This window comes from Amycolatopsis sp. FU40, assembly GCF_021903635.1.
Lineage (GTDB): Bacteria > Actinomycetota > Actinomycetes > Mycobacteriales > Pseudonocardiaceae > Amycolatopsis > Amycolatopsis dendrobii.
Map to the genome: position 1 here is coordinate 169,989 of NZ_CP091381.1, position 112,895 is coordinate 282,883.

The 112,895-nt window shown below is 70.0% G+C and carries 105 protein-coding genes (1 of these 105 only partly in view); 69 read left to right on the plus strand and 36 right to left on the minus strand.

What is annotated here, in order from left to right:
- Positions 1–823, plus strand: the 3' portion of a protein-coding gene (miaB, locus tag L3Q65_RS02025; protein WP_182890824.1) for a tRNA (N6-isopentenyl adenosine(37)-C2)-methylthiotransferase MiaB. It extends 659 nt beyond the left edge of the window; the window shows 823 of its 1,482 coding nt (coding positions 660–1,482); the start codon falls outside the window, past its left edge; its stop codon occupies positions 821–823.
- Positions 820–1,296, plus strand: coding sequence for a hypothetical protein (locus L3Q65_RS02030; protein ID WP_182890823.1), 477 nt, complete (start codon positions 820–822; stop codon positions 1,294–1,296). The genes miaB and L3Q65_RS02030 overlap by 4 nt, the downstream gene beginning before the upstream one ends.
- 107 nt (positions 1,297–1,403) lie before the next feature.
- On the opposite strand, the gene L3Q65_RS02035 is transcribed toward L3Q65_RS02030, so the two are convergent.
- Entirely contained in the window at positions 1,404–2,717 is a 1,314-nt protein-coding gene (locus tag L3Q65_RS02035) for a DUF349 domain-containing protein (protein ID WP_182890822.1), read from the minus strand.
- A 225-nt stretch (positions 2,718–2,942) separates the two neighbouring features.
- Here L3Q65_RS02035 and miaA point away from each other — a divergent pair, with 225 nt between their 5' ends.
- The gene (miaA, locus tag L3Q65_RS02040) at positions 2,943–3,863 is read left to right on the plus strand and encodes a tRNA (adenosine(37)-N6)-dimethylallyltransferase MiaA (protein ID WP_182890821.1); all 921 of its coding nucleotides are present in this window, start codon (positions 2,943–2,945) and stop codon (positions 3,861–3,863) included.
- A gap of 9 nt (positions 3,864–3,872) precedes the next feature.
- Entirely contained in the window at positions 3,873–4,700 is an 828-nt protein-coding gene (gene dapF, locus L3Q65_RS02045; protein ID WP_182890820.1) for a diaminopimelate epimerase, read from the plus strand.
- Here the strand turns inward: dapF and valS are convergent, their stop codons facing one another.
- The gene (valS, locus tag L3Q65_RS02050; protein WP_237598661.1) at positions 4,701–7,202 is read right to left on the minus strand and encodes a valine--tRNA ligase; all 2,502 of its coding nucleotides are present in this window, start codon (positions 7,200–7,202) and stop codon (positions 4,701–4,703) included. It lies immediately after the preceding gene.
- 9 nt (positions 7,203–7,211) lie between these two features.
- A complete protein-coding gene (locus L3Q65_RS02055; protein WP_182890818.1) occupies positions 7,212–8,465 on the minus strand; it encodes an MFS transporter in 1,254 nt (417 codons plus the stop codon).
- A 58-nt stretch (positions 8,466–8,523) separates the two neighbouring features.
- On the opposite strand from L3Q65_RS02055, the gene L3Q65_RS02060 reads away from it, so the two are divergent.
- From L3Q65_RS02060 to L3Q65_RS02070, 3 genes are read left to right on the plus strand one after another with little or no spacing between them, the layout of a single operon-like run.
- Entirely contained in the window at positions 8,524–9,030 is a 507-nt protein-coding gene (locus L3Q65_RS02060) for a transcriptional regulator (RefSeq protein WP_182890817.1), read from the plus strand.
- 43 nt (positions 9,031–9,073) lie between these two features.
- Positions 9,074–10,519, plus strand: a complete 1,446-nt coding sequence (hflX, locus tag L3Q65_RS02065) for a GTPase HflX (RefSeq protein WP_182890816.1) — start codon at positions 9,074–9,076, stop codon at positions 10,517–10,519.
- Positions 10,520–10,572: 53 nt separating this feature from the next.
- Complete coding sequence (locus tag L3Q65_RS02070) at positions 10,573–11,574, plus strand: hypothetical protein (RefSeq protein ID WP_182890815.1); 1,002 nt, start codon at positions 10,573–10,575, stop codon at positions 11,572–11,574.
- A gap of 580 nt (positions 11,575–12,154) precedes the next feature.
- Here the strand turns inward: L3Q65_RS02070 and lexA are convergent.
- Positions 12,155–12,814, minus strand: a complete 660-nt coding sequence (gene lexA / locus L3Q65_RS02075) for a transcriptional repressor LexA (protein WP_067593639.1) — start codon at positions 12,812–12,814, stop codon at positions 12,155–12,157.
- Positions 12,815–13,427: 613 nt separating this feature from the next.
- Here lexA and L3Q65_RS02080 point away from each other — a divergent pair.
- The 3 genes from L3Q65_RS02080 to L3Q65_RS02090 all read left to right on the plus strand — a co-directional run bounded on the left by L3Q65_RS02080 (position 13,428) and on the right by L3Q65_RS02090 (position 18,032).
- Positions 13,428–14,378 carry a LysM peptidoglycan-binding domain-containing protein gene (locus L3Q65_RS02080; protein ID WP_237598662.1) on the plus strand — a complete coding sequence of 317 codons (951 nt, stop codon included), beginning with the start codon at positions 13,428–13,430 and terminating at the stop codon, positions 14,376–14,378.
- 307 nt (positions 14,379–14,685) lie between these two features.
- Complete coding sequence (nrdR, locus tag L3Q65_RS02085; RefSeq protein WP_037809784.1) at positions 14,686–15,177, plus strand: transcriptional regulator NrdR; 492 nt, start codon at positions 14,686–14,688, stop codon at positions 15,175–15,177.
- A 38-nt stretch (positions 15,178–15,215) separates the two neighbouring features.
- Positions 15,216–18,032, plus strand: a complete 2,817-nt coding sequence (locus tag L3Q65_RS02090) for a vitamin B12-dependent ribonucleotide reductase (RefSeq protein WP_182890813.1) — start codon at positions 15,216–15,218, stop codon at positions 18,030–18,032.
- 246 nt (positions 18,033–18,278) lie between these two features.
- Here the strand turns inward: L3Q65_RS02090 and L3Q65_RS02095 are convergent, their stop codons facing one another.
- A complete protein-coding gene (locus tag L3Q65_RS02095) occupies positions 18,279–18,902 on the minus strand; it encodes a TetR/AcrR family transcriptional regulator (protein ID WP_237598663.1) in 624 nt (207 codons plus the stop codon).
- A 133-nt stretch (positions 18,903–19,035) separates the two neighbouring features.
- Here L3Q65_RS02095 and L3Q65_RS02100 point away from each other — a divergent pair, with 133 nt between their 5' ends.
- Positions 19,036–19,995, plus strand: a complete 960-nt coding sequence (locus L3Q65_RS02100; RefSeq protein ID WP_237598664.1) for a zinc-binding alcohol dehydrogenase family protein — start codon at positions 19,036–19,038, stop codon at positions 19,993–19,995.
- Between the two features lie 36 nt (positions 19,996–20,031).
- Here L3Q65_RS02100 and L3Q65_RS02105 read toward each other — a convergent pair whose 3' ends face one another.
- Genes L3Q65_RS02105 through L3Q65_RS02115 form a run of 3 tightly spaced genes read right to left on the minus strand, consistent with a single transcriptional unit; the run spans position 20,032 to position 21,510 of the window.
- On the minus strand, positions 20,032–20,415 hold the full coding sequence (locus L3Q65_RS02105; protein WP_182890810.1) for a tautomerase family protein: 384 nt from the start codon (positions 20,413–20,415) through the stop codon (positions 20,032–20,034).
- A gap of 10 nt (positions 20,416–20,425) precedes the next feature.
- Entirely contained in the window at positions 20,426–20,947 is a 522-nt protein-coding gene (locus L3Q65_RS02110) for a DUF4865 family protein (RefSeq protein WP_237598665.1), read from the minus strand.
- A gap of 5 nt (positions 20,948–20,952) precedes the next feature.
- Positions 20,953–21,510, minus strand: coding sequence for a TetR/AcrR family transcriptional regulator (locus L3Q65_RS02115; protein WP_182890808.1), 558 nt, complete (start codon positions 21,508–21,510; stop codon positions 20,953–20,955).
- Between the two features lie 419 nt (positions 21,511–21,929).
- Here L3Q65_RS02115 and L3Q65_RS02120 point away from each other — a divergent pair, with 419 nt between their 5' ends.
- Positions 21,930–22,418: a hypothetical protein gene (locus tag L3Q65_RS02120; RefSeq protein ID WP_237598666.1), complete on the plus strand. Its 489-nt coding sequence runs from the start codon at positions 21,930–21,932 to the stop codon at positions 22,416–22,418.
- Between the two features lie 53 nt (positions 22,419–22,471).
- A complete protein-coding gene (locus tag L3Q65_RS02125) occupies positions 22,472–23,047 on the plus strand; it encodes a hypothetical protein (protein ID WP_237598667.1) in 576 nt (191 codons plus the stop codon).
- Here the strand turns inward: L3Q65_RS02125 and L3Q65_RS02130 are convergent.
- Positions 23,044–25,053 carry a prolyl oligopeptidase family protein gene (locus tag L3Q65_RS02130; protein ID WP_237598668.1) on the minus strand — a complete coding sequence of 670 codons (2,010 nt, stop codon included), beginning with the start codon at positions 25,051–25,053 and terminating at the stop codon, positions 23,044–23,046. The genes L3Q65_RS02125 and L3Q65_RS02130 overlap by 4 nt on opposite strands.
- A 107-nt stretch (positions 25,054–25,160) precedes the next feature.
- On the opposite strand from L3Q65_RS02130, the gene L3Q65_RS02135 reads away from it, so the two are divergent.
- Complete coding sequence (locus L3Q65_RS02135) at positions 25,161–26,066, plus strand: neutral zinc metallopeptidase (RefSeq protein ID WP_237598669.1); 906 nt, start codon at positions 25,161–25,163, stop codon at positions 26,064–26,066.
- Here L3Q65_RS02135 and L3Q65_RS02140 read toward each other — a convergent pair.
- On the minus strand, positions 26,059–26,637 hold the full coding sequence (locus L3Q65_RS02140; protein ID WP_237598670.1) for a TIGR03086 family metal-binding protein: 579 nt from the start codon (positions 26,635–26,637) through the stop codon (positions 26,059–26,061). The genes L3Q65_RS02135 and L3Q65_RS02140 overlap by 8 nt on opposite strands.
- An 81-nt stretch (positions 26,638–26,718) precedes the next feature.
- On the opposite strand from L3Q65_RS02140, the gene L3Q65_RS02145 reads away from it, so the two are divergent.
- Both L3Q65_RS02145 and L3Q65_RS02150 read left to right on the plus strand, forming a co-directional pair.
- Positions 26,719–28,128: a PLP-dependent aminotransferase family protein gene (locus tag L3Q65_RS02145; protein ID WP_237598671.1), complete on the plus strand. Its 1,410-nt coding sequence runs from the start codon at positions 26,719–26,721 to the stop codon at positions 28,126–28,128.
- Positions 28,129–28,226: 98 nt separating this feature from the next.
- Positions 28,227–28,658: a CBS domain-containing protein gene (locus tag L3Q65_RS02150; RefSeq protein WP_182890802.1), complete on the plus strand. Its 432-nt coding sequence runs from the start codon at positions 28,227–28,229 to the stop codon at positions 28,656–28,658.
- 4 nt (positions 28,659–28,662) lie between these two features.
- On the opposite strand, the gene L3Q65_RS02155 is transcribed toward L3Q65_RS02150, so the two are convergent.
- Positions 28,663–30,183 carry a DUF4139 domain-containing protein gene (locus tag L3Q65_RS02155; RefSeq protein WP_237598672.1) on the minus strand — a complete coding sequence of 507 codons (1,521 nt, stop codon included), beginning with the start codon at positions 30,181–30,183 and terminating at the stop codon, positions 28,663–28,665.
- A 139-nt stretch (positions 30,184–30,322) separates the two neighbouring features.
- Between L3Q65_RS02155 and L3Q65_RS02160 the strand changes: the two genes are divergently transcribed.
- The gene (locus L3Q65_RS02160; RefSeq protein ID WP_237598673.1) at positions 30,323–32,038 is read left to right on the plus strand and encodes a Xaa-Pro dipeptidyl-peptidase; all 1,716 of its coding nucleotides are present in this window, start codon (positions 30,323–30,325) and stop codon (positions 32,036–32,038) included.
- Here the strand turns inward: L3Q65_RS02160 and L3Q65_RS02165 are convergent.
- Both L3Q65_RS02165 and L3Q65_RS02170 read right to left on the minus strand, forming a co-directional pair.
- Complete coding sequence (locus tag L3Q65_RS02165) at positions 32,014–32,655, minus strand: response regulator transcription factor (protein ID WP_237601029.1); 642 nt, start codon at positions 32,653–32,655, stop codon at positions 32,014–32,016. The genes L3Q65_RS02160 and L3Q65_RS02165 overlap by 25 nt on opposite strands.
- Entirely contained in the window at positions 32,652–33,788 is a 1,137-nt protein-coding gene (locus tag L3Q65_RS02170; RefSeq protein ID WP_237598674.1) for a sensor histidine kinase, read from the minus strand. Before L3Q65_RS02170 ends, L3Q65_RS02165 begins: the two co-directional genes overlap by 4 nt.
- A 91-nt stretch (positions 33,789–33,879) precedes the next feature.
- On the opposite strand from L3Q65_RS02170, the gene L3Q65_RS02175 reads away from it, so the two are divergent.
- Together L3Q65_RS02175 and L3Q65_RS02180 are read left to right on the plus strand one after the other, a co-directional pair.
- A complete protein-coding gene (locus L3Q65_RS02175; RefSeq protein WP_182890798.1) occupies positions 33,880–34,731 on the plus strand; it encodes a M23 family metallopeptidase in 852 nt (283 codons plus the stop codon).
- Between the two features lie 202 nt (positions 34,732–34,933).
- A complete protein-coding gene (locus tag L3Q65_RS02180) occupies positions 34,934–36,037 on the plus strand; it encodes a DUF4192 domain-containing protein (protein WP_182890797.1) in 1,104 nt (367 codons plus the stop codon).
- Between the two features lie 312 nt (positions 36,038–36,349).
- On the opposite strand, the gene galE is transcribed toward L3Q65_RS02180, so the two are convergent.
- From galE to L3Q65_RS02195, 3 genes are all read right to left on the minus strand, one after another.
- The gene (gene galE / locus L3Q65_RS02185) at positions 36,350–37,330 is read right to left on the minus strand and encodes a UDP-glucose 4-epimerase GalE (protein ID WP_182890796.1); all 981 of its coding nucleotides are present in this window, start codon (positions 37,328–37,330) and stop codon (positions 36,350–36,352) included.
- A 90-nt stretch (positions 37,331–37,420) separates the two neighbouring features.
- Positions 37,421–38,605 carry a galactokinase gene (gene galK, locus L3Q65_RS02190; protein ID WP_182890795.1) on the minus strand — a complete coding sequence of 395 codons (1,185 nt, stop codon included), beginning with the start codon at positions 38,603–38,605 and terminating at the stop codon, positions 37,421–37,423.
- Entirely contained in the window at positions 38,602–39,324 is a 723-nt protein-coding gene (locus tag L3Q65_RS02195; RefSeq protein ID WP_009075181.1) for a metal-dependent transcriptional regulator, read from the minus strand. The genes galK and L3Q65_RS02195 overlap by 4 nt, the downstream gene beginning before the upstream one ends.
- Positions 39,325–39,434: 110 nt before the next feature.
- Between L3Q65_RS02195 and L3Q65_RS02200 the strand changes: the two genes are divergently transcribed.
- The 4 genes from L3Q65_RS02200 (at position 39,435) to L3Q65_RS02215 (ending at position 45,367) form a co-directional block, all read left to right on the plus strand.
- Positions 39,435–40,274 (plus strand): sulfurtransferase, encoded by an 840-nt coding sequence (locus L3Q65_RS02200; protein WP_237598675.1) that lies wholly within the window; start codon positions 39,435–39,437, stop codon positions 40,272–40,274.
- Between the two features lie 72 nt (positions 40,275–40,346).
- Complete coding sequence (locus tag L3Q65_RS02205; RefSeq protein ID WP_182890793.1) at positions 40,347–41,048, plus strand: DJ-1/PfpI family protein; 702 nt, start codon at positions 40,347–40,349, stop codon at positions 41,046–41,048.
- Between the two features lie 57 nt (positions 41,049–41,105).
- Entirely contained in the window at positions 41,106–42,278 is a 1,173-nt protein-coding gene (locus tag L3Q65_RS02210; protein ID WP_237598676.1) for an acetoin utilization protein AcuC, read from the plus strand.
- Between the two features lie 464 nt (positions 42,279–42,742).
- The gene (locus L3Q65_RS02215) at positions 42,743–45,367 is read left to right on the plus strand and encodes a bifunctional GNAT family N-acetyltransferase/acetate--CoA ligase family protein (RefSeq protein ID WP_182890924.1); all 2,625 of its coding nucleotides are present in this window, start codon (positions 42,743–42,745) and stop codon (positions 45,365–45,367) included.
- Here the strand turns inward: L3Q65_RS02215 and L3Q65_RS02220 are convergent.
- Both L3Q65_RS02220 and L3Q65_RS02225 read right to left on the minus strand, forming a co-directional pair.
- Complete coding sequence (locus L3Q65_RS02220) at positions 45,351–46,379, minus strand: acyl-CoA dehydrogenase family protein (RefSeq protein ID WP_237598677.1); 1,029 nt, start codon at positions 46,377–46,379, stop codon at positions 45,351–45,353. The genes L3Q65_RS02215 and L3Q65_RS02220 overlap by 17 nt on opposite strands.
- Positions 46,380–46,391: 12 nt before the next feature.
- Positions 46,392–47,555, minus strand: a complete 1,164-nt coding sequence (locus L3Q65_RS02225) for an acyl-CoA dehydrogenase family protein (protein WP_182890790.1) — start codon at positions 47,553–47,555, stop codon at positions 46,392–46,394.
- 103 nt (positions 47,556–47,658) lie between these two features.
- Here L3Q65_RS02225 and L3Q65_RS02230 point away from each other — a divergent pair, with 103 nt between their 5' ends.
- The 13 genes from L3Q65_RS02230 (at position 47,659) to L3Q65_RS02290 (ending at position 59,490) form a co-directional block, all read left to right on the plus strand.
- Positions 47,659–47,844 (plus strand): ferredoxin, encoded by a 186-nt coding sequence (locus tag L3Q65_RS02230; protein WP_237598678.1) that lies wholly within the window; start codon positions 47,659–47,661, stop codon positions 47,842–47,844.
- 121 nt (positions 47,845–47,965) lie between these two features.
- Positions 47,966–48,847, plus strand: a complete 882-nt coding sequence (locus L3Q65_RS02235; protein ID WP_182890788.1) for a 3-oxoacyl-ACP reductase — start codon at positions 47,966–47,968, stop codon at positions 48,845–48,847.
- Positions 48,848–48,860: 13 nt separating this feature from the next.
- A complete protein-coding gene (locus L3Q65_RS02240) occupies positions 48,861–49,625 on the plus strand; it encodes a glucose 1-dehydrogenase (RefSeq protein ID WP_237598679.1) in 765 nt (254 codons plus the stop codon).
- A 123-nt stretch (positions 49,626–49,748) separates the two neighbouring features.
- Positions 49,749–50,540, plus strand: coding sequence for an ABC transporter permease (locus L3Q65_RS02245; protein ID WP_037353718.1), 792 nt, complete (start codon positions 49,749–49,751; stop codon positions 50,538–50,540).
- A 1-nt stretch (position 50,541) separates the two neighbouring features.
- Entirely contained in the window at positions 50,542–51,402 is an 861-nt protein-coding gene (locus L3Q65_RS02250) for an ABC transporter permease (protein WP_009075203.1), read from the plus strand.
- Positions 51,399–52,754: an MCE family protein gene (locus tag L3Q65_RS02255; protein ID WP_237598680.1), complete on the plus strand. Its 1,356-nt coding sequence runs from the start codon at positions 51,399–51,401 to the stop codon at positions 52,752–52,754. Before L3Q65_RS02250 ends, L3Q65_RS02255 begins: the two co-directional genes overlap by 4 nt.
- Positions 52,751–53,788: an MCE family protein gene (locus tag L3Q65_RS02260; RefSeq protein ID WP_182890785.1), complete on the plus strand. Its 1,038-nt coding sequence runs from the start codon at positions 52,751–52,753 to the stop codon at positions 53,786–53,788. The genes L3Q65_RS02255 and L3Q65_RS02260 overlap by 4 nt, the downstream gene beginning before the upstream one ends.
- Positions 53,785–54,816: an MlaD family protein gene (locus L3Q65_RS02265; RefSeq protein WP_237598681.1), complete on the plus strand. Its 1,032-nt coding sequence runs from the start codon at positions 53,785–53,787 to the stop codon at positions 54,814–54,816. The genes L3Q65_RS02260 and L3Q65_RS02265 overlap by 4 nt, the downstream gene beginning before the upstream one ends.
- Before the next feature lie 34 nt (positions 54,817–54,850).
- Entirely contained in the window at positions 54,851–56,047 is a 1,197-nt protein-coding gene (locus L3Q65_RS02270) for an MCE family protein (RefSeq protein WP_182890783.1), read from the plus strand.
- A complete protein-coding gene (locus tag L3Q65_RS02275) occupies positions 56,044–57,234 on the plus strand; it encodes an MCE family protein (RefSeq protein WP_237598682.1) in 1,191 nt (396 codons plus the stop codon). Before L3Q65_RS02270 ends, L3Q65_RS02275 begins: the two co-directional genes overlap by 4 nt.
- Positions 57,234–58,475, plus strand: coding sequence for an MCE family protein (locus L3Q65_RS02280; RefSeq protein ID WP_182890781.1), 1,242 nt, complete (start codon positions 57,234–57,236; stop codon positions 58,473–58,475). Before L3Q65_RS02275 ends, L3Q65_RS02280 begins: the two co-directional genes overlap by 1 nt.
- On the plus strand, positions 58,475–59,005 hold the full coding sequence (locus L3Q65_RS02285) for a hypothetical protein (protein WP_370648168.1): 531 nt from the start codon (positions 58,475–58,477) through the stop codon (positions 59,003–59,005). The genes L3Q65_RS02280 and L3Q65_RS02285 overlap by 1 nt, the downstream gene beginning before the upstream one ends.
- Positions 59,002–59,490 (plus strand): hypothetical protein, encoded by a 489-nt coding sequence (locus L3Q65_RS02290; protein WP_237598683.1) that lies wholly within the window; start codon positions 59,002–59,004, stop codon positions 59,488–59,490. Before L3Q65_RS02285 ends, L3Q65_RS02290 begins: the two co-directional genes overlap by 4 nt.
- Here L3Q65_RS02290 and L3Q65_RS02295 read toward each other — a convergent pair.
- Genes L3Q65_RS02295 through L3Q65_RS02305 form a run of 3 tightly spaced genes read right to left on the minus strand, consistent with a single transcriptional unit; the run spans position 59,468 to position 62,105 of the window.
- Positions 59,468–60,409 (minus strand): methylenetetrahydrofolate reductase, encoded by a 942-nt coding sequence (locus L3Q65_RS02295; protein ID WP_237598684.1) that lies wholly within the window; start codon positions 60,407–60,409, stop codon positions 59,468–59,470. The two genes, L3Q65_RS02290 and L3Q65_RS02295, sit on opposite strands and share 23 nt — an antisense overlap.
- Positions 60,410–60,432: 23 nt before the next feature.
- A complete protein-coding gene (locus tag L3Q65_RS02300) occupies positions 60,433–61,578 on the minus strand; it encodes a GDSL-type esterase/lipase family protein (protein WP_237598685.1) in 1,146 nt (381 codons plus the stop codon).
- Between the two features lie 44 nt (positions 61,579–61,622).
- Positions 61,623–62,105 (minus strand): hypothetical protein, encoded by a 483-nt coding sequence (locus tag L3Q65_RS02305; protein ID WP_237598686.1) that lies wholly within the window; start codon positions 62,103–62,105, stop codon positions 61,623–61,625.
- 71 nt (positions 62,106–62,176) lie between these two features.
- Between L3Q65_RS02305 and L3Q65_RS02310 the strand changes: the two genes are divergently transcribed.
- The 3 genes from L3Q65_RS02310 (at position 62,177) to L3Q65_RS02320 (ending at position 65,063) form a co-directional block, all read left to right on the plus strand.
- Positions 62,177–63,415 (plus strand): aminotransferase class I/II-fold pyridoxal phosphate-dependent enzyme, encoded by a 1,239-nt coding sequence (locus L3Q65_RS02310; protein WP_237598687.1) that lies wholly within the window; start codon positions 62,177–62,179, stop codon positions 63,413–63,415.
- 67 nt (positions 63,416–63,482) lie between these two features.
- Entirely contained in the window at positions 63,483–64,577 is a 1,095-nt protein-coding gene (locus L3Q65_RS02315; RefSeq protein WP_182890776.1) for an FAD-dependent monooxygenase, read from the plus strand.
- A gap of 27 nt (positions 64,578–64,604) precedes the next feature.
- Positions 64,605–65,063 carry a YbjQ family protein gene (locus L3Q65_RS02320; protein ID WP_182890775.1) on the plus strand — a complete coding sequence of 153 codons (459 nt, stop codon included), beginning with the start codon at positions 64,605–64,607 and terminating at the stop codon, positions 65,061–65,063.
- Between the two features lie 102 nt (positions 65,064–65,165).
- On the opposite strand, the gene L3Q65_RS02325 is transcribed toward L3Q65_RS02320, so the two are convergent.
- Positions 65,166–66,962, minus strand: a complete 1,797-nt coding sequence (locus tag L3Q65_RS02325; protein WP_182890774.1) for a long-chain fatty acid--CoA ligase — start codon at positions 66,960–66,962, stop codon at positions 65,166–65,168.
- 112 nt (positions 66,963–67,074) lie between these two features.
- Here L3Q65_RS02325 and L3Q65_RS02330 point away from each other — a divergent pair, with 112 nt between their 5' ends.
- The 7 genes from L3Q65_RS02330 to L3Q65_RS02360 all read left to right on the plus strand — a co-directional run bounded on the left by L3Q65_RS02330 (position 67,075) and on the right by L3Q65_RS02360 (position 72,246).
- Positions 67,075–67,485: a hypothetical protein gene (locus L3Q65_RS02330; protein WP_037809839.1), complete on the plus strand. Its 411-nt coding sequence runs from the start codon at positions 67,075–67,077 to the stop codon at positions 67,483–67,485.
- Positions 67,486–67,494: 9 nt separating this feature from the next.
- Entirely contained in the window at positions 67,495–68,289 is a 795-nt protein-coding gene (locus L3Q65_RS02335) for a metallophosphoesterase (protein ID WP_182890773.1), read from the plus strand.
- 27 nt (positions 68,290–68,316) lie between these two features.
- Entirely contained in the window at positions 68,317–68,754 is a 438-nt protein-coding gene (locus L3Q65_RS02340) for an SRPBCC family protein (RefSeq protein ID WP_182890772.1), read from the plus strand.
- Positions 68,755–69,912, plus strand: coding sequence for an ArsA family ATPase (locus L3Q65_RS02345; RefSeq protein WP_237598688.1), 1,158 nt, complete (start codon positions 68,755–68,757; stop codon positions 69,910–69,912). It begins immediately after the preceding gene.
- Positions 69,909–70,373 (plus strand): hypothetical protein, encoded by a 465-nt coding sequence (locus tag L3Q65_RS02350; RefSeq protein WP_182890770.1) that lies wholly within the window; start codon positions 69,909–69,911, stop codon positions 70,371–70,373. The genes L3Q65_RS02345 and L3Q65_RS02350 overlap by 4 nt, the downstream gene beginning before the upstream one ends.
- Positions 70,374–70,388: 15 nt before the next feature.
- Positions 70,389–71,315 carry an ROK family protein gene (locus L3Q65_RS02355; RefSeq protein ID WP_237601030.1) on the plus strand — a complete coding sequence of 309 codons (927 nt, stop codon included), beginning with the start codon at positions 70,389–70,391 and terminating at the stop codon, positions 71,313–71,315.
- A 61-nt stretch (positions 71,316–71,376) separates the two neighbouring features.
- Positions 71,377–72,246, plus strand: a complete 870-nt coding sequence (locus L3Q65_RS02360; RefSeq protein WP_182890769.1) for an NUDIX domain-containing protein — start codon at positions 71,377–71,379, stop codon at positions 72,244–72,246.
- Between the two features lie 566 nt (positions 72,247–72,812).
- Here L3Q65_RS02360 and L3Q65_RS02365 read toward each other — a convergent pair.
- Positions 72,813–73,601 (minus strand): SDR family oxidoreductase, encoded by a 789-nt coding sequence (locus tag L3Q65_RS02365; protein ID WP_182890768.1) that lies wholly within the window; start codon positions 73,599–73,601, stop codon positions 72,813–72,815.
- Between the two features lie 106 nt (positions 73,602–73,707).
- Between L3Q65_RS02365 and L3Q65_RS02370 the strand changes: the two genes are divergently transcribed.
- Positions 73,708–74,274: a TetR/AcrR family transcriptional regulator gene (locus L3Q65_RS02370; RefSeq protein ID WP_182890767.1), complete on the plus strand. Its 567-nt coding sequence runs from the start codon at positions 73,708–73,710 to the stop codon at positions 74,272–74,274.
- On the opposite strand, the gene L3Q65_RS02375 is transcribed toward L3Q65_RS02370, so the two are convergent.
- From L3Q65_RS02375 to L3Q65_RS02390, 4 genes are read right to left on the minus strand one after another with little or no spacing between them, the layout of a single operon-like run.
- Positions 74,271–74,726: a YdeI/OmpD-associated family protein gene (locus L3Q65_RS02375; RefSeq protein WP_237598689.1), complete on the minus strand. Its 456-nt coding sequence runs from the start codon at positions 74,724–74,726 to the stop codon at positions 74,271–74,273. The two genes, L3Q65_RS02370 and L3Q65_RS02375, sit on opposite strands and share 4 nt — an antisense overlap.
- Before the next feature lie 18 nt (positions 74,727–74,744).
- A complete protein-coding gene (locus tag L3Q65_RS02380) occupies positions 74,745–75,884 on the minus strand; it encodes a glutamate--cysteine ligase (RefSeq protein WP_237598690.1) in 1,140 nt (379 codons plus the stop codon).
- 10 nt (positions 75,885–75,894) lie between these two features.
- Positions 75,895–76,455: a hypothetical protein gene (locus L3Q65_RS02385; RefSeq protein WP_182890764.1), complete on the minus strand. Its 561-nt coding sequence runs from the start codon at positions 76,453–76,455 to the stop codon at positions 75,895–75,897.
- The gene (locus tag L3Q65_RS02390; protein ID WP_237598691.1) at positions 76,452–77,219 is read right to left on the minus strand and encodes a carboxylesterase; all 768 of its coding nucleotides are present in this window, start codon (positions 77,217–77,219) and stop codon (positions 76,452–76,454) included. Before L3Q65_RS02390 ends, L3Q65_RS02385 begins: the two co-directional genes overlap by 4 nt.
- 218 nt (positions 77,220–77,437) lie before the next feature.
- Here L3Q65_RS02390 and L3Q65_RS02395 point away from each other — a divergent pair, with 218 nt between their 5' ends.
- Both L3Q65_RS02395 and L3Q65_RS02400 read left to right on the plus strand, forming a co-directional pair.
- The gene (locus tag L3Q65_RS02395; protein WP_182890920.1) at positions 77,438–78,199 is read left to right on the plus strand and encodes a 1-acyl-sn-glycerol-3-phosphate acyltransferase; all 762 of its coding nucleotides are present in this window, start codon (positions 77,438–77,440) and stop codon (positions 78,197–78,199) included.
- 20 nt (positions 78,200–78,219) lie between these two features.
- On the plus strand, positions 78,220–78,711 hold the full coding sequence (locus tag L3Q65_RS02400; RefSeq protein WP_182890762.1) for a polyadenylate-specific 3'-exoribonuclease AS: 492 nt from the start codon (positions 78,220–78,222) through the stop codon (positions 78,709–78,711).
- 256 nt (positions 78,712–78,967) lie between these two features.
- On the opposite strand, the gene L3Q65_RS02405 is transcribed toward L3Q65_RS02400, so the two are convergent.
- The gene (locus tag L3Q65_RS02405; RefSeq protein WP_182890761.1) at positions 78,968–80,062 is read right to left on the minus strand and encodes a 3-deoxy-7-phosphoheptulonate synthase; all 1,095 of its coding nucleotides are present in this window, start codon (positions 80,060–80,062) and stop codon (positions 78,968–78,970) included.
- A gap of 291 nt (positions 80,063–80,353) precedes the next feature.
- Here L3Q65_RS02405 and L3Q65_RS02410 point away from each other — a divergent pair, with 291 nt between their 5' ends.
- The 3 genes from L3Q65_RS02410 to L3Q65_RS02420 all read left to right on the plus strand — a co-directional run bounded on the left by L3Q65_RS02410 (position 80,354) and on the right by L3Q65_RS02420 (position 83,185).
- Positions 80,354–81,379: a 6-phosphofructokinase gene (locus L3Q65_RS02410; RefSeq protein ID WP_182890760.1), complete on the plus strand. Its 1,026-nt coding sequence runs from the start codon at positions 80,354–80,356 to the stop codon at positions 81,377–81,379.
- A gap of 87 nt (positions 81,380–81,466) precedes the next feature.
- Positions 81,467–82,741, plus strand: coding sequence for a S41 family peptidase (locus L3Q65_RS02415; RefSeq protein ID WP_237598692.1), 1,275 nt, complete (start codon positions 81,467–81,469; stop codon positions 82,739–82,741).
- 9 nt (positions 82,742–82,750) lie between these two features.
- Entirely contained in the window at positions 82,751–83,185 is a 435-nt protein-coding gene (locus tag L3Q65_RS02420) for a VOC family protein (protein WP_182890759.1), read from the plus strand.
- Between the two features lie 48 nt (positions 83,186–83,233).
- On the opposite strand, the gene L3Q65_RS02425 is transcribed toward L3Q65_RS02420, so the two are convergent.
- A complete protein-coding gene (locus tag L3Q65_RS02425) occupies positions 83,234–84,979 on the minus strand; it encodes a putative Ig domain-containing protein (protein WP_237598693.1) in 1,746 nt (581 codons plus the stop codon).
- A 166-nt stretch (positions 84,980–85,145) separates the two neighbouring features.
- Here L3Q65_RS02425 and L3Q65_RS02430 point away from each other — a divergent pair, with 166 nt between their 5' ends.
- A complete protein-coding gene (locus tag L3Q65_RS02430; protein ID WP_237598694.1) occupies positions 85,146–87,962 on the plus strand; it encodes an AAA family ATPase in 2,817 nt (938 codons plus the stop codon).
- 78 nt (positions 87,963–88,040) lie between these two features.
- Entirely contained in the window at positions 88,041–88,604 is a 564-nt protein-coding gene (locus tag L3Q65_RS02435) for a 3'-5' exonuclease (RefSeq protein WP_182890756.1), read from the plus strand.
- Here L3Q65_RS02435 and L3Q65_RS02440 read toward each other — a convergent pair.
- Positions 88,601–90,037, minus strand: a complete 1,437-nt coding sequence (locus L3Q65_RS02440) for an aromatic amino acid ammonia-lyase (RefSeq protein ID WP_182890755.1) — start codon at positions 90,035–90,037, stop codon at positions 88,601–88,603. The two genes, L3Q65_RS02435 and L3Q65_RS02440, sit on opposite strands and share 4 nt — an antisense overlap.
- A gap of 10 nt (positions 90,038–90,047) precedes the next feature.
- A complete protein-coding gene (locus L3Q65_RS02445; RefSeq protein WP_182890918.1) occupies positions 90,048–90,350 on the minus strand; it encodes a helix-turn-helix transcriptional regulator in 303 nt (100 codons plus the stop codon).
- A gap of 169 nt (positions 90,351–90,519) precedes the next feature.
- On the opposite strand from L3Q65_RS02445, the gene L3Q65_RS02450 reads away from it, so the two are divergent.
- From L3Q65_RS02450 to L3Q65_RS02485, 8 genes are all read left to right on the plus strand, one after another.
- Complete coding sequence (locus L3Q65_RS02450; protein WP_237598695.1) at positions 90,520–91,746, plus strand: glycoside hydrolase family 18 protein; 1,227 nt, start codon at positions 90,520–90,522, stop codon at positions 91,744–91,746.
- Between the two features lie 160 nt (positions 91,747–91,906).
- The gene (locus L3Q65_RS02455; RefSeq protein ID WP_237598696.1) at positions 91,907–92,572 is read left to right on the plus strand and encodes a DUF2461 domain-containing protein; all 666 of its coding nucleotides are present in this window, start codon (positions 91,907–91,909) and stop codon (positions 92,570–92,572) included.
- Positions 92,573–92,729: 157 nt separating this feature from the next.
- On the plus strand, positions 92,730–94,154 hold the full coding sequence (gene pyk / locus L3Q65_RS02460; protein ID WP_182890752.1) for a pyruvate kinase: 1,425 nt from the start codon (positions 92,730–92,732) through the stop codon (positions 94,152–94,154).
- Positions 94,155–94,190: 36 nt separating this feature from the next.
- A complete protein-coding gene (locus L3Q65_RS02465) occupies positions 94,191–95,093 on the plus strand; it encodes an acyl-CoA thioesterase II (RefSeq protein ID WP_134731237.1) in 903 nt (300 codons plus the stop codon).
- Positions 95,094–95,533: 440 nt separating this feature from the next.
- Positions 95,534–96,433 carry a helix-turn-helix transcriptional regulator gene (locus L3Q65_RS02470; RefSeq protein WP_182890751.1) on the plus strand — a complete coding sequence of 300 codons (900 nt, stop codon included), beginning with the start codon at positions 95,534–95,536 and terminating at the stop codon, positions 96,431–96,433.
- 13 nt (positions 96,434–96,446) lie between these two features.
- Positions 96,447–96,644: a DUF397 domain-containing protein gene (locus tag L3Q65_RS02475; protein ID WP_037809881.1), complete on the plus strand. Its 198-nt coding sequence runs from the start codon at positions 96,447–96,449 to the stop codon at positions 96,642–96,644.
- A 185-nt stretch (positions 96,645–96,829) separates the two neighbouring features.
- Positions 96,830–97,036 (plus strand): hypothetical protein, encoded by a 207-nt coding sequence (locus tag L3Q65_RS02480; protein ID WP_182890750.1) that lies wholly within the window; start codon positions 96,830–96,832, stop codon positions 97,034–97,036.
- Between the two features lie 273 nt (positions 97,037–97,309).
- Positions 97,310–100,324 carry a helix-turn-helix transcriptional regulator gene (locus L3Q65_RS02485; RefSeq protein ID WP_237598697.1) on the plus strand — a complete coding sequence of 1,005 codons (3,015 nt, stop codon included), beginning with the start codon at positions 97,310–97,312 and terminating at the stop codon, positions 100,322–100,324.
- 379 nt (positions 100,325–100,703) lie between these two features.
- On the opposite strand, the gene L3Q65_RS02490 is transcribed toward L3Q65_RS02485, so the two are convergent.
- Both L3Q65_RS02490 and L3Q65_RS02495 read right to left on the minus strand, forming a co-directional pair.
- A complete protein-coding gene (locus L3Q65_RS02490; protein ID WP_237598698.1) occupies positions 100,704–102,314 on the minus strand; it encodes a succinic semialdehyde dehydrogenase in 1,611 nt (536 codons plus the stop codon).
- 67 nt (positions 102,315–102,381) lie between these two features.
- Positions 102,382–102,990, minus strand: a complete 609-nt coding sequence (locus L3Q65_RS02495) for a TetR/AcrR family transcriptional regulator (protein ID WP_037809889.1) — start codon at positions 102,988–102,990, stop codon at positions 102,382–102,384.
- A gap of 98 nt (positions 102,991–103,088) precedes the next feature.
- On the opposite strand from L3Q65_RS02495, the gene L3Q65_RS02500 reads away from it, so the two are divergent.
- On the plus strand, positions 103,089–104,240 hold the full coding sequence (locus L3Q65_RS02500) for an acyl-CoA dehydrogenase family protein (protein ID WP_182890747.1): 1,152 nt from the start codon (positions 103,089–103,091) through the stop codon (positions 104,238–104,240).
- A 27-nt stretch (positions 104,241–104,267) separates the two neighbouring features.
- Positions 104,268–105,410 (plus strand): CaiB/BaiF CoA-transferase family protein, encoded by a 1,143-nt coding sequence (locus L3Q65_RS02505; protein ID WP_237598699.1) that lies wholly within the window; start codon positions 104,268–104,270, stop codon positions 105,408–105,410.
- Positions 105,411–105,419: 9 nt separating this feature from the next.
- Here the strand turns inward: L3Q65_RS02505 and L3Q65_RS02510 are convergent, their stop codons facing one another.
- A complete protein-coding gene (locus L3Q65_RS02510) occupies positions 105,420–105,941 on the minus strand; it encodes a GNAT family N-acetyltransferase (RefSeq protein WP_182890745.1) in 522 nt (173 codons plus the stop codon).
- A 196-nt stretch (positions 105,942–106,137) separates the two neighbouring features.
- Between L3Q65_RS02510 and L3Q65_RS02515 the strand changes: the two genes are divergently transcribed.
- The 5 genes from L3Q65_RS02515 to L3Q65_RS02535 all read left to right on the plus strand — a co-directional run bounded on the left by L3Q65_RS02515 (position 106,138) and on the right by L3Q65_RS02535 (position 109,918).
- Positions 106,138–106,305: a hypothetical protein gene (locus L3Q65_RS02515; RefSeq protein WP_162836029.1), complete on the plus strand. Its 168-nt coding sequence runs from the start codon at positions 106,138–106,140 to the stop codon at positions 106,303–106,305.
- A 337-nt stretch (positions 106,306–106,642) separates the two neighbouring features.
- On the plus strand, positions 106,643–107,125 hold the full coding sequence (locus L3Q65_RS02520) for a hypothetical protein (protein ID WP_037356257.1): 483 nt from the start codon (positions 106,643–106,645) through the stop codon (positions 107,123–107,125).
- 627 nt (positions 107,126–107,752) lie between these two features.
- Positions 107,753–108,685, plus strand: a complete 933-nt coding sequence (locus L3Q65_RS02525) for a lytic transglycosylase domain-containing protein (protein ID WP_370648247.1) — start codon at positions 107,753–107,755, stop codon at positions 108,683–108,685.
- A 511-nt stretch (positions 108,686–109,196) separates the two neighbouring features.
- Positions 109,197–109,541, plus strand: a complete 345-nt coding sequence (locus L3Q65_RS02530) for a hypothetical protein (protein ID WP_182890916.1) — start codon at positions 109,197–109,199, stop codon at positions 109,539–109,541.
- A gap of 26 nt (positions 109,542–109,567) precedes the next feature.
- Positions 109,568–109,918, plus strand: coding sequence for a DUF3817 domain-containing protein (locus L3Q65_RS02535; protein ID WP_182890744.1), 351 nt, complete (start codon positions 109,568–109,570; stop codon positions 109,916–109,918).
- A 55-nt stretch (positions 109,919–109,973) separates the two neighbouring features.
- Here L3Q65_RS02535 and L3Q65_RS02540 read toward each other — a convergent pair whose 3' ends face one another.
- The gene (locus tag L3Q65_RS02540) at positions 109,974–111,575 is read right to left on the minus strand and encodes a cation acetate symporter (protein WP_182890743.1); all 1,602 of its coding nucleotides are present in this window, start codon (positions 111,573–111,575) and stop codon (positions 109,974–109,976) included.
- Entirely contained in the window at positions 111,572–112,012 is a 441-nt protein-coding gene (locus tag L3Q65_RS02545) for a DUF485 domain-containing protein (protein ID WP_182890742.1), read from the minus strand. Before L3Q65_RS02545 ends, L3Q65_RS02540 begins: the two co-directional genes overlap by 4 nt.
- Positions 112,013–112,895: the final 883 nt, after the last annotated feature.

Genomic DNA, 112,895 nt, shown 5'->3' on the forward strand with positions numbered 1-112,895 from the left:
GCGCGCGACCGGCGGGATCGACGGGCTGGAGCGCGTGCGGTTCACCTCGCCGCACCCGGCCGCGTTCACCTCGGACGTGATCGACGCGATGGCCGAGACCCCGAACGTCTGCCACCAGCTGCACATGCCGCTGCAGTCCGGTTCGGACCGGGTGCTGCGCGAGATGCGCCGGTCGTACCGGTCGACGCGGTTCCTGAACATCCTCGACGAGGTGCGCGCCAAGATGCCGGACGCCGCCATCACCACCGACATCATCGTCGGGTTCCCCGGCGAGACCGAGGAAGACTTCCAGGCGACGCTCGACGTCGTCCGCGCCGCGCGGTTCTCCAGCGCGTTCACCTTCCAGTACTCGAAGCGCCCCGGCACGCCCGCCGCCGAAATGGCGGAGCAGCTGCCGAAGGAGGTCGTGCAGGAGCGCTACGACCGGCTGGTCGAGCTGCAGAACGAGATCTCCTGGGAAGAGAACCGCAAGCTGGTCGGCCGCCGGGTCGAGCTGCTGGTCGCCGCGGGCGAGGGGCGCAAGGACGCGGAGACGCACCGGATGAGCGGGCGGGCCCGAGACGGACGGCTGGTGCACTTCACGCCGACCGGTTCGGCCGTCGACCGCTCGGTCCGGCCGGGCGACGTCGTGGAGACGGTGATCAGCTACGGCGCGCCGCATCACCTCGTCGCCGACGGAGACCTTCTGACGCATCGCCGCACGCGAGCGGGCGACAACGCCGAAGCCGGTCTTCGGCCCAAGACGAGCGGGGTCACCCTGGGACTGCCGGGCTTCGGAGCCCCGGCGGCGCAGCCGGCCCCGGTGAGTGGGTGTGCAGGATGAGCGAACCGGGAACGCCGGCCGAGGTCGACCGCAGGCTGAGCGAGGAGATCGACGACGCGGGCCGCCGCGTCGCGCGCACGGTGGAGCTGGGCAGGCGCGGGTTCACCATCTCGGTGCTGATGTTCGTGCTGCTGGTGGCCCAGATCCTGCCGTGGGCCCAGGGCCGCGCGGGCTGGGAGACGCTGGCCGGCCAGGCGGGCGGGGTCCCGCAGCTGTTCGCCGTGACGTCCACCGGGGTCGGCGTGTTCATCGGCGCGGTCGCGCTCGTGTCGCGCCGCTGGTGGGTCGCGTGGTGCTGCGCCGCGGGCGGCTGGTTCGCCTCGGTCGACGGCCTGCTGGCGATCTGGTCGCAGCAGTCCGCGCACGCCAGCGGAGCGTCCGGCGACGGTCCGGGCATCGGCATGATCGTGGCGTGGATCGCGACGATCATCCTGGCGACGCTCTGGATGCGGACGGCTTTTTCGCGCAACTGACCGCTTCCGGCAAAGGGCGGTGAGGGGACCCTCACGGACTCTGATTCCCCCGGGGACTTGAAAAAGGGCCGGTACCGAGCGGTACCGGCCCTTTCGCTTGAGCTAGCTCAGCGGTCGGCGACCGCGGCTTCCGCGGCCTCCATCCATTCCCGCCACTGCGCGGCCTGCTCGTCCGCCTTCTTGGCCCGCCGCTCGTCCCCGGCGGCGCGGGCCTTCGCGGCCTGCGATTCGAACTGCTCGACGCGCTCCCGGAACTGCGCGGCACGCGCCTGCGCCTCCGGGTCGGTGCGGCGCCAGCGGCTGTCCTCGGCCGACTTCACCGCGTCCTGCACCGCCTTGAGCCGTCCGTCCAGTTCGCGGATGCGCTCGCGCGGGACCTTGCCGATCTCGTCCCACTGCTCCTGGATCCGGCGCAGCGCCGACTTGGCCGCGTCGAGGTTGGCCGCCACGTCGATCTTCTCGGCCTCGACCAGCAGTTCTTCCTTGCGCTGGGCGTTGCCGGCGAACTCCGCGTCGCGCTCGGAGAACACCGCCGAGCGGCGGGCGAAGAACGCGTCCTGCGCCGCGCGGAACCGCTGCCACAGGGCCTCGTCACTGTCCTTCGGCGCGCGCCCGGCAGCCTTCCACTCGGCCATCAGGTCCTTGTACCGGCCCGCGGTGGCGCCCCAGTCATCCGAGTCGGACAGCGCTTCGGCCTCGGCGATCAGCTCTTCCTTGCGCTGCTTCGCGCTCGCCCGCTGCTTGTCCAGTTCGGCGAAGTGCGAGCCGCGGCGGCGGTTGAACGCCTCGCGCGCCTTCGAGAAGCGCTTCCACAGTTCGTCGTCGGTTTTGCGGTCGACGCCCTTGACCGTCTTCCACTCGTCGAGGATCGCGCGCAGCCGGTCGCCCGCTGCCTTCCACTGGGTGGACTCGGCGGCGATCTTCTCCGCCTCGTCGGCCAGCGCCTGCTTGCGCGCCACGGCCGCGGCCCGGGCTTCCTCCCGCTCGTGCTTGACGTTGACCAGCGCCTTCTCCGCCAGCCCGATCACGAACTCGAGCCGCGCGGCGAGCGCTTTCAGATCGCCGACCACGGCCGCCTCGCCGAGCCCGTCGCGAATCTGGGTGGCGCTCGAGAGGGCGTGCTTCGGGTCGCCCGCTCCGGAGTTCAGCCGCGTTTCGAGCAGTTCGACCTCAGTGCGCACGTCGTCGAAGCGGCGTGCGTAGTGCAGCAGGCCTTCCTCGGGCGTGCCGGCCTGCCAGACCCCGACCTCGCGTTCGCCGTCGGCGGTGAAGACGTAAACGGTGCCTTCCGCGTCGACCCGGCCCCAGGTGGCGGGGGCGGGTTCGGCGGGCGGCACCGGAGGCGCGGCATGGCCGGCGCCCTGCGCGTGCGGCACCGGGTGCGGTGCCGGGGTGCCGGGGGACGTGTTCTCCTGGGCCATCGCAGGCTCCTTATCGCCTGTACGCCCGCGGCTGCGGGCGCCCCGCCGCGTGAGCGGGGCCGGGTTACGCTGTTGTCGTGCTCTGCCGGGGGCATGGGGCCCCAGCGGCATTCAAGCAGCTCAGCGCGCGCCGTGGTACTGGATGAGCCGCCTGAAAGCGTTGATCCTACTTCTCCTTGACGCTCCGTGCCCGCGTCCCGACCCGGCCGGGTAGCGTTTCTCAGCGTGATCAGCCCAGCTCAACGGCCCCGTCCGGTGGCCGTCGTCGGCCCTACCGCCACCGGGAAGACGGCACTGGCCGTCGAGCTCGCGCTGGCGCTGGACGGCGAGGTGGTGAACGCCGACGCGCTCCAGCTCTACCGGGGCATGGACATCGGCACCGCCAAAGCGACCGAGGAGGAACGCCGAGGGGTCCCGCACCACCTGCTGGACGTACTCGACGTGACCGAGACCGCGTCGGTCGCCGCCTATCAGCGTGATGCCCGCGGCACGATCGAGCGGATTCTCGCCGAGGGCCGGGTTCCGGTGCTGACCGGCGGTTCCGGGCTGTACGTGCAGGCGGTGCTGGACGACCTCCATTTCCCCGGCACCGACCCCGCGGTGCGCGCGCGGCTCGACGAAGAGGCCGCCGAACTCGGCACCGCCGCGCTCTACACCCGCCTGGGGGAGCGCGACCCGGTCGCGGCGGCGGCGATCCTGCCCACGAACACCCGCCGCATCGTGCGTGCGCTGGAGGTCATCGAGATCACCGGCGAGCCGTTCTCCGCGAACCTGCCGAAACCGGGTCCGGCGCGCTGGGACGCCGTGCTGATCGGGGTCGACCGCGAGATCGCCGAACTGGACGAGCGCGTCGACCTGCGGGTGGAGCGGATGTTCGAGGCCGGTCTCGTGGACGAGGTGCGCGAGCTGCTCGGCCGCGGTTTGCGGGACGGGAAGACCGCTTCGCGAGCGCTCGGCTACCAGCAGGTGCTGGCCGAACTGGACGGCGAAGGCGACTTCGCGGCGGCTGCCGCGGCGACCGCGCAGGCCACTCGGCGGTTCGTGCGGCGGCAGCGTTCGTGGTTCCGCCGGGACAAGCGGATCCAGTGGTTCGACGGCGGATCGGCGGACCTGGCCGCGCGGGTCCTCGCCGTGCTCGACCAGTAGCCTGGACGCATGGGCGGCATCGAATTCCTCAAGGGCCACGGCACGCAGAACGACTTTGTGCTGCTGCCTGACGCGGCCGGCCGCCTGGACCTCACGGCGGAGCGCGTGGCGGCGCTGTGCGACCGGCAGCGGGGCATCGGCGCGGACGGCGTGCTGCGCGTCGTCCGGGCGAAGGCGATCGGCCAAGAATCCGCGGGCGAGTGGTTCATGGACTACCGCAACGCCGACGGCTCGATCGCCGAAATGTGCGGCAACGGCACCCGCGTTTTCGCGCGCTACCTGGTCGACGCCGGGCTGGCCGAGGAGGGCGAGTTCGTCATCGGCACCCGCGCGGGCGACCGGCCGGTCGTCGTGCACCCGGACCGTTCGGTCACCGTGCAGATGGGTCCGGCGGCGATCACCGGCACGTCGGTCACCGTGGTGGCCGGGCAGCCGTTCTCCGGGGTCGCGGTGAACGTCGGCAACCCGCACCTGGTGTCGGTCACCGACACCGACATCGCCGGGCTCGACCTGCGCGACCAGCCCGATTTCGACCACGATTTCTTCCCCGCCGGGGTCAACCTGGAGTTCGTGAACGTGCTCGGCGAGGGCGCGCTGCGGATGCGCGTCCACGAGCGCGGCGTGGGGGAGACGCGCGCCTGCGGCACCGGCACGGTCGCCGCGGTGGCCGCTTCGCTGCACCTCGCGGGCAAGGACACCGGCGAGTCCACAGTGGACATTCCGGGCGGGCAGGTGTCGGTCACGATCGGGCGCGGCGAATCGACGCTGTCCGGACCGGCCGAGATCGTGGCCCGCGGCGAGCTGGACGAAGCCTGGTGGCTCGCCGCGGGCGCTTGATCAGCTGATCGTCACCGCCACCGAGAGTTCGCCCTCCTGGGTGGCCACGGTGTTCACCACTCCGGCGACGCGCACGTCCTCGGCGATTCCGGCGAAACCTTCGAGCAAGTCCGCCGGAGCGGTGACCGACAGCGTCTCTACAGAGGTCCGCATCGACACCTTCGCGTCGGACTTGGCCCGGCGCACCGCGGCGATCACGGAACCGGCCAGCGGCAGCAATGCGACGTCACCGTCGACGTCGGGCGCGGTCGGCCAGGACGCCTGGTGCACCGAACCTTCCTGCCACCACGACCAGATCTCTTCGGTGGCGAACGGCAGCACCGGCGCGAACATCCGCACCAACGCCGACAGCACCGTCCGCAGTGCCACCTGCGCCGATTCGGCTGCCTCCGCGCCGAGATCGCCGTACGCGCGGCCCTTCACCAGCTCCACGTAGTCGTCGCAGAACGTCCAGAAGAACGTCTCGGTCACCTGCATCGCGCGCGCCTGGTCGAGAGCCTCGAACGCGGCTGTCGCTTCCTCGATCACCTGCGCCAGCGCGGCGAGCACAGACCGGTCCAGCGGCTGCGTGGCGACCGATGCCGGCTTGGGGATCCCGAGGCCGAGGACGAACCGGCTCACGTTCAACAGCTTCGTCGCCAGCCGTCGCCCGACCTTCATCTGGCCTTCGTCGACCGCCGTGTCCACGCCCGGGCGCGCGCTCGCCGCCCAGTAGCGCACCGCGTCGGAACCGTGCCGCTCCAGCAGATCAGCCGGCGTGACGACGTTGCCGACCGACTTCGACATCTTCTTGCGGTCGGGGTCGAGCACCCAGCCGGAGATCACCGCGTCCCGCCACGGCAGCACGCCTTCCTCCAGTTCGGCGCGGACCGCGGTGGAGAACAGCCAGGTGCGGATGATCTCGTGCGCCTGCGGCCGCAGCGAGTACGGGAACACACGGCGGAACAGGTCGTCGTCGATGCTCCAGCGACCGGCGATCTGCGGCGTCAGCGAGGACGTCGCCCAGGTGTCCATCACGTCCGCCTCGGCGACGAACCCGCCCGGCACGCCGCGCTGCTCCTCGGCGTAGCCCGGCGGCACGTCGGTGCTCGGGTCCACCGGCAGGCTGGCGTCCCCGGGCGTCAGCACCGCGTCGTGGTCCGGCTCGCCATGGGCGTCCAGCGGATACCAGACCGGGATCGGCACGCCGAAGAACCGCTGGCGGCTCACCAGCCAGTCGCTGGTCAGGCCCTCGACCCAGCTGCGGTAGCGGACCCGCATGTGCGGCGGGACCCAGTTCAGCTCCTCGCCGCGCTCCAGCAGTTTCGCGCGCAGGGCGTCGTCGCGGCCGCCGTTGCGCAGGTACCACTGGCGGCTGGTGACGATTTCCAGTGGCTTGTCGCCCTTTTCGTAGAACTTCACCGGATGCGTGATCGGCCTCGGCTCGCCGCGCAGCGCGCCCGCCTCCCGCAGGAGCTCCACGAGGATCTGACGTCCAGTGTGGACAGTCTTGCCCGCGAGAGGCTCGTAGGTGTCCGCCGGGACGCCCTGCGGCGGTTCGGCGCGGAACCGGCCGTCGCGCCCCAGCACCGGCCGCGTCTCGAGCTGCAACGCGCGCCACCAGGTGACGTCGGTCGTGTCGCCGAAGGTGCACACCATCGCGATGCCGGTGCCCTTCTCCGGATCCGCGAGATGGTGGGCGTGCACCGGCACCTCGACGCCGAACACCGGCGTGCGCACGGTCTTGCCGAAAATGCCTTGGTAGCGCTCGTCATCCGGATGCGCGACGAGCGCGACGCACGCGGGCAGCAATTCGGGCCGGGTCGTGGAGATCAGCACTTCCGCGCCGTCTTCGGCGGTGAACACGAGGTCGTGATACGCGCCTGGTCGTTCGCGGTCTTCCAGTTCGGCCTGGGCGACAGCGGTGCGGAAGGTGACGTCCCACAGCGTCGGGGCTTCGGATTGGTACGCCTCGCCGCGCGCGAGGTTGCGCAGGAACGCGCGCTGCGAGATCTCCGTGGTCGCCGGGTCGATCGTCTGGTACGCCAGCGTCCAGTCGACCGAAAGCCCGATGCTCCGCCAGACCTCCTCGAAGACCTGCTCGTCGGTTTCGGTCAGCTGACGGCACAGTTCCACGAAATTGCGCCGGGACACCGGAATCGCGTTCTTGCCGGGCTTGTCCGGCGGGGTGAAAGACGGGTCGTAGGGCAGCGACGGCTCGCAGCGCACGCCGAAATGGTTCTGCACCCGGCGTTCGGTGGGCAGTCCGTTGTCGTCCCAGCCGACCGGGTAGAAGACCGAACGCCCGCGCATCCGTTGGTAGCGCGCGAGAACGTCGGTGTGCGTGTAGGAGAAGACGTGCCCGATGTGCAGCGAACCGCTCGCGGTCAGCGGCGGCGTGTCGATCGAGTAGACGTCCTGGCGGGTCCGGTCGAACCGGTATACGCCTTCGCGTTCCCACACCGGTACCCATTTGGCGGTCAGGCCGTCGACGCCGACTTTGTGCGGGATCTTCTCGTCCATGCCCGCACCTTACGGGGCGGATACAGCGATTTCCCCGCCCGTCGGCAGATCCCGCATGCGCCGCAGCGGCGAGCAGATCACCCACAGCGCGCCCGCGATCGGCCCGGCGGTCCCGATCCACAGCGCGCCGGCGAGCCCTAGCCACTCGCCGAGCCCGCCGCCCAGCAGCCCGCCCAGCGGCAGCGCTCCCCAGACGACGAACCGGACGCTCGCGTTCATCCGGCCCAGCAGCCGGTCCGGGGTGATCGCCTGGCGGTAGGAGACCTGCGCGATGTTGTAGAGGATCACGCCGAACCCGAACGCGGCCATCCCGAACCCGGCCGGCACGATCCGCCAGTCCGGCGCGGCGAACAGGACCAGGATCTCGCCCGGCCAGAACAGCACCGGGACCAGCCAGATCGACCGGGCCTGCCCGATCTTCCGGATGATCGGACCGGCGCACAGCGCGGCCGCGATGCCGCCGATGCCGCTCACCGCGAGCAGGCCGCCGATCTCGGCCGGTTTCAGCCCGGCCGTGCGGGTGAGGAACAGCACCTGGACGGCCTGGACCACTCCGCCGAAGAAGTTCGACGTGGCGGTGCAGGCGACGATCGCGCGCAGCGGCCGGTCGGCGGCGACGAACCGCAGGCCTTCGAGCATCTGCGGCACCAGCCGGTCGTGCCCGGCGCGTTCGGGGAGGGTTTCGACGGTGCGGATGCGCCACAGGCACAGCGCGGACGTGAGGTAGCCGAGCCCGGTGACCAGGACCGTGCTGGCCGCGCCGATGAACTGCACGAGCACGCCGGCGAGGCTCGGCCCGGCGATCTGCGCCGACGACTGCACGCCCTGCAGCTTCGCGTTGCCCTCCAGCAGCTTCTCGCGGCCGACCAGCGCGGGCAGATACGCCTGGTAGGAGACGTCGAAGAAGACCGTCGCGAAACCGACGAACAGCACGACCACCAGGACCTGGGCCATGGTGAGCACGCCCGCCCACCAGGCGAACGGGACGCTGAGCAGCAGCACTCCGCGGACCAGGTCGGCGGCGAGCATGAGCGGCCGTTTGCGCATCCGGTCCACCCACACGCCCGCGGGCAGGCCGAGGACCAGGAAGCCGAGCGTCTCGGCCATGGTCAGCAGGCCCATCTCGAACGGGGTGGCGGCCAGCGTGACGGCGGCGAGCAGCGGAATGGCCGTGACCCCGACGAACATCCCCAGCTGGCTCGCCGTGTCCCCGGCCCACAGCCTGCGGAAATCGGCGTGGAAGAAGAGTGAGTCGCGACGCACCCGATCGAGTGTTGCCGAGTGATTGGAAAGTGTCAATCACTTTGTCTAGGCTGCTCGCGTGCCGCGGAAACGACGACCCTCCACCGAAGCCGAGGCGGCCGCGCTCGCGTCCGGAATACGGCTGCGCATCATCCGGTTGACCTCTTTCGAGGCGATGACGAACAAGGAGCTGGCAGCCCGGCTCGGCCGCGACCCGGCGACGACGCTGCACCACGTGCGGCGGCTGGTGGACACCGGTTTTCTCGTTCCGCAGGAACCGCGCCGGGGCGCGCGCGGGGCGAAGGAGATCCCGTACCTGTCCACCGGGCTTTCCTGGCAGCTGGACAACGCGGACGCCGACGCGATCGCGGTCAACGAGGCCATGCTCGAGGCGTACCTGGCCGAAATGGCCGAGGCCGACCTGGCGGAGACGGAGACGACCCGGCTCGTGGTCCAGGTGGGCGCCGAGGACGTCGCGGAGTTCAAGGAGCGGCTCTACGGACTGCTCGAAGAATTCAAGGCCAGGCCGCGCGATCCGGCCTCGGAACGCACCGCCGTGTACGTCTCGATCTATCCCAGCAGGTAATCCACTCGGCTCCCGCGCGGAAACGTGGGACCATGGAGGCACGATGACAGAACAGACACACGAAGACTTTTACGACGACAACGACCCCTACGACCCCTCGGTCGGGGAGATGGAGCTCGAGGACCGCGCGTCGCTGCGCCGGGTCGCGGGCCTCTCCACCGAGCTCGAGGACATCACCGAGGTCGAGTACCGGCAGCTTCGGCTGGAGCGCGTCGTGCTGGTCGGCGTGTGGACTGAAGGCACCGCCCAGCAGTCCGAGGCGTCGCTGGCCGAACTGGCGCGACTGGCCGAGACGGCGGGCTCGGAGGTGCTCGAAGGCCTCGTCCAGCGGCGGCAGAAGCCCGATCCGGCGACGTATGTCGGGTCCGGCAAGGTCCGCGAGCTCCGCGACGTGGTCGTGGCCACCGGCGCCGACACGGTGATCTGCGACGGCGAGCTCTCGCCAGGCCAGCTGCGCCAGCTGGAGGAGAAGGTCAAGGTCAAGGTGATCGACCGGACCGCCCTGATCCTCGACATCTTCGCCCAGCACGCCCGTTCCAAGGAGGGCAAGGCGCAGGTAGAGCTGGCCCAGCTGCAGTACCTCGTCCCGCGGCTGCGCGGGTGGGGCTCGGCGCTGTCCCGGCAGGCCGGCGGCCGCGCGGGCGGTGCGAACGGCGGCGTGGGCCTGCGCGGGCCTGGTGAAACGAAGCTGGAGACGGACCGGCGGCGGATCAGCAAGCGCGTGGCGAAGCTGCGCCGGGAGATCGCCGCGATGGACACCATCCGCGAAACCAAACGCGGCAAGCGCGTGGCCAACGAGGTGCCGAGCGTGGCGATCGTCGGCTACACCAACGCCGGCAAGTCGAGCCTGCTCAACGCCTTGACCGGGGCCGGGGTGCTGGTGGAGGACGCGCTGTTCGCCACCCTCGACCCGACCACGCGCCGGGCGCAGACGGCCGACGGGCGCACGTTCACGCTCACCGACACCGTCGGGTTCGTGCGGCACCTGCCGCACCAGCTGGTGGACGCGTTCCGCTCGACGCTGGAAGAGGCGGCCGACGCCGATCTGCTCGTGCACGTCGTGGACGGTTCGGACGCGGCTCCGGAGGACCAGGTCAACGCGGTGCGCGAGGTGCTCGCCGAGATCACCCGCAGCCGCAAGGAGCCGCTCCCGCCGGAGCTGCTGGTGATCAACAAGGCCGACGCGGCCGACGACGTCACCCTGGCCCGGCTGCGCCACGCGCTGCCCGGTTCGGTGCAGATCTCCGCGCGCACCGGCTCGGGCGTGGCCGACCTGGCCGAGGTGCTGGCCGAACGGCTGCCGCGCGCGGAAACGGTGATCGACGTGCTGGTCCCGTATTCGCGGGGCGAGCTCGTGTCCCGGGCGCACGCGGAGGGCGAGGTGCTGGAAGAAGAGCACGTCGCCGACGGCACGCGCTTGCAGGTGCGGGTCCGGCCGGACCTCGCCGCGGCTCTGCGGGCGTTCGAGACCAACGCCTCGGCGCTCTGAACGTCTTCCGTAGTGCACGGCCCGAGCGGGCCGTGCACTACGGAGGTGAACTGGTGCGGGTCGTCCTGGCACTGACGGCTGTCCTGATGCTCGCGGGAGCTGTCCCGGCAGCGGCGGCTCCGGCCCCTGAGCCTCTTTGCCAGGTCAAGGACAAGCGCCTCAACGAGCTGTCCGGCCTGGCCTCCGACGGCGAGCATTGGTACGCGATCAACGACGGCGGCACCAAGGTGCAGGTCTTCGTCCTGGATCGGAAATGCCAGGTGACGGACGTCCTGACGGATTCCACGGACCCGTATGACGTGGAAGATCTGGCCCGCGGCAAAGACGGCACCCTGTGGCTTTCCGACACCGGCGACAACCGCGCCAAGCGGGAAACGGTCGCCCTGCTGGAACTGAAACCAGCCGGCGGCGCGGCCGTCGTGCATCGCCTGACCTACCCGGACGGTCCGCACGACACCGAAGCCCTGGTTCTTGACCAGTCCGGCACGCCGTTCCTGGTGACCAAAGACCTGCTGGGCACTTCCAAGGTCTACCAGCCCTCGGGCCCGCTGGCAGCTCCCGGCCCGACGAAGCTGAAGCAGGTCGGCACTCTGCGCGTCCACAGCACCGACACACCGGGCGGCCCGGTGGGCTCGTTCGGTTCGGCACTGATCACCGGAGGCGCGACCAGCGCGGACGGGAAAGTCATCGCGCTGCGGACCTACACGGACGCGTATTTATACGCGGCCCCAGACGGCGATGTCGCGGCGGCTCTGCAACGCGAACCTGTCCGGATCCCGTTGCCGAATGAAAAGCAGGGCGAAGCGATTGCTTTCGAGCCGGACGGCACGTTGTTGTCCGCGAGCGAAGGCGTCGGCGAACCGGTGCGGGCGATCAAGAACGCGACCTCTCTGGTCACTCCGCAAGCACCTGCACCAAAGCCAGGTGGTGCCGCTACTCCTCAGCCAGCGGAGCAGGAGTCAGGCGGTTTCCCGCTCGTTCCCGCTGCCGCCGTTGCCGCGGTGGTTGTTCTCGGTGCGTGGTTCTTGCTCGCCAGGAAACGCCGCCGTTCCTGACTCGCTGCCGCACTTTCGCGCCGCTACAGCCGAGGTGCCGTTCCCGCCACAGCGCGGTTCCTCGTACGCCGTTCTTGCCGCGGCGCCGTTCCAGACGCGCCGCCCGCGCTCGGTGCCGCTCTCGCGCGCGGCAGCTTCTGCTTCGGCAGCGTTCCTGCCGCACTACTCCTGTTGTGGCGTCGTTCTTGCCGCGCCGCTCGGGCGTTGCCGCTCCTGCCGTGGCAGCGTTCCTGCCGCGCCGCTATTCCTGCCGCGCCGCTATTCCTGCCGCGCCGCTATTCCTGCCGCGCCGCTATTCCTGCCGCGACGCCGCTCTTGCCGTGGCACCGCTCTTGCCGCGCCGCCTTTGTGCGCCGCTGTTCTTGCCGCGCGATTCCGCTCCCACAGCGGCACCATTCCTGACGCACCGATCCCGCCGTGGCACCGCCCCTGCCGTGCCACCGCTCGTACGAGCCGCGCCTGCCTCCGTTCCCGCCGCGCCGCTGCTTCCGGCCTGACGCAGCCTCGCAACCGTCGGCGAAACCGAACCCCGGCGCGCACTCCCCTCGCCCCGGCCCAGGGGAGGGGAGCGCGCCACGGTTCAGAGCCGCCGCAGCACCGCCACGACCTTGCCCAGGATCGACGCGTCGTCGCCGGGAATGGGCTCGTACGCGTCGTTGTGCGGCATCAGCCACACGTGCCCGTCCTTGCGCTTGAACGTCTTCACCGTGGCCTCGCCGTCGATCATCGCGGCGACGATGTCCCCGTTCTCCGCGGCGGGCTGCTGCCGGACGACGACCCAGTCGCCGTCGGTGATGGCGGCGTCGACCATCGAATCGCCGGTGACGCTCAGCAGGAACAGTTCGCCCTCGCCGACGATTTCGCGCGGCAGCGGGAAGACGTCCTCGACAGCCTGTTCGGCGAGTACCGGACCGCCTGCCGCGATCCGGCCGACCAGCGGCACGTACGCCGCCTTCGGCACGGACGGCTGCTGGTCCATCTCGATGCCCATCGGGTTGTCGTCGGTGGACGCGAGCACGCCCACCGCGCGCGGCCGGTTGGCGTCGCGGCGCAGGTAGCCCTTGCGCTGCAGCGCGCGCAGCTGGTGCGACACCGACGACGTGGACGTGAGCCCCACCGCCTCGCCGATCTCGCGCACGCTCGGCGGGTAGCCGAAGCGGCTCACCCACGTGCGGATGACGTCGAGCACCTGCTGCTGGCGGACGGTCAGCGTCTCGTCCACGTCGTACACCTCCGGCATGGCGCTCACCTTCCCCGTGCTCTCGTGGCCGGATTCGCGCGCGGATTGTGCGGACGCCTTGCCCCGCGAGGCCGTCTTGGCCCCTTTCGCCGAGGTGCCCTTCACCGTGTCCTTCTCCAACGCTGCGTCGCCTCCAGCCGTCCCGCGGTCGCCGTGTCGGCGTCCCGCGCGTGTCCGCGTGCGCCGGTCCGGGATCCGCGTTTTCCGCGAACGCCCGTCCGGCGGCACCCGCCGGAGCCGGTCCGGCAGATGTCCTGGTCACCGACGTTAGTCACCGCGAGCGACGATTTCAAACATCTGTTCGATCGACACGCCGTGTCCTCTCGATTTTGTCGGTGCGGGGTGGTAGACCTTCGCACGGACGTTCGATAGAACGCCTGTTCGATCTGGACCGCTGCGGCGCAGGTGTACGGCCCGGACCGGACGGATCCGCAGGTCACGAGGAGGTTCCGGAATGTCGATCCTGGCAGATCGCGGGCTGGTCCGCCCGCTTCGGCCCGTCCCTGCCGTCCGCCCTGCCGAGGGCGGCGCCGCTTCGGACGGGCCGGTCCCGGTCCGGAGGGAACCCGGGTCCGGCGGTCCGGCACGCCGTTCGCGGCGGCGCGCGGGGCGCGTGGACGCCACCCGAAAGGATGGTGTTCCGGAGGGCTCCGAAGCCGAATCCGGCGCTGATCCGGGCTCGGCGTCCGGTTCCGCCGAGGTGGTCGAGCTTCGCGGCCGGGCCGGCGCCCGGCGCGGCCCTGGCGCGGATCGGCCCGGCGAGGGTTCGCGCGGTGAGCCCGGCCGGCGGCGCGCCTGGCAGGCGGCGACCGAGGCCGGACTCGCTGGTGGCGAGCTGCCTGATGCCGGGTGGCCGGCACCGGGCGAGGCGTTCGGCCGAAACAGTGCGCGGCCGGTGCGGGAATCTGCCCGTTTCTCGCCCTCGGCGGAGCGAGGCGCGCGGGCGGCGGCGACCGAGGTTGCCGAGCCGAGGTCCGCCGGCGCGGTCCGGTCCGTCGAGCGAGCCGGATTCCGGACGTCGGCCCCCTCTGCCGTCGAAACCGAAGAAGCCCCCGCCCGCAAGCCCCGCGAAGCGCGCGGCCGCACTGCGGTCCGGCACCTCCCGGCTGTTGTCCCGGCGAACCCCGGGCGCACCGCGCGCGAGCGGCGTGGCGAGCCGTTGCGGCCGCCGTCGCGGGAGCGGGTCGTCGCGGGACGGCGCGGCGGCGTGGCCTGCAAGACCGCGGCCCGGCCGTCGGTGCGGTGGCCGTGGCTGTTCGCGATCGCCTTCGCGGCCTGCCTCATCGTCACCGGGCTCGGCGTGTTCGGAGCCGGAGTGTCCAGCGGCCCGGTGCCGTCGCGGACGGCGTCCGTTTCCGTGCAGCCCGGCGATTCGCTCGGGGCGCTCGCCGCCCGGTTCGCGCCGAACGCCGACCAGAGCGCGGTCGTCGAGCGGATCAAGGAGCTCAACAACCTCGACGACACCGCACTGATGCCCGGCATGCCGCTCACCGTGCCGGTCGCCTGGTCCGGCGCCGGTTCGAGCGGGGAATCCGGCGGGCGATCGGACACGACTGGGTCATGACTTTCGGAAACCACCCGGTCGCATCTTGCGCAACCGCTCTTTCACCCTCTCGGGTTTCTTGCGCCCGCCCCGGCGGCGATCTATGGTCTACCCCTATATCTAGTAGTTACACCGCTGTAGTTGGTCCACAGGTAGGGGTAGACTGGCGGCAGTTGTCCACAGCCGGCCGGCAGTTGCCCACCGGATGTCCACAAGTCGATCACCAGGCGCGGGGTCGCGCGCGGTGACCGCGGTCCAGGCCGTAGCGTGGCGGCAGGGGCCGGTTGGGACAGGAATCGACCGGCGCGGAGGGGAAGGTGATCGGCGGATGAGGTGCCCGTTCTGCCGGCATGCGGACTCTCGGGTCGTCGACTCCCGAGAGGTGGACGAGGGACAGGCGATCCGGCGGCGGCGTTCGTGCGCCGAGTGCGGACGGCGTTTCACCACGTCGGAGACGATGGTGCTGGCCGTGGTCAAACGGTCCGGCGCCACCGAGCAGTTCAGCCGGGACAAGGTGGTCAACGGAGTGCGGCGGGCCTGCCAGGGCCGTCCGGTCGACGACGACGCGCTGCAGAAGCTCGCGCAGCGCGTGGAGGAGTCGATCCGGTCCGCCGGGCTGGCCGAGATCCCCAGCCACGAGGTCGGCCTCGCCATCCTCGGCCCGCTGCGGGAACTGGACGGCGTCGCGTATCTCCGGTTCGCCAGCGTCTACCGCTCCTTCTCCTCGGTCGAGGACTTCGAGAAGGAGATCTCCGACCTGCGGAAAGCCATGGCGGGAACTGCGGAGGACCAGGAAGGCGAGCGCGCCGGCGACGACTGAGCCGTCACCGGGTCGCGGGGAGCGAGGGACAGGACCGCATGACCGAAACCGTGGGAACCGGCGCTGCGGCCGGACAGAACAAGAAGCCGAACAAGGGCCTCACCGTCCGGCGGGTCTTCACCACCGAGGGGACCCACCCCTACGACGAGGTCGCGTGGGAGACCCGCGACGTCGTGATGACGAACTGGCGCGACGGCAGCGTCAACTTCGAGCAGCGCGGGGTCGAATTCCCCGAGTTCTGGTCGGTCAACGCGACCAACATCGTCACCAGCAAGTACTTCCGCGGCGCGGTCGGCAGCCCGCAGCGCGAGAGCAGCCTCAAGCAGCTCATCGACCGCGTGGTGCGCACCTACGTCAAGGCCGCCGCCGAGCACGACTACTTCGCCGGTCCGTCCGACCTCGAGATCTTCGAGCACGAGCTCACCTGGATGCTGCTGCACCAGGTCTTCAGCTTCAACTCCCCGGTGTGGTTCAACGTCGGCACGTCCTCGAAGCAGCAGGTGTCCGCCTGCTTCATCCTCGCCGTCGACGACACGATGGAGTCGATCCTCAACTGGTACCGCGAGGAAGGCCTGATCTTCAAGGGCGGTTCCGGCGCGGGCCTCAACCTGTCGCGCATCCGCTCCTCGAAAGAACTGCTCACCTCCGGCGGCACCGCGTCCGGCCCGGTTTCGTTCATGCGCGGCGCCGACGCCTCCGCGGGCACCATCAAGTCCGGCGGCGCCACCCGGCGCGCGGCGAAGATGGTCGTGCTCGACGTCGACCACCCGGACATCGAAGAGTTCATCCAGACCAAGGCGCGCGAAGAGGAAAAGATCAAGGTCCTCCGCGACGCCGGGTTCGACATGGACCTCTCCGGCTCCGACATTTCCTCGGTGCAGTACCAGAACGCGAACAACTCGGTCCGCGTGTCCGACGAGTTCATGCACGCCGTCGAGAACGGCACCGACTTCGGCCTGCGCGCCCGGCTCACCGGCGAGGTCATCGACCGCACCGACGCGAAGAAGCTGTTCCGCAGCATGGCACAGGCGGCGTGGGAATGCGCCGACCCGGGCGTGCAGTACGACAGCACGATCAACGACTGGCACACCTGCCCGGAATCGGGCCGGATCACCGCGTCGAACCCGTGCAGCGAGTACATGCACCTCGACAACTCGAGCTGCAACCTCGCGTCGCTCAACCTGCTGAAGTTCGTGTCCGAGGAGGGCACGTTCGACGCGCCGCTGTTCGCGAAGGCCGTCGAGTTCGTCATCACCGCGATGGACATCTCGATCTGCTTCGCCGACTTCCCGACCGAGCCGATCGCCGACACCACGCGCAAGTTCCGCCAGCTCGGCATCGGCTACGCCAACCTCGGCGCGCTGCTGATGGCGCTGGGCCACGCGTACGACTCCGAGGGCGGCCGCGCGCTCGCCGCCGCGATCACGTCCCTGATGACCGGCGTGTCCTACCGTCGTTCGGCCGAACTGGCCGGCGTCGTCGGGCCGTACGAGGGCTACGCGCGCAACGCCGAAGCGCACCAGCGCGTCATGCGCAAGCACGCCGCGGCGAACGAACTCGTCCGCACCTACCACAGCAACGACGCGGCGGTCCGTGCGCTCGCGTCGGAGGAGTGGCAGAAGGGCATCGAGCTGGGCACCCGCAACGGCTGGCGCAACGCGCAGGCCTCGGTGCTCGCGCCCACCGGAACCATCGGCTTCATGATGGACTGCGACACCACGGGCATCGAGCCGGACTTCTCGCTGGTGAAGTTCAAGAAGCTCGTCGGCGGCGGGTCGATGCAGATCGTGAACCAGACCGTGCCGCGCGCGCTGCAGGTGCTGGGCTACCAGGCCGAGCAGGTCGAGGCGATCGTCGAGTACGTCGCGCAGCACGGCCACGTGGTCGACGCGCCGGGCCTGCGTCCTGAGCACTACGAGGTGTTCGACTGCGCGGTCGGCGACCGGTCCATCGCGCCGATGGGCCACGTGCGGATGATGGCCGCGGTCCAGCCGTTCATCTCGGGCGCGATCTCGAAGACGGTCAACATGCCGGAGTCGGCGACCGTCGAGGACGTCGAGGAGATTTACTTCCAGGGCTGGAAACTCGGCCTCAAGGCGCTCGCGATCTACCGCGACAACTGCAAGGTCGGCCAGCCGCTGTCCACCGGCAAGAAGAAGGAAGCCGCGGCGGAGACCGAGCCGGAGAAGGTCGTCGAATACCGTCCGGTGCGCCGCCGCCTGCCGAAGAAGCGCCCGAGCCAGACGGTGTCGTTCACCGTCGGCGGCGCCGAGGGCTACCTGCACGCGGGCTCGTACCCGGACGACGGCCTCGGCGAAATCTTCGTGAAGCTCGGCAAACAGGGTTCCACGCTGTCCGGCGTGATGGACGCCTTCTCGATGTCCATCTCGGTCGGCCTGCAGCACGGCATTCCGCTCGAGTTCTACGTTTCGAAGTTCTCGAACCTGCGCTTCGAACCGGCAGGCATGACCGACGACCCGGACATCCGGATCGCCACGAGCGTCATGGACTACCTGTTCCGTCGCTTGGCACTCGACTACCTGCCGTACGAAAAGCGTGCGCAGCTGGGCATTTTCACCGCGGACGAACGCTCGGCCGAGGTCGAGGCGAACTACGGCGGCCAGAGCCTCGACATCGACGCGCTGCGCAGCAGTGTCGATGCGTCGCCTGCCCGTGCTGAAGAGTCCACAACGGACGCTTCGGGTCGTGATGCGCACAGCACGGCCGAGCTGATGGAACTGCACCTTGGCAAGGCCGCGGACGCACCGCTCTGCATGACCTGCGGCACGAAGATGCGGCCCGCCGGTTCGTGCTACGCCTGCGAGGGCTGCGGGGCGACGTCCGGCTGCAGCTGATCGGTCGTTGAAGGAGGGGGCGCGGTGATTCCGCGCCCCCTTCTTCGCTGAAGACATGCCTCGGCACCCGCGGGACGTCGGTCGGCCGCGAGTCCGGGTGCGTCGGACGTTCCCGCGAGCGACGCCGCCGTGGTGGCGGATGCCGTCCAGGGCAAGGATTGTTTTGTCCGCTGGGTGTGCGCTCGAAAATGCCCCGCCCTGCTGGAGGGCGCGGCGCATTTCAGGTCAAACCGCGGTTCGCCGGGCTCAGAGGTCCTCTTGCGTGCTGTGGTGGTGCAGGCCGAGCAGGGGCAGCCACACCTTGTCCACGATCTCGACGATCGCCGAGTCCGGCACCGCGCCCATCGCCATCAGCATGTCGTGGCGCATGAGGTCGAAGGGCAGGTTCACCACGCGTTCGGGCCGGGGTGTCTCCGTGAGCTCGCCGCGCTTGACGGCGCGGTCGACGAGCGCGGCGAAGGGAGACTGCTGGTCCGCGATGCGAAGACGGTCGCGCAGGTCGCTGAAGCTGGTGCCGGTCTCGCGGAAGTAGTCCGCCAGCTGGATGTGCAGGAGTACCACCATGCGGGCCCGCTCGGTGTTGACCTTGCGCAGGAGAACGAGGGCGTCCCGGCGCAGGCTGCCAGTGTCGGGGAGGTCGAGCGGACGCCAGTGCCGGGCAAGCGTGGCGACGAGGAGATCCTCGCGCCGTGACCAGCGCCGGTAGAGCACGGGTTTGCTGGTTCCGGCGCGCGCTGCGACGGCTTCGTAGGTGAAGCCGTGGTAGCCCTGCTCGACGAGCACCTCCCAGGCGGCATCGGTGAGCGCGTTTTCCAAGGCAGTGCCCCTGCGCCGGGTCGGAGTGCCCTCCGTGCGCCGTTGCTCGCTCACCGCTGCCCTCCGGATGGTCGCGTTCAGCCAGTCGGTTAGACCCGCTTGCGTATCTTAACTGCTCGTCGTACGCTCGGAGATATAAGATACGGAGCCGTTTCTAAACGGTGTGCGACCGGGTAAAGGAACCGCCATGTCCATGATCAACGCCGCGCTCGTGGAGTCTTTTGACGAGCCGCCGCACTACCGCTCGGTCCCCGCCCCCGCGGCTGCCCCCGGCCAGGAAACGGTGGACGTCCTCGCCGTCGGCGTGCACCCCGCCACCCGCGGCATCGCCGCCGGCAAGCACTACACGAGTCCCAAGACGCTGCCCGCGCTGGCGGGTGCGGACGCGGTCGTCCGGCGGGCGGGCGGCTGTCTCGGCTATGTCATGACCATGGGCGCCGGCAGCCTGGCCGAGCGCATCGTCATCGATCCGGCCGCGATCGTCCCTGTTCCGGAGGGAACCGATCCCGCGCTCCTCGCCGCCACTATGAACCCTGCCCTGTCCTCGTGGACCGCGCTGCGCACCCGCGTCCCGTTCCAGGCCGGGCAGTCGGTCCTGGTGCACGGCGCGACCGGCAACGCGGGCTCGACGGCTGTCAAGGTCGCCAAGCACCTCGGCGCGGGCCGAGTGATCGCCGCCGGACGCAACCGTGCTCGTCTCGACGACCTCGCCAGCGAGGGCGCGGACGCCGTCGTTCAGCTGGTCCCCGACGAGGATGTCACCGCGGCCGCGCTCGCCGAGGCCGCGGCGGAGGTCGACGTGGTCTTGGACTACGTGTGGGGGCCGCCCACCGAGCTCGCCATGCGCGCCGTTCTCGGAGCGCGCACCCAGCACACCCGATTGCTCGACTGGGTGCAGATCGGCGGTATGGGCGGGGACGCGATCACCCTCTCCGGGCACGCTCTGCGTTCCTCCGCGTTCCGGATTCTGGGCAGCGGTTTCGGCGCGGTGGACACGGAGGTGATGCTGCGGGAGTTCGCCGAGCTCGTCGCCGCGATCGCCGCGGGCGGCATGGCCGTGCGCCCGCATCCGTTCCGGCTCGATCAGGTCGAGGCGGCGTGGGCGCACCAGGACGCGCCCGGCGAGCGCACGGTCGTCCTCTTGTGACAAGCGACCGGTTCTCGCCGCGGAGAGGTTTCGTCGTCAGGGCAGCATTTGCGCGACCCCCTCGCCGAACGACCAGTCCACCTCGTGGTTTTCCGTCAGGCTGAAGAACACGTTCCGCGGTTCGATCCCCGTCGCTTCGGCGATAAGCTCGGTCGCGCGCCGGTACAAGGCGGTTTTCTGCTCATTGGTGCGACCGGCGCGCATCGTGATCGCGACGTACACGATGTCGTCGTCGCGCTGGACGCCGAAATAGCTTGGGTCGTAACGCAATCGGTCGGCGGCGTGGCTGTTCATGATCTGGAACCGGTCGTCGACCGGGACGTCGATGGTTTCGGTCATCGCCTGGTGCACGGCTTCGCCGATGGCGGGGAGGCGGTCGGCGTTGGGTTCGGACAGCACGTCGATGCGGACGAGCGGCATGGGGGACCTCTCAGCTCAGTAGGTCGATATTCGGGCGGGACAGGTGAAGCACCCGGTACTGGACGTCGCTGTCCTCGTCCGGCGTGGTGGTCCAGAGGGTGAAGCGCACGGTTTCCCAGCGCTGCGGGTCAATCGCCAGCGCGGTGGTGTGCACAGCGGGGCTCTGCGACAGCTGCGCGAGTTCGGCCAACTCGCGGTCGATGCCGTCCGAGAACTGCCCGACGCGTTTAGTCGCGAACACCGGGACGGTCGCTCGCGCTGGACCGGGCAGACAGCGAGCGCCGGCCCAGTGGTGCACCGGCGGACGCCCGAAATCCTGGATGATGCCGTCGAATCCGCCGCCTCCCCAAAGGAATCGGCTCATTCCGGCGGTGTCGGCCCAGAGATAGAACGGAGCGTAGTGGTTGTCGCGCACCAGATATGCCTTGAGTCCCAGTCCGGGGAACGCGTCGGTGCGGTGGCCTCGGGTCGCGACTCGGTGCTCGATGTCGTACCCGGCGGGCAGGTCGATCTCGTACTGCATCGCGTACATCGACGTCACCGCCGGCCGAGGAGTGCGAGCGCGCCGCGGATCGCTTGGTCGAACGGCTCGGCCGTCCCGGACGACCGGGCGAGGACGTATCCGCCTTGCAGCACCGCGACCAGCGTGGTTGCCGTGGCCGCTGGGTCGAGGTCGTTCGGCAGTTCTCCGTTCGCGATGCCCTCGGCGAGCACTTCGGCGAGACGGCCGCGCAGCCAGTCGAACGTTTCCTCCAGCGGCGCGCGCAATTCCGGGTTCGTGACGATCTCGGGGTCCAGCGCCAGCCGTCCGACCGGGCAGCCGCGCAGGACGTCGCGCTCGCGCGACAGGTAGGCCGAAACGCGTTCGACCGCCGTCGTGCCCTGGGCGAACGCGGTCTCGGCCGAGGCCCGCAAATCGTCGGCGTTCTGCCGGATCGCGGCGAGCGCCAGGTCGGCCTTGCCGGCGAAGTGGTGGTACATGCTGCCCTGTCCGGCCCCGGCGCGCTGCTGGATCGCCTTCGGGCTGGTGCCGACGTACCCCCGCTCCCACAGCAGGTCCTGAGTGCTCGCGATGAGCTGGTCTCTCGTGGACATGAACCTACCGTACATACTAGTAGGTACAGAGACAAGCGGGGGGTGCGGGACCTGCGGAGGGGAGACCGGCTGACCGCCTGGTCCGGACGATCTCGGCCCGGCAGGCTTTCCGGCAGCCGAAGAAAGGATTTCTCCGTGATCAAGTCTGCTGGCCGCCGCCGTCCAGGAAGCGATCGGCAGCATTCCGGCGGCACCGTCCGGCGGATCGCACAGGTGGTCAAGAAGGCACGGTTCCCGGAACGGTTGCCGGAGCCCGACGTTCGACGCGGTGCGGAATCCGCGTGCAGCCCGGGTTATGCGGGGCGGACGCGGCTGTGCACGGTCAGCCCGAGGACGGAAGCAATGGCGTGCATCGGCGACTCCGGCGGTCCGCGGATCCGGCGGACGGCCCGGGCGAGCCGGGGAGGAAACTGGCGGTCGTGACTTTCGTGTCGGCGGGCTATAGCGCTGTGCGGCGGACAAGCGAACTCGTGTCGATCAGCGAGTGCGTCGCTGAGGTGCACGACGACTGGTTCCGCGATCTCGGCCTCGCTCGGCAAACCGGGCTTCACGTGCTCGAAGTGGGCTTCGCGCCGGAAGAAGCCGCGCCGATCGTCCGTGAGATCGTCGCGGACGGCTGGGACCGCGAGACCAGTGTCGTGGTGAACCGGATCGAGGAAGGCACGCGCCCGTCCGGTGAGTTGCTCGGGTTCGAACTGGTCGGTTACGACGGCGGACTCTGGCATACCTGGCACTGCCTCGGCGGCCTGGTCGGCGACGTCCGCGCGGCGACCGGCGTCGTGCCCGGACGCTGCGGCCTGATCGAGGGCGCTGCCGCGGCCCGCCGGGCTGCCCGCTGGCTCACCGAGTCCGGTCTGGGCGACCCGAAAGTGTTCGACTGGGCCGCCGCGGCGCTGTTCGTCCCGTAGCTCCACGGAATCTCCACATCCTCCCCGCGACAGCGGCACATCCGGGCGGCAGCATGACCGCCGTGGAGCGGAGTGCGGTTTTCGAGGCGGAGGCGCGGCGGCGGAAGATCCGGCCGCAGCCGGCGTGGGGGAGCGGGGCGCGGCTGGACCCGGTGGTGGCGCGCAGCGTCCGGCGGTTCCGGCCCGCGCCGGACGAAGAGCAGCACCTGGTCGCCCGGCTGCTCGAAAGCGCGAGCCCGCCGGGGAAAAGCGACGTGATGACCCAGTTGATCACCGATGTGCTCGCGCTCGGCTACTACCGCGCGCTGCGGGACGGCACCCGTGATCCGCTCACCGCGGAGGTGGCTGCGCGCGTGTTCGCCGGGTTGGAGCGCCGGCTCGGCTGTCACGTGGATCGGTTGCGGCGCTGGAAAACCGCGGCTTCCGTGCGATGGCGAGCCAGAGCGATTCTGGAAACCGGCGGAATCCTGGTCGGTCACGGACGCGCGTTGCGGCGGCTCGGCGTGCCCTGGCTGGCGTTCGTCACTGATGCCTGGGCTCTGTTCGAAAGAGCGGTCGCCGAGGTCCGCAGAGGACCGTCGATCCGCCCGGGGCCGCGCGTGCGGGCGCGGCCCCGGGGGCTGGTCTAGGAAAGCTTCGACCAGAGGAATTCGTACGCGACCGCCGAACGGAACGCGAGTTGTTCGTTGTCCGCCGCCGCTCCGTGACCGCCTTCGATGTTCTCGAAGTACTCCACGTCGTGGCCCTGCTCGCGCATGCGCGCGGCCATCTTGCGCGCGTGCCCGGGGTGCACGCGGTCGTCGCGGGTGGAGGTGACGAAGAGGATCGGCGGATACTCGCCGTCCGCGGAAACGTTGTGGTACGGCGAGTATTTCGAGATGTACTCCCATTCCTCCGGGACGTCCGGGTCGCCCCATTCGGCCATCCACGACGCACCGGCGAGCAGCAGGTGGTAGCGCTTCAGGTCGAGCAGCGGCACCTGGCACACGATCGCGCCGAACAGCTCCGGATAGCGGGTGAGCATGACGCCCATCAGCAGACCGCCGTTGCTGCCGCCTTGGATGCCGAGCCGTTCCTTCGTCGTGATGCCCCGCGCGACGAGATCGCGCGCGACCGCGGCGAAGTCCTGGAACGCCTTGTACCGGTTCTCCTTCACCGCCTGCATGTGCCATTCCGGTCCGTATTCGCCGCCGCCGCGGATGTTCGCGACCACGTACGTGCCGCCGCGCGAAAGCCAGGAGCGGCCGACGACCCCGCCGTACGACGGGGTCAGCGAAACCTCGAAACCGCCGTATCCGTACAGCAGCGTGGGGCCGTTTTCCGCGCCGGGCGGGCGGACCACGAAGTACGGGATCTTCGTGCCGTCGTCCGACGTCGCGAAGTACTGGCTGACCGCGATCCCGGCCGCGTCGAAGAAGGCCGGCGCCTGCTTCAGCACCTCGACGTCCCCGCCGACGACGCCGCGAGTGAGCGTGGAGGGCTGGACGTAGCTGGAGGAATCCACCAGGTACTCGTCGTCGACGTCCGGTTCGGTGTCGACGATCTGCGCGCTGCCGAATTCCGGCGCGCCGCCCAGTTCCGCCTCGGCCCAGCCGTCCGGGCCGGGCGTCAGCACGCGCAGCTCCGACTTGACGTCGTGCAGCGTCGCGAGCAGGAGGTGGTTGCGGGTCCACGCGTAGTAGTCCAGCGAGGTGTGCGCGTCCGGGGTGAACAGCGCGGTGAAGTCGCGGTCGCCCGATTTGAACGCCTCGTAGCGGATCGCGAGCAGGGTGCCCGCGGGGTGTTCGGCGCCGCCGACGGTCCAGGCGCTGCGCGGGTGCACGAGCAGCCATTCGCGGTGCGTGGACACCTCGACGTCCTCGGGCAGGTCCAGTTTGGCCAGCCCGGACGGGGTCCGCTCGAAGTACTCGGTGCGGTAGAAATCGATCGCCCGGCGCACGAAATCGCGTTCGAAGCCCTCGGTCGGGTCGTGGACCGCCATCACCGCGACGTCGTCCGGCTTGCCCTCGGCGACGAGAACCGCGTCCTCGATCGGGGTGCCGCGCCGCCATTCCTTCACCAGCCGCGGATATCCGGACGTGGTGAGCGAGCCCGGGCCGAAATCCGTCCCGATGTACACCCGGTCGGCGTCGATCCATCCGATCCGGTGCTTCGCCTCGGGCAGGGTGTAACCGTCCGCCACGAACTCGTGCGCGTCGAGGTCGAACTCGCGGACGACGGTCGCGTCCGCGCCGCCGCGCGACAGCTGGACCAGGCCCAGCCGGTGCCCCGGACGCAGCACCGCGGCGCCCTTCCAGACCCAGTTCTCGTCCTCGGCCGCGGCGAGCGCGTCGACGTCGAGCAGGATCTCCCAGTCCGGTTCGGCGGTGCGGTACTGCTCCAGCGTGGTGCGCCGCCACAGCCCGCGCGGGTGGTCGGCGTCCTGCCAGAAGTTGTAGTAGTGCGTCCCCCTGCGCGCGACGTACGGGATCCGTCCGCCCGCGTCGAGCACCTCGCGGATCGAGTCCCGCAGCTGCCCGAACCTCTCGCCCGCGGTGAGCACGTCCAGTGTCTCCGCGTTGCGCGAACGGACCCATTCGAGCGCCTCGTCGCCCGTCACGTCTTCAAGCCACAGGTACGGATCTTCGACAGTCATAGCGTCCAGTCTCGCTGCCGGTCGCGGATCCGGCCAGGATCCCGGCGTTCCCGTTTCGTGATCCAGGTCCGCGCGCGGTCTCCGTATGCTGGTCGGGAGGGGGAGGAATGACGTATTACGCCGGAGGCCCGTGGCCTCCGCAGCCGCCGCCGCAGGCTCCGCCGCGCCGGAAGCCGGGCAAGGCGCTGGGCGCGGTCGCCGCGGTGGCGATCGTCGCGGTCACGCTCGCGCTCATGGCCGTGGTGCCGCACGAGGTGTCCGGGCACGCGATCGCGGCCCCGGACGCCGACGCGATGCCGGACCGCCAGGACGCGAAACCGGTGCGCAAGCTCAGCGGCAATCCGCTGATGGCCGACGGGGTCGCGCTCGGTCCCGTGTCGTGCGACCTGCCGGACCTGAGCCGGGACGCTGAGCAGCTGAAGACGTTCTACACCGCGCTCGTGGGCTGCCTGAAGCAGGCGTGGCAGCCCGCGCTGGACAAAGCGGACGAGCCGAACCTGCCGGTCAAGGTGTCGGTCACGCTGCCGAAGACCAGCGCGTGCGGCAACGCGCCGTCGCGGGACGAAGCGGTCGCGTACTACTGCGGCGGCGACGCGACGATCTACGCGCCCACCGAGTGGATGCTGTCGGACGCCGGGTTGAGCCGAGCTCGGCATTTGGCGACGCTCGCGCACGAGTACGGCCACCACGTCCAGCGCGAGAGCGGCATCCTCGACGCGGCGAGCACGGAAATGGGTTCACCGGAGCCGAGCAGCGACGCGGACAAGGCGGTCGTGCGCCGGATCGAGCTCCAGGCGAACTGTTTCGGCGCGCTGTTCCTCAACGCGGCGGCGGATCGCGGGTCGATCAGCCGGGCCACCGCGAACGCCGCTGTCGCCGACTACGGCCGCGCCGACGACAGCGGCGACCACGGCACCCGCGCGAACCAGCTGGCCTGGGCGAAGGCCGGTTACACCGGGGCCGGTCCGGCTGCCTGCGACACCTGGTCGGCCCCGGCGGACAAAGTCAGCTGACGCGCCACCGCGGGTCGCGGCCCAGCCTGCCGAGGAACTGGTCCAGTTCGTTTTCCTCAGTGCCGACGGGGACTACCGGCGCGAACGTCCCTCGCTCGACGCGTTCCTTCGGGTCGGTCGGGATCATGAGCGCGAACTGCAGCGCGGCGTGCACTGCGTCCGGCACCGGGTCGTACGCGACGTCGAGGGTCTTGGCCAGGTCCCAGCCGTGCGCGACGGTGTCGACGAGGTGCATCGCGATCGCGACGGTGCCCGGGAAGGTGCCGAAGGTGTTGATGGCGATCTGGCGTTCCGCGACGTCGGCTTCGCCGTATGCGGCGAGGTAGTCGGTCACCGAAGCTGCGTACGCGGCGTACGGGTCTTCGCCGAGCTGACCGCTGTCCCAGTCCTTCGCGGAGCCGTTGCGCGCTGCTTCGGCGAAGGCGTGGTTTTCGCTGACTTGGTGGCGGAGCAGGTCGGCGAGCGTCCAGCCGGCGCACGGCGTGGGCCGGTCGAGGTCCGCCGCGGTGATCTTCGAGACGATCGGGTCGAGCACGAGCAGGGACTGTCGGTCGAGGTCGAACGTGGTCATGGGCTCACGCTAACCGCCAGATCGGTCCAGGAAGAGAGCCAAAGCGGAGCCAACTGCGGTGGACCAATCTAGGCTGGACGCGTGGACCTGCACCTGGCCCTGTCCGGCACCCGCGGCCACCGCGACGAGATCTACCGCCAGATCCGCGAAGCGGTGCTCGACGGGCGGCTCCGCGACGGCGACGTGCTGCCGCCGACCCGGGAACTGGCGCACCAGCTGGCCGTTTCGCGCACCACCGTCACCGCGGCGTACGAACGCCTCACCGCGGAAGGATTCCTTGCCGGCCGAGTCGGCGCCGGTACCTACGTGCGCGCCGGCGCCGCGCCACGGCCCGCCGAACCGACCGGGTTCGCGGAGGGCGTCCAGCCACGTCCAGAGTGGACAGACGTGCCCGCGCCGCCGAGAGCGTTCACCACCCCGCCGGAGTTCGATTTCCGTGCCGGAGTACCGGATGTGCGGCTGTTTCCGTTCGACACCTGGCGTCGGCTGACGGCGCAGGCGCTGCGCGGTTCCCGCGCGGAACTGATGACTTACGGCGAACCCCAGGGCGATCCCCGGCTGCGCACCGAACTCGCGCGGCACCTCGCGGTGTCGCGGAATGTGCGGGTGCTCCCGGAGCACCTCGTGATCACTTCGGGCGCGCAGCAGACGATCGACCTCGTCGCGCGGGTCTTGTTGCGGCCTGGCGATCTGGCTGCCGTCGAGGATCCCGGGTATCCGCCGCCGCGCTTGCTGCTGGGCACGCTCGGGGTGCGTGTCGCGCCGGTTCCGGTGGACGACGAGGGCATCGTGGTCGACGCGATCCCGCCGGGCACTCGCCTGGTGCACGTGACGCCGTCGCACCAGTACCCGATCGGCGTCGCGATGTCGCCGTCCCGCCGACGAGAGCTGCTCGATTGGGCCGAGGACAACAGCGCGGTCGTGGTCGAGGACGACTACGACACCGAATTCCGCTACTCCGGGCGACCGCTGGAACCGTTGCACAGCTTGGATTCCCACGGCCGGGTGGTCTACGTCGGCTCGTTCTCGAAGGTCCTGTCTCCCGCGTTGCGGCTGGGTTTCCTCGCCGCGCCGCCCGCTCTGGCCGAGGCGATCGTCAAGGCGAAGTACCTCGCCGACTGGCATTCCCCGGGCATCGAACAGGCGGTGGTCGCGGCGTTCATCGCGGAAGGCGGGTTCGCCAGGCACGTCCGCCGGATGCGCGGCGTCTACCGTGCCCGCCACGACCTCCTCGTCGACAGTCTTCGTGCGGAATTCGGCGACGTGCTGGAGCCGGTTCCCGCGTCGGCCGGGCTGCACCTGAGCGCGTCGGCGGATCGCGATCTGCGCGGCTTCGCGCGGAAGGCGTCCGGGGCGGGCGTCCGGCTGTTCTCGCTCGGCGATTTCTCCGTGGCGGCACGGCGGCACGGGCTGCTGTTCGGCTACGGCGCGATCGCGGCGGACGAGATCGGACCCGGTCTGGCCCGGTTGCGCAAGGTGTTCGACGGTTGAGCGCGTTACCACGAACGGACGCGTCCCGCTGGACTTTCGCACTCGGCACCGGGGCCCTAACCTGATGTGACCCGACTCACCGAGGAGAGGGCATCGCCATGCGGATTGCGGATGTGCTTCAGCGCAAGGGCGCGACGGTCGCCACTGTGTCGCCGGGGACGACGGTCGCCGAACTGCTGGCGGGACTCGCCCGGCACAACGTCGGCGCGATGGTCGTCGTGGACGCCGAAGGCGGGATCGCCGGGATCGTGTCCGAACGCGACGTCGTGCGCAGGCTCAACGACCACGGGCCGGCCGTGCTGCAAGGGCCGGTCGCGGACATCATGACCACCATGGTCGCCAGCTGCACCCCGGACGATCCGGTGGACCAGCTCAGCGTCGTGATGACCGAACGGCGGATCCGGCACGTGCCGGTGCTCGACGGCGGGCGCCTCGCCGGCATCGTGAGCATCGGCGACGTGGTGAAGATCCGGATGGAACAGCTGGAACAGAGCCAGGAACAGCTGGAGGCCTACATCTCGCAGGGCTGACGCGTCATTCGCGCCAGCCGCTGAGTTCGACGCCCTTCGCGACGTCCACCCGGTAGCCGAGCGAGACCGTCGCGGACGCTCCGGGCGCGATCGTGAGCCGCCAGGTGAACTGGCCCAGTTCCGTGCGCTCGACCGGCTCCGGGCTGAGCCGCAGGTCCCGCACGGTGATCGCGTCGTCCCGCGATACGGGGGCCTGGTCGAGCACGGCCACCACGGCTTCGCGCGGGCTGTGGTTGGTGACTGTCGTCAGGTAGTCGGCTTCGCGGCGGCGTTGCGCGGAGAACGTCGCCTTGCCGGCGCTGCGCTTGACCAGTTCGCGTTCGACGCGGATCCGGTCGTCGACGCCCAGCGCGAGTTCGCGTTCCTCGCCGGGAGCCCACAGTTCCAGCTGCGTGCTGCCGACGAATTCGGCTTCGTGGAACACTGCGGCGCGACCGGCGCGAAGCGTGTGCTCGCCGGTGTTGACTACCTTCGCGCGCAGGTATGCCTCTTCGGCCTGCGTCGGCGCGGTCACGTAGTCCAGTTCCGCGGTGAAGTCCAGCTGCGCGAGCGTCGTCCGGTGGCCTTGCGCGCCGGACGGGATCGCGACCGGACGAGCGGGGCGGAAGGTAACCGCGGTGGTGCCTTGCTCGACCTCGGCGACGTGCGCGGCGAAGCCGTCTCGACCGGCGGGCGCTGCGCCGCCGTACGCCATCGCGGCGGGTGCGGGCGGCACCATCGAGCGCCGCTCCGGCTGCTGCCGATCCAGGTACCAGGGCTGGAGTTCCGGGATTACGACGGTGTTCGCCGGGCGCGCGGTGGACAGCGTCAGCTCGCACTCCGGCCAGTCCTCGCCGGTGTGCTGGCTGACCAGTCCGTACGAGGTGACTGTGACGTCGGTGCCGCGTACGCGGACGTCGTACCCGGGTTCCCAGCGCGCGCCGGGGACCACATAGGACAGTTCGATTTCGGCGGTGGCAGGAGATTCCAGCTCCACCACGATAGTCGAACTGTCCTGTTGGGACTGTGCGCTGCGCGTCTCGATCTGACGGTCGAGCGCGGCGAGGTCTTCGCGCAGCCGTTCCAGCTTCGTGGCGAGCGCGCGACGTTCCTTGAGCGCTGCGGCTAACTGCGTGCTGAGTGCTTCGCTCACTTCCTGCACACGCCCCGGTTCCGCGTCGCCACCAGCCAACGCCTTCGCGAAGCTTGCTCCGCTGCGTCGCGAGACCCCGGTCAACAGGTCAACGCGCGCGGCTGCGGCGCTCTCGTCGTCCGCGACCTCGTCGACAGTCGCCTGGTCCGCGCGACGCTGCTCCACGAGCGCGCGCAGCGTTGGGTCCGCAGGCGCGGCGTGTTGCGCGTACGCGACGTCGACGCCCGTGACCAACGCGTCGCCCGCGCCGCTGACGCGCACCGAAGCAGCGTCGAGCGACAGGGGGAGACCCGTGATCTCTACGCGGGACCCGTCGGCCGGAGTGACTTGACAGCGGCGGGTGACGCGCGCGTGCTGCGGATAGACCGTGACCGTGACTATCGGTGCGTCCATGGCTCCGACGTTAGTCGGTTGACGCGACTTGCGGTTGACGGAACTCTCAACTTGCTCGCCTGCTTCGTCCAGCTTGGGGGTTCTGGTGGGAGTTGCCGCTCGAGTCGCTGCCGTTTTCGTCGCAGTGGCCACATTGTCCGTGCCCGCGGTCGCTGAAGCTGCTTCGCCGCCAGCGCCGGTGTTCACCGACGGTCAGGCGCAGCCGGTCTTCGATCCGGCTGACGTCATCCGCGAAGACGTCTGGGTCACCGCGCCCGTCGACAGCGACCACGACGGCAAGCCTGACCTCGTACACGCGCAAGTGGTGCGTCCGCGCGCCACGGAGCAAGGCATGAAGGTGCCTGTCGTGTACGAAGCGAGCCCGTACTTCGCAGGCGGCAACGACGTACCGAACCACGACGTCGACACCGAGCTGTACGTGCCAGGCCCGCACGTCGCGGCGCCGATCGGCTGGAGCTACCAGAACTACTTCACCGCACGCGGATTCGCTGTCGTGTACGGCGAATCTCTCGGCACCGGGCTGTCGACCGGCTGTCCGACGACCGGCGACGTGAACGAGACGATCGGCGCGCGCTCGGTCGTCGACTGGCTGAACGGCCGCGCGGAGGCGCACGACAAGGCCGGAGCGCCCGTCGCGGCGAGCTGGAGCACCGGGAAGACCGGCATGATGGGCGTGTCGTACAACGGCACGCTGCCCAACGCGGTCGCCAGCACCGGCGTCGAAGGGCTCGAGACGATCGTGCCGATCGCGGCCATTTCGAGCTGGTACGGCTATTACCGCAACGCCGGCGCGGTCGTGGCGCCCGGCGGATACCAGGGCGAGGACACGGACGTGCTCGCCGGCTACGTCTATTCGCGTGCCGACCAGCAGGTCTGCCGTCCGGTGCTCGACGGCCTCACCGCCGCGCAGGACCGCTTGACCGGGGACTACGGCCAGTTCTGGGACGTGCGGAACTACCGCGACGACGTCGGCAAGGTGCACGCGTCGGTGCTCGCGGTGCACGGGCTGAACGACTGGAACGTGAAGACCGAGCAGGTCGCCACCTGGTACGACGCGCTGAAGAAGCACGGCGTCGAGCACAAGATCTGGCTGCACCAGTCCGGCCACGCGGATCCGATCTCGCTGCGCCGCGACGTCTGGCTCACGACGCTGAACAAGTGGATGTCGCACTACCTCTACGGGGTCGACAACGGAATCGAGCGCGAGCCGAAGGCGACCATTCAGCGCGAGGACAAGTCGTGGGTGGACGAGGCCGAATGGCCCGCGCCCGGCACCTCGGACGTCGAACTGCACCCGTGGCCGGGCGGACGGTCGACCGGGGCGCTCGACCGGCAGCCCGTGCCCGGCCGTCCGACGATCGAGACGCTGGCCGACGACGCGAGCAAGAAGATCGAAACGCTCGCCGACGCGGCGTCGTCCGGGAACCGCTTGCGCTACCGCACTTCCGCGACCACGGAACCCGTCCGGTTGTCCGGCACCGCGAAGGCCGAGTTGCAGCTGTCGTTCGACCGCCCCGCCGCGAACGTCACCGCGGTGCTGCTGGACCGCGCGCCGGACGGCACTTCCCACGTGATCAGCCGCGGCTGGACGGACCCGCAGAACCGGATCAGCCCGTCGGTCACGTCGCCGATCACCCCCGGACAGCGGTACCGCATCGAGGTTTCGCTGATGCCGAAGGACTACATCGTGGCCGCCGGACACCGCCTGGAGTTCGTGCTGGCGTCCAGCGACCACGACTTCACCCTGCGGCCGGAGCCGGGCACCGGGCTGGCGCTCGACCTGACCGGGACGACGGTGAAGCTGCCGATCGTCGGCGGGAAGAAAGCGTTCTACTCGGCGATCCCGGCACGGTAGGCGAAGGCGACGGCCTGCGCGCGGTCGCGCAGGCCAGCCTTGGAGAACAGGTGATTGACGTGCGTCTTCACCGTCGCCTCGCTGACCACGAGGGTGCGCGCGATCTCCGTGTTCGACAGCCCTGCCGCGATCAGCCGCAACACCTCGACTTCGCGCGCGGTGAGGCCTTCCAGCTCCTTCGTGCGCACCGGCGCGCGGCTCGTCGCGGCGGCTACCAGCCGTTGCTGGAGCGCGCCGTCCACAGTGGACTGACCAGCGGCTGCCGAGCGGAGGGCGCGGACGATCGCGTCCGCGTCGGCGTCCTTGGTGAGGAAGCCTCGCGCACCGGCTTTGAGCGCGGCGAGCAGTGAGTCGTCATCGGCGTACGTGGTGAGGACGACGACTTCGGTCTTCGGATGCTGCGCGCGCACCAGTTCGGTCGTCTCGACGCCGTCGCGGTTCGGCATGCGCAGGTCGACGAGCAGAACGTCCGGCTGGTGCTCGGCGACAAGCTCGAGAGCCTGTACGCCGTCCGCGGCCGCGCCTACGACCTCGATGCCGGGCAGTAGCCCGAGAAGCGTGACGAGGCCTTCGCGCACTACGGCCTGATCGTCGGCGAGCACCACGCGCAGCGTCACGCCGGCACCGTCAGCTGAATCCGCCATCCGTCCTCCCCAGGGCCGCATTCGAGCTTCCCGTTCAACAGCGCGACCCGTTCGCCCATGCCTCGCAAACCGTATCCCGGAGACGGCGGCTCCGGCGGACGGCGGCCCTGGTGGTCGATGATCGTTAAGTCGACTTCTTCGTTCTTGAAGGCCACCGTGACGTCTACGTCGGGGCCTGCGGCATGTTTGCGCGAGTTGGCGAGGGCTTCCTGTACAGCGCGTACGAGCGTCGTGCCGACAGCTGCGTCCAGCTCGCGCGGTTCGCCTTCGATCACCAAGTCGGCGCGAGAGCTGGTGTCGAGCCTGTACGCGGCTAGAAGGTCTGAGACCGAGCGCTCGACGGGTACGGCGTCTTCGCGCAGCGCGGCGACGGCCTTGCGTGCTTCGGCGAGACCGTCGGTCGCTAGCTTCTGCGCGCGTTCTATCTGTGCGAGAGACTCTTCGCTCGCACCGTCGCGGACCATCATCAGGCGCGCGCCCTGAAGGTTGAGCGCGAGACCGGCGAGGGAGTGCGCGAGGACGTCGTGCAGTTCGCGGGCGATGCGCGCGCGTTCGGCGAGGGCGGCTGCGCGGGCGTGCTCTTCGCTGGCGGTCTGGGCGCGGGCGAGCGCGAGTTCGGTCTGCTCCAGCCGTTCCGCGCGACCCCGGCGGTTGGCGGCGAGCAGCACCATCACGACGAGGATGGCGAAGAGGGCGACCGCGTTCAGCCAATCGAGGTCGTAGGCGATCGACCAGACGAGGATCGCCGCCGAAGCCATGGCGAGCGCGACAGCCGCCGGGATCCGGCTGCTCACGCGCAGGGTGTAGAAGACCGCGCCGAACATCGTCGTCGAGGTCCAGCTGCTCGGCTGCAGGATCCAGAGCGCGCCCGCCCCCGCGACGACGGCGATCATGGTCGCGGGCATCAGCCAGCGCGGCTGCGACGCCCGGGTGAGCCAGAGCGCCGGGACGGACAAGACGAGAAGGGCCCCGATCAGCGGCCACGTCCAGGGCCTCGCGTTGGGGATCGCGAACAGGGTGGGCACGGCGAGCACGCCCCAGCGCACCCAGTCGGCGCCCTCGAACCGCCGCCGCGCCTTCGCGAGCGAGGCCGCCGGTGTGCCCATGGACCCTCCCGAGTCGTCTTGTACGGAAAATGTACTGGCTCGGGCTTGGCTGGAGGGCGTCGGACATTTCCCCCACCAGGAGGTACGCCCCATGTCCAGATTGAGACGGTTCGCGGCGGTCGCGGCCGCGGTGGCCTTGCCCGCGTGCGGCCTGACGCTCGCCGCCCAGTCGACGGCGTCCGCGGCCCCCAACTTCCAGGTGCCGTTCAAGTGCGGCGTCACGGTCACCGCGGCGACCTTCAGCGGCCACAACCCGGCCAACTCGGTCGACTTCCAGAAGTCCGGCATCACCGGCATGCCGGTCCTCGCGGCCGCGCCGGGGACGGTCACGCGCGTCGCGAACGAGGGCAGCACCAGTTACGGCCGCTGGATCGAACTGGACCACGGCGGCGGCTGGCGGACCCGGTACGCGCACCTGTCCGAGCAGGAAGTCTCGGTGGGCCAGAGCGTCGGGCAGGGCAAGGAGATCGGCAAAGCGGGCGCGACCGGCGGAGTGACCGGCCCGCATCTGCATTTCGAAGAGAACCTGAACGGCGTGACGCAGAAGGCCGTGCTGAACGGCGTCGCGGTGCCGTACTACGGCAAGAAGGACTTCACGAGCAAGAACGGCTGCGGCGGCAACCCGTACTCGGCGACGCAGGTGTGCGGGTCGGGCTTCTCGGTGATCGACCAGCAGGCGCTGGGGACGGCGGGCACCGCGTACCTGCTGTACAACTCGTCCTCCAAAGAGAACTGCGTGACCACCCTGAAGGCGGTCTCCCTCGGGACGGCCAGCCCGGTTTCGGCGTTCCTGGAGGTGCAGGGCTCGACCAGGGCGACGGATTCCGGGAGCTTCACCTACTACGCGGGCCCGGTGAAGAAGAGCGCCGGCTCCACGTGCGTCAAGTGGGGCGGTTCGGTCGGCTCGTCCGCGTACGAAAGCCCGTTCGAACACTGCGGCTGACGCGTTTCCCGACGATGCTGCCGGGGCCTGATCGGCTCCGGCAGCATTTGTCTATTGTGGACCGTTGCCGCCGATGCACACACCACCGACATTTTCCGGCGCTTCTCTTGCCTCGTCGCGGGACTGTCCACAACCGCCTGCTGCCGTCCACAGATTTGCCGCGCCGGCCCCGATTCGCTTGATCGCGGCGCACAGTGGAGGCGTGACCACCTCGACGCCGCCCGGCATCTCCCGGGCCACCCTCAGCAACCCGGCCGACCTCATCGCCTCGCTTCCGTACCTGCTCGGTTTCCGCCCCGAGGAATCTCTCGTGCTGCTGGGCCACCGCGTGCCCGGCACGACGATCGGCCTGATGCTGCGCGCCGACCTTCCGCCGCGAGAACTCCAAGCACAGCAAGCGGAAGCGCTGATCCCGCGCTTCGACGACCCCGAGCACAACGGTGTCACCGCCGTCATCGTCGGCGGTTCAGCGGACGAACACGGCCCACCCCACCGAACACTCGCAGCCGAGCTGGAACGCTGCCTGGCGCGGCACAACCTCCGCCTGTTCCACGGACTGTGGACCCCAGAGGTCGAACGCGGTGCGCCATGGTCGTGCTACCGGGACCCGGACTGCTGCGGTGTTCTGCCCGACCCGCGGGAAACCGTCCTCGCCGCCGCGACCACCGAGGCCGGCTTCGTGGTCTTCCGCAGCCGTGAAGAACTGGCTGCGGTGCTGGAACCCCGCTCCCCGGAAGCGATCGCCCGCCGTGCTGCCTTGCTGGAGTCCGCCCCGGAACCGTTGTGCGGCCCAGGCAGGTCAGCGAGCGATGTCCTGGACGCCGCGGTCACCGAACTCCGCGCCGCGTTCCTCCGCCACCGCCGAGGCGAGGGCCCTCCCGACGACGACCAAGCTGTCCGGCTAGCCCACGCACTGATGCTCACCCCCATCCGCGACGCGTGCCTGGCTCTCGCAGTCCCACCGCACACGTCGCTGACCCGCGAGGCGGAGGAAGTGTGGCTGACGCTGGTCCGCGAACTGCCTCCGCCGCACCGGGCAGAAGCCGCACTGTATCTCGGCTATACCGCTTTGATGCGCGGGGAAGGCGCGCTCGCCGGGATGGCGCTGGCGAACGCCGTGGAAGCCGATCCGGAGCATTTGGTGGCGCAGTTGCTGCAGACCGCCTGGAACATCGGCACGGACCCGGTCAAGCTGACCGGCCTCGCCGATCTCAGCACGGCGGCAGACCTCGGGTTGTCCCCGCCGCCGGAGCCGGGCAAGGAGGAGCCGGGTGCGGGGCGAAGATCGGGGCCGCCGAGGGGATGAGATGACGGCTGCCGGAGCTGGTAGCGCGAGCGGCGGGCGGACGTGAGCCATGGTGTCACCGCCACAGTGATGGAATGCGGTTACATGGCGATGCGCCGGAATGGCTTTGCTTGAGAGGGATTCCGTCCGCGGCGCCCGCGTTGCTGTCACACCGGCAAGTCCTAAGTGGAATCCCACTGCCTGGCCGCGCCCGAACGGTGCTCGCCACAACGATGCCGGGGCGGGGACTCATCCGAATCCCCGCCCCGCACCGAAAACCACGTCCGAACCAGACCCGGTACGCGGTGCCCGAGGTCTGGCCGGGATCCGCCGTCAGGAACGACGCGACTGGGTGAACTGCCAAGCGTCCGACACGATCCCGTCGAGATCCGTCAGCTTGGGCGTCCACCCGAGTTCGCCGTTGGCCTTGTCGCTCGACGCGACCAGCACCGACGGGTCGCCCGCACGGCGCGGGGCCACCACGGCGGGGATCGCGTGCCCGGTGACCCGGCGGCAGGCTTCCACGACCTCCAGCACCGAGAACCCGGTGCCGCTGCCGAGGTTGTAGATGCGGTGCTCGCCGCCGGTGGCGTGGCGCAGGGCGAGGAGGTGGGCGTCGGCGAGATCGACCACGTGGATGTAGTCGCGGACGGCCGTTTTGTCGGGCGTCGGGTAGTCGTCGCCGTAGATGGAGATGTGGTCGCGGTCGCCGGTCGCGACCTGGAGGACGAGAGGGATGAGATGGGTTTCGGTGGTGTGCCGTTCGCCGAACGCGCCGTACGCGCCTGCCACGTTGAAGTAGCGCAGGCTGACCGCGGCGAGGCCGTGGGCGCGGGCGAAGCTGGTGATCGCGTGGTCGATGGCGAGCTTCGACGCGCCATAGGTGTTGGTCGGCTGCGCCGGGGCCGTTTCCGGGATCGGCGACACGTCAGGCTCGCCGTAGGTCGCAGCCGTGGAGGAGAACACCAGGCGCGGCGTGCCGTGCTTCTTCATCGCCTCCAGCAGCCGCAGCGAGGTCACCACGTTGCCTTCCCAGTACTTCGCCGGATCGGCCATCGACTCGCCCACCAGCGACTTCGCGGCGAAATGCAGCACGCCGTCGAAACCTTCGCCGAGCAGGTCCGCGGCGACCTCGGCGGCGTCGCCCTCGACGAAGCGGGCCTGCGGGTGCACCGCGTCCGCGTGCCCGGTCGACAGGTCGTCCACCACGGTGACCTGGTGACCCGCTTCGATGAGGCGGGCGGCGCACACGCTGCCCACGTACCCCGCGCCGCCCGTCACGATGAGCTTCAGGGGGCTTTGCTGGTCCGTCACGTCAAGGCCTTTCTGCTGAGGGGTGGCGACTCTGCGGCACAGTCTCCCCTCAGTGCGACGCGACGGACCCTCCGGGGGTTGCTCCGGAAATCAGGCTTCGTCGCGGCCCGCGCCGCGCGACGGCACCGCCGTGAACATCCGCGGACGGCGGAACCCGGCCTGCTCGCAGGCGGTTTCGACCGCGGTGCGCACTCCGTCCAGATCGTCGTCGCGGACCAGTGCGATCGCCGAGCCGCCGAACCCGCCGCCGGTCATCCGCGCGCCCAGCGCGCCGGCCGAGCGGGCCGAATCGACCACGAGGTCCAGTTCCGGCGTCGAGATGCGGTAGTCGTCGCGCATGCTCACGTGCGAGGCGTCGAGGTACGGTCCGATCTCGGCGAGCTTCTTCTCGCGCAGCAACGCGACCACGTCGAGCACCCGCTGATTCTCGGTGACCACGTGGCGTACCAGCGGGACCAGATCCTCGGGCAGCTGCGCGAGGGCCTCGTCGAGCCCGTCGAGCGTGACGTCGCGCAGCGCTTTCACGCCAAGCAGTTCCGCCGCTCGCTCGGTGCCGCGCCGCCGTGCGCCGTAGCCGCCGTCGGTGTGGGAATGCTTGGTGCGGGTGTCCATGATCAGCACCCGGAGCCCGGCCTCGCCGAGCGGGAACGGCACCTGCTCCATTTCGCCCGAGCGGACGTCGAGGAACAGCACCCGCGAGTCCTCGCAGCACAGCGACGCCGTCTGGTCGAGCAGCCCGGTGGGCGCGCCGACGAAGTCGTTTTCCGACCGCTGCACCCAGCGCGCGATCTCCGGGCGCGCGGGAGTCCCCGCTCCGCCGTCCTCGAGCTCGACCCCGGCCACGCCCAGCAACGCCAGCGAAACCGCGCATTCCAGCGCGTGAGAGGAGGAAAGCCCCGCCCCGGACGGCACGTCGCCGGCGATGACCAGGTCGGCGCCGCCCGCGTAGCCCTGGTCGCGCAGCACCCACGCCACCCCGGCGGGATACGCGGCCCATCCCTCGACCGATCCCGGTTCGAGCGCGGCGATGTCGTGCGGCCCGGAGTGCTGCAGCTGCCCGTCGTCGCCGAGGGTGGCGACCCGCAGCTTGCCGTCCTCGCGCGGGGACGCGGCCGCGGCCAGCCGGTGCGGCAGCGCGAAGGGCAGCACGAACCCGTCGTTGTAGTCGGTGTGCTCGCCGATCAGGTTCACCCGTCCCGGCGCGGACCACACGCCTGCCGGGGCCCGCCCGTGGACGTCCTGGAACGCGCGCGCCGCGTCGGCCGCCGGGGTCACTTGGCGAGCGCCAGCACGGCGTGCAGCGCCGCGGTGGACACCTGTGCCGTGGTTTCGGTGCCCTTGACCTCGACGGTGGCGCTTCCGCCGGAAGCCTTGCCGACCGTGACGAGGCCGCCGGGCACGATCCCGACCGTCCGCAGCTCGGTGAGCAGCGACTCGTCGAGCTGCACGTGCTCGGCGATGCGGCGGATCTCCACCTCGCCGCCGCCGGTGCGGGCGAACTCGTCGAGGCGCACCAGGCCGTCCTCGGCGCGCGGCGCGGGATCGCCGTCGCCGAGTTTGTCGAGGCCGGGGATCGGATTGCCGTACGGCGACGTGGTCGGGTGGTCGAGCAGCTTCACCAGCTTGCGCTCGACGGCCTCGCTCATCACGTGCTCCCAGCGGCACGCCTCGTTGTGCACGTGCTCCCATTCGAGGCCGATGACGTCGACGAGGAGGCGTTCGGCGAGCCGGTGCTTGCGCATGACCGCGACGGCGAGGTCGTGGCCGTGGTCGGTGAGCTGCAGGTGCCGGTCGTCCGCGACGACGACCAGCCCGTCGCGCTCCATCCTGGCCACGGTCTGGCTCACGGTGGGCCCGCTCTGCTGCAGGCGTTCCGCGATCCGGGCCCGCAGCGGGACGACCCCTTCCTCTTCGAGCTCGTAGATGGTACGCAGGTACATCTCGGTGGTGTCGATGAGATCGTTCACGCTGTCCCCTTCGTCCGCGTAGCTCATCGTAGTCGTTGGCCCCGACAGCGACGGCTCGCCTCGGCGTAACGGCCCGGCCTCCGCGAAAAGTCCTGCCCTGATGCGCGAACCGCGTCCGGACCTGCAAGATGGGGCCCATGCGACCGTTGATCACGCCCGCCGAGCTCGCCGCGTTCCCCGGCTCCGAGCGTCCCGTCGTGCTGGACGTCCGCTGGCGGCTCGGCGGACCGTCCGGAGCGGAGTCCTACCAGGAGGGACACCTGCCCGGGGCGGTGTTCGCCGACCTCGACACGGCGCTGGCCGCGCCGCCCGGCGAGGGCGGCCGCCATCCGCTGCCCGAACCGGCCGCGCTGCAGCGTGAGCTGCGGAAAGCCGGGGTAGGGGAGGGGCGTCCGGTGGTCGTCTACGACGACGCCGACGGTTCGGTCGCCGCGCGCGCCTGGTGGCTGCTGCGCTGGGTGGGCCATCCGGAGGTCGCGGTGCTCGACGGCGGTTACGCAGCGTGGCTGGCCGAAGGGCGGGAAGTGACGACCGACGTGCCTTCGCCGGAGCCCGGCGACATCGAGGTCCGGCCGGGCGCGATGCCGGTCTTGTCGGCGGACGAGGCGGCGGCGCTCGCGCGCGAAGGCGTGCTGTTCGACGCGCGTGCGCACGTCCGCTACACAGGCGAGACGGAACCCGTCGACCCGCGGGCCGGGCACATCCCGGGCGCGGTCAGCGCGCCGTCGTCCGAGCACGCCGGCGCGGACGGGCGCTGGAAGTCGCCGGCCGAGCTTGCCGAGCGGTTCGCTTCGCTGGGCTTGGCCGACGGGGTTCCGGTCGGCGCCTACTGCGGTTCGGGCGTCACGGCGTCGTCGGTGGTGCTCGCGCTGGAGGTCGCCGGGCATCCGGAGCAGGCCGCGCTGTACGCGGGTTCCTGGTCGCACTGGTCGCGCGATCCGGAGCGTCCCGCTGCCACCGGGCCCGAACGCGGCTGAATCCGCCGGAACTTTCCGCGCCGCGCGCCGACTTCTCGTCCGGAAGGCTTTTCCAGGCGAGAGGCGGCGTTCATGGAGCGAAGAACATTCCTGCGCGGGTCGGCGGCGGCCGGAGCGGCGATGGCGGCGTTGCCGGCCGAGGCCGGGGCGGCGACCGGGCGTCGGCCGTTGCGCGTCCAGGTCGTGTTGTTCGACGGCGTCGAGGAGCAGGACTTCGCCGGTCCGTACGAGGTGTTCTCCGCAGCCGGCATGCACGCCAAACGCGGCACGGACGTTTCGTACGTGCGCGTGGACGGGCCGGGCGTCGTGCGCGCGGCGTACGGGACGAAGGTGGAGGTCGAGCGCGGCTGGTCGCCGCAGGACGCCGACATCATCGTGGTGCCGGGCGGCGGTTACGGGAAGCGGAAAGGCCCGGGCATCTGGGCGGAAATCGACCGCAAGGTCCTGCCGGACGCGCTCGCGGCCGCGCCGCGCAAAGGGCTGACCCTCGCGTCGCTCTGCACGGGCACACTGCTGCTCGGCGCAGCCGGACTCGTGCGCGGACGTCCGTGCACGACGCACCACGGCGCGGTCGAAACGCTCGTCCAACAGGGCGGCGTGCTCAAGAAAGCCCGCGTGGTCGACGACGGCGACGTAGTCACCTCAGGCGGCATCACGAGCGGGCTGGACCTGGCCTTGTGGCTGGTGAAGCGGGAACTCGGCTCCGACGCGGCGGTCGGGCTGGAAGAGATGCTCGAGTACGAAGCGCGCGGCGTCGTCTGGACGCGCGGCTGAGTCTTGCCCCGCCGCGAAATCCGGCTCGGGGTGCGGCGGGGAAGTACAGTGCGGTGCATGTCGTCGCCTGCAGTTGTCTGGGATCCGTCGCTGCTGAAGTACGACCTGGGCGGGCAGCATCCGTTCAACCCCGTCCGGCTCGACCTCACCGTGCGGCTCGCCACTGAGCTGGGCGTGCTCGACGGCGTCGACCTGCTCGTGCCCACTGCGGCGGGCGACGAGGAACTGCTGCGCGTCCACGTGCCCGAGTACTTGGCCGCGGTGCGGGAAGCGCCGAATGTGGGCTGGGACGTCGGGCACGGGCTCGGGACCGACGACAACCCCGTGTTCCCCGGCATGCACGACGCGACCGCAATGGTCGTCGGCTCGACGCTGCTCGCCGCGCGCAAGATCGCCGACGGCGAGGTGCGGCGGGCAGTCAACATCGCGGGCGGGCTGCACCACGCGATGCGCGATCACGCGTCCGGCTTCTGCATCTACAACGACTGTGCGATCGCCATCTCGTGGCTGCTCGACCACGGCTTCGACCGCATCGCGTACGTCGACACCGACGTGCACCACGGCGACGGCGTCCAGGCCGCGTTTTACGACGACCCGCGCGTGCTCACCGTTTCGATGCACCAGCACCCGTTCACGCTCTGGCCCGGTACCGGCTACTCCGCCGAGGTCGGCAAGGGCAAGGCAGCCGGTACGGCGGTGAACGTCCCGCTGCCGCCGCATACGCAGGACCCCGGGTGGCTGCGGGCGTTCGACGCGGTGGTTCCGGCTGTGCTGCGAGAGTTCCAGCCGCAACTGCTGGTCACCCAGTGCGGAGTGGATTCGCACGAGGAAGACCCGATGGCCGACATGTCCCTGTCGGTCGACGGACACCGCACCATCTACGCCACGCTGCGCGACCTCGCCGAACGCTATGCGAACGGCCGCTGGCTCGCCGTCGGCGGCGGGGGATACCAGCTGATCCGCGTCGTGCCGCGCTCGTGGACGCACCTGATGGCGACCGTGCTGGACCGCGACGTCCCGCCGGAAACGCCCTTGCCGCCCGGCTGGGTCTCGACGGTCCGCCGCGCCGCCCCGGCCGCCGACCTCCCCGCCGCGATGACCGACGGCAAGGACACCGCCTTCAAACCCTGGGGCGACGACGCGGACGACCCGGTGGACATCGCGATCCGCGACACCCGCCGCGCGATCTTCCCCCTGCACGGCCTCGACCCGGACGATCCGAGGGACTGACCATGCCCGACCAACCTCGCCGCCCCGGCACCGGCAACCCCGGCCCGGGCGACCCCGCTCGCGACACGCACCCGACGAGCGGTTTCGGCGGAACCGATGCACCGGCTCCCGGGGGCTTCTCCGGTCGCGACGCCCGTTATGCGGCGGGAGGACCCAGTGCGGCCGGAGACCCGAAGCCCGGCGGCGTTTCCTCCGGAGCGGCTGCATCGGCTGCGGAGAACAGGCACGGAGGAAGCGGTCCGGCGGGCGGACCTGTTCAGGGCGAGTCCGGCACGGACCCGGCAGCGGGTGCCGCGGCGTCGGAACGGCCTGGCTCCGCGGCAGGTTCCGTTGCGGCAGGCGGCAAGGCGGCGTCGGGCGCGGCAGGCGGGCGCAGCGCGTCGGAGCAGCCAGCGAACCCCGCCGCAGACGGCGGGAAGCGTGATCCCTACGACTACCCCCGCGATTGGGAAGCCGACGTAGTCCTGTCCGACGGCGGCACTGTCCACTTGCGACCGGTCGTGCCCAGTGACGCCGACGGTCTCGTAGCCCTCCACAGCAGGCTGTCCGACCGCACCCGGTATTTCCGGTACTTCGGCGCCTACCCGCGGATCCCGCCGCGGGATTTGGAGCGGTTTTCTACTGTGGACCACCACGATCGGGTCGCGTTCGTGGCCTTGCTCGGGGACGACGTGGTCGCGGTGGGGCGCTACGAGCGGCTCGATCAGGGGCCTTCGGCGGAGGTCGCGTTCGTCGTCGACGACAAGCATCAGGGGCGCGGGCTCGGGTCGATTCTGCTGGAGCATCTTGCCGCGGCGGCGTCGGAGTGCGGGTTGCGGCGGTTTGTCGCCGAAGTGCTGAGCGAGAACGCGGCGATGGTGCGTGTGTTCCGCGACGCGGGCTACCAGGTCAGTCGTGCGATCGAGGAAGGCGTGCTGCATCTCGAGTTCGACATCGACCCGACCGAGGAATCGCTCGCGGTCGCGCGATCGAGGGAGCAGGCGGCCGAGGCGCGGAGCGTGCACAATCTGCTCCATCCCGGCACGGTGGCGGTGATCGGGGCGTCCGCGGATCCCACCAAGGTCGGGCATGTCGCGTTCGCCAACCTGCTCGCGGCGGACTTCGCGGGGGCGGTGTATCCGGTCAATCCGGAGCATCGGTCGGTTCGCGGGGTGCGGGCGTATCCGTCCGTGCTGGACATTCCGGATCCGGTTGACCTGGCGTTGGTGGCGGTTCCGGCGGAGGCCGTCGAATCGGTGCTGGACGCTTGCCTGGCCAAGGGCGTCAAGACGCTGGTGATCGTGTCCGGCGGATTCGCGGAGTCGGGGCCGCTGGGGTTGCACGCGGAATTGCGGCTGGTCGGCGAGGCGCGGGCGCACGGGATGCGCGTGGTCGGGCCGAATGCGCTGGGTGTGCTGAACACCGCGAAGGACGTTCGGCTCAATGCGACGCTCGCGCCGCGGTTGCCGAAGCGCGGGCGGACCGGGTTCTTCTGTCAGTCCGGTGCGCTGGGGACGGCGATTCTGGCCGACGCGGGGTCGCGCGGGCTGGGGTTGTCGACGTTCGTGTCGGCGGGCAACCGGGCGGATGTGTCCGGCAATGACCTGTTGCAGTACTGGGAAACGGATCCGGACACCGATTTGGTGTTGCTGTATCTGGAGTCGTTCGGCAATCCGCGCAAGTTCGCGCGGCTGGCGCGGAGGTTGGCGCGGTCGAAGCCGATCGTCGCGGTGAAGTCGGGGCGGCATGCGGTGCGGCCGCAGCTCGCGGCGACGTCGGCGGAAGTCGACGAGGCCAGTGTGCAGGCGTTGTTCGAGCAGGCTGGCGTCGTACGCGTCGAGTCGCTGGCGCAACTGTTCGACACGGCGCTCGTATTCGCGCATCAGCCGTTGCCGGCGGGGCCGAGGATCGGGATCGTCGGGAACTCCAGTGCGATCGGGTTGCTGGCGGCGGATACCGCTCGGGCGGAGGGGTTGCGGCTGGCGTTCGATCCGGTCGACATCGGGCCGCAGGCTGGGCCGGACGAGTTCGCTACGGCGGTTCGGGAGGCGTTGGATTCGCCGGATACCGACGCGTTGATAGCGGTGTTTGCGCCGCCGGTGGCGATTCCTGGGGCTGCGTACGCGCGAGCGTTGCGCGAAGCGGTGTCGGAGATGAAGCAGTCGAAGCCGATCGTCTCGACGTTCCTCGCTGCGGAAGGCGTGCCGGACGAGTTGGCGGTGCTTTCGGACGACGGGGTGCCGACGCGTGGGTCGATTCCGTCGTATTCGAGCCCCGAGCGTGCAGTGAACGCGTTGGCGAGAGTGGTGCGGTACGCCGCGTGGCGGCAACGGCCGCAGGGGACATTGGTGCGGCCTAGCGGTCTGCACGTCGAGCAGGCGCAGGAGATCGTGCGAGAGTTGTTGCCGGAGGACGGCAGTTCGACGCTGCTGTCTGATGACGACGTGGTGCGGTTGCTCAGCTGTTACGGCGTGGACGTGGTGCCGTTCCGGGTGGCGGCCAGTGAAAGCAAGGCGGTGGCCGCGGCGGCGGAGCTGGGGTATCCGGTCACGCTGAAAGCGGTCGACGAGCGGTTGCGCGGACGGCCGGACTTCGCTGGCGTACGGCTTGACCTGATGTCCGAAGACTCCGTACGCGGTGCATACCGAGACCTGCGCGCGGTGTCCGGCGACGAAGAAGTGTACGTGCAACAGATGGCGCCGAAGGGGCTGTCGTGCGCCATTGGACTGCAGGACGATCCGTCGTTCGGCACGCTCGTCTCGTTCGGGCTGTCCGGGTTGGTGAGCACGCTGCTCGGCGACCGTGCGTACCGGGCGGTGCCGTTGACGGACGTTGACGCGGCGACGCTGATCCGAGAGCCGCGTACGTCGCCCTTGTTGACCGGGTATCGCGGTGACGAGCCTGCGGACCTCGCGGCGTTGCAGGACATGGTGTTGCGCGTCGCGGCGCTCGCGGAGGACAACCCGGAGGTGCGGTCCTTGGCGTTGGATCCGATCCTCGCGTCGCCGGACGGGGCGTTTGTCGCCAACGCACGGTTGGTGGTGGGTGCACCGCCGACGCGGCCGGATACTGGACCGCGTCGGCTGCGGCACATCACGCCGTTGGACTGACCACCAAGTCGCCGAGACCGAGCAGTTGTTCCGTAGCGCCGCCGCTGGTGAATTCCAGGCGCTTCGCGGCTGCGAAGTAGCGGTGGACGGGGTGCTCGACATCGATGCCGACGCCGCCGTGCAGGTGCACTGCGGTGTGCGCGACACGGTGTCCGGCTTCGGCGGCCCAGAACTTCGCGGTGGCCACGTCAGCGGCAGCGGGCAGGCCTTCGGAGAGCTTCCAGGCTGCCTGCCACAGCGTCAGCCGTACGGCTTCGACGTCGATGTACGCGTCGGCGAGACGGTGTCGGACGGCTTGGAAGCTGCCCAGCACCTTGTCGAATTGCTTGCGTTCACGCGTGTACGCAGCTGTCAGTTCGAGCGCGCGTTCCAGCACACCCAACTGTTGTGCGCAAGCGCCTAGAGTGCCGCGAAGGCGCAACTGTTCGCCGACATCGCCGAGAGCGACTCCGGGGGTGTCTGACAGTGTCACCAAACCAGCGTCGGCATGGTCAGTGGTGGACTGCGCTTCGATCGAGACCCCAGCAGCGTCCTTCTCGACGATGTACACGCCGTTGGCAGCTTCGACGAGTAAGGCGTCCGCGAAGGCTGCGAAGGGGACCGCGGTCTGCGTACCGGTGAGGCGTCCGTTTGAAGCGACGAAGGAACCGCCCAAAGCGACCGCGAGGACAGCTTTACCGCGCGAAACGGGCAGCAGCCATCGCTCAGCCAGCAACGGGTCGGTGAGCACCGAGCCAGCCTGAACGACCGAGGACAGGTAGGGGACCGGGGCGACCGCGCGGCCGATCTCGATCAAGACAGAACACTGCTCCAGCAAACCGAAACCGCCGCCGCCGACTGTCGAAGGCAAGGCGGCGTCGAGGACGCCGGAACGGGCCAGAACAGTCCACAGTGGAGCATCGAAACCACCGGACCCGTGCGCGCCCAGTGATTCCGCGGTGACCTGATCGGTGAGAATGCGCCGGGTCAGGGCGGATAGGTCGGTTTGTGCTTCGGTGAGAGAGAAGTCCACCGGGAGAACTCCTTAGCGTGTCACAGGCTGGCCGAGGGCGGTGGCGGCGACGATGTCGCGCTGCACCTCGTTGGTGCCGCCGCCGAAAGTGAGGATCAACGCCGAGCGGTGCAGCCGTTCCAGCCGTCCCGCGAGCACCGCGCCGGGGGAGCCGTCGCGCACCACGGCGGCCGCGCCGACCACCTCCATCAGCAGCCGGTACGCCTCGATCGCCATCTCGGTGCCGTACACCTTGGTCGCCGACGCCTCCGCCGGGCCGAGTTCGCTGGCCGCGGCGGCCCAGGCGATTTTCCAGTTCCGCAGCTTCAGGTACTCCGCGCAGGCGTGCACGCGCGCGAGGTGCGTCCGGACCCATTCGCGGTCGGTCAGCGACTCCGCGCGGGCCCATTCCACGACGTCGGCCAGCGCTTTGCGCACCGGTGCGGCTGACGTCAGCGCGACGCGTTCGTGGTTGAGCTGGTTGGTGATCAGCGGCCAGCCCGCGTTCTCCTCGGCGACCCGCGACGTGACCGGAACGCGGATGTCGTCGTAGTAGGTCGCGCTGGTGCCGGGCCCGGCGACGGTGTGCACCTTCGTCCAGGAGAAACCCGGCGCGGAGGTCGGGACGATCAGGATCGACAGGCCCTTGTGCTTGCGCGCCTCCGGATCGGTGCGCGCGGCGAGCCACACGTAGTCGGCGTACTCGATCAGGCTGGTCCACATTTTCTGCCCGTTGACCACGTACTCGTCGTCGTCGCGGGTTGCCCGCGTGCGCAGCGAGGCGAGGTCGGTGCCCGCGCCCGGTTCGGAGTAGCCGATCGCGAAATGCAGTTCGCCGGCGGCGATCTTCGGCAGGTAGAACGCCTTCTGGTCCGGAGTGCCGAACCGCATGATCGTCGGGCCGATCGTGTTCACCGTCAGGAACGGCACCGGCACCCCGGCGACCGCCGCCTCGTCGGTGAAAATCAGCTGGTCGAGCATGCTGCGGTCCTGGCCGCCGTACTCGCGCGGCCAGCCGAGCGCGAGCCAGCCGTCCTTGCCGAGCTGCCGCACGATTTCCTTGTACGCCAAGCCGTCGCCGTACTCGCCGCCCGGCGCGGCGAGGCTTTCCCGCCGCGCGGGCGTCATCAGCTCGGCGAAGTACTCCCGCAGCTCAGCGGCCAGTGCCCGCTGCTGCGGCGTGTAGTCGATCCGCACCCGTCACCTCCACCCCGCCGGTCTCGTTGTGGTGTCGTACCGGGCCCCGGCGGTAAGCTAGAACCTGTTCTAGTTGTACCAGGAGCGGCGAGCGGGAGGAAGCATGGAGGTCGGTGTCGACCGGGAGCTGTGCGAGGCGAACGCGGTCTGCGTCGGGTTCGCGCCGGAGGTCTTCGATCTCGACGACGACGAGAACCTGGTGATCGGACCGGTTCCGGAGGAAGAAGTAGAACGTGTTTCGCAAGCGGTGACCAATTGCCCAAAGAACGCCCTGTTCACGACCGGTTGATCGGGGCTTGCTCAATACGAGAACAGATTCTAGTCTGTGCTGCGTCAGGCAGGCTTCGACGAGGAGGCTCGCGGGTGGAACCGTCCGTAGGGAAGACGAACGGCCAGGCTGGGGCGGTTCGATGACGCTCGAGGGCAAAGTCGCTGTCGTCACCGGGGCCGGAGCCGGGCTGGGCCGGGCCGAAGCGCTCGCGCTGGCCCGCGAAGGCGCGTCCGTCGTGGTCAACGACATCGGCGAGGCGAAAGACGTCGTGGCCGAGATCGAACAGCGCGGCGGCAAAGCGCTCGCGGTCGCCGGGGACGTCTCGGCGGCCGAGACCGCGAAGGAACTGCTGTCGGCCGCGGTCGACCATTTCGGCAGCCTCGACATCGTCGTGAACAACGCGGGCGTGCTCCGCGACCGGATGCTGTTCTCCATGTCCGACGAGGACTGGGACAAGGTCATCGCGGTGCACCTGCGCGGGCATTTCCTGCTGTCCCGCAACGCCGCCGCGTACTGGCGCGATCGCTCCAAAATGGAGGGACAGCCGGTGTACGGCCGGTTGGTGAACACCGCTTCGGAGGCGTTCCTGGTCGGTTCGCCGGGGCAGCCCAACTACTCGGCGGCGAAAGCGGGCATCGCGGCGCTCACCATGTCCGCGGCGCGCGGGCTGGCGAAGTACGGCGTGCGCGCCAACACGATCTGCCCGCGCGCCCGCACCGCGATGACCGCGGATGTCTTCGGCGAAGCGCCCAAGGACGGACTCGATCCGTTGTCGGTAGAGCACGTTGCTCCGTTTGTCGCATTCCTCGCGTCGCCGGACGCGGACGCCGTCAACGGTCAGGTTTTCGTCGTCCACGGCGGCATGGTCGCGTTGCTGAAGCCGCCGTCGGTGGAGGAGCGGTTCGACACCGCGAACGGCGCCTGGACCACCGGCGAACTCGCCGCGACCGTCGGCGCGCACTTCGCTGATCGAGACCCGGAGCGGATGTTCGCCGCGACCGATCTGCTTTCGCTGCCCTGAACCCGGAGGACGCATGACCGAGGACCGGTTGGCCGGCAAAGTCGCCCTGATCACCGGAGCAGCGCGCGGACAGGGCGCGGCCGCTGCGCGCGCGTTCGTCGCGCAAGGCGCGAAAGTGGTGATCGCCGACGTTCTCGACGACGAAGGCAAAGCGCTCGCCGCGGAACTCGGCGAAGCCGCGGTGTTCTGCCACCTCGACGTGAGCGACGAGGACGGCTGGACCGCCGCGGTCGAGACCACGGCGGCCGAATTCGGGCCGCCGACGGTGCTGGTCAACAACGCCGGGGTGCTGTACTTTTCGGAACTCGCGAAGACGCCGCTCGCCGAATACGAACGCGTCGTGCGGATCAACCAGATCGGGGCGTTTCTCGGCATGCGCTCGGTCGTTGAACCGATGGCCGGGGCCGGCGGCGGCTCCATCGTCAACGTGTCCTCTGTGGAGGGTCTGGCCGGGATGCCGTTCCTCGTCGCCTACACCGCGACCAAGTTCGCGATCCGCGGGATGACCAAGGTCGCCGCGCTGGAGCTGGGCGCGCGCGGGATCCGGGTCAATTCGGTGCATCCGGGCATGATCGACACGAAGATGGTTTCCGACGCGGCGGGCGCGGACGTGGACGTGTCCTGGGTGGGCAAGAAGGTCGCGCTCGGCCGGGTGGGCCGCGCCGACGAGATCGCGCCGCTGCTGGTGTTCCTCGGCAGCGACGAGAGTTCGTACTGCACCGGCAGCGAGTTCGTCGCGGACGGCGGAGCCACCGCGACGCACGCGCTGAAATTGTGACCGCGAACGGTGCTGCTGCGCCTAGGGTGACCGCTGGGGGCCGAAGGGACGGGAGTGAACACCGCTAACCGAAATCGGCGGGCGGGGATGGGCAAGACTCGGGGGTGACTACTGGGAGGTGCGGTGGGCGGAAGCGGCTCGGTCACTCTCCCGGGCACCGCGGCGCTGACCCAGGTCGGCAGGCTCGCCACGCTGTCCTGGGAGGTCCTGCGGGCGATCTTCAAGCGCCCGTTCCAGTTCCGCGAATGGATCCAGCAGTGCTGGTTCTTCGCGAGCGTGACCATTCTTCCGACGGCTCTGGTCGCGATCCCGTTCGGCGCGGTCATCGCCCTGCAGCTCGGATCGCTGACCACGCAGATCGGCGCGCAGTCCTTCACCGGCGCGGCCAGCGCGCTCGCCATCGTGCAGCAGGCGAGCCCGCTGATCACGGCGCTGCTGGTGGCCGGGGCCGGGGGAAGCGCGGTCTGTGCCGATATCGGCGCGCGCAAGATCCGGGAAGAGATCGACGCGATGGAAGTCCTCGGCGTCAACCCGGTGCAGCGCATCGTGGTGCCGAGGGTGCTCGCCGCGATCGTGGTGTCGGTGCTGCTCAACGGCCTGGTCAGCGTGGTCGGCGTGCTCGGCGGCTACTTCTTCAACGTGGTCCTGCAAGGCGGCACGCCCGGCGCGTACCTGGCCAGCTTCAACGCCCTCGCGCAGGTGCCGGACCTCTGGATCAGCGAGATCAAGGCGTTCCTGTACGGCTTCGTCGCGGGCGTGGTCGCCGCGTTCCGCGGGCTGAACCCGGCGGGCGGGCCGAAGGGCGTCGGCGACGCGGTGAACCAGGCGGTGGTGATCACCTTCCTGCTGCTGTTCCTGATCAACGTCGTGCTGACCGCCGTGTACCTCAAAGTCGTGCCCCCGAAGGCGTTGTGACATGACGGCCGAACCGATCGAGCAGACGCGCGCGTCCGACCGGACGCTCGAGATCATCGCGCGCCCCGGCGCGAGCCTCGAAGGACTCGGGAAGCAGTTGTCCTTCTACGGCCGGGCGCTCGCCTGGTCGCCGCGCACGATCCGCCGCTACGGCCGCGAAACCACGCGGCTGCTCACCGAGGTCTGCTTCGGCACCGGCGGCCTCGCGGTGATCGGCGGGACGCTCGGCGTGATGATCGGCATGACCCTGTTCACCGGCCTCATCGTGGGCTTGCAGGGGTATTCGGCGCTGAACCAGCTCGGCACGGCCGCGCTCACCGGGTTCATTTCCGCCTACTTCAACACCCGCGAGGTCGCTCCGCTCTCGGCCGGGCTCGCGCTGTCGGCGACCGTCGGCTGCGGGTTCACCGCGCAGCTCGGCGCGATGCGGATCTCCGAGGAGATCGACGCGCTCGAAGTGATGGCCGTGCCGAGCATGCCCTACCTGGTCACCACGCGCGTGCTCGCCGGGGTGACCGCGGTGATCCCGCTGTACGCGGTGGGCCTGCTGTCCTCGTATCTCGCGTCGCGGCAGATCACCATCTGGCTCTACGGCCAGTCCGCGGGCACGTACGACCATTACTTCACGCTGTTCCTCCCGCCCGAAGACGTGCTGTGGTCGTTCGCCAAGGTGATCGTGTTCAGCGTGCTGGTGATCCTTTCCCATTGCTACTACGGCTATACCGCGTCCGGCGGGCCGGCCGGGGTGGGCATCGCGGTGGGCCGCGCGGTCCGCACGTCGATCGTGCTGATCTCGGTGCTGGACTTCTTCCTGAGCCTCGCGATCTGGGGCGCGAACACGACAGTGCGGATATCCGGATGAGTACCCGTCGAGAGTTGCGCAAACGGCTCCAGTACCAGCTGCTGGGGCTGGTGTTCCTGGTCGTGGCGGCGTTGTTCTTCACCACGACGATCGCCGCGTACCGCAAGGCGTTCACGCCGGTGACGCTGGTGAAGCTGGAGACCGACCACGTCGGCAGCCAGCTGCGCGTCGGCGGGGACGTGAAGGTGCGCGGCATGCTCGTCGGCGAGATCCGCGACGTGCGGCCGGTCGGCGACCACGCGGAGCTGGAACTGGCGCTGCAGCCGGACAAGACCGACGTGATCCCGTCGAATGTTTCGGCGCGGCTGCTGCCGAAGACCCTGTTCGGCGAACGGTACGTCGCGCTCCAGCTGCCCGAGCGGGCGCAGCGGCCGATCAAGGCGGGCGACGTGATCCCGCAGGACCGCAGCAGCACCGCGATCGAACTGGAGCAGGTGCTCAACCACGTCATGCCGCTGTTGCGGGCGGTGCAGCCGGAAAAGCTGTCCAGCACGCTCAATGCCGTGTCCACCGCGCTCGACGGACGCGGCAAGAAGCTCGGCGAGACGCTGACCCGGCTTTCGGACTACCTCGGCAAGCTCAACCCGTCGCTGCCCGATCTCAAGGCGGACATCACCGGGCTGGCCAACGTGTCCGGCATCTACGACAAGGCCGCGCCGGACGCGTTGCAGGCGCTGTCGGACCTCACCACGACCACGCAGACCATTGTGGAGAAACAGCGCGGCCTGACCGATCTGTACTCCTCGGTCACCGGCACCGCCACCGACCTGACGCGCTTCCTGGAAGTCAACAAGGACAACATCATCCGCCTCACCACCGCCGTGCAGCCCACGCTCGACGTGCTCGCGAAGTACGCGCCGGAATACCCGTGCCTGCTCAAGCAGCTGGCCGGGACGGTGCCGAACGCGGAGCTGGCGTTCGGCAAGGGCACCGCGCATCCGGAGGTCAGCCGCGTGACGATCGAGTTCTCGGCGAGCCGCGGCAAGTACCTGCCCGGCGTCGACGAGCCGAAGTACGACGACAAACGCGGCCCGCGCTGCTATCCGCAGGTGCCGAAACCCGGGCGCTGGCCGCAGTACCCGCCGGACGGCGCGGTGAAGGACGGGGCGACCAAGCCCGCTCCGCCGCACGATCCGGACGGCACGCTGCCCGGCGATTTCACGAACGGCCCGCTGCCCGGCGGGTCCGGGTCGACCGGCGGCGCGCCGAGCATCGCCGGGTCGGCCGACGAGCAGAAACTGCTCGACCTGCTCGCCTCGCCGACGCTGAACACCACGCCGGACAACGTGCCGGGCTGGTCGTCGCTGCTGGTCGGGCCGCTGTACCGGGGGGCGGAGGTGGAGCTGAAATGAGGTCGTTCGTTCCCGCGCTGATCAAGATCGGCATCTTCGCCGTGGTCACGGTGCTGCTCACCGGCGTCCTCGCCACCACGATCGCGAACACGAACTTCGGCAACACCGCGTCCTACGTCGCGAAGTTCACCGACGCGTCCGGGCTGCAGGCCGGCGACGACGTGCGGATCTCCGGCGTGAAGGTCGGCCAGGTCGAGACGATCGGCGTCGACCAGGGCGAGCAGAACTACGCCGAGGTGCGGTTCCTCGTCGAATCGGCGTACAAGCTGCCCTCGCTCGCCACCGCGACGATCAAGTACCGCAACCTCGTCGGCCAGCGCTACCTCTCGCTCGGCACCGATGTCAGCGGCGGCGACACGCTGTCTCCCGGCGACACCATCCCGCCGGAGCGCACGAAACCGGCGCTGAACCTGACCGTGCTGTTCAACGGGTTCAAACCGCTGTTCAAGGCGCTGGACCCGAAGGAGGTCAACCAGCTCTCCGCCGAGATCGTGCAGGTGTTCCAGGGCGAGGGCGGCACGATCACCAGCCTGCTCTCGCACACCGCGTCGATCACGACGTCGATCGCGGGCAAAGACAAGGTGATCGGGCAGGTCATCGACAATCTCAACCAGGTGCTCAGCACGGTCAACGCGCGCGGCCCGCAGCTGGGCGACCTCGTCGACCAGACGCAGCGGCTGGTGAGCGGCCTCGCCGAGCAGCGCAAGCCGATCGGCGACGCGGTGGGCGCGCTCGGCGATCTGACCAACGCGACCGCGGGTCTGCTCGCCGACGCCCGTCCCGCGGTGCAGCAGGACGTGACCCAGCTCGGGAAGCTGGCGAACAACCTCAACGATTCGCAGCCGCTCATCGAGCATCTGCTGCAAGTGCTGCCGGGCAACCTGGAGAAGTTCACCCGGACCCTGAGCTACGGCAGCTGGTTCAACTACTACCTGTGCGGGATCGAAGGCACCATCGGCATTTCCTCGCTGGACGTGACGCTGCCGATCGTGCCGATCCCCGGCACCGAACGCGCGCCGAGGTGTGGCCCGTGAAACGACTGAAGGACCGGAACCAGGCGAGCGTCGGCGCGGTGACGCTCGTGCTCATCGTGCTGGTGACCGCGGTGACGTACTTTTCCGACAGCATCCCGATGTTCGGCAACGGCACCACCTACACCGCGGCGTTCGCCGAGTCCGCCGGGCTCGCGCCGGACAACGAGGTCCAGGTGGCCGGCGTCAAGGTCGGGCAGGTGACGTCGGTGGAACTGGGGCACAAGCAGGTGCTCGTGAAGTTCCGGGTGAAGGGCGTCCGGGTCGGCGACGCGTCCACGGCGTCGATCGAGATCAAGACGCTGCTGGGGGAGAAGTACCTCGCGCTGGACACGAAAGGCGGCGGCACGCAGACGCCCGGCGACACGATTCCGGTGCAGCGCACGCGGACGCCGTTCCAGTTGCAGGACGCGTTCAACCAGCTGTCCACCACGGTCGGCGACATCGACACGCAGCAGCTCGCGCAGAGTTTCACCGCGCTGTCGGATTCCCTCAAGGACAGTCCGAAGTACCTGAAGGACACGCTGTCCGGGCTGTCGGCGTTGTCGAAGACGGTGTCCTCGCGCGACGCCGACCTGCACACGCTGCTGTCCAACACGAGCAAGATCTCGAAGACGCTGTCCGACCGGAACGCGCAGCTGCAGCAGTTGATCGGCGACGGCAACCTGCTGCTGACCGAACTGCATCAGCGCCGCGAACAGATCAGCACGTTGCTGAAGGGCACGCAGGAGATTTCGAAGCAGCTGTCCGGGCTGGTCGCGGACAACCGCACGCAGATCGGGCCGACGCTCGCCGCGCTCGGGAAGGTGACCGACGTGTTGCAGCGCAACCAGGGCAACCTCGACCGGAGCTTGCAGCTGATGGCCCCGTTCGCCCGGGTCGGCGCGAACGCGACCGGCAACGGGCGCTGGTTCGAGGGGTATCTGTGCGGTCTGCTGCCGCCGACGATCACGGCGGGCGGGCTGTCGATCAACCCGGAGGGCTGCACGCCGCCGATCTCCGCGCCGGACCAGGGGGTGGGTGGACGATGACTGCCGCCGACGTAATTTTTCCCGCGGAGGCGTCATGACCGTCGAAACTCGTGCCGGACGGAATCTGGTCACCTGGCTTGGCTTTGCTTGTGTGGCAGCGCTTTTGCTCACGGCGGGCATTTACCTCGTGCTGCGCGATACGGGCGGCACCAAAATCTCGGCCTACTTCGGCAAAACCGTCGGCCTGTACGCCGGTTCGTCGGTGCGAGTGCTGGGCGTGGCGGTCGGCGAGGTCACCGCGGTGACGCCGCAAGGCCAGGCGGTGCGCGTGGACATGAAGGTGAACGACGACGTCCCGGTCCCGAAGGACGTCGGCGCGGTCGTCGTGTCGCCGAGCCTGGTGAGCGACCGGTACGTCCAGCTGACCCCGGCCTACGACAGCGGCCCGACGCTCGCGAGCGGAACCGTGCTGCCGCGCGACAAGACCGCGACGCCCGTCGAACTGGACGACCTCTACGCGAGCCTCGACAAGCTGTCCACCGCGCTCGGACCCAACGGAGCCAACAAAAACGGCGCGTTCTCCGATCTGCTGGACACCGCCGCGGCCAACCTCAAGGGCAACGGCAAGGACCTGAACTCGACCGTCAGCAGGCTCGCCGAACTGGCGGGCACGCTCGACGATTCGAAGGACGACCTGTTCTCCACGGTGAAGAACCTGAACTCCTTCACCTCCGCACTGTCCCAAAGCGACAGTCAGCTGAACGAGTTCTACCAGCGGCTCGCGGACGTCAGCGGCTTCCTCGCCGACGATTCGCACGACGTCGGGGCCGCGCTCGATTCGCTGTCGACGTCGCTGCAGGACGTGAAACAGTTCGTGGCGGACAACAAGAACGGGCTTTCGTCCAATGTGGCCAAACTGGCGTCGCTGACCAAGGTGCTGGTGGACCAGCGGGCCGCGCTCGCCGAGGTGCTCGACATCGCGCCGACCGGGGCGACGAACTTCATCAACACCTACGACGCGGCGTCCGGCACGATCGCGGTGCGGGACAACCTGAACGAGATCACCAATCCGCCGATCCTCACGATCTGCCGATTGATCAGCGCGGGCACGCCGAAACCGCTTCCGGACACGCTCGGCAACATCTGCAAGAAGCTCGCGCCAGTGCTCGACGGCACGTTGAAGCTGCCGTCCATCCCGCAGGCGCTGAACTCGCTGCAGAACGGCCAGCTGCCGCCGTTGCCGCTGCCGCTGTCGGACGTGCTGACGCAGAAACCCGGAGGCGCCAAGTGAAACGTCTCCGCAAACGGCTGGCGGGCGTGCTCGCCGGGGTGCTGGTGCTCGCCGGGTGCAGCGACGGCGGGTTCAACGGGCTGTACTCGACGCCGTTGCCCGGCGGCCCGGACGTCGGCGACCACCCGTACCACGTCACCGCGTTGTTCACCGACGTGCTCGACCTGGTGCCGCAGGCGAACGTGAAGGTGAACGACGTCGCGGTCGGCCGGATCGACCGGATCGCGCTCACCCCGGACACCCGGTCCGCGCTCGTGTCGATGACGGTGAACGGCGACGTCCAGCTGCCCGCCAACGCGCGTGCCGAACTGCGCCAGTCCAGCCTGCTCGGCGAGAAGTTCGTGCAGCTGAGCGCGCCGGCCGCGGAGAAGCCCGCGGGCAAGCTCGCCGACGGGGCGCAGATCCCGCTCGGGCGCACGAACCGCAATCCGGAGATCGAAGAGGTGCTGGGCGCGTTGTCGCTGCTGCTCAACGGCGGCGGCGTCGACCAGTTGCAGAACATCAGCCGCGAACTCAACGACGCGCTGTCGGGCAACGAACCGCAGATGCGCGCGCTGCTGTCCCGAGTGGACGAACTCGCTACCCAGCTCGACGGGCACAAGGGCGAGATCCTGCGCGCCATCGACGGACTGGACAAGCTGTCCACGACGCTCGCCGGGCAGAAGCAGAACATCGCCACCGCGCTGGACAAACTCGCGCCGGGGCTGAAGATCGTCGCCGACCAGCGCGACCAGCTGGTGGGGATGCTGAACGCGCTGAACAAGCTGTCCGGCGTCGCGGTCGACACGGTGAACCGCAGCCGGGACCAGCTCATCGCTAACCTCAAAGCGCTGGAGCCGACGCTGCGCCAGCTCAGCGCGGCGGGCAAGGATCTGCCGAACGCGCTGCGGATCCTGCTGACCTACCCGTTCCCGGACTACGCGGGCAACGTGATCAAGGGCGACTACGCGAACGTCGACGCGCGGATCAACCTCGATCTCGACAAGCTGGTGCAGAACTTCACGAACTCGTCGCAGCCGCCGTTCCAGCTGCCGACGCCGCCCTCGACCGCGGCCACGCCGCCTGCCGCCGGGCAAGGGACGCCGCAGCTGCCGCAGTTGCCGTTGCCGCTGCCCAACACCCCGGCTACGGGCGGAGCGAAACCGGGCCTGGGCGGGTTGCTCGGCGGTCTGCTGGGAGGCGGCTGATGAACACGCGCAAAGTCCGGATCCAGCTGCTGGTGTTCTTCGCGATCGCCGTCGTTTCGGTGGCGTACGCGGGCGGGCATTACGCCGGTCTCGACCGGATCTTCGGCAACCGCGGCTACCACGTCACGCTCAAACTGCCCGACTCCGGCGGGGTTTTCGTGAACTCCGAGGTCGCTTACCGCGGCGTGACGGTCGGCCGGGTCGGGGCCATGACGCTCACCCCGCAGGGCATCGACGTCCGGCTCGACATCGACTCCGGCGGCCCGGACATCCCGTCCGCGCTGCACGCGCAGGTCGCGAACCGGTCGGCGGTGGGGGAGCAGTTCGTGGACCTGCTGCCGGACCGCGAATCCGGGCCGTACCTGGAGGACGGCGCGGTCATCGCGCAGGATCGCACGTCGCTGCCCGCGACGCCGGATTCCGTGCTGACCCATCTCGACGGCCTGGTCGCGAGCGTCCATCCGGAATCGCTGAAGACGGTGGTGGACGAGACGTACGACGCGTTCGCCGGTTCCGGTCCGCAGCTGCAGAAACTGCTGGACAGCACCAGTTCGCTCACCGCGACGGCCGCCCAGTACGTCCCGGACACGCAGGGGTTGCTGGCGAATTCGCGCACCGTTTTCGCGACCCAGGAGCGGCAGGCGCAGAACATCACGGCGTTCGCGTCCGGGCTGAAGACGATCGCGGGACAGTTGAAGTCGTCGGATCCGGCTGTGCGCAAGGTGATCGACGAGGCTCCGCAGCTGAGCCGCCAGATCAGCGACGTGCTCGCGACGTCCGGGACCGACCTCGGGGTGCTGTTCGCGAACTCGCTCACCACCGCGCAGGTCACCTCGATGCGGAAGGACGCGATCGAGGAGCTGCTGGTGGCTTATCCGGTGATCTCGGCGTTCTCGCCGTCGACCTCGCCGGACGGCACCGGGCATCTGGGCGTGGTGTTCAACTTCTTCGATCCGCATTCGTGCACGAAGGGGTACGAAGGCACGAAACAGCGTCCGGCCAATGACACGAGCGAAGCGCCGGTCAACATGAACGCTTACTGCGCGGAGCCGCCGGGCAGCCCGACCGAGGTGCGCGGTGCGCAGAACGCGCCGTACGCGGGGAAGCCGCCCGCGATTCCGGCCGCGCCCAAGGCTTCCGCGCCTTCGGACCAGGGTTCGCAGCAGCAGCTGCCGGGTCTGCTGGGGCAGCTGACCGCACCGCTGAAGGGCGGGCTCGGGGCGTTGCTGGGCGGTTCGTGATGGCTGAGGAAAGCGAGGAGGTTGTTGCGGGGCAGCCCTTCCTGAATGGACGGGTGCTGACCGTGCTGGCCGTAGTCGCGGTGCTGGCCGCCGCGTGGTTCGGCTGGTCATGGTGGAGCGCGGCGCAGGACGACAGCCTCGCCCGCGGCCGCGCCCGGGACGCCGTGCTGGCCGCCGCGAGCACGGAACTGGTCACGCTGAACACGATCGACTACCGCACGAGCGCGGTCGACGTGGACCGCTGGATCGCCGCGACGACCGGGCAGTACGGCAAAGACCTCTCCGGCGACCGGCAGTTGCAGATCGACCGCGCCAAACGCACCAAAACCGTGTCGACGGCTTCCCTGGTGCAGGCCGCGGTCACCGAACTGAACCCTTCGGCAGGAACCGCGCGGCTGATCGCGGTCCTGAACGTCCGCGTGAGCACCGGCGACGGCGCGCCTTCGGCGAAACAGGCGCGCTTGGCCGTGGACTTCGCGCAAGACGGCGACACGTGGAAGATCGGCGGCGTCCAGGCGGTGGGCTCGTGAACCGGCGGACGATTGCCGCGGCCGTGGCGGCTGTCGCGCTGGCCTGCGCGGTGTGGTTCGGGGTGCAGGCGTCGCTGCTGCAACCCGAGGACGACGAGGCGATGGTCGACACCGAGGCGACGTCGCAGGTCACCGATCAGGTGAGCGCTGCGGTGAAGGCGGTTTTTTCCTACGACTACGCGAACCTGGACCGCACCGCTCGTGCGGCGGCCGATGTCTTGACCGGCTCGGCCGTGGGGCAGTACCAGGCCCAGTTCACTGCGGCCCGTCAGCGCGCGGCGAACGAAAAGCTCGTCCGGACAACCACAGTGCGCGCGATCGGGGTCCGCTCCCTGCACGGCGACGACGCGAGCCTGCTGCTTTTCCTGGACCAGCAAACGATCCTGCCCGGCGGCGGAGCGCCTCAGTCTTCGGTCGGCCAGCTTTCTGTGACCGCGCATCGCACCGACGGACAGTGGAAGATCACCGCGCTGGATCCGCTGTAACCGCCCGGCCGAGCAGCCCGCTCACTTCACGTGCGAGAGCCACCGACGCCTCGATCTCGACCTTCCGGATCGACACGCTCTCCACGAGGAACCCGAACGGCATCCCGAGCTTCCGGCAGAAAGCGGCCAGCTCGCGGGCGTTCGCCAGGCACTGCTCGTAGGACTCGGCCAGCGTGTCGTCCGCGTGGCGCAGGGAATTCTCCAGCCAGCGCGGGACGTGGACGCCGAGCCACTTGAGGAACGCCAGCGTTTTCGCCGAACCACAGACCGAGAGGGTGAACAGGACCGGCTTGGGTTCGAGCTGCTGCTCGCGGCAAGCGTAGAAGTAGTCGGAGACCATGCTCTTGGCCGCATCGGCGCTGTAGATCACCTGCGAGATGAAGTACGCGCAGCCGGCCTGCTGTTTGGCGATCAGCCGCAGGTGCTCGTCGGGCCGCTCGGTGATCGCGACGCCGCCGAGCAGCAGGTCGGGGCGCACCTCCCGGCGCAATGCCTGCGCTTCGGACAGCCGGGTGTGCACCTCCTTGCCCTTCGAGGAGGCCCCGACGAAGACGGACAGCACGCGGTCGGTGTCGGCGGTCCGCAGCCAATCGCGCAGCTCGCCCTCGGGGTACTTGCCGACGCACCGGTAGATGACCGCCGGACGGTCCCACCCGCTGAGATAGTCCGCGTGGTAGCTGGCCGGGTCGAGGGTCGGCAGGTAGGGGAACGGCCGCTCCTCGGGGTTGCGGTCGCTCTCGTCGTCGATGTCGTAGAGGGCGAGGCCGTCGACGTCGAGGTCGCTCAGCCGCGCCAGCGTGGCGGCGGTGATCTCCCGGATCCGCTCGGGAGTGTTGCTGAGGCGAGGCGGGGTGATGCCGAACAGCAGGACGCCGCTGCCGGAGTCGGTCAGCTTCGCCCGGAGAGTGTGGTCCGCCATGGCTCGAAAACTAGCAGCGCTCCTCATCCCGCGAAGGGACCGCCTGGTCCGAACACCTGCTTGGCGAACCGTTCCCCGGCCGACCGGTGCGTCGCCGCGTCCGGGTGCAGCGCGTCCGGCAGCGGGTGCTCGGCGAAATCCCCTTCTCCGTACAGCGAAAGCCCGTCCACGTAGGACAACGCCGGATCCTTCCGATCCCGGACGATCCGCGCCAGTTCCTCCCGGATCACCTTCAGCGTCAGCTTCCCCTCCGCGACGGCGGCGGGATCGCCCGTCGCCTTGAAGCGGAGCGTGCCGGTGCTGAAATCCGGTGCTCCCGGACCCGGCGTGTCCTCGTGGATCGGGCACAGCCAAGGCGAGACCACCGCCAGCGGAACGTCCGGATGCCCCTCCCGGATCGTGTCCAGGAACCCGTGCACGGCCGGGCCGAAGGCGCGCAGCCGCATCAGGTCCGCGTTCACCACGTTGATTCCCAGCTTCACGCTGATCAGATCGGCGGGAGTGTCGCGAATGGCCCGCGCGGTGAACGGGTCCAGCAGCGCGCTTCCGCTGAAGCCGAGGTTGATCAGGTCGACCCCGGCGGCAGCGGCGGCCAGCGCGGGCCACGTCTGGGACGGGCCTGCCGCGCCGGTGCCGTGGCTGATCGAGCTGCCGTGGTGCAGCCAGACCCGGCGGGCGGGCGGCAGCGGGGAGATCGGGGCAGTGGTGCGCAACGCGACCAGCCGGGTGGTTTCGTTGTACGGCAACCAGATCTCGACGTCCTTGACACCCGAAGGCAGGTCGGAGAACCGGACCGTGCCGGGCGGGCCGGGACGGGTTTCGCCCTCGCCGGTCATCATGTCGAGGATCAGTTCGTCGCCGCCCGACACCGTGGCGGAGCCGCCCGGACGCCCGTTCAGCACCAGGTCGTAGCCGCCGTCCGGCAGCGGCGGCACGCCCACGTAGCCGACCTTCGTGCGGTGGCTGTCCAGTTCGATCGCCGTCGACTCGGTGCGGAACGCCAGGCGCACGCCGGACGGCTGGGTCTCCGCCATCGCGAGCCTGCTGTCGGTGTTCTGCGTCCGCGCCCGCGCGGTCAGCCGGTGCGGCAGCAAGCCCCGCGGCGTGCGTTCGAGCTCAAGTGCGCCGCGGACGAACTCTTCGCCGATCTCGGTGGTGATCCACTGCATGCCGCCGAGTGTGCCGTCCGCGGCCGTGCGCCGCCAACGGGATATCAGCCGTCCCAGACCCCGGGGCCCTCGCGCAGCACGGCGACCGGGGCGGCCCCGGCGGACGGCCACAGGTCCAGCACGTACCGGAAATGCTCGCCGAACTCGTGGTCGTGCCATTCCGCGTCCGGCGGGCCGCTCTCCACATAGGACACTCGGACCCGGTACCGCCCTGGCGGCACCGCGATCCGGTGTTCCTGGCGGGCGTAACCGGCGGGACCGGCCAGCGTCGCCTCTCCGTCGGGGACGTCGAGATCGGCTTCCACCACGTGCGACGCGTCCGGCAGCACCGGCGGCGCGGATGCGCCGACCGACACGTCGACCTCGACCCAGTCGGAGCGCGCGGTCGCCACGGAGAGCGACGACGGCTCTACCGCGACGCGGTGCGCGGAGACCGCCTCGTCGGTCCATCCGCCGTCGCCGGGACGCCAGGCGTCCTTGTCCCGCAAGGAGAACTGCCGTTGCTCGGCATGCACCAGGTACCGCACGGGACCCACGCTAGCCCACGAGAGCCGGGGGTCACCCGAACTGGCTTGCGCGAGCGGTTTAGCGTGGTGGTATGACCACAGCTCCTGTCGATGTCGACACTGCCCGTCGCGACTACGCCGCGCTGGTCGAGCGCGGACTGTCCCTGGACATCACCCGCGGCAAGCCGTCGCCCCGGCAGCTCGACCTCTCCGCGGATCTCCTGACGCTGCCGAACGGCCAGTACAAGGCCGAGGACGGCACCGACACCCGCAACTACGGCGGGCTCAAGGGGCTGCCGGAGCTGCGCCGCATTTTCGCCGGCGCGCTGCAGGTGCCGGTCGAGCAACTGTTCGCCGCGGGCAACTCGAGCCTGGAGCTGATGCACGACACGATCGCGCAGGCGATGCTCAGCACCCTGCCGGGCGCGCCGCGCCGCTGGGCCGACGAGCCCCGGATCGCGATGCTGTGCCCGGTGCCCGGCTACGACCGGCACTTCGCGCTCGCCGAGCGGTTCGGCATCGAGCTGATCCCGGTGCCGATGACCGAGACCGGCCCGGACATGGACGTCGTCGAGCGCCTCGTCGCCGAGGACGCCGCGGTCAAGGGCATCTGGTGCGTGCCGAAGTACTCCAACCCGACCGGCGTCACCTTCAGCGCCGAGGTCGCGGGCCGGCTCGCCGCGATGCCCGCCGCCGCGCCGGACTTCCGGATCATCTGGGACAACGCGTACGCGGTGCACCACCTCACCGAGGACGAGCCGGAGCTGGCCGACATCCTCGCCCTCTGCGCCGAGGCCGGGAACCCGGACCGCGCGTTCGTGTTCGGCTCCACCTCGAAGATCACCTTCGCCGGGGCGGGCGTCGGGTTCTTCGGCGCGTCCGAGGCGAACCTCGCCTGGTGGCAGAGCGTGCTGAGCAAGCGCACCATCGGCCCGGACAAGGTCAACCAGCTGCGCCACGCGATGTTCCTGAAGGACGCCGACGGCGTCCGCGCGCTGATGCGCAAGCACGCCGAGCTGATCGCGCCCAAGTTCGCCGCCGTCGAGCGCATCCTCGCCGAGGAGCTGAGCGACCTGGCGACCTGGACCAAGCCGACCGGCGGGTACTTCATCTCGCTGACCGTGCCCGAGGGCACCGCGAAGGAGGTCGTGCGGCTGGCCAAGGAGGCGGGCGTCGCGCTGACCCCCGCCGGGGCCACCCACCCGCACGGCGACGACCCGGCCGACGCGGTCATCCGCATCGCACCGACCTTCCCCGAGCTGGCCGAGGTGGAGGAGGCCGTTCGCGCCCTCGCCATCTGCGTGCGGCTCGCGGTCGCCCAGCGCGCCTAGATCGACCGGCCTGTGCCGCCGCCACCCGCTACGGTGTCGGCGGCACAGTCGTTTCCAGGGGGGCACGATGCGGGTTCTGATCGCTGGCGGCGGAGTCGCGGGCACAGTCACGGCGATGGCTTTGCAACTCGCCGGGCACGAGCCGGTCGTCTACGAGGCGCATCCCAGCGGGGGAGCGGACGCGGGCGCGTTCCTCGTCGTGATGCACAACGGCATGAACGCCTTGCGCGCGATCGACGCCGACCGTCCAGTGATCGAGGCGTCCTTCGCCTCGACCGGCATGGAACTCGTCGGCCCGGACGGAACCACACTCGGCGCGCACGAGTTCGACCGCGAACTCGACGGCCCGCGCACCCTCACTCGCGCCGCGCTTTACCGTGCGCTGCAACAGGAAGCGGAACGCCGTGGCGTCGAGATCGTCCACGGCAAACGCCTCGTTTCCGCTGCGGAGGGCGTCACCGCGACTTTCCAGGACGGCACCACCGCGTCCGGCGATGTGCTCGTCGGCGCGGACGGCCTGCATTCTGTGGTCCGCACGCTCATCGATCCGCAGGCCGAGCCGCCGCGCTTCACCGGCCTCACTGTGGTCTACGGCTACACCCGCGCCGAAGGACTTCCTGCCGCGCAAGGCATCTACCGGATGTTCCGCGGCAGCCGCGCCGCGTTCGGCTACACCACCGACCCCGGCGGCGCGACGTTCTGGTTCGCCCGCGTCCCCGACTCCGAACGCTCGCGGGCCGAGATCGCCGCCGTCCCTCCGGAAGGCTGGCGAGAGTTCGCCCGCGCCGCCTTCGCGGACGACCCGCTGCCGTGCGCCGCGATCGTGGCCGCGACCGGCGACGACGTGCACGGCGGACACTCCTACGACCTGCCGACCACCCGCGTGTGGTCGACGCCGTCGATGGTGCTGGCCGGCGACGCAGCGCACGCAGCGTCCCCGGCGGCCGGACAGGGCGCGTCGATGGCGCTGGAAGACGCCGTGGTCCTCGGCCAGTGCCTGCGCGATCTGCCGGACGCGCCCGCCGCGTTCGCGGCCTACGACCGGCTGCGCCGCGCCCGCGTCGAGAAGCTAGTGGCCGCCAGCGCGGGCAACGACGTCGGCGGCGAGCGAGGATGGGCATACCGGCATCATCTGGACTGGACCGCGCGAATCACAGCGTGAGCGGCTCGCCGACGATACGATCCGCGCATGACTCAAGCCGCGCCACCTCAGCAGTTCCCGATCCTGCTGTCGACCATGAACGATCTGCCCGGGTACCGCGTAGTCCGCGTGTTCGGCGAGGTCTTCGGGCTCACCGTCCGCAGCCGCAACATGTTCTCCAACATCGGTTCCGGGTTCAAGGCGATGGGAGGCGGCGAGCTCAAGGGCCTCACCAAGCTGCTGTCCGACTCGCGCCACGAAGCCCTCTTCCGGCTCTGCCAGGAGGCCATGCAGCACGGGGCCAACGCCGTGCTCGCGCTGCGCTTCGACTGCAACGAGATCGCGGGCACGGCCAGCGAGATCGCCGCGTACGGCACCGCGGTGTACGTGGTCCCGGATGGTGCCCAGCAGCAACAGCAGGCCCCGCAACAGCAGCAGGCCGCCCCGCAGCAGCAGTACGCGCAGGCGCCGCAGCAGCAATACCAGGCTCAGCCGCCGCAGGCCTGAGCCCCTTGCCCGGCTTGCCCGTGCGACGAGCCGCCCGGCGGCCGTGACGGACGAAAACGGGCCCGCACCGGCGAAAGGTGCGGGCCCGTCTTTTCGCCGGGGTCACTTCCGGTACAGCGCCTCGATGTCGGACGCGTAGTTCTTGTTCACCACGTTCCGCTTCAGCTTCAGACTCGGCGTGATCTCGCCGCCCGCCTCGGTGAAGTCGTTCGCCAGCACGGTGAACTTCTTGATCGACTCCGCGTGCGACACCTGCTTGTTGGCCTCGTCGACCGCCGCCTGGATCTCCGCGCGCAGGTCCGCGTCCTCGGCCAGTTCCGACACCGTCGCCGCTTCCGGCTTGCCGTGCTGGGACTTCCAGGCCGGGAAGTACTCCTCGTCGATCGTCACCAGCGCGGCGATGAACGGCCGCTGGTCGCCGACCACCATCACCTGGCTCACCAGCGGCGCGGCCTTGATGGTGTCCTCGAGCCCGGACGGGGCGACGTTCTTGCCGCCCGCCGTCACGATGATCTCCTTCTTGCGGCCGGTGATCTTGAGGAAGCCTTCCGCGTCCAGCTCGCCGAGGTCGCCGGTGTGGAACCAGCCGTCGGTGAGGGCTTCCGCGCTCGCCTCCGGGTTGTTGTAGTACCGGCCGAACACGACGTCGCCCTTGAGCAGGACCTCGCCGTCTTCCGCGATGCGCACCGAGGTGCCCGCGACCGGACGCCCGACAGTGCCGACGCGGAACGCCGCGCTGGTGTTCACGTTCGCCGCGGCGGACGTTTCGGTGAGGCCGTAGCCCTCGAACACCGGCACGCCGATGCCGCGGAAGAAGTGCGCCAGCCGCGCGCCCAGCGGCGCTCCGCCGGACACCGCGGCGATGCAGCGGCCGCCCAGAGCGGCGCGGAGCTTGCCGTACACCAGCTTGTCGAACACCAGGTGCTTCGCGCGCAGGCCGAGCGAGGCACCGCCCTTTTCTTGCGCCTCGCTGTACGCGACCGCGGTGGCCTCGGCGGCGTCGAAGATCTTGCCCTTGCCGTCGGCGTGTGCCTTCTGCTTCGCGGTGTTGTAGACCTTCTCGAACACGCGCGGCACGGCGACGACGAACGTCGGCCGGAAGGTGCCGAGGTCCGGGACCAGGTTCTTCACGTCCGGCGTGTGGCCGAGGGTGACCCGGGCGGTGAGCGCGGTGATGGCGATCGCGCGGGCGAGGATGTGCGCCAGCGGCAGGAAGCACAGCAGCGAGTTGCCCTGCTCCATCAGCTCCGGGAAGGCCTCGATGTCCGCGCGGATCTCGGCGAGCAGGTTCCGGTGGGTCAGCTCGACGCCCTTGGGCCGGCCGGTGGTGCCCGACGTGTAGACGATGGTGGCCGTCTCGTTCGCGGTGACGCCGCGGCGGCGGGTGTGCAGGTCCTCGTCGGAGACCTCGGCGCCCAGCGCGGTCAGCTCGTCGACCGCGGGGGCGTCGCCCTCGATCTGCCAGGTGTGCTCGAGCGTGCTGAGCCGCCCGCTGATCTCGTCGACCGCTTTCCGGTGCGCGCCGGTCTCCACGACGACGGCCTTGGCCGCGGAATCGGAGAGGATCCAGTACACCTGTTCGGGCGACGACGTTTCGTAGATCGGAACGGTGACCGCGCCCGCGGCCCAGATCGCGAAGTCGACCAGCGTCCACTCGTAGCGGGTCTTCGACATCAGCGCGACGCGGTCGCCGTGCCCGACGCCCGCCGCGATCAGGCCCTTGGCCACGGCCGCGACCTGGTCGGCGAAGTCCTTCGCGGTGACGTCGAGCCAGGTGCCCTCGACCTGCCGCCGGAAGCTGACCACGTCGGAGAACCGCTCCGCGTTCGCCCAGACGACATCGGCCAGGTTCTCGTCGTCGGTCACCGGCTTCCCGGCGGGGGCGCTGTATTCGCGCACGTGGACCTCCGTGTTCGACGCGTGCGGTTACCCGCCAGTCAACTTAGCGTGCCGTAGACCTTAAGACCATGCTGGCACGGGGCGCGCGGCGAGGTCGTGACATCGTGTCCGGGTGCACGAACCGCCAGCTCTCGATCTTGTCGACGAGACCTTCCTCGTCGTGCCCCCGTCGACCGTCGCGGCCGCCTTCGCCGACCCGCGCTCGTGGCGGCGCTACTGGCCCGACCTGGAGTTGCAGGTCTACACCGACCGGGGGGACAAGGGCCTGCGCTGGACCGTCACGGGCGCCTTGATCGGTACCATGGAGGTCTGGCTGGAACCTGTTCTCGACGGCACGGTGCTGCACTACTTCCTCCGGGCCACGCCTGCCGGTCCCGGCGGCGTGCCGCGCGAGCTGAGCCCGCGCGAACTGCGCCGCGAATTCGACCGGCGGGCGCGCGCGGCGAAGGACGTGGCGCTGGGATTGAAGGAGATCCTCGAGGACGGGCGCGAGCCGGGGATTCCGCCCCGGCCCGTCGAGTAGGAGGCTCTTGTGCGGGTTCACGTCGTTTCGGACGTGCACGGCAACGCCGACGCGCTGAAGCGGGCGGGGGACGGGGCGGACGCGCTGGTCGTGCTCGGCGACCTGCTCGACTTCGTCGACTACCACGACCACGACAAAGGCATCATGGGCGTGCTGTTCGGCGCGGAGAAGGTCGGCGAATTCGCCCGCCTGCGCCGCGAAGGCACCAGGGACGAGACGGTCGCCTACTCGCGCACGCTGTGGGCCACCCTGGACGACCCGGCCGCCGCGGTCGACGAGGCGGTCAGGGAGCAGTACTCCACGTTGTTCGCTTCGATGACCGCGCCGACGTACGCGATCCCCGGCAATGTCGACGCGCCGTCGGCGTGGCCGGAGTTCGCCGGCGAGGGCGTGCATCTGGCCGACGGAGAGGTCGTCAGCATCGGCGGCCTGCGGTTCGGTTTCGCCGGCGGTGCGGTGCTGCCGGACGGCGTGCTCCCGCGTCCGCGCAAGGGTGCGGCGTGGCGGCCGTACCTGCGGGCCCGCGAGGAGTTCGACGCGGCGGTTTCGCTGCTGGACGAGGTCGACGTGCTCTGCACGCACATCCCGCCCGCGGTGCCCGAACTGACCTACGACGTGGTCGCCCGCCGCGCCGAACTCGGTTCGCGGGCGCTGCTGGACCTGATCCGGCGGCAGCGTCCGCGCTGGTCCGTCTTCGGGCACGTGCACCAGCCGCTGGCCGCGCGACGCCGGGTCGGGCACACCGAGTGCCGTAACGTGGGTCACTTCAAGGAGACCGGGCAGCCCTACGTGCTGCGCTGGTGACTGTGCTGTCCGGCTACGCTTCGTCCCATGGCCGAGCAGTCCACGCAGTCCATCGAGGTCGACGCCGAGCCCGCGCGGGTCATGTCGGTGATCTCCGATTTCCCCGCGTACCCGGAGTGGGCCAAGGCGGTCCGCGAGACCGAGGTGCTCGCGACCGACGACGAGGGCAGGGCGAAACAGGTGAAGCTCACCCTCGACGCCGGGCCGATCAAGGACGTGTACACGCTCGAATACGACTGGGACGATTCCGGTCTCGGCGTCAGCTGGCACCTGGTCAAGGGCCAGATGCAGAAGGCGCAGAACGGCCGGTACGCGCTCGAACCGCTCGGCGGCGGGCGCACCCGCGTCACTTACACCCTGTCGGTCGAGCTCGCGCTGCCGATGATCGGGCTGCTCCGGCGCAAGGCGGAGAAGATGGTCATGGACACCGCGCTCAAGGAGCTCAAGCGCAGGGCAGAGGGCTAGATGCGCATCCTGCTGTTCACCGGCAAGGGGGGTGTCGGGAAGACGACGCTCGCCGCGGCTACCGCTGCCGCGCTGGCCGGCCGCGGCAGGAAGACGCTCGTCGTGTCCACCGACCCGGCGCATTCGCTCGGCGACGCGTTCGGCACTTCGCTCGGCGGCGAACCCTCCGAAGTGGACATCCGCCGCGACGGCGCGCCGGCCGGTCTCTGGGCGGCGCAGGTCGACTCGCGGGCGCTGGCCGACCGCACCTGGCACGAGCTGCGCGGCGAACTGCGGAAAGTGCTGGCCGGAGCCGGTCTGGACGTCCTGGACGCGGAAGAGCTGACCGTGCTGCCCGGCGTCGACGAACTGCTCGCGCTGAGCGAGGTGCGGCGACTGGCTTCGCAGGGGCCGTGGGACACCGTGGTGGTCGACTGCGGTCCGACCGCTGAAACGCTGCGCTTGCTTTCCCTGCCGGAAGCCGTTTCGGGCTACTTGGGCCGGGTATTCGGCAACCGGCGCGTCGCGGCTTCGGTGCGGCAGCTCGGCGCGCATCTCGACGCGCTGCGCGAATTGCTCACCGATCCGCGCGTGACGACGGTGCGGCTGGTGCTGACACCGGAACGAGTGGTGGTCGCCGAGGCGCGGCGCACGCTGACGTCGCTGGCGCTGCGCGGCATCGCGGTCGACGGCCTGATCGCCAACCGGCTCATGCCCGCGCCCGGATTCTGGCGCGGTTCGGCGGCGAAGTGGCTGCGCACCCGCCGCGACCAGCAGGACGCGGTGCTGGCGGAACTGGCCGAGGCCGGATTCGGCCCGGGCGAGCTGGCCCGCGTCGAGCACCGGGCGAGCGAACCCGTGGGCGCCGAGGCTCTCGCCGAACTGGCCCGCGAACTGTACGGCAGCCGGGATCCGTTGGCCGGCAACGGAAAACCGGTCACGCCGCTGTTGTCGGTGGCCGCCGACGGGGCCGGTTTCCGGCTGCGGGTCGCGCTCCCGCTGAACCGGGATTCGGCAGTCGACCTCGCCCGCGTGGACGACGACCTGGCGATCACCGTGGACGGGTTCCGCCGCCTGGTCGCACTGCCCGAGACGCTGCGCCCGTGCCGGATCACCGGCGCGGAATCCGACGCCGACGGCCTGGTGGTCAGCCTGGCCGGGAACCGGGGATCCGGATGAGCGAAGAACACGAGGCGGGGTCTTTTTCGGACGGCCTGAAGCTGGCCGAGGAGATCCGGCTGCTGGTCGAGATGGTGATCGAACGCGCCGCGCCGTGGCTGGAAGGCGTCATGGCCGCCGGGCACGGCGGCGCTCCGGAGGAACCGGGCGGATCGGGCGACCCGGGTGTGGAGGACAGCACTTCCGGATGCGGCTGGTGCCCGCTGTGTGCGATCGTCGCCGTCGTGCGCGGCGAGCGGCCGGAGTTCGTGGCGAGGGTCCTCGAACAGGCCGCTCAGCTCGTCGCGCTGCTGCGGGCGGTGCTCGCGGACCGGTGGGAGCCGGAGGAAGGCGTGCACATGCCCGGCTTCCGGCCCGCCGCGCACGCGTCCGCGACCGCGTCCTCGGCGGAGCCGTCGTCGCGGGTCCAGCACATCGTCGTCCGCAAGCGCGCGGACTGGCAGCCGGAGCGGGAGAACTGATTGCTGACCGTAGGGGTGGACGTCGGCGGCACCAGCGTGCGCGTCGGCGTCGTGGACGAGCGCGGTTCGCTGCTCGACACGGCGCGCGTCGGGACGCCGAGCGAGGAGAACGCGCTCGAAGACGCCATCGCCGGGGTCGTCGAAACCCTGCGCAACCGGCACGACGTCGCCGCGGTCGGCCTTGCCGTGGCCGGTTTCGTGACCCGAGACCGGCGTTCGGTGATGTTCGCGCCGCATCTCGCCTGGCGCAACGCCCCGGTGGCGGACCGGATCGCGAAACGCGTCGGCCTCTCGGTGACGCTGGAGCACGACGTCAACTCGGCGGTCGTCGCCGAACACCGCTTCGGCGCCGCGCGGGGTGCGGGGGTGGCCGCGCTGGTCGCGCTGGGCACCGGGATCGGCGCGGGTTTGCTGCTGGACGGCGAGATTTACCGTGGAGCCCACGGGGTCGCGCCGGAACTCGGCCACCTCACGGTGGTGCGCGACGGCCGCGCCTGCCCGTGCGGCAAGTACGGCTGCTGGGAGCGCTACTGCAGCGGCACCGCGCTGGCCGCGACCGCCGTCGAGCTGCTCGCCCGGTACCCCGGCCGTTCCACCGTGCTGTCCCGCGAAATCGCCGGCGACCCCGGTTCGGTCACCGGCCGCCGAGTGGCCCGCGCGGCCCGCGACGGCGACCCGATCGCCTTGCGCGCCATGGCGGAACTGGCGAAATGGCTCGGCGAGGGCCTGGCCTTGGTGGCGGACGTCTTCGACCCGGAGATCATCGTGATCGGCGGCGGAGTGTCGGAGTCCGCGCCGCTGTTCCTGGACGAGGCCCGCGAGCACTACGCCGGCGCGATCACCGGTGCGCGGCACCGTCCGCTGGCCCGGATCCGGACGGCGCATCTCGGGGACGACACGGCGATCGTCGGGGCGGCGGCGCTGGCGATGGACACGTTGTGAGTGCTGATCACGGTTCTTGCCGGGATTAACACGCACGAGGTTCTGTGGAAGGCTGGGCCGGGTGACGCCGATGACCGCCAACCGCTTCGTGCGGTGCTCGTGCGGCAGGCAGCACTGGGGCGCGTTCGGCGCGGCCGGCTTGTTGTTGTGCGATCCCCGCCGCGGCGTGCTGTTGCAGCAGCGCGCGTCGTGGGTGCACAACGGCGGCACGTGGGCCTTGCCCGGCGGCGCGCTCGAGGTCGGCGAGACCGTGCACGAGGCCGCTGCCCGGGAGGCGTGGGAAGAAGCAGCCATCCCCGCGTCCGCCTTCCGCGCGATGTCCGCTTCGGTGCTGGACCACGGCGAATGGCAGTACACGACGGTCCTCGGCCTGGCCGACAGCGCGCTGCAGGCCCAGGTCGCGAACGAGGAAAGCGCCGAGATGCGCTGGGTCCCGCCGGACGAGGTGGCCGCACTGGACCTCCACCGCGATTTCGCCGCCGCCTGGCCGGTCTTGCGCGAGCAGCTGGGCCGCGAACTGGTGCTGGTGGTCGACGCGGCGAACGTGATGGGCTCCCGCCCCGACGGCTGGTGGCGCGACCGCCACGGCGCCGCGGAACGCCTGCGCGACCAGCTGACCACCCCAGCCGAACAAGGCCTGCGCGACGCCGTGACCGGCATCGGCGCGGGCGCGGCGTGGTCCTGGTGGCCCCGGGTGGTGCTGGTCGTCGAGGGCAAAGCCAGGGGAGTGGAATCGATCCCGGGCGTCGAGGTCGTCGCGGCGGAGACCGACGGCGATTCGAAGATCGTCGAGGTGACCGCCGCCGCCCGTCGACGCCCGCACGACCACGTCGTGGTGGTGACGGCCGACCGCGAACTGCGCGGCCGGGTCGGGGATCTCGGCGCGTCGGTGCTCGGGCCGGGCACGTTGTTGCGGGAGCTGGGCGGGTGAGCGGTGGTCGCGGCCCCTTGGCAGGGCTAGGGGCACCTCCTTCGTGGTGACTGGTCGTGGGTCGCGCGGCCGGGGCGGGGATCTCGACGTGCGGGTGCGGGGCCGGGGACGTTGTTGCGGGAGTTGGCGGGTGAGCGGTGGTCGCGTGGTCGTGGCTGCTGCTCGGTAGCGCCTCGGGGGGCACCTCCTTCGTGGTGACTGGTCGTGGGTCGCGCGGTTAGGTCGGAATCTCGACGCGCGGGTGCTGGGCCGGGGACGTCGTTGCGGGAGCTGAGCGGATTTCGCGCGGTCTCGGACGCAGCCCGATACCGCTTCGGGGACCACGTCCGTGGTGGCGGTCGAGCGAGCGGCGCTCGACTTAAGCCGCTGCCCGGCAGCGGCCCGCGCGCTCGTACCGGTGGCAGCCGACCGGGAACCGCTCGGCGAGGGAACCCAGCGCCCTCGCGAGGCACCGAGCAGTTGGCCAAGAGCCGCTGCCTTCCCGCGTGCGTAGCCGGGCCCGTGTCGTGGTGGCGGCGACAGATCGCGAGCCGCTGTCCCGCCCGGCCAACGCTCCCCGGCAGCCGTCACACGGTCTTCACCGAACCCGCGTCCACAAGGTGGTCCGTCCCGGTGATGCTCGCCGCCAGCGGTGACGCCAGATATGCGATCAACGTAGCCACCTCATCCGGTTCGATCAGCCGTCCGGTCAGCATCCCCGCACCGGCGGGCAGTGCAGCCAGCAAATCCTCGTGCGACAACCCCATCGACGAAGCCAGTTCGGCGCCGTAACTGTCCGGGCCTTCCCACAGCGCGGTACGAACCGGTCCGGGCGAAACAGTATTGACCCGAACGCCCCGCGGCCCGAACTCCTCCGCCAATGCCTTCCCGAAAGCGGTCAACGCGGCTTTCGCGGTGGTGTAAGCGATCGGGCCCGAATGCGGCATCCGCGCACCATTCGAGGACACCGTGACGATCGCGCCCCGCCGTTCGATCAGATGTGGCAGTGCCGCACGGGAAGCCCGCACCGCGGCGAGGAAATTCAGCTCCAGCAAATCCGTCCACTGCTGATCCGCGAGAGACAGGAAACCGCCGGCTTGCCCGCTGGCACTGTCGCCGCCGCCGACGTTGTTCACCAGGACGTCCAAGCCGCCGAATTCCGCGACGGCTTGGTCGATCACCCGTCCGGGACCGTCGGGAGCGGAGAGGTCCACCGCGATCGGCACCGCGCCGGTTTGCTTCAGTTCCGGCGTGATCGTCCGGGCCGCGGCCACCACGCGCATCCCCTCGCCGATCAGCGCGGAAACCGTGGCCAGGCCGATTCCCCGGCTCGCTCCGGTCACTGCCGCGGTCTTGCCGGTCAGCTGCAGGTCCATCGAAATCCCCCCAAGTCGGGTCACTAGCGATGCAGTTAAGCTAGCAGTTGCAACAGAAGTGTCGCAACTAATAATCGAGTGGCAACCATGGCGTAAACTGATCGGCATGGAGAAACGGGCCCTGCGCGCGGACTCGGAACGGACGGCCCAGGCGATCCTCGAGGCGGCCGAACGGGTGCTCAGCGACAACCCGGCGGCGACCATGGAGCAGATCGCCGAGGCCGCCGGCGTCTCGCGGACGACTGTGCACCGCCGGTTCGCCAGCCGGGACGCGCTGGTCGACGCGATGACCCTGTGGGCGACGCAGCAGTTCCACAACGCGCTCGCCAGCGTCCGGCCCGACGTCACGCCGCCGCTGGTCGCGCTTTACCAGGTGACCGCGAAGGTGCTGAGCGTCAAGCTCCGGTGGGGCTTCGCGATGAACGCGCACCCGGCGGAAGAAGGCGTCCTCACCCCGGACGTGCTCGCCCAGTGCGATGTCTTCTTCCGGCGGCTGGAGGAAAGCGGCGCGCTGCGGCCCGGCGTCGACCTGGTCTGGGCGCGGCGCGTCTACTGCGCGCTCATCCACGAAGCAGCGCAGGACCAGGACTCCGCCGATCCGGACGCGCTGGCCACCCGCGTCGTCGACACCGTGCTCGGCGGGTTCGGCAAACCCGGCGTGACGATGGGCTAGGGGAGCCCGTCCCCGGCGAGTTCGGCGACGATCTTCGCGATCCGCCGCTCCCGGGTTTCGGCGCGCTTGGCCGAGGTGACAGCTTCAGTCCGTTCCCGTTGGGCGGTAAAGGAAAGCTTGTCGAACGCCGCCCGCGCGCCGGTCCGTTCCGCCAGCGCCGAAGCCAGATCGTCCGGCATCTCGACGGTCCGCTCGGCGAGGTCGGCTTCGAGCGTGACCTCGACCGTCTCCCCGGCGGCGACCCCGGCCGCCTCCCGGTTCGCCGCGCTGAGCGGCAGCATGAACTCGCCCGAATAGACCGCGACCGTGCTGCGGTAGGTGTACGGGCCGATCGTCACCCGCACCTTCGGCCGCCGCCCCTGGCCGAGCGCCTCGACGACCTCGGCCGGGACCCGGAAACCGGTGGCGGTTTTGCCGTTGAGCTCGACGAGCGTGCTGAACGTATGCGACATCGCTGCCTCCCAGACCAGCTAAGCGTGCGGGACGCCGTCGCGCATCTCGGTGACCAGCGCGGCGACCACGGCCTTCAAGGATCCGTTGTACTGCTTCGCGACCGCCCGCTGCCGCTGATAGCTCGCGCCGACCCGGAGAATGTTCTCGACATCGCGCAGCTCGCGGGCGCAGTCCAGCCGCTTGGCGACCGGTTCCAGCCGGTCCAGCAGCTCGGCGAGGTCTTCGGTGACGAGCCGTTCGCGGCCGGCGGCGTCGAGGATGACGATCGCGTCGAGGCCGTAGCGGGCGGCGCGCCACTTGTTCTCCTGGACGTGCCACGGCGGCAGCACCGGCAGCGTCTCGCCCTTGTCGAGGCGGGCGCTGAAGTCGTCCACCAGGCACTGGGTGAGCGCCGAAATCGCGCCGACCTCCTGCAGCGTCGGCAGTCCGTCGCACACGCGCATCTCGATGGTGCCGAAATGCGGGGCCGGGCGGATGTCCCAGCGGATCTCGGAGAAGTGGTCGATCACGCCGGTGGTGAACATGTCCTCGACGTAGCCCTCCAGCTCCGCCCATTCGCGGAACTGGAACGGCAGCCCGGCGGTCGGCAGCTGCTGGAACATCAGCGCCCGGTTCGAGGCGTACCCGGTGTCCTCGCCGGACCAGTACGGCGACGACGCGGACAGCGCCTGCAGATGCGGCGCGTAGCGCAGCAGCCCGTCGAGCACCGGCAGCACCTTGTCCCGGTGGTCGAGCCCGACGTGGACGTGCACGCCGTAGATCAGCATCTGCCTGCCCCACCACTGGGTGCGGTCGATCAGCTTGGCGTAGCGCTCCTTGTCGGTCACCTTCTGCCGGTACCACGAGGAAAACGGGTGCGAGCCCGCCGAGAACAGTTCGACGCCCAGCGGGTCGGCGACCCGGTGCACCTCGTCGAGCGCTTCGGAGAGGTCGTGTTTCACCTCGCCGACCGTGCGGCAGACGCCGCTGACCACCTCGATCGTGTTGAGCAGCAGTTCCTGTTTGATCCGGGGATGTTCGGCGGCCCTTTCCGGGCGGACCGCGGCGAGGAGTTCCTCCGCGACCGACCGCAGTTCGCCGCTGCGCCGGTCCACCAGCGCGAGTTCCCATTCCGCGCCGACGGTGGAACGCCGGGACGCCTGGAAGTCGATCCGCATGCCCGCCCGGTCAGACCTGGGCGCCGTTGCTGGGGTCCGCTCCCGGCGGCGGGCCCTGGCGCACGCGCAGCAGGAGCAGCGCGATGCCGGTGGCGAGCGAAAGGATGCCGAGCGGCGTGGCGAGCGCGGGGCCGACCCCGATCAGGTTCGGCACGATCAGCAGCAGGAGCCCGACGACGAAGAACAGCAGCACGATGAACGCGCCCTTGCGCCAGCGCGGCAGCGGCGGCGGCTCCGGGGGCACGTAGTGCTCGTCGTCCTCGGCCGGGTCGCCGGAGAACATGGTGGTGTCCCAGTCGGTGCCGCCGGTGCGCCAGCCGTCCGAAGACGACGGCGGCGAAGACGGCGGGGCGGCCGGAGCAGGCGGGTCCGCGGCGGGCTTCGGCTTGGCCTTGCCCGTTTCGGGTTCGGCTCCGGGGGACGCGTCGGTTCCGGCGGACGCGGGGCCGGCGCCGGAGAACGGGTCCTCGTCCAGGAACACGCCCACGCCCTCGGCCCGGAGATCGGCCACGATCTCGGCGAACGTGGCGTCGACGTCCTCGGGTCCGTCCGCGCCTTTCCCCCGGTTCATCCGGCACCCACCTGTCCCGCCCGCAACTGCCGGGCGAAGTCGACACTGCGGCTGAAGATCAGTTCCGCGTCGTGGTCCTGCGTCGCGACGTGATAGCTGTTCTCCAGCACCACCTCGGTCACGTCCGTGCTCGAGATGCCGTCCAGAACGATCTGCGAGTTCTCGGGTTCGACGACGTGGTCGACCCGCGAGTGCAGCAGCAGCACCGGCTGAGACACCTTCGGCAGGTCGGCGCGCACGATCTTCCACAGCCGGGCGAGGCTCGCCGCGGCCCGCACCGGGGTGCGCGGATAGGCCAGTTCGACCTCGCCGGGCTTGGCGATGTCGTTGCCGATCGCGCGGATCGACGGGACCACTCGCGACAGCAGCGGCAGCACCTTGGCGTCCAGGCTCAGCCGCGTGACCGACGGGTTGACCAGCACGAGGCCGGAGACGTCCGCGCCGAACTCCTCGGCGAGGCGGAGGGTGAGCGTCCCGCCCATCGACATCCCGCCGACGAACACCTGGTCGCACTCCGCGCGCAGCGCCAGCAGCGACTCGCGCACCGTGGCGTACCAGTCCTGCCAGGTCGTCCGGTTCAGATCGCGCCAGTGCGTGCCGTGGCCGGGCAGCAGCGGGCAGCGCACCGCGAAGCCCTCGCCCGCCAGGTGCGCGCCCCAGGCGCGCATGCCGTCGGGCGTCGCGGTGAATCCGTGGCAGAGCAGGAAGCCGGCCCCGGAGGAACCCGGGTGGGAGAACGGTTCCGCGCCGGCGAGCACGCCCATCACGAACGCCCTTCCGAATCGAAGCGGTGGAGTCCTCCCATGCTCTCACGCCGAAGCCGGGTTGTGGGGCCCACTCCGGAAGCGGGGATCCTTCCGGTCCCGCTGTGAGATCGGTCGCTGCCCCCGGGTGACCGCCCGCTCTCGCGTTGTGCGGGCCGGTGCTTGTTCCGTACCCTGACCTGCCGGGGCCCGCGCGGGCAGGAAAGGACTGGAACCCGGTGCTGTACTGGCTGATGAAGTGGGTGTTCATCGGGCCGCTGCTGAAGACGCTGTGGCCCACCAAAGTCGTCGGCGCCGAAAACATCCCCGAGACGGGTGGCGCCATCCTCGCCGGCAACCACCTCGCGGTCGCGGATTCGTTCTTCATGCCGCTGCGGGTCAAGCGCAAGGTCACCTTCCCGGCGAAGTCGGAGTACTTCACCGAGCCCGGGTTCAAGGGCCTGCTCAAGAAGTGGTTCTTCACCGGCGTCGGCCAGTTCCCCATCGACCGCTCCGGCGGCAACGCCGCGCAGGCCGCGCTCGACACCGCGATCCGGCTGGTCAAGGACGGGCACCTGCTCGGCATCTACCCCGAGGGCACCCGCTCCCCGGACGGACGGCTGTACAAGGGCAAGACCGGCGTCGCCCGGATCGCGCTCGAATCGCGCGGCGTGGTGGTCCCGGTGGCGATGGTCGGCACGGACAAGGTCAACCCGATCGGCTCCAAGATGTGGTGGCCGCGGCGGCTCGAGGTGCGCTTCGGCAAGCCGCTCGACTTCTCCCGGTACGAGGGGTTGGCAGGCGACCGGTTCATCGAACGCTCCATCACCGACGAGATCATGTACGCGCTGATGGAGCTCTCCGGCCAGGAGTACGTGGACATTTACGCGGCCAAGGCCAAGGAACTGCTCGCCGCCGAGGCGGCCGGGGTGAAGCCCGCGGTGCCGGTCCAGCCGAGGGCCCTGGACGCCGATCGGGTGCCGGAGACGAAGGCCGGGTAGGGCCCCACTAGAGTTCCCCGGTGCGTTTTTTCTACGACACCGAGTTTATTGAGGACGGCGTGACGATTGACCTCGTGTCGATCGGTGTCGTTGACGAGCGCGGACGCGAGTTCTACGCCGTGTCCACCGACTTCGATCCCGGGCGGGCCGGGGCTTGGGTGCGGGAGAACGTGCTGCCCAAGCTGCCTTCGCCCGCGGATCCGGCTTGGCGGAGCCGCGAGCGGATCCGGGCGGATCTGCTGGAGTTCTTCGGGAAGCCGCCCGGGGGGATCGAGCTGTGGGCTTGGTTCGCGGCGTACGACCATGTGGCGTTGGCGCAGTTGTGGGGGCCGATGCCCGCGTTGCCTCGGCAGTTGCCTCGGTTCACGCGGGATCTCCGGCAGCGGTGGGAGGACGCGGGTAAGCCCAAGCTGCCTGCCGCGCCTGGGGATCAGCACGACGCGTTGGCTGACGCCCGGCACAACTTGCAGCGGTGGGAGGTTATCGAGGAGGCGTTTCGCCGGGGGCGGTGATTCGGCTCGTCGCCTGGCGGCGACATCGGCCGTCTTGGGTTGCGTGGGGCACCCCGAAGGGTGATTGTGCTGACGGTCTGGGGGTGCTTGTCAAGGCGGGAAAGATGCCTTGACAAGCACCCCCAGACCGCAGGGACGCTTCGTATCGGGGTGCGGGGGAGGGGCTGGGTGCCTCGATCGTTGGGTGCACCGGGTGCGGTTTTAGGGCGCGAGGGAACCCTCGCGGGTTCCCTCGCTTCGAGACAGGCTGGGCGGGTCAGCGGGTGCGGCGGGCGCGGACGGCGGTCGCCAGGGTGTCCAGCAGGTCTTCGGTCGTGTCCCAGTCCATGCAGGCGTCGGTGATGGACTGGCCGTAGGTCAGCTTCTCCGACTGTCCCAGGACCAGGTCTTGGCGTCCGGCGACCAGGTTGCTTTCCAGCATCAGGCCCGCGATTCCGCGTTCTCCGGCGGAGATCCGGCCGGCCAGGTCGCGGACGACCTCGGACTGGCGGACGTGGTCCTTGTTGCTGTTGCCGTGGCTCGCGTCGATCACCAATCGCTCCGGGAGGCCGGACTTCGCCAGGCGGGCGAGGGTTTCCTCGACGGACGCCGGGTCGTAGTTCGGGCCCGCGGAGCTGCCGCGGAGGATTACGTGGCAGTCCGGGTTTCCGGAGGTCGTCACCAGGGCGGCGAGGCCGTCCACGTTGATGCCGGGGAAGACGTGCGAGGCGGCGGCGGCGCGGGTCGCGTCCACGGCTACCTGGATGTCGCCTTCGGTCGAGTTCTTGATGCCGACCGGCATGGACAGGGCGCTGCACAGCTGGCGGTGGACCTGGCTGGCGGCGGTGCGGGCGCCGATCGAGCCCCAGGTGACGATGTCGGCGATGAACTGCGGGGTGATCGGGTCGAGGAATTCGCAGCCGACCGGGAGGCCCAGTCCGGAGACGTCCAGCAGGAGTTTCCGGGCCAGGCGCAGGCCCTTGTTGACGGCGAACGTGCCGTCCAGGTCGGGATCGTTGATCAGGCCCTTCCAGCCCAGCGTCGTGCGCGGCTTTTCGAAGTACACCCGCATCACGATGTGCAGGTCTTCGCGCAGGGCCTCGGCCTTGGCGGCCAGGCGGCGGGCGTAGTCGAGGGCGGCTTCGGGGTCGTGGACCGAGCACGGGCCGACGATCACGGCCAGACGGTCGTCGCGGCCGTCGAGGATGTCGACGGTTTCCGTGCGGCCGTTTTGCACGACTTTGGCGACCGCGGCGTCCACGGGATGGTCTTCGCGCAGCAGCGCGGGCGAGATGAGGGGACTGACCGACGTGGTGCGGCGGTTGTCCAGCGTGCTCGCGTCGGCGGGGGCGGCGACGAGGGGGGTGCTCATGTGCGGGTGGTTCCTTCCTGGTGGACACCGACCCGCGGGGGATTCGCCGAGCCGGTTCGAGATCCGGCTCGGGGTGGAGGTCAGCGCAGGTTCACGCCGCCGTGCCCACCCGGGGCCGGCTTCGTAAACCAGAAATAGCGCTGCACAGCCCCAAGGTAACACACCGTCCAGCGGCCCCGGCCCGGACCGGATTGGGCAGGTGGTCCGCCCTGCACCGATCCAGATGAAAACCGCTACGCTGTCCGCGGACTGTGACTGCACTCTCCCTGCGAGGAAAGACGGAGGCAACAGATGCGTGTCGGTGTGCTGACGGGGGGCGGCGACTGCCCCGGCCTGAACGCGGTGATCCGCGCGGTGGTCCGCAAGGGCGTCGAGGTGCACGGCTGGGAGTTCGTCGGCTTCCGCAACGGCTGGCAGGGCCCGCTGACCGGCGACAGCCGGCCGCTCGGCCTCGCCGACGTCGAGGACATCCTCACCCGCGGGGGCACCATCCTGCGGTCGTCGCGGACGAACCCGTACAAGGTCGACGGCGGCGTCGACCAGATCCGCAAGGTGCTCGCCGACCAGGGGGTCGACGCGCTGATCGCGATCGGCGGCGAGGACACCCTCGGCGTCGCCAAGCGGCTGACCGACGACGGCATCGGCGTCGTCGGCGTGCCCAAGACGATCGACAACGACCTCGGGGCCACCGACTACACGTTCGGCTTCGACACCGCGGTCTCCATCGCCACCGAGGCGATCGACCGGCTGCACACCACGGCCGAATCGCACCACCGGGCCCTCGTCATCGAGGTCATGGGGCGGCACGCGGGCTGGATCGCGCTGCACTCCGGCCTCGCCGGCGGCGCGAGCGTGATCCTGGTCCCGGAGCGCCAGTTCTCCGTCGACCAGGTCGTGCAGTGGGTCGAGCGCCGCTTCGAAAAGGAGTACGCGCCGATCATCGTCGTGGCCGAGGGCGCGCTGCCCGAGGGCGGCGAGGAGAAGCTGCTGACCGGCGAGAAGGACGCTTTCGGGCACGTCCGGCTCGGCGGCATCGGCAACTGGCTGGCCGACGAGATCTCCGAGCGCACCGGCAAGGAATCGCGCGCGGTCGTGCTGGGCCACGTCCAGCGCGGCGGCACCCCGACCGCCTACGACCGGGTCCTCGCGACGCGTTTCGGCCTGCACGCGGTGGACGCGGTCGCCGACGGCGACTTCGGTGTGATGGTGGCGCTCAAGGGCACCGACATCGTGCGCGTGAAGCTGTCCGAGGCGACGGCCGAGCTGAAGACCGTTCCGCTGGAGCGGTACCAGGAAGCCGAAGTCTTCTTCGGCTGAGGTTCTCCCGTGGTAGGGGCAACCCCACCACCGTGCCGGGGGCGTGCGGTATTCCGTGCGCCCCCGGCTTTTTTCTACCCTCGGCTCGTGCGAATCTTCCTGGCGGGCTTGGCGATTCTCTCGGTGACCGCGGCCCCTCCTTCCACAGTGGACGGTGTGTGGCGGACAGACGGGTACGGGCAGCTGGTCCACGTGTCCGGCGGCAAGCTGACGACTTACGACGAGACCGAGGTGAGCTGCCTGCCCGGCACGCTTTCCGGAACTGGCGACGGCACAACGTTTTCCACGAACGAAGGCTCGGTCGTCACCATCCGGGCGGGCCGGATGAGTTTCGACGACAACCTCGGCGTGCGGCGGTTGCGTCGTGTCCCCGGCGGGCTGCCGCCGGAGTGCCGGGCTTCGTCCGCGGACTTGTTCGACGTCTTCTGGCACACCTTTGCCGAGAACTATCCCTTCTTCCGGGCGAAAGGCGTCGACTGGAAGTCCCAAGGGGACGCTGCCCGCCGCGAGATCGCCGCGCATCCGGAACGGCTCTTCGACGTCCTTTGCGGACTGATCCGTCCGCTGCACGACGCTCATGTCGGCTTGCTCGCGGCGGGACAGCACTGCTCGTTCCCGAGGCCAGGCACGCCGGATTTGAAGACGACCGTCCCGCGCGCGATCGCCGTGGCCGACGCGAATCTCGGCGCGCCGATTCAGCGCTGGGCCGGCGGAGCCATCGCCTACGCAGACCTGCCGGAGGGCCGTGGATACCTGCGGATCAGCGGATTCCACGACTACGCCGACACTTTCGCCGCCAGCAGCGAGGTCCTGGCGAAAGCACTGGACGAGATCTTCACCGCCGACCGGGTGCGCACGCTGCGCGGCCTGATCCTCGACCTGCGTGTCAACGGCGGCGGGGACGACCCGCTCGGACTGCAAGTCGCCGCCCGGCTGACCGGCGTCCCGCATTTCGCCTACGCCAAACGCGCCCGCAACGATCCGGAGGACCCGACGCGGTTCACCGTGCCGCGACCGTTCTTCGTGCAGCCCGCCGCAGCGCCGCGCTACACCGGCCCGCTGACGGTCCTGACCGGCAGCCTGGACGTCTCAGCGGGGGAGACGTTCCTGCAAGCGCTGCTGAACCGGCAGCCGCGACCAGTCCTGATCGGACAGTCCACTCAGGGCGCTTTCTCGGACATGCTAGAGCGGACGCTGCCGAAGCCGGGCTGGAAGGTGGCGTTGCCGAACGAGGAGTATCTCGACCCGCGCGGCCGCACCTACGACGGCACCGGCATCAGCCCGGACCTCCAGGTCCCGGTCTTCGCTACGGACGACCTCGCCGCCGGAAAAGACCCAGCGCTCGCCGCCGCCCGCCGGTAAGGTGAGCGCATGGGGTCGGTCAGGCAGGTCCAGGTCACTTTCGATTGCGCGGAACCCGAGCGCGTCGCCCGTTTCTGGTGCGAGGTGCTGGGGTATGTCGTGCCGCCGCCGCCGGAAGGGTTCGCCGATTGGGCGGAGTTCGACCGTTCGCTGCCTGCCGAGCATCAGGGCGCGGCGTTCGCCTGCGTCGATCCGGACGGCGTCGGCCCTCGGCTGTACTTCCAGCGCGTGCCCGAAGGCCGCGTGGTGAAGAACCGGGTGCACCTCGACGTGCGCGTGGGCGCCGGTCTGGCCGGCGAGGAGCGGCTGGCGGTCCTGAAGGCCGAGGCCGACCGGCTGGTCGCGCTGGGCGCGTCCATCGTGCAGGTGCTGGTCGCGGACGAGGTGAACGAGTCCTGCATTCCGATGCAGGACGTCGAGGGCAACGAGTTCTGCCTGGACTGACCGAAACCGCCGTGCCGCGCCCGAAGCGACGGCACGGCGGCTGCCGGGTCAGGAAACGGAAACGTTGGCCGGAGCGGTGAACGTGCCGCCCGAGACCTGGTAGATCTGCGAAACGGTGAGGCTGCCGCCCGCCGGGATGCTGTCCTGGCCGGTGATCACGACGTGCCCGGTGGACGCCGAAGCGGTGCCCGGGTTCGTCGTCGACAGCGACTCGTTCGAAGCCAGGTCGAACGACAGCGTCCAGCCGTTCGCCGCCGACGAACCGCCGTTGGTGATCGTGAAGTGCGCGAAGGCGCCGAAACCGTAGTCGTAGTCCGTGGTGAACTTCGCGGTCAGCTTGCCCACTGGAGCCGTCGTGACGGTCCAGGCGAACGGAGCCTGCGCGGTCGCCCCGGCGGAGTCGGTCGCCGTCACGGTGACGTTGCTGGTGCCCGCGGTGCTCGGCGTGCCGGTGATCGAGCCGGTCTTGCCGTCGATGGCCAGCCCGGCCGGGAGGCCGTCCGCCGAGTAGGTGTAAGGCGAGGTGCCGCCGGAGGCCGTGACCTTCAGCGAAACCGCCTTGCCCACCACGCTGTTCTGGTTGCCCGGGTTGCTGACGCTCAGCTTGCCGTTGGTGCCGCCGCCGGGGGTGAGGCCGGTGACGCCGTGCGGGGTGCCCAGGCCGGTCGGGCCGTCCCAGCCGGTGCCCGCGTTGCAAATGACAGTGCCGCAGCTGCCGTTGCTGCCCGAGGTGACGTCGTTGAAGTCGCCGGTGTGCGCGTACGGATAGGTCGCCGCGTTGTCGCCGTCCTTCGGCGTGCCCGCGAGTGCCCAGATGCCGGCGACGATCGGGGTGGCGAGGCTGGTGCCGCCGTACTGCGACTGCTGGCCGTTGACGTAGATCGTGATGCCGCTGTTGGGATCCGCGTCGGCTGAAATGTCCGAAGTGGCCCGATTGTCGCACGCGGTGCTGATCCCGTTCTGGAACGCGGGCTTGCTGAACTTGCTCGAACAGCCGCTGCCCGCCTTGCTCCAGGCGGTTTCGGAGTAGCCGCTGCCGGACGCGGTCAGCGTGGTGCCGCCGACCGCGACCACCTCGGGCGAAGTGGCCGGGTATTCGGCCTGGGAACCGCTTTCGCTGCCCCAGTCGCCGGTGGCGCCGAGGATCGCGACGCCGGGGTGGTTGTAGTGCTGCTCGGCGTCCGACGGGATCGCGCTTTCGTGGTCGGCGTAGCTGTTGGACACGATCTTCGCACCGAGCCGGACCGCGCTGTCGACCGCTGCCGCGAGGTCGCTGTCCTCGTTGCTGTTGCCCTCCACCAGCAGGATCTTGCAGTCCGGGCAGAGCGCGCTGACCGCGTCGACGTCGATGGCCATCTCGGTCGCCCAGCCCGAGTCGGTCTTGGACGGAAGCGTGCTCGTGCCGTCCTGGCCGACCACGGTCAGGCAGCCGTTCGCCTTGGTGCAGGAGCCGAGGTTCCAGTGCGACCGGTAGTCGTTCAGGTCCTTCTCGATGCCCGGGTCGTCGAAGGCGTCGACGATCGCGACGGTGGTGCCCCCGCTCTTCATCCCGGCGACGCCGTAGGCCTTCTGCAGGTCGGCCGGGCTCATCGCGCTCGCCGGTCGCGCACCTGCCGAAACCAGTTGCACGGCCTGGCATTTCGCGTAGCCCGCGGGTGCGTTGGCGCACGACGCGGGGCTCAGCTGAGGGCTGGCGTCGGCGATCGGGGTGCTGAGCGCCGCCATCCCCGCTCCGAGAGCGAGCGCGGCGCCGGCGGCGGCCAGCCGTCTCAAGGTCATTCCTGCACGCATCATCGCGTCCTTCCTCGTACGCCGCTGCCCGGAAGACGGGCGAAAAGCGGTGCCGCCATTGGATTTCACCGAGGCGGCCCGAACCAGGAACAACCGGCACAACCGGCTGTTGTGCCGGGAGGAGGAACCCGACCTTCGGAGGATGTCCCGCGCCCCGGGGCGAGCGACGATGGACTGGCGGGAGGTGCGGGACATGCCGGACGGCGCGACGGAAACGTTCGACCGGACGCTGGTCCGGTTGCGCCGGGCAGCCGGGCTGACGCAGGAACAACTGGCGCAGCGCTGCGGGCTGAGCACGCGCGGCGTGGGGAATCTCGAACGCGGGCAACGACATCCGCGGCGAGTCACCGTGCAGTTGCTCGCCGACGGTCTCGCGCTGCCCGAGGACAGCCGGGCCGAACTGCTCGCAGCCGCCCGGCGCGGCAGGCAACGTCCGCCGGACCACCCCGTTCCGCCCCCTCGTCCGGCGCCGGACCTCATCGGCCGCACCGAGGAACACGCCCTGCTGGACAAACACATCTCCGGCACAGGAAGGCCGTTTCTGGTCTTCGCGGGACAAACCGGAATCGGCAAGACCCGCCTGCTCGCCGAAGCCGCGACGCTGGCCGAATCCCGCGGAACGGTGGTGCTTTCGACGGCGTGCTCGCGGTTTGGCGGAGAGCCGTACGCGCCGCTCTCCGAAGCGTTCGCACGGCACTCTTCCGAGCACTCCGCCGGATCCGGCCTGGCGTTCCTGCTTCCCGAACAACGCACCGCCGAACCGGCTCCAGCCCGCTGGCTGATGTTCGCCGAAGCAGCGCGGTTTCTCGACACGCTGGCGCGGCGGCACGGCGTGCTCGTGATCCTGGACGACCTGCAGTGGGCCGGTCCGGACGGGCTCGCGCTGCTGGCGTCGCTCGTCCAGGACGTCCAGCCGGACCGCGTCCGCTTCCTCGCCGCCTACCGCGACACCGAGATCGGCGCGGCCGAACCGTTGGCCGACACGCTGCTCGACCTGTACCGGAAAGGCTTGGTGACACAGCATTCGCTGGCCCCGCTGGCGGACGACGACGCGACGATGCTGTTGCACCACAGCGCCGGAACCGAGGTCGGGCAGTCCGCCCGCGACCGGGTGCTCCGGCTCGCCGGCGGACTCCCGTTGTTCCTGGTCCAACTGGGGCACGTATTGGGCAGATCCGGCAAACCGCCCGCGGAACTGCCCTGGGGACTCGCGCACGCGGTGCGGCGGCAGGTCGGTTCGCTGCCCGAACGCACGGCCGAAGTGCTGACCCTGCTGGCGGTGGGGCAGCAGCGGATGGATCCCGACGTCCTGGCCGCGGCTGCCGGGCTGGACCCGGCCGAATTGTCCGAAGTGCTGGCTCCCGCGCACACCGCGCGGTTGCTGGACGAGAACGCCGAGGGCGTCCGGCTCACGCACGAACTGGTCGCCGAAGTAGTGAACGGAGACCTGCCGCCGAGCCGTCGGCATGTGCTGCACCGCAGACTCGCCGAAGCTCTGGGAGGCGCGGCGGCGGCCTACCACTACACGCACGCACAGGATACTGAACGCGCCGCGCAGACTTTGCGGCACGCCGCGGAAAAAGCCGGCAGACAAGCCGCGCACGACACGGCAGCTCAGCACTTGGGCGCGCTGGTCGACCTGCTGGACCGTGCCGGTTCCCAGGCTGCCGTCGCCGAAGCCGCTGAAGCCTGGGCGGACGCGCTCGCCGCGGCCGGCCGGTACGACGCCGCGCTCGCCGCCGCCGAACGCGCGCTTTTGGTGTACCGCAAGGAAGGCGACGAGGAACGGCAGCGCCTCGTGATCGCCAGGATCGGCTACCTGCACTACCAGCGCGGCACCCCGCGCGAAGGCTTGGCCCGGATCGCGCCGACGCTGACCGAGGACCGCCCCGGCGGATCGGCCGTACGGCTGCGGCTGGCACGTGCCGCGAACCTCTACCAGAGCACCCGCTACCGAGAATCCGTCGAGGTTTCCACCGCCGCGATCGTCGCGGCAGAGTCGGCAGGGGACGAGCACGGACTGGCGGGCGGGCATCTGCGCCGCGGACTCGCGCTGCGCCTGCTCGGCCGCAACGAGGAAGCACTGGCCGACCTGCACACCGCCGCGGCCACCGCGGAACTGTGCGGCGACCGGGAGATCGTCGTCCGCGCACTGACCGGGGTCGCCGTGCTGCACCACTACCGCGGCGAACTGGCCCGAGCGGACCGGCAGTTCGAGCGGATCCTCCGGCTGGCCGAGGAACTCGGCGACCGGGAACTGCTCAGCCGGGCGGTCTGCAACGTCGGAGCCAGCGCGATCTATGTCGGCCGCTGGGGAGACGCGCGGCGGCGATTCGGCCAGGCGCTGGAACTGGCCGGGCACGGCAGGTCGCCGATGTGCGGCGCGATGGCCCTGATCGGCCGAGGCGGCCTGTGGTCAGCCTGTGGCCGCTTCGCCGCGGCAGCCGACGACCTGACTCAAGTGATTCGACTGGGCCGAGAAAGCGACAATGCCGATATCGTCTGCAACGCGTCCGCTCAGCTGGCGGAGAACGACGTACGCGCGGGCCGACCTGAGCAAGGGGTGCGCCGGTTGCTGCCGTTGCTTGCGCTGCAAGGGGAGCGGAGCTGGCAGATGACCGACGCACTGCCGTTCCTCGCCGAAGCACAACTGGCGGCCGGGGACCCGGTTGCCGCCGGGGAGACTGCTGCGGAAGCTGTTGCCTGCACTGAGCATATTGACCATATCCTCGCCCGCACAGATGCGTTTCGGGTGCAGGGCCTTGCCGCGCTGCGCCGCGGATCTCTTGCCTCGGCGGAGGAAAGCCTCGGGGAAGCGCACGCGTTGGCTGAACGGATGGCTTCGCCGTATTTGCTCGCCCGGGTGCACGCCGCGCACGCTGGTCTGTCGGAATGCCGCGGCGACAGTGTTGCCGCGGCACGGGATCGGGAGCGAGCGGAGGAACTGTTCACGGCTTTGCGGCGGGACGCTTTGGCGGAGGACTGACCGGACTGTCCACACCGGACGCTCAGTCGCGGAGAAAACGGGGTGCTCCAGAAGCATTCGGTTCTTACACTTTCGGACATGGACGGCTTCCCGGATCTCCTGAACGTGGTCGATGTCGAAGCGACCTGCTGGGAGAAGCAGCCGCCGCCCGGTCAGGTCAGCGAAATCATCGAAATCGGTCTCACTGTCGTCGATCTGAGCGCGGGCGAGCGCGTGGCGAAACACCGGATCCTGGTTCGCCCGGCCCGGTCCGAGGTGAGCCCGTTCTGCACGGAGCTGACCGGACTGACCCAGACCGAGGTGACCGGCGGCCTGTCGTTCCGGGACGCCTGCCGGACGCTGGCGGTGCGGCACCGCACCGCGGAGTTGCCGTGGGCCAGCTGGGGCGACTACGACCGCAACCAATTCGCCCGGCAATGCCGCCACACCGGAACCGAGTACCCGTTCACCAGCCGGCATACCAACGCGAAGGTCGCTTTCACGGCGGCTTACGAACTGCGTCGTCGCCCTGGAATGGCACAGGCACTCGCCGTCGCTGACCTCCCGCTGGAGGGTCGCCACCATCGTGGCGACGACGATTCGTGGAACATCGCCGCCCTGGTGCTGGCCGTCGCGAAGCGCGGAGCGTGGCCGAGTTCCTAGATCCGCGCCAATTCGTCCAGCACCCCAGCGGCCTTGGCGATGTCCTCAGTCAACGGCCGGTCCTCCAGCCGCTCATCCAACACCTCCACCGCAGCCGCGAACGCCGCCCGCACCGGCAGATCCACCAGTTCCGCCTTCCGGATCCGCAACGCCCGCACCGCCGCCACCAGTTCGCAAGCGAGTACCTGCCGATAAGCGGCCGCGGCCGCGGTAGCCGCCCGTGCGGCCTGGGTCGAGAAACTCGCGTGGTCTTCGATCCCGCGCGACACCACCGCGGTCCCGAGCGTCGCGGGCAATGCCGCCTGCCGCAGTTCGGTCAGCGCGTCGTGTGCCACGTACTCCAAGATCATCACCCCGGAACTCCCCGGCGGCCCGACCGCGAGGAACGGCCGCAAGCCGGTGAATTCCGGTTCCACCAAGTCCCCCAGCCGGGCCACGGATAGCTCCGCGACCTGATGCACCGTCGCGCGGGCTTGGTCGAGCGCGGTCGAGACGTACGCGGTGTGGAAGTGCGCGTGGTGGTACGCATCGCCGTGCACCGTGGAGATCATCGGGTTTTCGGTGCTGGCATTGATCTCCACGGCGAGCACGTCGCGCAGATAGTGGATCGCGTCCAAGGCGGGACCTTGCACCTGAGGAAAAGCGCGCAGCCCGAAGGGATCCTGAAGCCGACGTCCCGGCCTTGGCGTGCTGTGCATGCCCAACAGCCGACGCATCTCAGCCGCGCACGCCACCTGTCCGGCGTGCGGACGTGCTTCGTGCACAGGCGTCGCGTACGCCTCGGGGTTGCCGTCGAGGGCCACGTATGTGAGCGCGGCGACGGCGTGGCTCGCGCGGGTGAGCGTGTCCAGGCTCATCGCCGCGAGGGTCGCTTCGGCGAGCGTCGCGGCGTTGCTGCTCATGAACGCCAACGCGTCGCCCGCGTGCACCGGAACCGGTGGCACCGAGCCGATCGACCACGCGCGTTCCCCGGCCAACGCGAGCGCGGTTTCCGCGAGGGGAGCGAGGTCGCCGGTGCCGATCGCGCCCAGCCGGTGTACTACGGGCAGCGCTCCGGTGCGCACGGCTTCGGCGAGCGCGCCGATCAGTTCCGGGCTGATTCCGGACCGGCCGGTCAGCAGCTGGTTGAGCCGGATCAGCAGCATCGCGCGGATCTGGCCGTCCGGCAGGAGGTCGCCGCTCCCGCCCGCATGGCTGCGCAGCAAGCGAAGGCCGTGTTCGGCGGGTTCGTCCACCGCGTCGTCCTTGTTCGCGCCGACGCCGGTGGTGCGGCCGTAGACCACTCGCCGGGTGCTCAGGTCCTCGGCCAGCTTCCACGAGTGCTCGGCGGCGCGCAGCGCGGCGATGGACACGTCGATCGCCAGCGGGCCGTCGGTGTGTGCCGCCGTGACCACGTCGGCGCACCGCAGGGTCCGGCCGTCCACTCGGATCACGGCGTGCTCCTCATTCGGTTTCGTCCAGCCGCTGTTCGAGCGCGTCGAGCCGGTCCGCCCAGAACTGCCGGTAGGGCGCGAGCCACGCGTCCACTTCGGCCAGCGGCTCGGCGCGCAGCCGGTAACAGCGGCGCTGCGCGGACACCCGCACGGTCACCAGCCCGGCCTCGCGCAGGACGCGCAGGTGCTTGGACACGGCGGGCTGGCTGAGCCGCAGTTCGGCCACCAGTTCGCCGACCGACCGCTCGCCCTCGAGCAGCAGGTCGAGCAGTGCGCGGCGGCGGGGTTCGGCCAGCACGTCGAAGGTCTGCATCACCCCGGAAATCTGCCTCGCGGCGCATATGCCTGTCAAGGAATGCGCGTACCGCCGAATGTCCGTTTTATGGTCTAAACCATTGACCTGGTGGTCTAGTCCACTTACGGTGCATTCGTCCCCGCCGTCATCGGCTCGTCACCGACGGTGACTCCTGAAGGGAGCAACGATGCTTCGCTTGCGCAGAAAACGCCTGCTGGCACTGGCCGGCCTGGCGACCGCGGCGTTCGCCGCCGCGGCCGCGCTCGTCCCCGCCGCTTCGACGGCCGCGCCCGCCAGAACCGAGGCCGCGTCCGGCAAGGTGGTCGGCTACTTCACCGACTGGGGCATCTACGACCGCAACTACCACGTGAAGAACATCGAGACGTCCGGGTCGGCGAACAAGCTCACGCACATCAACTTCGCCTTCGGCAACGTCACCGGCGGCGGCTGCGCGATCGGCGACGCGTGGGCCGACTACCAGAAGACCTACGACGCGGCGGGCAGTGTCGACGGCGTCGCCGACACCTGGGACCAGCCGCTCGCGGGCAGTTTCAACCAGCTCAAGAAGCTGAAGGCCAAGCATCCCGGGCTGAAGATCATCTGGTCGTTCGGCGGCTGGACCTGGTCCGGCGGCTTCGGCCAGGCCGCGAAGAACCCGGAAGCCTTCGCGAATTCCTGCTACAACCTCGTCAACGACAAGCGCTGGGCCGGGCTCTTCGACGGCATCGACCTCGACTGGGAGTACCCGAACGCGTGCGGTCTCACCTGTGACACGAGCGGACCCGACGCGTTGAAGAAGCTGCTCGCGGCCGTACGGGCGAAGTTCGGCTCGTCGAAGCTCGTCACCGCCGCGATCACCGCGGACGGCAGCAACGGCGGCAAGCTCGACGTCACCGATTACGCGGGCGCCGCGCAATACGTCGACTGGTACAACGTGATGACGTACGACTTCTTCGGCGCCTGGGCCGCGCAAGGCCCGACCGCGCCGCACTCGCCGCTGACGTCGTACAACGGCCTGCCGACGCAGGGCTTCTACTCGGACGCGGCCATCCAGAAGCTCAAGAGCAAGGGCGTCCCGGCCTCGAAGCTGTTGCTGGGCATCGGTTTCTACGGCCGCGGCTGGACCGGCGTCACGCAGAGCGCGCCGGGCGGCACCGCGACCGGACCGGCTCCCGGCAAGTACGAACAGGGCATCGAGGACTACAAGATCCTCAAGACGAGCTGCCCGGCGACCGGAACCGTCGCGGGCACCGCGTACGCCAAGTGCGGTTCTAACTGGTGGAGCTACGACACCCCGTCGACCATCGCGGGCAAGACCTCCTACGCGAGGTCGCAGGGCCTCGGCGGCGCCTTCTTCTGGGAGCTGTCCGGCGACACCTCGAACGGCGAGCTGATCACGGCACTCGCCAAGTAACCCCGCTCGATGCGGCCGGGGCGCCGATTCTGTCGGTGCCCCGGTTGCTAATCCGACCTAAAGTAGGCCGACCCCCGCTCGGCACGTAACTGTTGCTGCGAAGCCATTAGGCCGTGACTGTGGTCGGATTAGCAACGATCGGCACAGTATCGTGCTGCGGGTGAAGTTCAGCGGATTCGGGGAGCACGCCGTCGAGTTCTACGACGGGCTGCTCGCGGACAACACCAAGGCCTACTGGGACGACCACGTGGCGATCTACAAGGAGCACGTCCGGGCTCCGATGGAGGCGCTGCTGGCCGAGTTGGAGCCGGAGTTCGGCGCGGGCTTCGGCGAGGCGAAGGTGTTCCGGCCCTATCGCGACGTTCGGTTCGCCAAGGACAAGACGCCGTACAAGACGCACTGCGGCGGTGTGATCGAGTCCGGCCGCGGCGGAGGAGCGTATTACGTCGAGGTCGGGCCGGCCGGGCTGCGCGTCGGCGGCGGCTGCTTCCACCTCGCCTCGGACCAGCTGGCCCGGTACCGCACGGCGGTCGACACCGAACTGCACGGGCCCGCGCTGGAGAAGATCCTGGCGAGCCTGCGCAAGGCGGGCTGGAAAATTCTCGGTGACCGGCTGAAGTCCAAACCACGCGGGTTCGACGAGGACCATCCGCGCCTCGACCTGCTGCGGCACCGCTCGGTGTACGCCGTCCGCGCCTGGGAGCCGGACGACTTCCTGCACGAGCGCGAGGCGCTGGACCGGGTGCGGAAATCGTGGCGCCAGCTGCGGAAATTCAACGAATGGGCCCGCGACCACGTGGGTCCGAGCGAGAAACCGCGGCGCTGAACCCGACCTCCCCCGTCCGGGTGATTCCGGGTGCCCGCGTGCGACGGCGCCGCGCGGCGCTCGGCGGGGCCTGGAACTGAATCCTTCCCGCGTTCTCCGGCCGGAGTTTCGGGATCGGTACAGACGCGAGCGGCCCGAGCGACTAGGCTCTCCGGACGTGAGCCGACGCGCGAAGATCGTTTGTACATTGGGTCCCGCGACCTCCACCCCGGAGAAGATGCGGGCACTCGTCGACGCCGGGATGGACGTCGCGAGGATGAACTTCAGCCACGGCAGCCACAGCGACCACAAGCAGGTCTACGACCTGGTCCGGTCCGCGGCCGCCGAAAGTGGCCGGGCGGTGGGGATTCTCGCCGACCTGCAAGGACCGAAGATCCGGCTGGGCACGTTCGCCAGCGGATCGGCGGAATGGCACACCGGCGACGTCGTCCGGATCACCGTCGAGGACGTCGCGGGCACCCACGACCGGGTCTCGACCACCTACAAGGGACTCGCCAAGGACGCCAAGCCGGGCGACCGGCTGCTGGTCGACGACGGCAAGGTCGGCCTGGTGGTCAAGGACGTCGAGGGCCCCGACGTCGTGTGCGAGGTGACCGAGGGCGGCCCGGTCAGCAACAACAAGGGCGTGTCGCTGCCCGGGATGGACGTCTCGGTGCCCGCGCTGTCCGACAAGGACATCGAGGACCTGGAGTTCGCGCTGCAGCTGGGCGTCGACTTCATCGCGCTGTCCTTCGTGCGCTCGCCCGCCGACATCGACCTCGTGCACCAGGTGATGGACCGCGTCGGCAAGGGCCGGCTGCCGGTCGTCGCGAAGATCGAGAAGCCCGAGGCGGTCTACAACCTCGAGGCCATCGTGCTGGCCTTCGACGCGGTGATGGTCGCCCGCGGCGACCTGGGCGTCGAACTGCCGCTCGAGCAGGTCCCGCTGGTGCAGAAGCGCGCCATCCAGATCTGCCGCGAGAACGCGAAGCCGGTCATCGTCGCCACGCAGATGCTGGAGTCGATGATCAGCAACTCCCGCCCGACCCGCGCCGAGGCGTCCGACGTCGCGAACGCGGTCCTTGACGGCGCGGACGCGGTGATGCTGTCCGGCGAGACGAGCGTCGGCCGGTACCCGATCGAGACGGTCCAGACCATGGGCCGGATCGTCGAGGCCGTCGAGACGGATTCGCCGGTCGTGCCGCCGCTGTCGCACGTGCCGCGCACCAAGCGGGGCGTGATCTCCTATGCCGCCCGCGACATCGGCGAGCGGCTCAACGCCAAGGCGCTGGTCGCGTTCACCCAGTCCGGAGACACCGTGCGCCGCCTCGCGAGGCTGCACACGCGGCTGCCGCTGATGGCGTTCACGCCGGAGCAGAGCGTCCGCAGCCAGCTGGCGCTGACCTGGGGCACCACGACGCAGATCGTGCCGCGCGTGGACTCCACCGACCAGATGATCCAGCAGGTCGACCACGCGATGCTCGAAATGGGCAAGTACCAGCGCGGCGACCTCGTGGTGATCGTCGCGGGCTCCCCGCCCGGGACCGTCGGGTCGACCAACCTGATCCACGTCCACCGGCTCGGTGAAGACGACCACGCATAAGGGACACGCCGGAACCTTCCCGCATAGTGTTCCGGCATGACTGAGATGGCCAGGGAAGCCGCCACCGAACTCGACACGAGCCCCGGTGGCGGCGGGCAGCCCGTGCTGGACAAGCTCGTCGCGCTGCTCGACCTGGAGAAGATCGAAGAGAACATCTATCGCGGCGTTTCGCCCGCACACTCGTCGGTGCGGGTGTTCGGCGGGCAGGTCGCCGGGCAGGCGCTCGTCGCGGCGGGCCGGACCGTTCCGGAGGAGCGGCGGGTCCATTCGCTGCACGCCTACTTCATCCGCGGCGGCGACCCGAGCGTCCCGATCGTGTACGAAGTGGACCGCATCCGCGACGGCCGCTCGTTCACCACCCGGCGCGTCGTCGCCGTCCAGCACGGCAAGGCGATTTTCTCGCTGTCCGCGTCGTTCCAGAAGGACGAGCCGGGCATCGACCACGCCGAGACGATGCCGGCCGACGTGCCCGATCCCGAGTCGCTGCCGACCTTCCCCGAGCTGACCGCGGGCTACGGCCTGCGCTTCAGCGAGATCCCGCGGCCGATCGACATCCGCTACGTCGGCGAGCCGCCGTGGGTCACCCGCACCACCGGCGAACGCCCGACGCACCACCGCGTCTGGATGCGGGCCGACGGCACCCTGGCGGACAACCAGCTGCTGCACGTCTGCGTGCTCACCTACGCCTCGGACATGACGCTGCTCGACTCGGTGCTCGCGCGGCACGGCGTGTACTGGGACGTCGACAAGGTGCTCGGCGCGAGCCTCGACCACGCGCTCTGGTTCCACCGTCCGTTCCGGGCCGACGAATGGTTCCTCTACGACAGCACCTCGCCGAGCGCCTCGGGTGCCCGCGGGCTGGCCACCGGACGGTTCTTCACCCGCGACGGCCTGCATGTCGCCACCGTGGTCCAAGAAGGACTGCTGCGGGTCCGATAAGGACCACCGGCCCGCTGATGACCACTCAGAGTGGCTGTCTGCAGAGGAAATCGCCGGAAACCGTCACACTCTCGTGGCGAAATTGCGCGGGAATACTCGTCTGAGTAATACCGCGAAGCAAAGGAAGGTGCCCGGGACCGGTCGGGGGGCGGCCCCGGACACCGTGGTCGTCCCGCATTCGGCCGGTGTCCGCGAATAGCCGAGGACGGTCTTCGTCTACGCTGCTCAGGGCCGTCGGCGCGGCTGGATTCGCGTCGCGGCCCGCAGGATGCCAGAGTACAAGCGCACTCTGCACAATGCAGGTCGGAACCAGGTCGGAACCGGTGACGGCGGGCTCCCGCCGCGACAGTGGGAATTCGCCGGTGTTATTACTCCACTGACAAGTCGATCACCTGGTTAGATATGCAGTGCGGGCAACAATACGGACCGGAGGTGCTGCCGTGGCGAGAGGCCAGGGACCGACCGTTCGCCGCCGGCGCCTCGCGAGCGAGCTGCGGAGGCTGCGCGAAGCCGCCGATCTCACCATCGACGAGGTCGGCGAAAAGCTGGAGTGCTCGGCGTCCAAAGTGAGCCGCATCGAAACCGGCCACGTCGGCGTCACCCCGCGCGACGCGAGGGACATGCTCGCGCTGTACGGCATCACCGGCGACGAGCAGGAGGCGCTCGTCCAGCTGGCGCGCGAAGCGCGCAAACGCGGCTGGTGGCACGCCTACAACGAAGTCTTCACCGGCACCTTCGTCGGCCTCGAAGCCGACGCGAGCTCGCTGCGCGCGTTCCAAGCGCTGCTGGTTCCGGGCTTGCTGCAGACCGAGCGCTACGCGTTCTCGGTGATCCGCGCGCTGCGCCCGGACGCCGAGGAGTCCGAGACCCGCCGCCGCGTCGCCGCGCGGATGGCCCGCCAGCAGCTGCTGACCGACGACCCGCCGGTCGAGTACTGGGCGGTGATCGACGAGGCGGTGCTGCACCGCGTGGTCGACAGCCCCGAGGTGATGGCCGAGCAGCTGTACCGGATCACCGCGATGGCGGAAAAGCCGAACGTGACCGTCCAGGTGGTGCCGTTCGGAGCCGGGGCGCACCCCGGCATGGAGGGACCGTTCCTCATCATGGGCTTCCCCGAGCAGGCCGATCCCGACGTGGTCTACGTCGACGACAGCACTTCCAGCGGCCTGTACCTCGAACAGCCCGACGACGTCCGGCGCTACGCGCTGATGTTCGACCACCTGCGCGCAGCAGCGCTGAAACCGGACGATTCGGTGGCGCTGATCACCGACGCGGCCGGCCGGTTCGCCGAACAGGCCGCCGCGGTTCAGGAACCGAGGAACACCGACCCGAGACAGTGAGGATGTGGGGACCATGATGGCCGACCTTTCCGGTGCCCAATGGCGCAAGAGCAGCTACAGCGGCGGCGGCAACGACTGCGTCGAGGTCGCCTTCGTCGCAGGCGGCGCCGCGGTGCGCGATTCCAAAGACCCGGAAGGCGGAGCGTTCCGCCTGCCCGCCGCGGGCTGGCAGGCGCTCCTGGACGCGGTGCGCGGCCAGGGGCAGGCTTGATCCGTTCGCCCGGCTGATCGTCGCACTGAGACCCCTTACCCCGCTCGACCTGGACTTCCTTAGGCGAGAGCGCGGGTAAGGGGTCTTTTCGCGTCCGGGTGTAGGCGATCACCTGATGTCCGGGGCGGGCCCTCAGCACGAAAGTGGACTTCGTCAGAGAACGAGGACCCGCTGGGGAGAACACGATGAGCGACTACAACTGGGACGCCACCCGCGCCGAGGTCGACTACCGGATGGCCGAACTGCGCCGCGCCGCCCGCCACGCGCGCATGAGCCGGGGCAACCGGGTCGTCCGCTGGGTGCGCGCGCACCGCATCACGAACGTCGAGGTGCCCCGCCAGGAAAGGCGCACGGCGACGGTGCCGGAGGCAAGGGCGCGACATAGCGCATGAGCCCAGGGACCGGGTCGGGGACGGTAAGGGGGTCGGGCGGGGCGGCCGCCCCGGAACACAGTTTCCGCGGCCGCCGCTCCGCCCGCCGGAAGCAGCTTCCGCAGAGGTCCGTGAGGGGAACTCTGCGGGAATCAGAGTCTGTGCGGGTTCCCCTCCCGGATCTTCCCGCGACTCGGCGGAGCCCCCTTCGTCCGGGCGATCGGACGGAGATCACTGGCCGGACCGGCCGCCACGAGGAAATCCATGTCGGAACTGTCGGGGGTGTAGGTGAGAATGCATCTCGTGCCTCGTCTCGGTTCCGGTATTCCGCTCGTCGCCCGTACGCAGGAGATGCGTCGGCTGCGCGCGGCCTTCGCGCGCGCTGAACGCGGAGAAGCAGGTGCGGTGCTGATCGCGGGCGACGCCGGCGTCGGCAAGACCCGCCTGCTCACCGCGCTCGGGGAGCACGTCGCGGGCTGCGGCGGGCTCGTGCTCACCGGCCGCTGCATCGACGTGCGCGACGGCGGTCTGCCCTATCTGCCGTTCGCCGAGGCGCTGGCTCCGCTCGGGTCGTCGGCCGATCCCGCGGTGTCGGCCGCGGTGCGGGCGCGGTCCGCGCTCGGGATGCTGCTGCCGCAGGGCGGCGATCCGCAGCCCGCGGCCACCGGCGACCACGGGCAGGTTTCGGAAGGGGAGCGCGAGGGCGTCCGCCGGGTCCGGCCCGAGCAGGACCTCGGCCAGCTCCAGCTGTTCGACGCGGTGCTCGGGGTGCTGACCGAGGTCGGCCAGGAGCAGCCGGTGGTCGTCCTGCTCGAAGACCTGCACTGGGCGGATTCCTCCACCCGCAACCTGCTGTCCTTCCTGCTCAGCCGCCTGCGCGCGCAGCGGCTGCTGGTCGTCGGCAGCTATCGCGAGGAGGACGTCCACCGCAGGCATCCGCTGCGCGGTCTGCTCTCCGAACTGGTCCGGTTGAACACGGTGGAACAGCTCACGCTCGCCCCCTTCGGACCGGCGGACGCGCGGGCGTTCGTCGCGGCGCTGGCCGAGGAACCGCTTTCGCCGGACGTGGTCGCGGACATCGCCGAACGGTCCGAGGGCAATCCGTTCTTCGTCGAGGAACTCCTCGCCACCGGCGCCGACTGTCAAGATCTCCCCGCCGGGCTCGCCGAAGTCCTTCTCGCCCGGCTCGAACGCTTCCCCGCGGAGACGCGCCGGGTGCTGCGGGTCATCTCGGTGGCCAACGAGTCGGTGTCGCATGCCGCGCTCGCGCAAGTCGCGGGCATCGGCGACCTGGAGCTGGACGAGGCGCTGCGGGAAGCCGTGCAGCACCACGTCCTGGTCATCGAGGACGGTTTCTACACGTTCCGCCACGCTTTGCTGCAGGAAGCGGTGTACGCGGATCTGCTTCCCGGCGAGCGCACGCGGATGCACGCGGGGTATGCCGCGCGGATCCAGTCGATGCCGCAGGGCCGGGGTCACGATGCGAAGCTGGCCTTCCACAGCTTGGAAAGCCGGGATTACGACACTGCTCTGCCCGCGTTGCTGCGTGCTGCCGACGAAGCGGAAAAGCTCGGCGCTCCTGGCGCTGCTCTTCGGCACATCGAGCAAGCACAGGCCATTTGGGACGCCGTGGCTCCGGAGAAGCGCCCGGAAGGCGTCAATGAACTGAAGTTGCTCAACGAGGCCTCGTACTTCGCCGGCACTTCGGGTGAGCCGGAGCGCGCGGTGGCGTATGCGCGGTCAGCTACCGAAGCGCTCAAGCCGGACGCGTCGCCCGAACACGCGGCGAAGGTCTGGCGTCGGCTGGCCGAAACGCTGCTCACCTTGGAAGGCACGTTCGACGAGGCGGTTCGGGCGATCGAGCGGGCTTGGGAACTGGTCGCCGACCGGGAGCCGAGCGGTGCGCGAGCCTGGGTGCTGGCTTCGCGGGCCGGATTCCAGCGGTTGCTCGACCGGCCGGACGAGGCCTTGGCCAGCGCGCATACCGCGGTCGCTGACGCGCGCGCGGTCGGGGCGGTCGGTGCTGAGGCGTCGGCGCTGGTCACGCTGGGCACGTTGGCTGATGGCGCGGGGGACGCGGTCGAGGCTCGTGCGCGGTTGTGCGAGGCCGAGGGCAAGGCGCACAACGCTGGTGCGTTGAACGTCGAGATCCGGGCGATGTACTTCCTCGCCCTCAGCTACGACGACCAGGCTGAGATGGACTTGGCGCTCGCCCATGCCGCGCGCGGGGTGGAGCGGGCCGAGGCAGTCGGGCTCACCTGGAGCGCGTACGGGCTGGAGTTGCGTGCCCGGCTCCTCTACTTGCGGTACCTCAGCGGAGATTGGCCGAAGGAGGACGCTGCGGGACGCGCCAGGCGGGGTGTGTCCAGCGCGGTCGCCGCGCGGATCTTGGCCAATTGGGTGCTGTTCCTGGTGGGACGCGGGCGGTTCGCGGATGCGGCCAAGGCGTTGCCGGGGCTTCGGCAGCAGTGGATGGCGGATCTGCAGATCGCCCTCTCCGCGGGCGATGCCGCGATCGAGCTGGCTGCTTGGCGCGGGGAGCATGCCGAGGCGCTGCGGATTACCGACGAACTGGTGTCGTGGCTGGAGAAGGTCGAGACCGCGCTGCTCGGCGGGATCCGGATTGTGGCGCTGGCGATTCCGTCGGCCGCGGCGTTGGCCGCGGAGGCCAGGGCCAAGGGGGATCTGGCTGCTGCCGACGGGTTTGTGGCTGCTGGGCGGCGGCTGGTCGAGCATGGGCGGCGTTGTGCTGCTGAGGGACAACCGCGGTCCGGGACTATGGGGCCGGAGGGGCGGGCCTGGCTGGCTCGGATGGAGGCGGCTGCCTCTGGGCTGGAGGGGCCTGCTGATCCTGAGCTGTGGGGTGCGGCTGCCGAGGCTTATTCGTATGGGGCGGTTTACGAGCAGGCGGTTTGCCGGTGGCGGCAGGGGGAGGCGTTGCTGGCCGCTGGACGTGCTGGGGCCGGGGAGGCGTTGGAGGCGGCGCATTCGGTGGCGGTGAAGCTTGACGCCGTTCCGTTGCGGGATGCGGTGCGCGATGTGGCGCATCGGGCTCGGGTCGAACTGTCCGGGGTCGAGGTGGTTCCCGTCGCGCGGCCGCAGGTGAATCCGCTGACTGACCGGGAGCGGGATGTGCTGGAGCGGGTTGCGCTGGGACGGACGAATCGGCAGGTGGGGGAGGAGCTGTACATCAGCGAGAAGACGGTGAGTGTGCACCTTTCCCGGGTGATGGCGAAGCTGGGGGCCAGCCGGCGGGCTGAGGCGGTGGCGATCGCTTATGACCGGGGGTTGCTTGCTGCGCCGGAGTGATCGGCTCGTCGCCTGGGGGGACCTTGCCGCGTCTTGGGTTGCGTGGGGCACCCCGAAGGGTGATTGTGCTGACGGTTCGGGGGTGCTTGTCAAGGCGGGAAAGATGCCTTGACAAGCACCCCCGAACCGCAGGGCGGCTTCGTATCGGGGTGCGGGGGCGGTGTGGGTGCCTCGCTCGTTGGGTGCACCGGCTGCGGTTTGGCGAGTGGGGCTAGCGCCCCAATGTGGCATTGGGTGCGTCAGATGCACCCAATGTGGCGTTCGGTGCATGCGACGCACCCAATGCCACATTGGGGTGCATTTCGGCGGGTGCCGGGCGGCTGGTCGTGAGGGGAGCCCTGGGGGAATCAGAGTCGATGAGGGTGGCCTCACGGACGGTTCAGCGGCCGGGGAGGTGGCGCAGGAGTTTCATGCTTGCTGTCATGAAGCGGGCCCACAGGGAGCCCGGTACGCCCTTGGGCGGGCGTAGGGCCAGGCCTCGTTGTACGGCGATTGATTGGGGTTCGGTGTATTTCAGCAAGCCTTCTGCGCCGTTGCGGCGGCCTGCGCCGGATTCCTTCATGCCGCCCATGGGGACCGCCACTGTTCCGAAGGTCGCTGCGTAGCCCTCGTTGACGTTGACCGTGCCCGCCTTCAGACGCGCGCCTACTTCCCAGCCTGCTCGGCCGTTTTTGGTCCATACGCTTGCGTTCAGGCCGAATGGGGTGTCGTTTGCTCGTTCGATCGCGTCGGTGACGTCGCTGAATCCGTAGATCGACACCACCGGGCCGAAGGTTTCCGAGGCGAACGGGGTCATTCCGGGGCGCACGTCTGTCAGGACCGTCGGCTCGTAGAACAGCGGGCCCAGGTCCGGGCGGGGGCGTCCGCCGGTCAGTACGCGGGCGCCTTTCGCCCGGGCGTCTTCCACGTGGGCTGTCACGGTTTCCAGCTGGCTCTTCGACGTCAGCGAACCCATTCCGGCGTGGTAGTCCAGTGAACCGCCCAGGCGCAGTGCCGCTGTCCTGGCCACGAATTCCCGGGTGAACTCCTCGCGGATGCTGTCGTGCACGTAGATCCGCTCCACCGACACGCAGAGCTGGCCCGCGGACGAGAAGCACGCGGTGACGGCGCCGGCGGCGGTCTTGGCGATGTCTGCGTCCGGCAGGACGATCATGGGGTTCTTGCCGCCCAGTTCCAGCGAATAGCTGGTGAGTCGCTGGGCGATGCGGCCTGCCAGGTCCTTGCCGGTCGGGGTGGAACCGGTGAAGCACAGGTAGTCGCATTCTTCCAGCAGGGCATTGCCGATCTGCGAGCCTCGGCCCAGCACGATTTGCCACAGGCCGGAGGGCAAGCCCGCTTCCTCGGCCAGTTCGTGCAGCCACAGGGCGGAGAGCGCGGTTTGGTTGTCCGGTTTCTGCACGACTGCGTTCCCGGCGGCGAGGGCGGGGAAGACGTCCATCGCGGTCAGGGCCAGCGGGTAGTTCCAAGGGGAGATGATGCCGACGACGCCCTTGGGGTGCCGCAGTTCTCCTGCTCGCGTCAGGCCCGGGATCACGCCGGGGGCGCGGCGCGGGGAGAGGATTTTCGCGCTGTGCTTGCCGTAGTAAGCCGCGACCAGCACGGTGGCGCTGACCTCGTCGAACGCGTCGATCCGGGCCTTGCCTGCTTCGACCTGGACCAGGTCGAGGACCTCCGCTTGCCGCGCGAGCACCAGGTCGTGCAAGCGCACGAGGAATTGCTGACGGCGGGCCACCGGCAGCGCTGCCCACTTGCGTTGCGCGGCGCGGGCGGAGGCGAAGGCGGCGCGGACCTCGGCGTCGTCGGCCTGGGGGAGGGAGGCGATCGGCTGGCCGGTGAAGGGCGCGGTCATCTGCACCGGGGCGTTGTCGGCGCCGCCGGTCGCGCGGGCGACGAGTGCGGCCGCGCGGGAGGCGGACGGGGCGCCTGCTACGCCGCCGACGGTCGCGGGCAGGGGCTGGCCGGTGAGGTTCGCCGGGGTCGTACTCGTCATCGAGCGCACCTTCTTCCGTGCGGGGCCGGGTGTTACCGACGAGTACACCATACCGGCGGTATGGACACTAGTCGCCCGAGTACAGCAGCACGGCGATCCGCTTCCACTCCTCCAGCAGCTGACGGCGCCTACGCGGGTCGCCGCCCAGTTCGGCGTCCAGGGCGAGGCCTCGGGTGAGGTTCACGGTGAGCCAGAACAGCATCTCCGCGCGTTCTTTCGGCAGGTCGCCGGCGACATCGCTGATGTGCTCCAGCGTCGCCCGGCCCAGCGCGCGGTCGACCGGCCGGATCGCGGCGCGCAGCTCCGGGTCGGTGCGGGCGGCGACCCACAGTTCGGTGACCGCGGTGGACAGCGTGCCCGAGTAGCCCTCCCACAGCAGGTCGATCGCCGCCGCGACGCCGGACGCGCCGCCCGGCAGCGAGCCGAGCGAGGCGGCGAGCTGAGTGCGCAGCTTCGTGGTGAGGTGCTCGACTGCTGCTGCCATGAGCTCCGCCTTCGTGGCGAAGTAGTGCTGCACCGCGCCCTTCGAGACGCCTGCCCGGGTGCAGATCTCCTGCACCGATGCCCGCGAGTACCCGATCTCGACCAGGCAGTCGATCGTCGCGTCCAGCAGGGCGGTGCGCGTCTGCTCGCGGCGTTCGGCCTGGGTGCGGTGTCCCCGGGCGACCTCGGTCATCGCGGCTCCTGCTTTACGTACCGGACGGATGGGATGTACATTCCGGCTAGAACTTACCTGCCAAGCGTCATGTTTTCCAGTTCGCGGGAGGCCAAGCCGTGCCGTTGCAGATCCAGAAGAGCTCGTGGAGCACCACCGAACTCGAAGACCTCCGGGAGCTCGCCCGGTCGTTCCTGCAGAAGGAATTCGTGCCGAACCAGGAGCGCTGGGCGGCGGAGAAGAAGCTCGACCGGGAAATCTGGACCAAGGCGGGCGAGCTCGGCCTGCTGTGCCTGTCGATCCCGGAGGAGTACGGCGGGGGCGGCGGCACCTTCGCGCACGAAGCCGTGCTGTACGAGGAGCAGGCCCGGGCCGGGGACAGCGCTTGGGGCGTCACCGTCCACAGTGGAATCGTCGCGCACTACATCCTGGCGTACGCGTCAGAGGAAAAGAAGCGCGAGTGGCTGCCGAAGATGGCCACCGGCGAGATGGTCGGCGCGGTCGCGATGACCGAGCCGGGCACTGGTTCAGACCTCCAGAACATCAAGACGCGCGCGGTCCGCGACGGCGACCACTACGTCATCAACGGCGCGAAAACCTTCATCACCAACGGTTTTCACTCCGACCTCGTCGTGGTCGCGTGCAAGACCGACCCGGACGCCGGCGCGCAGGGCGTCTCGCTGATCGTGGTCGAGACCAATACCCCCGGCTTCCGCCGCGGCCGCGTGCTCGACAAGGTCGGGCTCAAGGGCCAGGACACCGCCGAGCTGTTCTTCGACGACGTCCGCGTGCCCGCCGCGAACCTGCTCGGCGACGCCGAGGGACAGGGCTTCGTCCAGCTGATGCTGCAGCTGCCGCAGGAACGGCTGATCATCGCCGTGACCGCGGTGGCCGGCCTGGAGGCCGCGGTGAACCTGACCATCGACTACACCAAGGAACGCACGGCGTTCGGCCGCCCGATCTTCAACTTCCAGAACACGAAGTTCAAGCTCGCCGAGGCGGCGACGGAAGCCGCGGTGTCGCGCGCGTTCCTCGACCAGTGCATCGAACGGCATCTGCGCGGCGAACTCGACGTCCAGGGCGCGGCCATGGCGAAACTGTGGACGACCGAGCGGGTGAACAAGGTCGTGGACGACTGTCTCCAGCTGTTCGGCGGCTACGGCTACATGACCGAGTACCCGATCGCGCGGGCCTGGGCGGACGTGCGGATCTCGCGGATCTTCGGCGGCACCAGCGAGATCATGAAGGAAATCATCTCCCGCACGCTCTGAAACCGGTTGCTGCGAAAGGACTTCCCCGTGAAACAAGGTCCGCTGGCCGGGCTGCGGGTGGTGGAGCTGGCCGGGCTCGCGCCGGCTCCGTTCGCCTGCATGATCCTGGCCGACCTCGGCGCCGACGTGATCCGCGTCGACCGCGCCACCCCGGGCGCCGACGTGCTCGGCATCCCGAACGACCCGCTCGCCCGCGGCAGGCGCTCGGTCGGGGTGAACACGAAAACGCCCGAGGGCGTCGAGCTCGTGCTGAAGCTGGCCGAACGCGCCGACGTGCTGATCGAAGGCTTCCGGCCGGGTGTCGCGGAACGGATGGGCATCGGGCCGGAACAGGTGCACGCGCGCAACCCGCGGCTCGTGTACGGCCGGATGACCGGCTGGGGCCAGGACGGTCCGCTCGCGTCGGCGGCCGGGCACGACATCAACTACATCGGCGTCGCCGGCGCGCTCGACCCGATCGGCCGGGCGGGCGAGCGTCCGGTGCCGCCGCTCAACCTGGTCGGCGACTTCGGCGGAGGCGGCCTGATGCTCGCGATGGGCGTGCTGGCCGCGCTGCACGAGCGCACGACGTCCGGACGCGGCCAGGTCGTGGACGCTTCGATGGTGGAAGGCGCGGCGCTGCTGACCACGAGCCTGCACGGCATGCGCGCGGCGGGCGTGTGGCCGGGGGAGCGCGGCGAGAACCTCCTCGACGGCGGCGCCCCGTTCTACGACACCTACGAGACCGCGGACGGCAAGTACGTCGCCATCGGCGCGATCGAGATGCGCTTCTGGGCCGACCTGGTCAAGGTGCTCGGGCTGGAGAACGAAGACCTGCCGATGCACGTCGACCAGAGCCAGTGGCCCCGGCTGCGCAAGATCATCGAGGAGGCGGTCGGCCGGTTCACGCGTGACGAACTGGTCGCGCGGGCGGAGGGCACCGACGCGTGTCTCACCGCCGTGCTGTCGCCGTGGGAGGCCGCCGAGCATCCGCAGAACGCGGCACGCGGGACGTTCGTGGACATCGGCGGCACGGTGCAGCCCGCTCCGGCGCCGCGGTTCGACCGCACGCCCGCGGCCACGCCGGAAGCACCGCACGAGAAGGGCGCGGACACCGCGGAAGTGCTGGCGGAGCTGGGCTACGACGACGCCGGGGTCGCGGCGCTGCGGGAGGCTGGCGCGGTTTTGTGACGCCTGTTGTCACAACGGCAGATCGGACCGGATCACCGAGTAGAGGATGTGGTCGCGCCACTGCCCGTCGCGGAAATCGAACCCGCGCAGGATCCCCTCGCGGGTGAATCCGGCCTTCTCCAGCGAACGCTGCCCGGCCCGGTTGCCGGCCTCGGTGCTGGCTTCGACGCGGTTGAACTGCGTGTGCGCGAACAGGTAGCGCACGAGCTGCCGCTGCGCCTGCGCGCCGAGGCCGTGCCCGCGCGCCTCCGGCAGCAGGACCATGCCGATGTTCCAGCAGTAGGTGTGCGGGCCGGTCCGCGTGCGATGCCACGAAACGAGCCCGAGCGGGCGTTCGTCGAGCGTGGGGACGAGCATGCCGTTGTCGGTGGTCAGCATGCCGTTTTCGCGCCAGAGCCGCCGGACGTAGCCGGGGTCGTGCCAGCCGAACCACTGGTGCTCGCCGACCGTCTCCGGGTCGTTGGTCAGCGCCTCCAGCAGACCGAGGTCGGACTCGCGCACCGGGCGGAGAGTCACTGGGCCGTCGTCCATCGCCGGAGCGTACCGGGGGCGGCCGCCGGGCCCGGCTCACCCGATGGTGACCGGGGTCACCCAGCCGTGAGCTTTCTGGCTGGATCGGGGCCTGCGACGGGCCATTCCGGCGTGTCGTCACTACAGTGGGAGCCGACTCTGCCGAGGCGGGGCCGGCGTCCGACCGGGCGCCGGGGGAGCGGAGGGGAACGAAACCATGTCGAGCGGCCTGAAGAAGATCGTCGTCGTCGGAGTGGTCGCGCTCGTGCTGTTCTTCCTGATCACGCAGCCCACCAACTCCGCGGCCTTCGTGCACCGCGTGCTCGGCTGGCTCAAGGACGGCGCCGAAGCGATCGTCACCTTCTTCAAGAGCCTCTTCGCCTGACCCCGGTTTCCCGCTCGCCGGACCCCCCGCGCGCCCGTCCGGCCAACTAGTCACGCTTTGTCACCGGATCCCGGGATTCGGGCACTTCACTCGACCATCCGGGTGGATTGGCCCATAAAACCGCCTGGTCACGGAATTTCCGGGGTCCGGGGTATGGCGGAGAAAGCGGGTGCCGCCCTACGGTGCTCACATTGCGTGATCAGCCGGTTCTCCGGTCCCCCGGGAACCGGGTCACGGCGGGTTTTCGGCCCGGTCACGCGTGGGGAGCCAATCGTGGACGCGCAACGGGGCAGGCGGTCGAAATGCCTGCCCGTCGGGGACCGATGAGGAGGCAGGGATGACCGGAGATCCCGGAGTGGACGCGTTGATCCGGCAGTGGTCGGCCGAGCGCGAGAAGACCCCTGAGGAGCAGGAGGTCGACCGCATCGCCTCGGCCTGGCTGGCCGACGCGCCGGCCGCTCCGCCCGGCATCCCCGGCCAGCGCGCCCGGTCCGGACCCGCCCGCTGGGCCCCGGTCGAGGCCGCCGACCCCGGCTACCTCGACGCGATGCGCGCCCGGCTGCCGGAGGTTCCGGAAGAACTGCTCGTCGCCGCCGCGGGCTGGTGGCAGATGGTCGGCGACGTCGCCGAGGCCGAACAGTGGTGGGACGCCGGGATCAGCCCGCTGGACCAGCGTGCCCTCGACTACCGGGCGGCCGGTCTCGCACCGTCCGACCTCGCCCGCCGGCTCGGCCCGATGACGGTGCTGCAGCACCTCCGCCGCGGCAGCGCGCCCGCGTGGTGCGTCGCGCGGTTGGCGCGGCAGCAGAAGCCTGCCTGATCGTTCGTCGCTTCGGGTTTGCCGGGCGGCTTGCTTCGTGCGGCTTGGACGACGGAAGTCGCGTCTGATCGTTCGTCGGCTCGGGCTCGCCGGGCGGTTTGGTTCGTGCGGCTTGGGCGGCGGAAGCCTTGCTCGATCGTTCGCCGCCGCGGGATCGCCGGACGGCCGTTTCGTGCGGTTGGCGCGGGAGCCGCGTCCGATCGTTCGCCGCCTCGGGGTCGCCGGATACTTGGTTTCGCGCGGCTCCGCGCGGAAGAAGAAGCCTGTTTGACAGCTGTGTTGCCTGGTCGGCGAATCGGCCAGGCAACACGGCGAAGCGCCCGCCGCGGTGCGGTGGAAGGCATTTCCTGATCGGGCGTGCCGGAAGCCGCATGCGGCGGACGTTTTTCTCTGGCGGGGTCGCCACGACATCAGCGGTCTGAGCGCAGCGGAAGTCTGCTGGCACGGCCGGTCGGCGAACCGCCGCGCACCCGCCCCGGCATGGGGCTTGGGGTGTTTGTGCGGCGAAGACCGTCCACCTGACGGGACCGGATTACCCGGCCGGGTGAACCGGCGTGGCGGGGACCATGGCGATGCGTGCGTAACGCTAACCTGCGCGGGCTCGTTGTGTGTTGCGAACCCCAAGCCATGCTGGAGGACCGGAGTTTCGTGCCCGCCACCGGACAGACCCCCGACACCGCGCGGACCGGGGACGAGACCGCGGCTTCCGCTGCCGCCCCCTCGCCCGCCCGCCGCGGTCATGGCGCCGCGCTCGCGGTGCGGCTCGCCGTCGTCGTCGCGGTGCTCGCGGTCGCGGGCGGCGGGGTCTGGATCGTCACCAGGGCGGCCGCCCCGCAGGCCAGCCCGACCACGACCGACATCCCGGCGCTGAGCGTCAAGGCGGTCGACGTCAAACCCGGTTCGATCGCGCCGGTCAACGCCGTCGTCGCGGGCGGGGCCGCGGACCAGGGCACCGCGCCGCAGTCGGCGCGCCCGGCCGGCGGCGACCCGTTGCAGGCCTGGGCGGACAAGGTCGCGCCGGTCACCGGCATCCCGGCGAGGGCGGTGCGCGCGTACGGCAACGCGGAACTCGCGATGCGCGAGGTCGACCGCGGCTGCCACATCTCCTGGGCGACGCTCGCCGGCATCGGCCGCATCGAGTCCAACCACGGCCAGTACGGCGGAGCGGTCCTCGGCGCGGACGGCCGCCCGTCGAAGCCGATCATCGGCGTCCCGCTCGACGGTTCCTCCGGAGTCCGCGCGATCAGCGACACCGACGGCGGCCAGCTCGACGGCGACCCGGTCGCGGACCGCGCGGTCGGCCCGATGCAGTTCATCCCCGGCACCTGGCGGAAATGGGCGTCGGACGCGACCGGCGACGGCCGCGCCGACCCGCAGCAGATCGACGACGCCGCCCTCACCGCCGCCCGCTACCTGTGCGCGGGCGGCCGCGACATGGCCAGCCCGGCGGGTTGGTGGGCGGGCATCCTGTCGTACAACAACTCGACGGAGTACGCGCAGAAGGTCTTCGGCCTCGCCGACGGCTACGCGAAGGCGGCGCAGAAGGTGCAAGCGGGCTGACGCTCCGGGTCACCCGCTGCTTCCCGGCCGCCGGTCCGTGAGGGGTCCCCTCGCGGACTTGGGTTCCCGCAGCGTTCTCCTCGCGTCTCGCGGCCGGTCTGTCACGGACTCTGATTCCCGCAGGGTTCCCCTCACGTACCGCCGCCGGTCCGCGAGGGGAACCTTCGCGGACCAGACCCGCCGCCGTCCGGCATGCGCCCCAATGTGGCGTTGGGTGCGTCCGACGCACCGAATGCGGCATTGGGTGCGTGACATGCACCGAATGTGGCATTGGGGGTGTTTGGCCGGGTCGGGTCGCGGGGCGGAGGCGGTCCGGCGCGCGACCAGGGTGTGCGGGGGCGGCTTGACGTCGGCCCGGGGCCGGCCACCTGGCGAATCCGGCCGCGAGCGCCGGGTGGGGCCCCGGTCACGACCTCGCCGCCTCTCAGCATCGCCCTCTCCGGCCAGTGCTAGCGTCGATACCGTGCCTGCAGATCCCGGCCCGGCCGCGTCCCCGCTCGGGCGCCGGCTCATGATCGTCGCCACGAGCGTCGTGAGCCTGGCGTTGTGCTGCGGGCTGGCCTGGTGGCAGTGGGACCGGTTCACGTCCGCCACCGGCACCTTCCAGAACCTCGGCTACGTGCTGCAATGGCCGCTTTTCGGGCTTTTCCCCGCGTTCATGTTCTGGCGCATCAAGAAGCTGCGCGAACGCGAAGAGGAAGCCGCCGGGCAGCCCGAACAGCCCGAACAGCCCGCTCCGGCCCCGGTTCGCGTGCCCGCCCCGCGACCGGCCGCGGCTCCCGTCGAAGAAGACGACGAACTCGCCGCCTACAACCGCTACCTGCGCGAGCTCAACGCCCGCGACCAGCAGTCCTGAACGCCCGCGGAAGTGAGGACGCTCCCATGACGACCAGCACCGACGGTGCCGCACCTGCTCGCCAGTCGAAGGTGTCCGGCTCGCTGACCCGGTTCCGGGCCAGCGCGTACGTGACCGGTGTCGGCCTGCTCGCGCTGTGCGCCACCATGATCATCGAGTACGGCTTCGGCAACGCCGCGCCCGCGCAGGTGTACTCGCCGATCCACGGCGTGCTCTACATGATCTACCTGGTGCTCACCATCGACCTCGCGATCAAGGCCCGCTGGTCGATCAAGAGCACCGTCCTGGTGCTGCTGGCCGGCTGCGTTCCGTTCGTGTCGTTCGTCGTCGAGCGCCGGGTGACCCACCGCGTGCAGGCCGGGCGCGACGTCTTCTGAGCAACGAAAAAACCGCGGCACCCGAAGGGGCGCCGCGGTTTTTTCGTACCGGTGCTCAGGAGCCGAAGCCGATGCCGGTCAGCGACCGGACCTCCATCTCCGCGTGCTTGGCCGGGTCGCCCTTCGAGCGGCCGGCGAAGGTGCCGATCGCGCCGCACAGGAACGACACCGGGATCGACACCAGGCCCGGGTTCTTCAGCGGGAACCAGTGGAAGTCGACGCTCGGGAAGATCGAGTCCGGCGCGCCTGACACCACCGGCGAGAACAGCACCAGCACGACGCAGGCGATGAGCCCGCCGTAGATGCTCCACAGCGTCCCGGTCGTGTTGAACCGTTTCCAGAACAGCGAGTACAGCAGGGTCGACAGGTTCGCCGACGCCGCCACCGCGAGCGCGAGCGCCACGAGGAACGCGATGTTCTGGCCGTTGGCGAGGATGCCGCCGAGGATGGCGAGCACGCCGATCACGACCGCGGTCAGCCGGGCGACCCGGACCTCGTCCTCCGGCTCCGCCTTGCCGCGCTTCACGACGTTCGCGTAGACGTCGTGCGCGAACGAGGCGGACGCGGTCAGCGTCAGCCCGGCCACCACGGCGAGGATCGTCGCGAACGCGACCGCCGAGATGACGCCGAGCAGCACCGTCCCGCCGACGTGCAGGGCCAGCAGCGGCGCGGCCGAGTTCTCGCCGCCGGGCGCGGCCTTGATCTCGTCCGGGCCGACGATCGCCGCCGCGCCGAAGCCGATCACCAGCGTGCACAGGTAGAACACGAACATGCACGCGGTCGCCCACACCACCGAGCGGCGCGCCTCGCGGGCGTTCGGCACGGTGTAGAAGCGCATCAGCACGTGCGGCAGCGAGGCGACGCCGAGCACCAGCGCCAGCGACAGCGACACGAAGTCGAGCTTCGTGGTCCCGTTCTTGCCGTAGGAGCCGCCGGGGGAGAGCAGGTCCTTGCCCATCGGGCTGCGGTCGGCGGCCGCGCGCAGCAGGCTCGAGAAGTTGAAGCCGTACTTGCCCATCAGGAACACCGTGATCAGCGAGGCCGCGGTGAGCAGGATGGTGGCCTTGATGATCTGCACCCAGGTGGTGCCCTTCATCCCGCCGAGCAGCACGTAGGAGATCATCACCAGCCCGACCACGGTGATCACCAGCGCCTGGCCCCACTTGGAGTGGACGTCCAGCAGCAGCGCGACCAGGCCGCCCGCGCCCGCCATCTGCGCGAGCATGTAGAAGAAGGAGATGACCAGCGTCGACGTGGCCGACGCGGCGCGCACCGGACGCTGCTTCATCCGGAAGCTGAGCACGTCGCCCATGGTGAAGCGGCCGGTGTTGCGCAGCAGTTCCGCGAGCAGCAGCAGGTCGACGAGCCACGCGACGAGGAAGCCGATGGAGTAGAGGAAGCCGTCGTAGCCGTTGATCGCGATCGCGCCCGCGATGCCGAGGAACGAGGCGGCGGAGAGGAAGTCGCCGGACAGCGCGACGCCGTTCTGCCTTCCGGTGAACGCGCTGTCCGCGGTGTAGTAGCCCGACGTCGACGAGCGCCGGTTGCCCGCGCGGTAGACCACGTAGAGGGTGATCGCGACGAACAGCGCGAACACCCCGGTGTTGATCAACGGGTTGCTCTCCGAAGCTCCTTCGGCGAGCGAAACGGTGGTCACTGAGGTGTTCCTTCCGTGACAGGGGCGGCCTGCGCTCGGATCTCGGCGGCGCGCGGGTCCATCTCGCGGTCGGCGAAGCGGACGTACAGCGCGGTGATGGCCGCGGTGGTGACGAACTGGCCGAGGCCGAGCAGCATGCCGACGTTGACCAGTCCGAAGACCGGCGTGCTCATGAACTCGCCCGCGTAGGCGGCGAGCACGACGTAGACGAGGTACCAGACGAAGAACCCGATGCTCATCGGGAACACGAACCGGCGGAAGCGGCTGCGCAGCGAGCGGAACTGGGGGCTGCGCTGGATCTGCTCGTAGTCCGGGCCGCGCCTGCGGCGCCTGCCGCGAGGGGCGGCGTCGCCTCCTTCGCGGTCGAACAGCGCGGGCATCTGGCCGGTGTCCTCGGCCGCGGAGGCCGGTCCGGTGGTGCGCGCGACGTTGTGCATGGCTGCCTCCGGCAACTTGCGCGGTGGATGGCGCCGGGCTCGTTCGGGAAAGCGCCCGGATCGCCCTTGCGGACTGGGAGGCGGCCATAGTAACGACGCCGCCGGAACGCGGAAAAAGCCGGTTCGCGAGGGCACCGGAAATTCCTTTTCGCCCGGGAAATAGCGCGAATCGGCGGGTCCGGGCAGATCACAGGCTGATCACTCGGAATAGTGAGCACCGATGTCACGGGGAGTTGCCGGGATCCGTCCGGGTTGCGGCAGATGGCGGAGTGACGGGCCGGTCAAGATCCAATACGGTGACCGGTCGTAGCCGCCGGGCGGGGCGGCCGCTCCGCTTCGGCGGGCAGGTCGCGGGCCGGGCGGGGATTCCCAGGCAGGGAAGGGAGGCTGGCAAAAATCACCGGGTCGAGCGGCGCGTCGCTGCATCTCCACAACATCGGGTTCAACTTCCGGGTGCACCCACCCGATGGGGGCACGGAGCGTAGTCCCATCGAGGGTGTCGCTTACCCTGTGTGGGCTAATCGGGTGACGGCCGGACGCCGAGGCCGAGAGCGCCGGGTAACCGGAATTCCCGTGCTGGGCGCCCGCGTGCGAATCCGCGGCTCCGAGTTCCCGCGTTCTGACTATTTTCCCAGGTCAGCCCCCCGATGCGGAACGCAATAACGCAGGCGGCGATTGGTGTACGATTCTTTGGCCCCAGCCGCCCGCAGCGATCGATAAGGCGCAGACAAGTTGATCTCGACCACCGCCGTGCAGTCCGCAAGTTGCGTCGTGCACGTGCATAGTCCCGGGAAGCCGATCGTCTCCCGGACCGGTGAAGGATCGGCCGAGTCGTGCCCGCCCCCGGTCGGACGCGCGGGCAGGCGGACCGCGGGACTCCGCG

Bases quoted from the DNA above. Each gene is read 5' to 3' on its own strand.
- L3Q65_RS02530 (WP_182890916.1), top strand. From the start codon at position 109,197: ATGATCGTCGCCACGAGCGTCGTGAGCCTGGCGTTGTGCTGCGGGCTG.
- L3Q65_RS02170 (WP_237598674.1), bottom strand. From the start codon at position 33,788: ATGGGCACACCGGCGGCCTCGCTCGCGAAGGCGCGGCGGCGGTTCGAG.
- L3Q65_RS02195 (WP_009075181.1), bottom strand. From the start codon at position 39,324: ATGAGCTACGCGGACGAAGGGGACAGCGTGAACGATCTCATCGACACC.
- L3Q65_RS02235 (WP_182890788.1), top strand. From the start codon at position 47,966: ATGACGCTCGAGGGCAAAGTCGCTGTCGTCACCGGGGCCGGAGCCGGG.
- L3Q65_RS02105 (WP_182890810.1), bottom strand. From the start codon at position 20,415: ATGCCGCTCGTCCGCATCGACGTGCTGTCCGAACCCAACGCCGACCGC.
- L3Q65_RS02125 (WP_237598667.1), top strand. From the start codon at position 22,472: ATGACCGCCGTGGAGCGGAGTGCGGTTTTCGAGGCGGAGGCGCGGCGG.
- L3Q65_RS02320 (WP_182890775.1), top strand. From the start codon at position 64,605: ATGACTCAAGCCGCGCCACCTCAGCAGTTCCCGATCCTGCTGTCGACC.
- L3Q65_RS02375 (WP_237598689.1), bottom strand. From the start codon at position 74,726: ATGTCGCATACGTTCAGCACGCTCGTCGAGCTCAACGGCAAAACCGCC.
- L3Q65_RS02310 (WP_237598687.1), top strand. From the start codon at position 62,177: ATGACCACAGCTCCTGTCGATGTCGACACTGCCCGTCGCGACTACGCC.
- L3Q65_RS02260 (WP_182890785.1), top strand. From the start codon at position 52,751: ATGAGGTCGTTCGTTCCCGCGCTGATCAAGATCGGCATCTTCGCCGTG.
- L3Q65_RS02030 (WP_182890823.1), top strand. From the start codon at position 820: ATGAGCGAACCGGGAACGCCGGCCGAGGTCGACCGCAGGCTGAGCGAG.
- L3Q65_RS02525 (WP_370648247.1), top strand. From the start codon at position 107,753: ATGCTGGAGGACCGGAGTTTCGTGCCCGCCACCGGACAGACCCCCGAC.
- L3Q65_RS02410 (WP_182890760.1), top strand. From the start codon at position 80,354: ATGCGTGTCGGTGTGCTGACGGGGGGCGGCGACTGCCCCGGCCTGAAC.
- L3Q65_RS02280 (WP_182890781.1), top strand. From the start codon at position 57,234: ATGAACACGCGCAAAGTCCGGATCCAGCTGCTGGTGTTCTTCGCGATC.
- nrdR (WP_037809784.1), top strand. From the start codon at position 14,686: ATGAGGTGCCCGTTCTGCCGGCATGCGGACTCTCGGGTCGTCGACTCC.
- L3Q65_RS02315 (WP_182890776.1), top strand. From the start codon at position 63,483: ATGCGGGTTCTGATCGCTGGCGGCGGAGTCGCGGGCACAGTCACGGCG.
- L3Q65_RS02270 (WP_182890783.1), top strand. From the start codon at position 54,851: ATGACCGTCGAAACTCGTGCCGGACGGAATCTGGTCACCTGGCTTGGC.
- L3Q65_RS02495 (WP_037809889.1), bottom strand. From the start codon at position 102,990: ATGACCGAGGTCGCCCGGGGACACCGCACCCAGGCCGAACGCCGCGAG.
- L3Q65_RS02515 (WP_162836029.1), top strand. From the start codon at position 106,138: ATGTCGAGCGGCCTGAAGAAGATCGTCGTCGTCGGAGTGGTCGCGCTC.
- L3Q65_RS02490 (WP_237598698.1), bottom strand. From the start codon at position 102,314: ATGACGAGTACGACCCCGGCGAACCTCACCGGCCAGCCCCTGCCCGCG.
- L3Q65_RS02390 (WP_237598691.1), bottom strand. From the start codon at position 77,219: ATGGGCGTGCTCGCCGGCGCGGAACCGTTCTCCCACCCGGGTTCCTCC.
- L3Q65_RS02285 (WP_370648168.1), top strand. From the start codon at position 58,475: ATGGCTGAGGAAAGCGAGGAGGTTGTTGCGGGGCAGCCCTTCCTGAAT.
- L3Q65_RS02130 (WP_237598668.1), bottom strand. From the start codon at position 25,053: ATGACTGTCGAAGATCCGTACCTGTGGCTTGAAGACGTGACGGGCGAC.
- L3Q65_RS02365 (WP_182890768.1), bottom strand. From the start codon at position 73,601: ATGGACCTGCAGCTGACCGGCAAGACCGCGGCAGTGACCGGAGCGAGC.
- L3Q65_RS02295 (WP_237598684.1), bottom strand. From the start codon at position 60,409: ATGGCGGACCACACTCTCCGGGCGAAGCTGACCGACTCCGGCAGCGGC.
- L3Q65_RS02420 (WP_182890759.1), top strand. From the start codon at position 82,751: ATGGGGTCGGTCAGGCAGGTCCAGGTCACTTTCGATTGCGCGGAACCC.
- L3Q65_RS02240 (WP_237598679.1), top strand. From the start codon at position 48,861: ATGACCGAGGACCGGTTGGCCGGCAAAGTCGCCCTGATCACCGGAGCA.
- L3Q65_RS02150 (WP_182890802.1), top strand. From the start codon at position 28,227: ATGCGGATTGCGGATGTGCTTCAGCGCAAGGGCGCGACGGTCGCCACT.
- L3Q65_RS02230 (WP_237598678.1), top strand. From the start codon at position 47,659: ATGGAGGTCGGTGTCGACCGGGAGCTGTGCGAGGCGAACGCGGTCTGC.
- L3Q65_RS02175 (WP_182890798.1), top strand. From the start codon at position 33,880: ATGTCCAGATTGAGACGGTTCGCGGCGGTCGCGGCCGCGGTGGCCTTG.
- L3Q65_RS02110 (WP_237598665.1), bottom strand. From the start codon at position 20,947: ATGTACGCGATGCAGTACGAGATCGACCTGCCCGCCGGGTACGACATC.
- L3Q65_RS02135 (WP_237598669.1), top strand. From the start codon at position 25,161: ATGACGTATTACGCCGGAGGCCCGTGGCCTCCGCAGCCGCCGCCGCAG.
- L3Q65_RS02205 (WP_182890793.1), top strand. From the start codon at position 40,347: ATGGAGCGAAGAACATTCCTGCGCGGGTCGGCGGCGGCCGGAGCGGCG.
- L3Q65_RS02535 (WP_182890744.1), top strand. From the start codon at position 109,568: ATGACGACCAGCACCGACGGTGCCGCACCTGCTCGCCAGTCGAAGGTG.
- L3Q65_RS02450 (WP_237598695.1), top strand. From the start codon at position 90,520: ATGCTTCGCTTGCGCAGAAAACGCCTGCTGGCACTGGCCGGCCTGGCG.
- L3Q65_RS02380 (WP_237598690.1), bottom strand. From the start codon at position 75,884: ATGCGGATCGACTTCCAGGCGTCCCGGCGTTCCACCGTCGGCGCGGAA.
- L3Q65_RS02140 (WP_237598670.1), bottom strand. From the start codon at position 26,637: ATGACCACGTTCGACCTCGACCGACAGTCCCTGCTCGTGCTCGACCCG.
- L3Q65_RS02250 (WP_009075203.1), top strand. From the start codon at position 50,542: ATGACGGCCGAACCGATCGAGCAGACGCGCGCGTCCGACCGGACGCTC.
- L3Q65_RS02350 (WP_182890770.1), top strand. From the start codon at position 69,909: ATGAGCGAAGAACACGAGGCGGGGTCTTTTTCGGACGGCCTGAAGCTG.
- L3Q65_RS02480 (WP_182890750.1), top strand. From the start codon at position 96,830: ATGAGCGACTACAACTGGGACGCCACCCGCGCCGAGGTCGACTACCGG.
- L3Q65_RS02385 (WP_182890764.1), bottom strand. From the start codon at position 76,455: ATGAACCGGGGGAAAGGCGCGGACGGACCCGAGGACGTCGACGCCACG.
- L3Q65_RS02155 (WP_237598672.1), bottom strand. From the start codon at position 30,183: ATGGACGCACCGATAGTCACGGTCACGGTCTATCCGCAGCACGCGCGC.
- L3Q65_RS02090 (WP_182890813.1), top strand. From the start codon at position 15,216: ATGACCGAAACCGTGGGAACCGGCGCTGCGGCCGGACAGAACAAGAAG.
- L3Q65_RS02100 (WP_237598664.1), top strand. From the start codon at position 19,036: ATGTCCATGATCAACGCCGCGCTCGTGGAGTCTTTTGACGAGCCGCCG.
- L3Q65_RS02545 (WP_182890742.1), bottom strand. From the start codon at position 112,012: ATGCACAACGTCGCGCGCACCACCGGACCGGCCTCCGCGGCCGAGGAC.
- L3Q65_RS02485 (WP_237598697.1), top strand. From the start codon at position 97,310: ATGCATCTCGTGCCTCGTCTCGGTTCCGGTATTCCGCTCGTCGCCCGT.
- L3Q65_RS02115 (WP_182890808.1), bottom strand. From the start codon at position 21,510: ATGTCCACGAGAGACCAGCTCATCGCGAGCACTCAGGACCTGCTGTGG.
- L3Q65_RS02255 (WP_237598680.1), top strand. From the start codon at position 51,399: ATGAGTACCCGTCGAGAGTTGCGCAAACGGCTCCAGTACCAGCTGCTG.
- valS (WP_237598661.1), bottom strand. From the start codon at position 7,202: ATGGACGAGAAGATCCCGCACAAAGTCGGCGTCGACGGCCTGACCGCC.
- hflX (WP_182890816.1), top strand. From the start codon at position 9,074: ATGACAGAACAGACACACGAAGACTTTTACGACGACAACGACCCCTAC.
- L3Q65_RS02035 (WP_182890822.1), bottom strand. From the start codon at position 2,717: ATGGCCCAGGAGAACACGTCCCCCGGCACCCCGGCACCGCACCCGGTG.
- L3Q65_RS02340 (WP_182890772.1), top strand. From the start codon at position 68,317: ATGGCCGAGCAGTCCACGCAGTCCATCGAGGTCGACGCCGAGCCCGCG.
- L3Q65_RS02510 (WP_182890745.1), bottom strand. From the start codon at position 105,941: ATGGACGACGGCCCAGTGACTCTCCGCCCGGTGCGCGAGTCCGACCTC.
- L3Q65_RS02300 (WP_237598685.1), bottom strand. From the start codon at position 61,578: ATGCAGTGGATCACCACCGAGATCGGCGAAGAGTTCGTCCGCGGCGCA.
- L3Q65_RS02445 (WP_182890918.1), bottom strand. From the start codon at position 90,350: ATGCAGACCTTCGACGTGCTGGCCGAACCCCGCCGCCGCGCACTGCTC.
- L3Q65_RS02520 (WP_037356257.1), top strand. From the start codon at position 106,643: ATGACCGGAGATCCCGGAGTGGACGCGTTGATCCGGCAGTGGTCGGCC.
- L3Q65_RS02465 (WP_134731237.1), top strand. From the start codon at position 94,191: ATGACTGAGATGGCCAGGGAAGCCGCCACCGAACTCGACACGAGCCCC.
- L3Q65_RS02475 (WP_037809881.1), top strand. From the start codon at position 96,447: ATGATGGCCGACCTTTCCGGTGCCCAATGGCGCAAGAGCAGCTACAGC.
- L3Q65_RS02430 (WP_237598694.1), top strand. From the start codon at position 85,146: ATGGACTGGCGGGAGGTGCGGGACATGCCGGACGGCGCGACGGAAACG.
- L3Q65_RS02345 (WP_237598688.1), top strand. From the start codon at position 68,755: ATGCGCATCCTGCTGTTCACCGGCAAGGGGGGTGTCGGGAAGACGACG.
- L3Q65_RS02435 (WP_182890756.1), top strand. From the start codon at position 88,041: ATGGACGGCTTCCCGGATCTCCTGAACGTGGTCGATGTCGAAGCGACC.
- L3Q65_RS02200 (WP_237598675.1), top strand. From the start codon at position 39,435: ATGCGACCGTTGATCACGCCCGCCGAGCTCGCCGCGTTCCCCGGCTCC.
- dapF (WP_182890820.1), top strand. From the start codon at position 3,873: ATGGGCGGCATCGAATTCCTCAAGGGCCACGGCACGCAGAACGACTTT.
- lexA (WP_067593639.1), bottom strand. From the start codon at position 12,814: ATGCCGGAGGTGTACGACGTGGACGAGACGCTGACCGTCCGCCAGCAG.
- L3Q65_RS02210 (WP_237598676.1), top strand. From the start codon at position 41,106: ATGTCGTCGCCTGCAGTTGTCTGGGATCCGTCGCTGCTGAAGTACGAC.
- L3Q65_RS02370 (WP_182890767.1), top strand. From the start codon at position 73,708: ATGGAGAAACGGGCCCTGCGCGCGGACTCGGAACGGACGGCCCAGGCG.
- L3Q65_RS02405 (WP_182890761.1), bottom strand. From the start codon at position 80,062: ATGAGCACCCCCCTCGTCGCCGCCCCCGCCGACGCGAGCACGCTGGAC.
- L3Q65_RS02425 (WP_237598693.1), bottom strand. From the start codon at position 84,979: ATGATGCGTGCAGGAATGACCTTGAGACGGCTGGCCGCCGCCGGCGCC.